Source organism: Gemmobacter caeni (assembly GCF_003054195.1).
GTDB classification, from domain to species: Bacteria; Pseudomonadota; Alphaproteobacteria; order Rhodobacterales; family Rhodobacteraceae; genus Gemmobacter; species Gemmobacter caeni.
The window spans coordinates 1-111,713 of the sequence record NZ_QBKP01000016.1 but is presented as its reverse complement, the minus strand read 5'-3'; the positions used below and the strand labels follow the sequence as shown (position 1 = coordinate 111,713).

The window sequence follows — 111,713 nt, the reverse complement described above, 5'->3', positions numbered from 1 at the left end:
ACACCGCGCTCGGCATACCCGTCACGGAAGCTGTGGGATAAGTCCGTCCGGGGAAAGGGGAACCTCGGCCATAACCCGATTTGTGCAACAGAGCCGGTTGACGACACTGGTGAGTTTGCTGCTCAACAGGTCAACGGTCGAAATGGGCGAAGGCGTGTCAAACTCCCAATACACCTCGGCCTCGCTCAAGCTGTATGCACCTCCGACATCGCCCTGAACTTGGTGGCGTTGGGCCGCAACTGCGAAAGGCAAGGCAATCGCTTCCTCGATTTCGGTCACAAGTCCGACCAGATGCGCGGATGCAGGCTGCGACATTGCATAGTCATATCTAAGATCAGGGCCGATCAGGACATTCGTCGCATCGACAAGTGGGTATTCGTCCTGCCATGTCGGTGAATGCCGATCTATCAGAAGAGTGTAGGAGCCGCGACCGATGGCGGGCTTGTCAATTCTGCGCATAAGTCGCTGGGCAAGTATCGCGCGCGTCACGCTCAGCTTGGCAGACAGACTGAACTGGACGCGGCTCGGATGCGCAGCGGAACCGACAAGCTTGCCGGTAAACACCGGCACGAGTCCCGTGCGGCTGTGACGACCGGATGCCACATCGACCAGTAGCCGTCTCGGCGGGCTCCAATGTCGGAAAATATTGAGGCCATCCCCGCCATGACGAAAGACAGCGTTGCCAATCATGTCATTCAAGGCGGTTGGCGCGTTTTCGCCCGTAAGGATAAAATCGAGAAAGCGTAAGTCGATTTTATCAAGAGACGCACGAGATTCAGAGAAATCCGGTGCGACTGTCAAACGTGGCAAGAAATCCTCGCGTGACATGTCATTCTACTCTTGTGCATGTAGGTTTGGGAATCTGTGATACAGGTCCATAAGGTTTATAGAGTCTATGCCGCAATTCCTCGGAATCGGGTCGCAACGCGATAGACTGATGTTGAATGCCACGCTTTTCCACCAAATGACCCTAACTTAGACCGGTTCAGATTTTCTGCAATAGCACGATAACTCAGGCCGTCATTATCGTGCATCGCTAATATCCTCGGCCCCACCTCTCTGGCAAAGTCGTCTGCCGTTGCCTTGTGCTGTGCGGCGAGGAGAACCCCGTTTTCGCCCAGTGCTACGCCACGGGCCTTCGCTGCTGCAAGTGCTGCTTTGGTGCGTTCGCTGATGCGCCGTGCTTCCTCTTCGGCCATGGCGGCATAGACATGCAGCATGAACCGGTCTGCGTTCGGCATGTCGATGGCGGTAAACTTGACGCCGCTTTCCAGCAGGCCGGATATGAAGTGAACGTTTCTGGCAAGCCGATCCAGTTTGGCGATTAGAAGGATAGCGCCGCCGTCGCGGCAAGCCTTGATGGCCGCCGCAAGTTCGGGCCGGTTTGCGCGCTTGCCGCTTTCGACCTCGGTAAATTCGGCAATAAGTTCGGAGCCGGTGGAGCCAAGAAATGCCACTGTCGCCGCGCGCTGGGCTTCAAGGCCAAGACCGCTTTGCCCTTGGCGATGGGTAGAGACACGATAATAGGAGATATAGCGCAGGGTCATTCTTAGCTTCCTTCACAAGTAAATGCTCGTTTGCTTGTGAACATCTGGTGTTCTTGATCTTTCCTGTAAAGATTGGCGTATCAATTAATATCTAATGCTCCATTAGGATCCTTTCCCGTGCCACAGTTCTCCGAATAACCGGCTATAAGGAACACGTGATAGGTATACGTGCCGCGATGCAAGTATTTGTGTGCTATTTCATGCTGTTGCTTGCAGATTCTTGACGCGGAATCCCCTTATATTTACCATGTACCTGTAGTGTGCCACGGGGGCATACTGCTATGTCTGACAAATCATTTTCCAGATATGTTGGAATTTTTCCTGTCAGTTGTGAGGGGGCGGCTTCTAGCTTTCATCTTCGTGAAATTTTAACACGGCTGAGGCGAATTTTCTTCCCATGGTCGAAAATGGGTTGCGCCGAGGCGTTCTTGTTTTCTTCCGCTACCTCGATAACCCCAAGCACTGCCGCTTGCGTCCAGCGAGATAAGCCTCCAATTTTAATAGGTTTCGGAAATGTTCCAGATGAAACCCAGCGCCATATTGTTGATTTTGCACAATGGAATATCTCGCACAGATCATCAATCGTGTATAAATATTGGCTGCTTTCCATCTTAATTTCTCCCATGTTGAGCGATGCGGACATTGTAGATCTGATTCGCTCTCTCCGGAAGGCGCGTGTTTTGAGCCGTTTTTCGCAAAATTGCGTTATCGGTAGCCCTATTGACAATCTGTTCGATGAAAAATCCGATGATCGTCAACTTTGCCGTCGTTTGATTCGGCGAAGCTTAGTTTCGGCCCTCTGCACGGCTTCAAGAAGTGCATATTCTGCCCAGCGTTGCATCAACTTCCGGCGGCGATCAAAAAGATCGGAACGTGCATACGCCCTTTCAGTCTGATTTCCGGTTGTGTGATGCAACGCGGCCTCGGCCACATCGCGGTCAACCTGTGCCGATTCGCTGCACCAGTCCCGAAACGTGCTTCGGAAACCGTGTGTTGTGAAGCCGCTGCGCCCCATGCGTTCATAGAGGGCCTTGAACACCATGTCCGATTGTGGGCGGCCCTTTCCGTCCTTGTCGCGTGACGGGCTTGGGAAAAGATAGTCTGGGTCGAGACCTCTCTGGCCTTCGATCAGCCTTATAACCGGCGCTGCCAGCGGAACCCGATGCGGGACGCCGCGCTTCATCCGGTTTCCGGGAACTGTCCAGACCTTCTCTTTGAGGTTGAACTCCTCCCAGCGCGCGCCTCGGGCCTCGCCGGAACGCGATGCGGTTAATATGATGAACTCCAGACACCGTGCAGAAACACCCTCGCGTTTCCGTAGGTCTGCCATGAATGCGGGCAGGTCCGCCCATTCCATGGCCTCCATGTGGTTGTCCGTAGCCTTCACGATGGGCAACGCCCGCGTGATCCCGTTGACCGGGTTTTCGTTGTGATAGTGTCCGGCGGTCTTAGCCCAGTCGAAGATTATCGCAAGTCGTTGCTTCAGCCGCTTCGCCGTCTCGTGCTTCGCCGTCCAGATAGGTTGCAGGGCAGCCAGTATGTCGGCGGTGCCGATGGTCTCGATGGGGCGGGTGCCGAGACTCGGATACACATGGTTCTCGATGGTGGACAGCCAAGTCTCGGTGTGCTTCCTGTTTTTCCATGTGTTCACATGGGCAGCGTGAACCCGCTGTGTGGCCTGCGCGAACGTTATGGTTTCGCGGCTACGTTTGGTGATCGGGTCGCCGCCTGCACGGGCAATCTTGCGAAGGCGCTGGGCCTCGTCTCGTGCTTCCGCAAGGGATACATCCCGGACCGAGCCGAGGCCGATTTCCCGGCGTTTGCCATAGACGGTCGTTCGGAGAATCCACGACTTGGCCCCGCCGGTTCCAACGCAAAGGTAGAGGCCTCGACAGGCATCGTCCGCATACATGCCGGGGTCGTGGCGCGACTTTACCGTGGTGGCGGTCAGCTTGACCATCAGATTTGTTCCCGCCGTTTTTCCCACCGATTAATCTAGGATTGAACGAAATCCCATGCAACGGCTTCGGTCTGATTATCACATAGGTATTTGATATTAATGGATCTGTATGTATCCGTCTGGAGCGGTAGAGAGCGGGATTCGCCAGACCTCTGCTCCACCAGACCTTCCCCTGAAAGATAATCTGTACCGGCGCAGCCATCTGTGCATCTGCGCGCAGTCAGGTCATGCTGCAGTGCGGCTTGAAAGTGCTGTTAGCGCACATACATCCGCTGCTCAACGATATGGAGTCCGCGAGATGACCGCGACAGAGCCGCTTTTCCGTCCTTTCCGCCTGAAGGGGCTTGAGCTCAGGAACCGCATCGTCATGGCGCCGATGACGCGTGACATGGCCCCCGAAGGTGTGCCCGGCGGGGCCAATGCCGAATACTATCGCCGCCGGGCGGCGGGGGGCGTGGGGCTGATCCTCAGCGAGGGTACGGTGATCGACCGTCCGGCCTCGCGCAATCTGCCGAACATTCCGTTCTTCCACGGGGACAAGGCGCTGCAAGGCTGGCGCGGCGTCGCCGAAGCGGTGCATGGCGCGGGCGCGAAGATCGGGCCGCAGATCTGGCATACCGGCTCGACCAAGGGCGGGGCGTGGAAGCCCGAGGCCGAGGTCGAGAGCCCTTCGGGCCTGCTGGCGCCCGACAAGCCGCGCGGCCGCGCGATGACCGAGGAAGATATTGCCGATACCATCGCGGCTTTTGCCCGTGCGGCGGCGGATGCCAAGCGGATCGGCATGGATCTGGTCGAGGTGCATGGTGCGCATGGCTATCTGATTGACCAGTTCTTCTGGCAGGGCACCAACCTGCGCGACGACCGCTGGGGCGGCGCAACCCTGCCGGAACGCAGCCGCTTCGCTGTGGAGGTGCTGAAGGCTGTCCGTGCCGCCGTCGGTCCCGATTTCCCGGTGCTGCTGCGCGTCAGCCAGTGGAAACAGCAGGATTACGGCGTGAAACTCGCCGCCTCTCCGCAGGAAATGGAAGCCTGGCTTGGCCCGCTGGTCGAGGCCGGGGCGGACGTTCTGCATTGCTCGCAGCGCCGGTTCTGGGACGCAGAATTCCCGGAAATCGACGGGGACACCGGGCTGAATTTCGCAGGCTGGGCCAAGAAGCTGACGGGCGCGCCGACGATCAGCGTGGGGTCGGTGGGGCTTGGCGGGGCCGAATTCCTTGCCGCCTTCCGGGGCGAAGGCGCCGGGGCCGCGCCGCTGGGTCAGCTGATGGATCGCATGGCGCGCGACGAGTTCGACCTGATCGCCGTGGGCCGCGCGCTGATTTCCGACCCCGACTGGGTGCGTCATGTGGAGGCGGGTGACACCGCCGCGCTGCGCGGCTTCGACGCCCGCGATCTGGCTGAACTGGTCTGATCTGCCTGTCCGGAAAGCCACGGGGGCAGCTTCCCGTGGCTTTCCGCCCCACATTTGTGGAAAAAGGTTCACATCGCGGTATCAGGTGCCTATAGCGGAAGGGCGGGACACCCCCGTGAGCCAGACGAAAGACGCCCATGCGCACCATTACGACGACCGAGGAGCTTGCCGAATTCTGTGCGGCAGCCAAGGCACACCCTTATGTGACCATCGACACTGAGTTCCTGCGCGAACGCACCTACTGGTCGAAACTCTGCCTGATCCAGATGGCCCTGCCGGGCGCCGATGGCGAAGCGGTGCTGGTTGACCCGATTGAGGGTGAGGGCATGTCGCTGGAGCCGCTGTATGACCTGTTCCGCCATGAGGCGACGGTCAAGGTGTTCCACGCCGCACGGCAGGATCTGGAAATCTTCTTCGTCGAGGGCGGGGTCTTCCCCGTGCCGCTGTTCGACACCCAGGTCGCCGCCATGGTCTGCGGCTATGGCGAACAGGTGGGCTACGAGACGCTGGTGAAGAAGATCGCCAAGGCGAGTCTCGACAAGACATCGCGCTTCACCGACTGGTCGCGCCGCCCGCTGAGCGCGGCGCAGAAGGAATATGCGCTGGCCGATGTGACGCATCTGCGTGTGGTGTATGAAAGCCTCGCGCGGCAGATCGCCAAATCGGCGCGTGAACGCTGGGTTGCGGAAGAGCTGGGCATGCTCACCGACCCCGAAACCTACACGATCCGCCCGGCCGAAGCCTGGCAGCGGGTCAAGACTCGCACCACCTCGGGGCGGTTCCTGGCGCTGGTGAAGGCGCTGGCCGAGTTCCGCGAAAGTTATGCGCAAACGAACAATGTGCCGCGTTCACGGGTGATGAAGGACGATGCGCTGCTGGAACTGGCCTCGACCCGGCCGCAGACGCATGAGGAGCTGGGCCGCTCGCGCCTTCTGCTGCGCGAGGGGCGGCGGGGCGACATCGCCGACGGAATCATCGCGGCGGTGAAAGCCGGGCTGGAGATGAAGCCCGAGGATATGCCGAAGCCTGATCTTGCGCGCGAACAGTTGCAGGTCAATCCGGCGCTGGCAGATCTGCTGCGTGTGCTGCTGAAAGCGAAGTCGGAAAGCCTTGGCGTCGCGGCCAAGCTGATCGCCTCTGCCGCCGATCTGGATGCCATCGCCGCGGGCGAACGCGACCTGCCCGCGCTGAAGGGCTGGCGGATGGAAGCCTTCGGCGAGGATGCGCTGCGGCTTTGCAAGGGCGAAATTGCCCTGACCGCACGCGGCAACGAGGTCCGGGTGGTGCGGCTGGGGTGACGCCCGTGCGTATTCTCGTCATGGGCGTTTCCGGATGCGGCAAAAGCCGCTTCGGGGCGGCGCTGGCCACGGCGACGGGTCTGGTGTTCCGCGATGCGGATGACCTGCACCCTGAGGCGAATATTGCGAAAATGGCGCGGGGCGAGCCGCTGTCGGATGACGACCGCTGGCCATGGCTTGAGGCCTGTGGCGTGGCATTGGAACCGGGTGGTGTTCTGGCCTGTTCGGCCCTGCGCCGGGCCTATCGGAACCGGCTGCGGGATTTTGCTCCTGACCTGCGGGTGATCCATCTGGCGGCGTCGGAGGCCGAGATTTCCGGGCATCTGCAAGCGCGGCAGGGACATTTCATGCCGCCTGCGCTGCTGGCAAGCCAGTACGCCACGCTGGAGCCGCCGGGTGCGGAGGAAGGGGCACTGGCGCTGCGGGCGTTCCGTCCCGTCGGGCAGATGGTGGCCGAGGCGCGGAACTGGCTGAAGCTCTGAACGGGGGCGCTTCGCCGGGGGCATCGAGCCCCCGTCAAAGCGGCTGCCGCGGTGCGGATGTCAGCGGCGGCTGGTCATGCCGTTGGTCGCGGCCTGCACGGTGATCGACGTGATCTCCTGCAATTGCCGGGTCGTCAGGAACACCGCGGCCGTGATCTGGCGCGAGCGTGGGGTCGAGACGCCGGCCTGCGTCTTGGGGGCAGACATGCGGAAGTCATAGATGCGGGCACCGTTCTGGTCGTCGCCGCGCTTCACCAGCTCTGCATCCCACCAGCCTTGCGTCGGGGGCAGGGCTGTGGCGCGGATGATCGCACCGCCGGGAGCGGGTTCGACCTTCAGGTCGATGATCTGCTGGGCCAGCGGGCGCGGGTCTTCCGGCTTCTGCGTCACCGGATCGACCGCCACCGTTTCGCTGCGCTGGAACCAGTTGAACGGGTTGAGGCGCGACTCGCGCACCGCCCCGCAGGCGGAAACGAACATCACCAGCGCCAGCGCGGCAAGCAGCGGTTTTCTCATCCCATCCCCTTTCGCGCCCGTCTGGCGCCTGATCCGGCCTGACCCTTGGCTAACCCAAGCGCGGGCTTTTGAAAAGCACTCCTCTGGACCTTTCGCGCGCTTCGGCCTAGCTGTGGCCCGATACGGTAAGGAGCACACCATGGCCACCCCCGCCTTTGAAGAGATCGTGGAAACCTTCGAATTCCTTGACGACTGGGAGGACCGCTATCGCCATGTGATCGAACTGGGCAAGGCTTTCCCTGATCTGGACGCGGCCTTTCAGGTGCCTGCCTTCAAGGTGGATGGTTGCGCCAGCCAGGTCTGGCTGCGCCCGATGGTCGAAGGGAAGGGCCCTTCGGCGCGGTTCGATTTTCAGGGCACGTCGGATGCGATGATCGTGCGCGGGCTGATCGCGGTGCTGCACGCGCTTTATGCCGGGCTGACTGCGGCGGAGGTCGGCCAAGTTGATGCGCCTGCCGAACTGGCGCGGCTGGGCCTGAACGAGCATCTGTCGTCGCAGCGGTCGAATGGTGTGCGGGCGATGGTCGAGCGTATCCGCAAGACCGCCGCCACCGCCTGAGGCTCAGCCGATATCCAGCGCCAGCGCGTGAATGCGGGTGGTCAGATCGCCAAGCGCGCGATGGACCGCACGATGACGCTCGACCCGGCCCAGGGCCGCCAGCGCAGGTGCGCGGATGGTCACGTTGAAATGGGTCTCGCCGCCTTCACGCCAGCCGCCATGACCGCGATGTTTCTCACTATCATCCTGAATTTCCAGAACTTCCGGCGCAAAGGCAGCGGTCAGCCTTTCCTCGATTTCGTTACGGACAGACATTTTCAGCGCGCTCCCCCTTCAATCCGGCGCGTAAACATCTAAACTCTCGCCTCCGAGTCGGAAAGGCAGTGTCGGAAAGGCCGTGTAATGCAGAAACCCCCGTTCGAATTCGACATCCGCGTTTCCTCGGACAAGAAGCGCCGCAAGACGGGCCGCCGGGGCATGTCGGGGGCGTTTGAGACGTCGCAGAAGAACTGCGAATATCCGGGCTGTCAGGAGGCAGGTCTTTATCGCGCGCCGAAATCGCCGGACCTGCTGGACGAGTTCTTCTGGTTCTGCAAGGATCACGTTCGGGAATACAATCTGAAGTGGAACTTCTTCAACGGCACCTCGGACGAGGAGTTTCAGAAGTTCCTCGACAAGGCGCGCGTATGGGAGCGGGAAACCAAACCCTTCAGCCAGAAGGATGATGGCCGGGCCTGGGCTCGGCTGGGGGTCAATGACCCCATGGCGATCCTGGGCGAGAAGGGCACGCAGAACCCCGGCAAGGTGCAATCTGCCGTGACGCGCAAGCTGCCTTCGACCGAACGCAAGGCGCTGGAGATCCTTGATGCGCGCGACACCTGGACGCGCACGGAAATCCGCAAGCAATACAAGAGCCTCGTCAAGGATCTTCACCCGGACATGAATGGCGGCAACCGCGATGACGAATCGCGTCTGCAAGAAGTCGTCTGGGCGTGGGAGCAGATCCGCGAAAGCCGCTATTTCCGCGACTGAACGGGCGTTACGGCGGGCAGGCGCCGGATATAGCCGTATTTCAGCAGCCAGATCAGCAGACGATCCACCGTCAGCGGGTTGTATTTATGCGCGCTGGCCAGATCGTCGCGGCTGATGCCGGGGGCACCTGCTGCCGCGATGGCCTCGGCCATGGCGGCGAAGGCTTCGGGCCGTTCAGTGGAGCGGCCCATGCCGGTATAGTTGCGCAGCACCAGCATTTCGGCCACCGGCAGCGGCGGTTGTGGCGTCGCGCTGGCGAAACGCACGCCGGCAAACCCGCCTGCGGCACTTGGATAGCTGGCGAAATAGGCGAAGGGCGAGGGGGCTACGGCAAGTCGCCCGGCAGGCGGGAGGGCCGGAGCTGTGGCGGCGCCCCTGCGCGCGGCAAGCTCGCCCCACAAAGCCTGCATCTGCGGCACGATCACCCGCCAGTCGTACAGCGCTGCGGCGCGGGCCTGTCCGGCGGCTCCCAGCCTGCGGCGCAGATCGGGGTTGCCTGCGAGCGACAGGATCGCCTCGACAAGCGCACGGATGTCGATTGCCGTCATCTGCGAGGTCAGTGCGCAATATTGCGGATAGGTGTCGGCGCCACCGAAATGGCGCAGCGCCTCGGATACCGCATGGCCTGGCCCCAGCGTCCGGGTCGGAACACGGATGCCCACGTCGGGCGTCACCGTATCGCGCATGCCGTCCCAGTCCGACACCAGAACCGGCAGGCCTGCCGCCATCGCCTCGATCGGGGCAAGGCCGAAGGTTTCCTGGATATTGTCGATCGGGAAGGTGAAGACATCGGCACCGGACAGTGCCGCGCGCCGTTCAGCCGCATCGGCCCCGTCGAGCACCAGAAAGCCCACATCGGGCATCAACCGCGCGGCCCCTTCTTCGAACACCTTGCGGGAAAACGCATCGCGGAAGATCCCGCACAGCGCCAGATGCAGCTTCTGCCGGGGGCCCAGCCGACGCTGCGCCTCGGCCAGCGCAATATAGAGCGGCAGGGGGTCAAACTTCTCATAAGGGGTCAGGCGGGCGATGCAGGTGAACACCGTATCCGCCGCACCCGCGCCAAGCCGCGCGCGCAACGCCGCGCCGGCGGCCGCATCCGGGGCAAAGGCGCCACAGTCGATCCCCAGCGGGATGACGGGAAGCTGCGGGCGGGGCGGCGGGTTGGCCATGAACCGTGCCTTCGCATGGGCGTCGATCATGTCCATCTGCGTGAGAACCGCCGACTGCACGGCGCGGGAGGTGCAGATGACCGCATCCCATTCCATCTGCGGCGCCATGCGCAGATCGAAAAAGCCCTGCATCACGCCCCGGGTCGAAATGGTATGGGTGATGCCACAGATCGACCAGCTTGCATCCCCATGCGGCGCACGGCGCCAGCATTCGCCAGCGAAATTGGGGCTGGGAAAGAACAGTGTCCCTGGCTCGGCCAGGCGCTGCGGGCTGCGCAGGGGCAGGTGCTGAACCGTCATGCCGGGCCGTTCCTCACCCGCGAGCCGGGTGAACAGCGCCTGATCGGCGGGCTTCGGCGTAAACGACATCAGTGCGGGTGCATCCGCATGGCGGAAAAAGCCCCGAATGAAGCTTTCCCCCGCCACCCGACGGCCATTGATCCCCTTGGCGCCGGGGTCATAGCCGTCGGCGGCAAAATAGATTGCCGCATTGGGCGCAAGATCGGTCATCGGCGGGTCATCCACAGCCAGGGCGTCGGCGAAGACCGCCATTCCCACAGCAGAATCAGCCTGTCCATATCTGACAGCCGCTCCGCCCAGTCCGGCAGAGCGTCATCAGCCAGATGGCGCCCGATCTGCCGGATTTCATGGCTGACGCTGAACCGGCGGTGCAGCAGGTCAAGCGTGCCGGGCTTCATGCCCTCGTGCACCTCGACCAGCAGATCAGCGCCGCGCAGGGCAGGGGCCGACTCGGGGTCCAGCAACTCGGCTTCGGCGCCCTCGATATCGCAGATGATCACGCAATCGCCCGCAGGGAGGTGGCACAGATCGTCATGGGTCAGGATGCCGCCGATCTTCACGCGGTCTGACACGCCGTTCAGGGTCGCAAGCTCGGCGCAAAGGGCCCTTGCGCGCGGATCGCCGTCATGGGCGAGGATCCGGGCGTCGGGCAGGCGCCGGGCCAGCCCGACGGCGTAATAACCCTCCGCCGCACCGATATCGACCACCAGACCATATCGCCGGGCCACGATCTCTTCGATCACCGGGGCCAGCCCGGCTTCGTAAACACCCAGCAATCGCGCGAGACGCGCCCCTTCGGAGGCGCGGACCGTGTAGGTCATGCCCGCAAAGGGGCCTGCGGGAATCTGCTGCGGCAGGCGGCGTGCAAGCGCGCCCTCCAGCCAGCCCGCCCGCCATTTCGCGAGCAGCCGTAGCGCCTGGTTCAACTCGCGGTCTCCGGCGTCAGGGCCAGCAAGCCGCTGTACTTCGGTCGCCACGCGGCGCACCAGATCGTCGTTCCGGGAAGACATGCCCGAACCTCGCCACTCAGGCGGGCTTTTGCCGCCTTTCGGGCCAAGGTTAGCCGCCACCCGCCCGCCGGGCCAGCGTTTTCTGGGCCTTACGCGGGCTGGAAGCGCAAAGCCGCGCCATTGATGCAGTGCCGTTTGCCGGTGGGCGGCGGGCCGTCGTCGAACACATGGCCCAGATGCCCGCCGCAATTGGCGCAATGTTCTTCGATCCGCCGCATAAAGAACCGGCTGTCTTCGCGGTTGCCCACCGCGCCCGGCAGCGCGGCAGTGAACGAGGGCCAGCCGGTGCCGCTGTCGAACTTCGTACTCGATGCATAAAGCCCCTGGTCGCAGCCCGCGCAATGAAAGGTGCCGCGGCGCTTCTCGTCATTCAGGGGCGAGGTGAAGGCACGCTCGGTCGCCTCGTGACGCAGCACGTCATAGGCCAGCGGCGACAGTCGCGCGCGCCATTCCGCATCGGAAAGCGTGAAGGGAAATTCGCCCGCGGCCAATGCCGGGCGTGTGGCGAGCAGCGCCAGCGCGCTGCCGAGAAGGGTTCTGCGGTGCATGATGTCCTCCATGGTCCTGTATGACCATACGCAGGCAGCAGGCCGGATGTTTCACACTTCACGCAAATGCGACCAGGGCGGCCAAAAGCGCCACCCTGTCGCGCCGCCGATGCAGCCGATTGTGTCGGGGACAAGCCTTGCCCTTGCAGCGGGGGGCGATATGTTCCACAAAACCACGGATACGAACCCGCACCCCGCGCCCGGGGTGCCTGATGCGATGGCGGACGGAATGCTGGATCAAGTTGCGAAACCCACCGAAGAAATCTCTGTGCGGGATGTCTTCGGGATCGACACCGACATGAAGGTCAAGGGCTTTGCCGAGCGCTCCGACCGCGTGCCCGAGATTGACCCGACCTATAAATTCGACCCTGACACGACGCTGGCGATCCTCGCGGGCTTTGCCTACAACCGCCGCGTGATGATTCAAGGTTATCACGGCACCGGGAAATCGACCCATATCGAACAGGTGGCGGCGCGGCTGAACTGGCCCTGCGTGCGCGTGAACCTCGACAGCCACATCAGCCGGATCGACCTGATCGGCAAGGATGCGATCAAGCTGCGCGACGGCAAACAGGTGACCGAATTCCACGAGGGCATCCTGCCCTGGGCCTTGCGCAATCCCGTCGCCATCGTTTTCGACGAATATGATGCGGGCCGGGCGGATGTGATGTTCGTCATTCAGCGCGTGCTGGAACATGACGGCAAGCTGACCCTGCTCGATCAGAACGAGATCATCACCCCGCACCCGTCCTTCCGCCTGTTCGCCACCGCGAATACCGTGGGTCTGGGCGATACGACCGGGCTTTACCATGGTGTGCAGCAGATCAACCAGGCGCAGATGGACCGCTGGAGCCTCGTGGCCACGCTGAACTACCTCAGCCATGATGCCGAGGCGGCGATCGTGCTGGCCAAGAATGCGCATTACAACACCGAGAAGGGCCGCAAGACCATCAGCCAGATGGTGACGGTGGCCGACCTGACCCGGACCGCCTTCATGAATGGCGATCTCTCCACCGTCATGTCGCCGCGCACCGTGCTGAACTGGGCCGAAAACGCCCGCATCTTCCACAATGTCGGCTATGCCTTCCGTCTGTCATTCCTGAACAAGTGTGACGAGCTGGAGCGCCAGACCGTTGCCGAGTTCTACCAGCGTTGCTTCGGCGAGGAACTGCCGGAAAGCGCCGCCTCGATGGCGATGAAGTGAACCGTCGCAGGGGGGCGCTCGCGCCCCCCTCGGCCTGCGGCCTCACCCCCCTGAGGATATTTCCGGACAGAAAATAAGGCGGTGGCTCACCGATTTTCTGTCCGGAAATATCCTCGGGGGGAGCTTCCCGAAGGGAAGCGCGGGGGGCAGACAGCCCCCCGTCTTTGGGGGCAACATCCGACCCGGAGCGCGCGCGCGACATGACCAAACCCGCTGACAACCCCGCCGATCCGTTCAAGAAGGCTCTGGCCGAGGCCACCAAGACCATGGCCGACGATCCGGAGATGACGGTCAGCTATTCCGTCGATCCTTCGGGCATGACCAAGGATGGCATGCGCCTGCCGCAGGTCAGCCGTCGCATGACGCGCGACGAGGTAATGATGGCGCGCGGCACTGCCGATGCGCTGGCGCTGCGCCGCCGTCACCATGATGAGGGGGTGGCCGCGAAATACGCCCCGCCCGGCGGCATCGCGCGCGAAATCTACGAGGCGATGGAAACTGCGCGGGCCGAAGCGCTGGGCGCGCGTGCCATGCCCGGCACGGCGGTAAACATTGCCCACAAGCTTGGCCACGAGGCCGAGCGCAAGGGTTATGGCCAGATCACACAGGCCGCCGACGCGCCGCTGTCTGTCGCAGCGGGCTATCTGGTGCGGCATCTGGCAACCGGCCAGCCGCTGCCCGCCGCCGCGGCGAATGTGATGAACCTCTGGCGCGGGTTCATCGAACAGCAGGCCAGAGGCGCGCTGGACAATCTGGACGAGGCGCTGGCCGATCAGTCGGCCTTCGCGCGCCTTGCGCGCCAGGTGATCTCGGACCTTGGCTATGGCGACCAGCTGGGCGACGACCCGGACGCCGACGACATGGATGACGAAGCGCAGGACGAGGCGCAGGAGGACGAGGACAACGCCGAAAGCACCGGCGAGGACAGTCAGGAGGAGGAGGCCGAGGCCGAACCCGAGCGCAGCCAGGAAGACAGCCAGGACCAGAGCCAGGCCCAAGTGTCGATGGATGACAATGCGGACATGGAGCAGTCGGAAGAAGCCGAACTGCCCGAGGGCGAGGCGCCGCAGGAACCGCCGCCGCCGGCGCCCTATTCCGATGCCGACCCGAATTACACTGTCTACACCCAGGAATTCGACGAGGAAATCCGCGCCGAGGATCTGGCCGAGGCGGCTGAGCTGGAACGCCTGCGCGCCTATCTGGACCAGCAGCTTGAACCGCTGAAAGGCGCGGTCAGCCGACTGGCCAACAAGCTTCAACGCCGGCTTCAGGCGCAGCAGAACCGTTCGTGGCTGTTCGATCTGGAGGAAGGCACGCTGGACGCAGGCCGTCTGGCGCGGGTGGTGGCGAACCCCACCACGCCGCTGTCGTTCAAGCAGGAAAAGGATACCGAGTTCCGCGATACCTGCGTGACGCTGCTTCTGGACAATTCCGGCTCGATGCGCGGACGGCCGATCTCGATTGCCGCGATCTGCGCCGATGTTCTGGCCCGCACGCTGGAACGCTGCGGGGTGAAGGTGGAAATCCTCGGCTTCACCACGCGAGCCTGGAAGGGCGGGCAGAGCCGCGAGAAATGGCTGGCGGCGGGACGTCCGCAACAGCCGGGTCGCCTGAATGACCTGCGCCATATCATCTATAAATCTGCCGATGCCCCCTGGCGTCGGGCGCGGCCCAATCTGGGGCTGATGATGAAAGAGGGGCTTCTGAAGGAGAACATTGACGGCGAGGCGCTGGAATGGGCGCACCGTCGCATGGCCTCGCGGCCCGAAGCGCGCAAAATCCTCATGGTGATCTCGGACGGCGCGCCGGTGGATGATTCCACCCTGTCGGTGAACCCTGCCAGCTTCCTTGAAAAGCATCTGCGCGATGTGATCGCCATGGTGGAAAAGCGCAAACAGGTGGAACTGATCGCTATCGGCATCGGCCATGACGTGACGCGCTATTACCAGCGTGCGGTCACGATCACCGATGTGGAACAGCTTGCCGGCGCGATGACCGAACAGCTGGCCGGGTTGTTTGACACCGACCCGCGCAAGCGGGCGCGGGTTCTGGGGATGCGCAAGGTCGGCTGACGGGGCGGCGAGGGGGCTCGCCTCCTTTGCGCCCGTGCCGGGCGCATTCACCCCGAGGATATTTGAGCCAAGGGAAAGAGGCGGGCATGTTTCAGGATTTCACGTCGCAGGCAGATCCGTCTCAGGGGGCGGCGCGGCTGGCGACGCTGCGGAGCAGGCTGGCGGCGGAGGGGCTTTCTGGCTTTCTGGTGCCGCGCGCCGACGCCCACCAAGGCGAATATGTCGCGGCGCGGGATGAGCGGCTGTCCTGGCTCACCGGCTTTACCGGCTCGGCCGGCTTCTGCATTGTGCTGCCCGATCTGGCGGGTGTTTTCGTTGACGGCCGCTACCGCACGCAGGTCCGCGCGCAGGTCGATCTGGCGGTGTTCACGCCGGTGAACTGGCCTGAGGTGAAGCCGGGCGAATGGATCGTTGAAAATCTGACTGAAGGCGTGATCGGCTTCGACCCCTGGCTGCATGCGGCAGACGAGATTGCGAAGCTTGAAACCGCACTGGCAGGCAGCGGAGTTATCCTGCGGCCCTGCGCCAATATGGTCGATGCGATCTGGCCCGATCAGCCTGAGCCACCGCAGGGGCGTGCCTTCCTGCATCCTGAGGCTTTGGCCGGGGAAAGCAGCGCCTCGAAACGGGCGCGGCTGGCGGAGGGGTTGCGTGCGGCGGGCCAGCGCGCGGCCGTCATTACTCTGCCCGACAGCCTGTGCTGGCTTCTGAACCTGCGCGGGGCCGATGTGCCGCGCAATCCGGTGCTACATGGCTTTGCGGTGCTGCATGACGACGGGCGGGTGACGCTTTATGCCGATCCGGCGAAGTTCGACGCGGAAACCCGCGCGGGTCTGGGTGATCATGTGACCCTGCGCCCGGTCGCGGCCTTTGTGCCGGGCCTGCACAGCCTGCCCGGCCCGGTGCGGATCGACCCGGCCAGCGCGCCGGTCGCGGTGGCGCAGGAACTGGAGGATGCGGGCGTTGCGGTGGCGACCGGCGACGACCCCTGCGCGCTGCCGAAAGCCTGCAAGAACCCGGTTGAAATCGCGGCGACCCGTGCCGCCCATCTGCGCGATGGCGCTGCCATGGTGCGTTTTCTCGCCTGGCTGGATGCCACTGCGCCGCAGGGCGGGCTGACCGAGATTGCTGCGGTCGAGGCGCTGGAAGGTTTCCGGCGCGAAAGCAACCAGCTGCATGACCTGTCGTTCGACACGATCAGCGGGACGGGGCCGAATGGTGCCATCATTCATTACCGGGTGACCGAGGCCACCAATCGTGCAGTGGCACCCGGCGATCTGCTGCTGGTCGACAGCGGCGGGCAATATCTGGACGGCACGACCGACATCACCCGGACTATCGCCATCGGCGCGCCGTCAGAACCTGACGCGCGCGACTGCTATACCCGCGTGTTGCAAGGTATGATCGCCGTGGCGCGCACGCGGTTCCCGAAGGGGTTGGCCGGGCGTGATCTGGATGCGCTGGCCCGTGCGCCGCTCTGGCTTGCGGGCTACGACTATGACCACGGCACGGGGCATGGCGTCGGCGCCTTCCTCTCAGTCCACGAGGGGCCGCAGCGGATTTCGCGGCTCTCCACCGTGCCGCTGGTGCCCGGCATGATCCTGTCGGACGAGCCGGGCTATTATCGTGAGGGGGCCTTTGGCATCCGGCTCGAAAACCTGATCGTGGTGCGGGAGGCGCAGCCGCTGGGTGACCACCGCGCGCAATATGATTTCGAGACGCTGACCTTCGTGCCCTTCGACCGGCGGCTGATCCTTCCGGACATGCTGTCATCAAGCGAACGCGGCTGGCTAGACAGCTATCATGCCGAGGTTCTGGCGAAGGTCGGGCCGCTGGTTGAGGGGGCCACGCTGGAGTGGCTGAAAGCCGCCTGCGCACCGCTCTGACCGCCGCGCTTCTGTCAGAGCTTGCCTGAGTATTTGGGCAAGGAGCAAACAGCAGAGCTTTTGCGGGGCGGCAAAACGGCGCGCGACCGGCTGTCTTGCTTCTTGTACAAATACTCAAAAGGACGTCCCTGCCGGGAGCGCGGCAGGGACGGTGCGCCCTCAGCGGGCCTTGGCCTCCAGTCGGCGGCGATGCAGTACGGGTTCGGTATAGCCCGAAGGCTGGCCGCAGCCTTCGAATACCAGATCGCAAGCGGCCTTGAAGGCCGGGCCATCGAATCCGGGCGCCATCGGGCGATAGGCAGGGTCGGTGGCGTTCTGGCGGTCTACCACGGCGGCCATCTTGCGTATCGCCTCCATCACCTGCGCCTGCGAGATGACGCCGTGATGCAGCCAGCTGGCAAGCGCCTGGCTGGAGATACGACAGGTGGCGCGGTCTTCCATCAGGCCGACATCATGGATGTCGGGCACCTTGGAGCAGCCCACCCCCTGATCAACCCAGCGCACGACATAGCCCAGGATACCCTGCGCGTTGTTCTCGATCTCGGCCGTGATTTCGGCTTCGGACCAGTTGGCGCCTTGCGCGAGCGGGATGGTCAGCAGGTCGCGCAAGGTGCCGCGCGGGCCGCCTTTGGCAATCGCATCCTGCCGGGCCAGCACATTGACGCGATGGTAATGGGTTGCGTGCAGCGTGGCAGCGGTGGGCGAGGGCACCCAGGCGCAATTTGCCCCGGCCTGAGGATGGGCGATCTTCTGTTCCAGCATGGCGGCCATCAGATCGGGTGCCGCCCACATGCCCTTGCCGATCTGCGCGCGGCCACGCAGCCCGCAGGCAAGACCGATATCGACATTGCGGTCCTCATAGCTTTTGATCCAGGCGGTGTGTTTCATCTCGCCCTTGCGGACCATTGGCCCGGCCTCCATCGAGGTGTGGATCTCGTCGCCGGTGCGGTCCAGAAAGCCGGTATTGATGAAGGCCACGCGGGATTTCGCGGCGCGGATACATTCCTTCAGGTTCGCACTGGTGCGGCGCTCTTCGTCCATGATCCCGAGCTTCACGGTATTGCGTGGCAGGCCCAGCGTATCTTCCACAAGGTCAAAGATTTCCGAGGCGAAGGCCACTTCTCCGGGGCCGTGCATCTTGGGTTTCACCACATAGACCGAGCCGGTGACGGAGTTGCGCACGCCCGTGGTCTTCTTCAGGTCGTGCATCGCGCAAAGCGTGGTGACGAAGGCATCCATGATGCCCTCGGGCACTTCGGCGCCTTCGGCATCAAGGATGGCGGGGTTGGTCATCAGATGGCCGACGTTGCGCACCAGCATCAGGGCGCGGCCCTTCACCGCCAGCGGCGTGCCATCCGCGCCGGTCCAGTTGGCATCGGGGCGCAGGCTGCGGGTGAAGGTCTGGCCGCCCTTGCTGACCTCTTCGGTCAGCGTGCCGGTCATCAGGCCCAGCCAGTTACCGTATGCCACGACCTTGTCGGCGGCATCCACCGCCGCCACGCTGTCCTCGCAATCCATGATCGCGGAGAGGGCGCTTTCCAGCCAGATGTCGGAAATATGTGCGGCATCCGAAGCGCCGATGGCAGAACGGTCATCCATGACCACTTCGATCAGCAACCCATTGTTGCGCAGCAGAAATTGTTGCGGTGCGCGGGCATCGCCCATATGGGCAGCAAATTGTGCCGGGTCTGCCAGCGCCTTGTCGCCCTGAGCGGTCCGGACCACCAGCGCGCCACTCTCAACGGCGAATCCGCGCGCATCCTTCCAGCTGGCGCCAGCCAGCGGCACAGCGCTGTCGAGGAAATCGCGGGCCCAGGCAATGACGCGGGCGCCGCGTGCGGGGTCATAGCCTTTACCGAAGGGCAGATCCCCCAACGCATCGGTGCCGTAAAGTGCGTCGTAAAGGCTGCCCCACCGGGCATTGGCGGCATTCAGCGCGTAGCGCGCGTTCATCACCGGCACCACCAGTTGCGGGCCGGGAATCCTGGCGATCTCTGGGTCGACATTGGCGGTTTCAATGCTGAAATCCGGGCCTTCGGGCACCAGATAGCCGATCTCGCGCAGGAAGGTTTCATAAGCGTCGGGATCAAAGGGCTGGCCGCGCCGGCTCTTGTGCCAGTCGTCGATACTGGCTTGCAGCGCGGCGCGTTTGTCCAGCAGGGCGCGGTTCTTCGGGCCAAGCGAGGCTATCGCTGCGGCAAGGCCGCTCCAGAAGGTATCGGCGCTGACGCCGGTGCCGGGCAGGGCGCGGGTTTCGATGAAATCCGCCAGTTCGCGATCCACCTGAAGTCCGTTCTTGGTCATCCGTCCGATCATTTCCGACTCCCCGCTCTGTTCGGTCGCGAGGATGCGGAAAAACCGCCGTCCGGGCAACCGAAGCCGACACTGGATTTGAAAGCTCAGGCGAAAAACACTTGTCGGGCTTTCTTGATAAACGGATTCCGGGGGCACTGCCTGCTCAAAGATCGAAGCAAAGCTGACCGCCTTGTGGTGAGCGGCTGCCTTCGATCAGGGCGGAGAGAGTGGGGCGGAGGCGGCGGGGCGGTGGGGTTCCGCAAGCGCGGCGGCTGGCCGTCAGCCGGTTGCGGGCGTCACGGGCGGCGCTGACGGGGTCGACCACCGGCTCGGGGTAGCGACGGCCCAGCAGACCGGGGGCACCGGACCATTTCCATGGCTCTTGCAGCAACGCATCGGGGACGGGGGCGAGTTCGGGCAGCCAGCGCCGGGTGAAACTGCCGTCGGGGTCCAGAGTCTGACCCAGCCGCACCGGGTTGCAGATGCGTGGCGGAACCTCCGCCAGCCCGGCGTGGCGCCGGACCTGCGCCCAATGGATTGAGGGGGTATAATCGGTCAACCGCCGGGCCAGCGCCTCGCCCGCTGATCTGGAATCCAGCGACAGGTGGTGCAGGGCGCAACCCAGAACCATCGACCGCGCGGCATGAGGCAGCCAGCCGGTCGCGTTCAGATAGCGCAGGCAGGCATCCAGATAGGGCAGGCCGGTTTCTCCGGCCCCCCATGCCGCCAGCCGCGCAGCATCGCTTTCGGCGCTGCGACGGGGAAAAGCCTCGGCGCTGCGCATCGCAGTCGCGCGCGCCAGCAGCCGGGACTGCGTGGCCCGCAGGCCGGATGCCATCTGCGGCAGCGGGCGATCTGTCAGCCGCGCGTCGATGGCGGTGATGACTTCGGACGCCGACAGGGTGCCGAAGGCCAGATGGGCCGAAAGACGCGGGCTCGCCCGCTCGGCCCCGGCGGGCGTTACCTGCGCGGGGAGGCCTGGCGCGGCCCGGCTGGTCAGAAAACTTTCCAGGACTGCCAGCGCCGCGCTGCGCCCGCCGGGTTGTCGGTGCGGGCAGGGGTCATCCGCCAGCCGCAACGCGCGGGCCAAGGGGAGTGCGCCGGTTGACACGCCGTCGATCCCGCGCGCGGTCAGCGGCGCTGCCGGGGTATCGGCGGGCAGAGCGGTCCAGCGCAGGCCCGAGGCGCGCGCCCATTCCGCCACACGCGATTCGGCTGCACTGCCCGCCTGCTGTGTCACGATTTCGGTGATACGATGGGCGCGGACCAGACGCTCCATCACCGGGACCGGATCGCCGACCCGGATCGCCAGCGGAAGCTCCAGTGCCGCCAGCGCCGCTGCCAGATCCTTCAGGCTTTCGCTGCAGAAGGCCCAGTGGCGGGCAGAGCGATCCGGGCTGGCCCAATGATCGGGGTCCACCACATAAAGCGGCAGAACCGGACCGCGCGCGGCGGCGAAAGCCAGCGCCGGGTGATCTTCTGCCCGCAGATCCTGATTGAGCCAGACGAGAACATTCATGGAACATTTCTAGCCTGCCTGTTCTGCGCCGTCAAATGCGGCAAAGCTCAGGCGGCCATCCGGCGAAGCACGCGGGTCAGGATCGCCGCGACGGCGACATGGGCGGGTGAGGGGCTGCGGTCGCGGGCACGCAGCAGTGCCACTTCGCGCGCGATATCGGGGGCGGTCAATGCGCGTGCCACGATGGGGCGGCCATGCACCGCCGCTTTGGCATAGGCGGGCAGCACCGCAATCAGCCCCGCCTGTTCCACCAGTGCCAGCGCGGTATGGATCTGATGCACCTCCAGCGCCGGACGGAACGGCTGGCCCGCGCTTTCATAGCCGACTTCGGTGAGCAGTCGCAGCCCGCTTTCGCGTGTCAGCGCCACCTGCGGCTGGCCCGCGATCTGCGTCCAGGTCAGGTCCGGCTGGCTGGCAAGGGCATGATCGGTGGCCAGAAACACCATCAGTCGGTCGCGCAGCACCGGCGTCACCACCACGCCCTCCTCTCCGGGCTGGAAAGTGCCAAGCCCCAGATCGGCCCGCCCGTTGCGCACTTGCCCGACGATCGCATCGGTGCCCAGATCCTCGACTCGCAGCGACAGGTCGGGGTGGTGCGCGGCGGTTTCGCGGATCACGGCGGGCAGCACGGCGGCCGCCAGCAGCGGCGGTGCCGCAATCCGCAGCCGCCCGCGCCGCAACTGGCCCAGATCCTGCACATTGCTGACCGCGCGGTCGAGTTCCGTCAGCACCACGAAGGCCGAGGCGGCAAAGGCCTCGCCCGCCTCGGTCAGGTCGACGCGGCGGGTCGTGCGGTCGAAAAGCCGGGCACCCAGGCCGGTTTCCAGATCGCGGATCGCCTGGCTCAGCGCCGGTTGGGTGGTGTTCATCCGCTCGGCGGCACGGGAAAAGCTGCCAAGCTCCGCCACCGCCTGAAAGCATTCGATCTGTCGCAGGCTGGGCTTCATCGCATGTCCCCTGGCTTATGAAAGCCCTGTATACATGCGATGAAGCCGATGGCCAATCAGGCGCCGTAGGGCAGCCAGATGGTTTTCACCTGTACGGCGCGGTGCAGGAACTCGCGCCCCTGTCCCTGCGCCGGATCGAGCCAGTCGCGGGTCAGGCCCTGATCTGTCCAGACCGGCTTCAGGTTCCCGGCGCTCGCGGTTTCCACCATCGCCACGCCACTGGCCGAGCCGCAATACCACAGCGCCGCCACATCGTCATGTTCGGCCAGCGTTTTCGCCAGTTCGTCGCGGGCGCCGGTCAACAGGTTCACCACGCCACCCGGAATGTCCGAGGTTTCCAGCACCTGATAAAGCCGCGTCGCAATCAGCGGGTGGCTTTGCGAGGCGACGGCCACCACGCGGTTGCCCATGGCGATGGCGGGCAGGATCAGCGACATCAGGCCCAGAAGTGGCGCCTCGTCGGGGGCGATCAGGCCCATGGTGCCGAAGGGTTCGTTCACTGTCAGGGTGACATGGTTTGATTTGGTGGCCGTCACTGCGCCGTCGAACTTGTCAGCCTGCGCCGCATACCAGAAGGCGCGGCGCAGCGTCGCGGCAACCTCCTCGGCCGGTTTCGGGGTGCCACAAGCGGCCAGCGCGGCGGTGAATTCCTCGGCCCGCTGCGACAGGTTCTCGGCCAGGAAATACAGCACCTGTGCACGGTTATGGGCAGTCACGCCGCCCCAGCCGCTGGCCTTGCCCGCAGCCTCCACCGCGTTGCGCACATCCTTGCGGTTGGCCAGCGCCGCCTGACCCAGCGCCACGCCGCCCTTGCCGGTGGCGGTATAGCTTTGTCCGCCATCCGCCCGTGTCTGCTTGCCGCCGATATAAAGCTTCGCCGTGACGTCGATGCCCGCGCGGTCAGCCTTGCCCGCGTGGGGGGCCACGCCGGACAGCGGCGCCGGATCTGGGCGCGGCTTGCCCGGCCGCGCGGGGGCGGCGAGGTATTCGCGCATCCCTGCGCGGCCGCCCTCGCGCCCGTAACCGCTTTCGCGGTAGCCGCCGAAGGGGGCGCCCGCGTCGAAGATATTGGTGGCATTGATCCAGACCACCCCCGCCTTGACCTTGGCTGCGACCTCGATCGCCCGGTCGATGTTCTGTGACCAGACCGAGGCGGCGAGGCCATAGCGCGTATCGTTCGCCAGCGTAATGGCCTCGTCCGGGGTGCGGAAGGTCAGGGTGGTGGCGACTGGGCCGAAGATTTCGGTCTGGCTGACGGTGTGGGCGGGTGCGGTGCCGGTCAGGAAGCCCGGCGCGCAGAAGGCGCCCTGCGCGGGCATCTGCACCGGCGCGCGATGCAGGGTCGCGCCCTCTGCCTCCGCCTGCGCCAGCAGACCATGGATGCGTGCCAACTGCTTGCGCGACACCACGGCGCCGACATCCATGGTCTTGTCCAGCGGATCGCCGATGCGCAGCGTCTCCATCCGCTTTCGCAGCCTGTCGAAGAAGCGTGGCGCCACGCCTTCCTGAACCAGAATGCGGGAACCGGCACAGCAGACCTCGCCCTGATTGAACCAGATCGCATCGACCACGCCTTCGACGGCGGCGTCCAGATCGGCATCCTCGAACACGATGAAGGGCGATTTTCCGCCCAGTTCCAGCGACAGTTTCTTGCCCGAACCGGCGATCTGGCGCCGGATTACCCGGCCCACCTCGGTCGAGCCGGTGAAGGCCACCTTGGCCACGCCCTCATGCCCCGCAATCAGGGCGCCGGTAGCCCCGTCGCCGTTCACGATGTTCAGAACGCCGGGCGGCAGGCCGATCTCGGCGCAGATTTCGGCGAAGGCATAGGCGGTCAGCGGCGTCAGATCGGCGGGTTTCAGCACGACGGTATTGCCCGCCGCCAAAGCGGGGGCCACCTTCCACGCCAGCATCAGAAGCGGGAAGTTCCAGGGGATGATCTGGCCGCAGACCCCCAATGCCGAATGGCCCGGAAATTCATCCGCCATCAGCTCGGCCCAGCCCGCGTGGTGATAGAAATGCCGCGCGACCAGTGGCACGTCGATGTCGCGGCTTTCGCGGATCGTCTTCCCGTTGTCCAGCGTCTCCAGCACCGAGAGGAAGCGCTCGCGCTTCTGCACATGGCGGGCGAGGGCGTAAAGATAGCGCGCCCGGTCATGACCCGGCAGCGCCGCCCATTTCGGAAAGGCCGCGCGGGCGGCCTGCACCGCCGCATCCACCTCGGCGACCGTGCCAAGCCCCACGCGGGTCAGCACCGCATCGGTCGCGGGGTTCACCACCTCGGCCATCTCGCCTTCGGGCGCAGTGAAACGGCCGTTGATGAAATGGCCAATGACAGGGCGGTCGGCGATCCAGGCCAGCGCCTCGGTCGCGGATTCGGGGGCGGGGCCGTAATCCATGGTCTGCATGAGATCCTTGATGGTCATGGTCTTCTCCTCAGGCCAACGCATGCCTGTTGGCGGCCGAGTAGCGGCCCGTCACATGATGTTCCAACTGGCGTTCGATATCGCCCAGCATGGACGAGGCGCCGATGCGGAACAGATCGGGCATGCACCAGCGGCTGCCCATTTCCTCTTTCATCAGGATCAGCCAGTTCATCGCATCCTTGGCGGTTTTCAGCCCGCCTGCGGGTTTGAAGCCGACACGCTGGCCCGTGCGGTCGCCAAAGTCGCGCAGCGCCCGCACCATGGTCAGCGAGACGGGCAGGGTGGCGTTCACCTCTTCCTTGCCGGTCGAGGTCTTGATGAAATCGGCGCCCGCCTGCATCGCGACCATGCTGGCCTTGTAGACATTGGTCAGGGTTTTCAGATCGCCTGTGGCCAGGATCGCCTTCATATGCGCGTCGCCGCAAGCCTCGCGCATCTGGCGGATTTCATCGTAAAGCGCCGCCCAGTTGCCGGTCAGCGCCTGTTCGCGGGTGATCACGATGTCAATCTCCGCCGCGCCCTGATCGACGGCATAACGGATTTCCGCCAGTCGCAGCGGCAGCGGCGTCAGCCCGGCGGGAAAGCCGGTGGCGACCGAGGCGACGGGGATGCCCGAGCCATCGAGCGCTTTCACCGCATGGGGCACCATGGTGGGATAGACGCAGACCGCGCCGACGGTCAGCATCTCAAGACCCAGCGCCGCCAGCAGATCGGGGCGCAGCGGCTGCCGCGCCTTGGCGCAAAGCCGCTGCACGCGTCCGGCGGTGTCATCGCCTGCCAGTGTCGTCAGGTCGATGCAGGTGATGGCGCGGGCAAGCCATGCCGCCTGATGATCCTTCTTCACGGTCCGGCGGCCAGGCAGGCTGGCGGCGCGGCGTTCGGCGGCGGATCGGTTGACGCTGACATTTTCGAACCATTCCGGGGTGAATTCCGTGCCGGTCATCCGGGGGAACGTGCCGTTTTCACTCATTCGGGGTCTCCAGCAGGAAATGGGCGGTGACGTCGTCAGTCACGAGGACCGAGACATATCCGGCCTGCAAGGCGGCGCGGGCGATGGCGTGTTTTTCCGCCCCCGCCACAAGGGCAAGACGATGTTCGGCATGGGGCAGGCGGTGCAGTGGCAGGCCCAGCGTGCGGGCATCCAGCGCCGCATCGACCGGCTGCCCTGCCGCATCGACGAAACGGCCAAGGATGTCGCCCACCGCGCCGTGGGCGCGCAGCGTGTCGATTTCAGCGGGGCTGAGGTAGCCCTGCGCGCAAAGGGCAGACCGATGCGAGACGCCGCCCATCGAAAAGGCCACCAACGATGCGTCCCCGGCGCGTGCCATGGCGCGGGCGATCACCGGATCGGCCTCCAGCGCGCGGCAGGTCGAGGGCTGGCCAAGGATCGCGGGCACGGGCAGCAGTGTGGCGCTGCCCCCCGCCGCCTGCGCCACTGCCTCGGCCACGGCGGAACTGCGCGGGTCGGTCACCGTCAGCGCGGCTGCCCCGTTCAGCAGCACGACCTCCAGACCCGGCGCCCAGCCCTGCGGCAGGGCGCGCGCCAGCGCCGCCATGGTGCGGCCCCAGCTGACGCCCATCAGCGCCGGTTTCGGTGTCAGTGCCACCAGCCAGCGCGCGGCGGCCTGGGCGATGCCTTCGTTCAGCATGTCGGGGTCGGTCACGCCGCCCATGGGAACCACCAGCGCCTCGCGCAGACCCCACCGGGCCTGCAACGCGGTCTCCAGCCCCGTCGCGCGGCGGGCGCGCGGCACGATTTCCACCCGGACCACGCCCTCCGCCTTCGCCTCGGCCAGCAGACGGCCAACCTGCCAGCGGGTCAGGCCCAGCTCATCCGCCACCTGAGCCTGCGTGCGGTCGAGGTCATAATACAGCTTCGCCGCCTGAATCATCAGGTGGTCGCGGTTTTCATCCGCCGGCAGGCGCGCGGAATAGGGGCTGCGGTCGCTCATATGCGCAAAAATACATCATTTGCAGGATAAGGCAACATTTGTAACCTTTGGTGAGCCAACCTTTGCGTGATCGGTCTTTTGCCTTTCCGGCCATGAGCTTATTCTGGTTTCATGAATATCATCCTCATCATCGCCGCCGTGGCGCTTCTGTTCGTTGTGATCGCCCTGGCCGAACCTGTGGCCGAAAGATTGCGCCTGCCCTATACGGTGGCCCTTGCGGCCATCGGTGCGCTTCTGGGGGCCGGGGCCGCGACCCTGACCGCGACGATGGGCACACGCCTGCCTGAGGAGGTTTCGGCGCTGCTGGCACTGCCCATCCGGTCCAGTGTCTTCCTTTACGCGCTGCTGCCCACACTGGTGTTTCAGGTGGCGCTGGGGCTCGATCTGCGGCGGATGCTGGATGACTGGGTGCCGATCCTTGTGATGGCGGTACTGGCGGTTCTGGCGGCAACGGCCTTTGTCGGCGGCGCGCTGGTGCCGTTCAGCCAGATGTCGGTGCTGGCCTGTTTTCTGGTGGGTGCCATCGTGTCCACCACCGATCCTTCGGCGGTGGTCAGCATCTTCCGGGGACTGGCCGCGCCGCAGCGGCTGGCGCGGATCGTCGAGGGCGAAAGCCTTCTGAACGACGCGGCGGCCATCGCGCTCTTTGGCTTCTTCCTGACCTTCGTGATGGCAGGGGTGCCGAACCCGACGCTGCATGACGCCTTCATCGGCCTGCCGGTGCAGGTGGCCAGCGGGATGCTCACCGGCTGGATCGTGGCGCAGGTGGCGCTGTTCGCCATGGTGATGCTGGCCGCATGGCCGCTGGCGCAACTGTCACTGTCGGTCGCGGTGCCCTATGCGACCTATCTGATTGCCGATCAGTTGCTGGGTGCCTCGGGCGTGGTGGCGGTTGTGTTTGCGGGCATGACGCTGAACTGGGCCGGGCCTGGACGGCTGTCGCCCGGTGCCTGGACCAACCTGCGCGAGGTCTGGGACTTGCTGGCGCACTGGGCGGGGGCGCTGATTTTCGTGCTGGCCTCGCTGCTCATTCCGCGGCTGATGGCGGATGCGCGGCCGTTCGACCTGTTTCTGGTGCTGGTCGTGGTGGTGGCGGCGACGGTGGCGCGGATGCTGATGCTGTGGGTGCTGCTGCCGTTGCTTGCACGCTTGCGCCTGTCGCCGAAGGTGGATCAGCCCTATCGCGTGGCAATCCTCTGGGGCGGGCTGCGCGGAGCGGTCACGCTGGCGCTGGCACTGGCAGTGACCGAGAACCTGCGCGTTCCGGTCGATATCCGCCGCGAGGTTGGCATTCTGGCCACCGGATTTACGCTGTTCACCCTGTTCATGCAGGGCACCACGCTGCGGCTGTTGATCCGCAAGCTGGGGCTGGCCAAGCTGGCCCCGCTGGATGTCGCGCTGTCCCGGCAGGTCATCGCTGTCGCCCTTCAGAACGTCCGCGAGGAAGTGTCTGAAAGCGTGAAAGAGCATGGCCTGAGCCGCGATATCGCGCGCGCCGAGGCGAAAAGCTTTGCCACCCGTCTCGATCAGGCGGTCGAGCTTGCGGATGCCAGTTCCGATATCGGCGAGAAGGACCGCATCACGCTGGGCCTGCTGGCCCTTGCCGGACGCGAGCGCGATCTGGTGCTGGAGGCGTTCCGCGAACAGGAGATCAGCCCCGGCCGCGCGCAACAGATGCTGACCGACGCCGACCGGCTGATGGAAGGCACGCGGGCGGGCGGGCGCACCGGCTATCGCCGCGCCGCACGGCGGGCGCTGGGGCGCGGACGGTTGCACCGGCTGGGCGTCTGGATGAACAACCGGCTGCGCGTGCCGTGGCTTCTGGCGCTTCTGACCGCGCACCGCTTCGAAATCCTTGAAAACCAGCGTATCCTTCTGAAGGATCTGCACGGCTATATCGACAGCAAGATCCGTCGCATCCATGGCCGCCGTGTGGCCGACCTTCTGCATCGCCTGCTGACCCAGCGCGAGGAGGAGGTGGAACAGGCGCTGGATGCGCTGCGCCTGCAATACCCTGGCTATGCCGAGGAGATGGAGCGACGCTTCATCCGCCGTCTTGCCCTGCGGCTGGAGGAGCGGGAATATGACACGCTGCTCGAAGACGGGCTGATCGGGCGCGAACTGCACATGACCCTGCGCCAGTCGCTCAGCGGGGCGCGGCGGCGGCTGAACCGGCGGCCCCGGCTGGATCTGGCGGTGCAGAAAAGCGCGATGTTGCGGCAGATGCCGGCGCTGGCGGGGCTGGATGCGGCACAGTTGCGCATGGTGCAGAAGCGGGTCGCGACGGTCTATGCCCAGCCGGGCGATGTGCTGATCCGCAAGGGCGATCCGGCGCGGCATGTGTTCTTTATCGCCTCCGGCGCGGTCGAGGTCGAATTCGCCGGGCAGGTGGAACGTCTGGGCCGGGGCGAGATGTTCGGGCAACTGGGCATCCTGACCCACCGGCCGCGCCGGGCGCAGGTCACGGCGATTACGCATTGCACGCTGCTGACGCTGGATGAGGCGCGGTTCCTTGATCTTCTGTCGCGGGACGAGACGCTGCGCGAAGCGGTGGAGAAAAGCACCGCCCGCCGTGGCCTGATGGAGGCGGCGGCGCGGCTTGGCCCTGCCGAGGCGGCCCCGGTCAGATAAGCCCGCGCCGGCTGGCGGCCAGCGCAGCTTCAGCCCGGCTGGAGATGTTGAGCTTGCGGTAGATCGACTTCGTATGCGAGGCACAGGTGTTGGGCGTGATCCCCAGCGTGGCGGCGATATCGGTGCCGGTGAAGCCCTTGCCCAGAAGGCGAAGCACCTCCTGCTCTCGCTGGGTGAGTGCCACATCGGGCTGGCCCGGCACCTCGGCAGGGCGCAGCGCCTTTGCCTGGGCCTGAAAATGGGCGATCATGCGCTGGGCGATGCGGGGCGAGATCGGCGGCTCTCCGGCTGCGATCCGGCGGAACTGGTCGGCAAGGCTCGCGGCCTTCACGCCCTTGAGGATATAGCCCATCGCCCCCGCCGCCAGCGCGTCGAACAGCGAGGCGTCATCCTCGAAGATGGTGATGACCACCGGCAGCGTTTCGGGCAGGTCACGGGTGATCGCGCGAATGATGTCGATGCCGTGGCCGTCCGGCAGGTCGAGGTCGATCAGCGCGAAGTCAAAGCGCGTGTCGCTGTGAAACAGCGCCGTCACAGCCTCCGCACAGGTGGAGGCGGTGCTGATCATGGCACCCGGCAGCGTGGACTGAAGGGTTTCGCAGATCCAGTTCCGGGTTTCACGATTATCGTCCAGCACCAGCGCATGCAGAACACCCCCGTCCGTGCGGAGCGATCTGGAAAGGTCTGCGTCGCGGCTCTGGTTCATTGGTCCTGTCTATCGGCGTAAAATGACTTTGTGGGGCGAAAACTCAGGTATTCAAGAAATATCAGCGTTCATCGGAAGGTAAAGTTCCATCCGGTAATGGCCATTTTCTGTCGGACCGGCCTCAAGACGGCCTTTCAGCGCCTCTGCCCGGTTGCGCATGTTGCCGGTGCCATTGCCGCGATGGGGGCCTTCTGCCCGCCGATCCGCAGAGGAAAGCGCATTGACAAGGCACAGGTGCAGGCTCTGGCCGTCACAGGTGGCGGTGACATGGATATCCCCGGCGCCATGCGTCAGCGCATTGCTCAGGGCCTCGCGCTGGATGGCGGTCAGATTGCGCTGCATGTCATAGCGCAATGGGATCTCGGCTTCGTCGGCGCTGCCCGGCGGCCAGATCAGGCGGCGGTCCAGCGCCTCGGCCCGGCTGCGGCTTTCAGCGCGCAACTGGCCGATCAGCAGCGGCAGCGTCACCTCGCGCCCGGCCAGCCCGGTGGCGATCTGGCGCAGGTCTGACAGCGCTTCGATCAGGAAATCCTGCCGCTGGCCGTCGTCGCGGGCATGCAGGCTGGACAGAAGACGCGACCCCACATCGTCATGCAGGTCGCGGGCAATGCGCTGGCGTTCGCGGGCGACGGCGGTTTCATAGGTCACGCGGTCGCGGCCCGCGGCTTCGGCCAGCGTGGCAAGCTCATCGGCCAGTGCGCGGTCCTCGGCGTTGAACAGCCGTCGTCCGGCGGCCGCATAGCCCAGACGCAGGGCAGGCGTACCCTCGGGGCCGGGGATGACCAGCGCCAGCCCCTCGTCCTCCAGCAGGGCGCCGGTCACCGGCGCGGGCAGCGCCTCGACCCGTAGCGGCGCGAACAGCCGTTCCATCACACCGCGCCAGGCATTTGCCTTGGCCTGCCCGCCATGCTGAAAGGCCACGGACAACGTATCGCGGTACAGTGCCGCGAGATCAGGGCGGCGGCGGCCAAGCCAGCGGTCAAAGACCAGATCTCGCATGGGAAAATACACCAGCCCCACCAGCGCCACGGCCGAGGCCAGCGAGGCCGGGCCGGACAGGCTCAGCGTCAGCAGGAAGACCGTATCGACCACGATCATCAGCGCGACGACTGCAAGGCTGAACAGCACCCGCAGCGCCCAGCGGTCCAGATCGAACAGGCGATAGCGGGCCAGCGCAAGCGCGGCGCCGACATAGATCGCGCAGAGCGGGATGAAGGCCAGCCCCTGTGACAGGATCGTTTCCGCCCCGATCAGCGCAGGCAACGAGACCATGAGGACGAAAACGCCCGAGCCCAGCAGCACCGACAGCCCCAGCCAGCGCAGGGCGGCGCGGTCGGCGGGATGGCCCCGCGTGGCGCGCAGCTGTGCAAGGATCAGCCCGAGGATCGTCAGGAACATCACCCCGATGAGCACCTGCGGCTTGATCAGGTCATAGGGCGGAAGTTGCAGCCGATAGGCGATTTCGTTGACAGCGGCCAGCGCCGCCACTGCCCGGACCCACCGCGACGCCAGAACGGGCCGGGGGTAGCGCGCGAACAGCCCGATCATGCCGACCCCGAAGGCGAAAGTGCCGATGTGGTTCACGATGCTCAGGCGCCACAGCAGATCCGGGTCGATGGACAACTCGCGCGTACCATAGACAGAAGCGGTGAAAGCCGCCGTCGCCACCCCGGCCCCGGCCAGCACGAAGCCGCCCAGCCCCTCGCTTTGCTGGCGGCCATTGCGGCCGCTGCGCAGGACCAGCAGGAAGGCCGCGATGGCCAGAACGATGATCCCGACCGCCCATTGGACCCAGAACATCGCGGGCAGGTGCCGGAGCGGGGTTTCAGCCGTGACGGGCAGGTCGATCTCGTCGCCGTTCTCCAGATGCAGGCGCAACGGCTGTCCGGCAGCGGTGGCCTGCGTGGTCAGGGCAGTCATCTCGCCCTGCGCTGCGAGCAGGGCACGGAAACCGGCATAGCTGCTCAGCATGTCGGGGTCTTCGACCAGAAGATCCGGTGTCAGCAGGACGGGCGCGCCTGCCTGCCCGGTGGGCGGCCCCAGCGCGCGGACCTCAATCGCCCCGTCTGGCGCAAGTACAGAAAGGCGGCTGCCATCGGTCTGGACGCTCAGACTGTAGTCTGGCAGGCTTTCGCGCAGAGCCAGCACGGCAAGCGCCAGAAGCAGGATGCCGACGCAGGCGGCCAGCAGCCGCAACGCAGGGGTGCGCAGCTCATGCATCCCGCAACCCTGCGGGAAGTCGCTCTGGCTCCATGCGCAAAATCCTCGTCTCCCCCGGCAAAATCCGCCCCTGCCTGTCCCCGTTTCAGACCATAGCGCAGGAAAGACACCCTGCAACCCGCTGAACCCGGACTTTGGCTTTTGCGCGGCCTTTCCGGGGCATATCCCCTGAACAGGGGATGTGTTTACCTTGCGAGATGCGGCATATCAGAGAAAATTTTCAATCGGGGTTTGACCATGGCCTACCTGCCCGGCGACGACAAGAAAAACACGATTTACGGAACGGACGAGTCCGATCAGATCCTTGCCTATGCGGGCAACGACAAGGTGTTCGGCGGCTTCGGCAACGACAACATCCTGGCGGGCGATGACAACGATACCGTCTATGGCGGCTTTGCCACCGATGTGGTGAACGGCGAGGCGGGCAATGATGTGATTTACGGCGACAGCGCCGGAGACATCCTGACCGGCGGCGCGGGCAAGGACCGCATCTTCGGGGGCAGCGGATCGGATACGATCGGCGGGTATGGTCAGCCGATTTCGGATTACGCCGGAGATGTCATCGATGGCGGCTCGGGCCTCGACTGGATGTATCTTGATTACTCGTCGCGCGGCAGCAAAGTCTCGCTGACCATCGGGGACTGGATCAAGACCCAGACGCTGACCGGCGGGGTATCCGTGACATGGGTCGATGTGTTCAACATCACCGGCACGTCGCAGAACGACAAGATCACCGGCGGGATGTTCTATGACTTCCTGTATGGCGGCGACGGTCATGACCGTCTGAATGGCGCCGGTGGCAATGACTCGCTTGAAGGCGGGCTTGGCAACGACACGTTGCTGGGTGGCATGGGCAATGACACGCTGCGCGGCGGCGAAGGCAACGACCGGCTTGATGGCCAGCAGGGGGCCAACCTCCTGGATGGCGGCGCTGGCAACGATACGCTGAATGGCGGGCTTGCGGGCTGGCTGTACGGTGGCGAGGGCAACGACAAGATGACCGGCGGCATTTCGAACGACACGTTCGATGGCGGGCTGGGCAATGACTCGATGTATGGCGGCGCGGGTAACGACGTCTTCTACCGTGATGAGGGCAACGACCTGATCAACGCCGGGGCAGGCGATGACACTGTGAGCCTGCGCTATGGTGCCGACCGTGACACGCTGATCGGCGGGGCAGGGAGCGACACGCTGATCCTCGAACAGGTGACGGACAATTTCACCGCCAAGGCATCGGGCAAGACCGTGACCCTGCCGGGGGGCACGAAATATTCGGGGTTCGAGAACTACAACCTGCAGGCCTCCAATCAGGGGCAGGGCCTGAAGTTCACCACGCTGGGCGGCAATGACACGCTGTATGCGACCTCGGGCAGTGATGTTCTGAATTCGGGCAGTGGCAACGATTTCATCTATGCCTACGGTGGCAACGACAAGATCTATGGCGGCGCGGGCGATGACTTCCTTGCCGTCGATTCCGCCGAAAAGGATACCGTGGATGGCGGCGCCGGGCGCGATACGCTGTCGATGGGCAACTATACCGACACCCGTGATCTGGTGATGGCCTTCACCGGCAAGAACGGCACACTGACCGGCGGTTCGGTGTTCAAGGGGATCGAGACGGTCAGCGCCAGCTTCGGCTCGGGCAATGACAAGTTCGTCAAGGTCGGCGCGCTGGAATCGGTCAACCTGAGCGGCGGCGCCGGAAATGACACGCTTTCCGGCACCAAGAATTCGTTCGACTACCTGCGCGGCGATGCCGGAAACGACAGCCTGAACGGCGGGGCAGGCGACGACAATCTGGACGGCGGCGAGGGCAATGACACGCTCATCGGCGGCGACGGCAACGACTGGATCAACGACAATTACGGCACCAACAAGATCGACGCCGGTGGTGGCAACGATTATGTGGCGCTGTCCGAATACTATCCGACGATCGAGGAATATGCGATCGGCGGCAGCGTCAAGCTGGGCGCCGGGGATGACAACCTGCAACTGACGATGCGGGTCGATGGCCTTGGGCGGATGGTGGCGGACGGTGGCTCCGGTGTGGATACTATCGGCCTGTCTCTGGGGGACCAGACCGACGACATCATCTTCAACATCCGCAAGACGAAATCGCTGCTGGACGGCCGTATCAAGGTAACCGGGTTCGAGACGGTCAATATCACCTCGGGTTCGGGCAATGATGTCCTGACCGGCGGTGCAAATGGCGATACGATGAGCGGCGGCGAAGGCAATGACAAGCTGTACGGCGGCGCCGGCAGTGACCGGCTGGACGCCGGGGCGGGTGTCGACAAGCTCTACGGCGGCTCGGGGATGGATTATCTTACCGGCGGCAGCGTCACGGGCGCGCGGGAAACCGGCGATGTGCTGGACGGCGGCGCCGACAATGATGTCATCACGATGGGTCTGGGCGCCACCGCCATCGGCGGCAGCGGGTTCGACACGCTGGTCCTTTACCTGACCAGCGAGACCGGGAATTTCTCGCTCAACATCGGGAAAGCCACGCAAAAGCTTGATGCCGCGACGAAAATCTCGGGTTTCGAGGCGCTGCAATATTACGGCAGCGCCGGCAAGGACAACGTGACCGGCGGCGAGGGCGTGGACATCCTGAACGGCTACAACGGCAATGATACGCTGGTGGGCCGGGGCGGCACCGACACGCTGACCGATGGCGCCGGGAACGACAAGCTGTACGGCGGCGACGGCGATGATACGCTGTGGCGCAGCGACATGACCGGCAAGGACGTGTTCGACGGCGGCGCCGGAACCGATACGCTCCAGTTCTCGGGCTACTACGGCAGCGTCATCCTCGACCTGGCCAAGCAGTCGCAGAATGACGGGCTGGCCAAAGGCCTGACCGTCAAGAACATCGAGCGCGTTCACGGCAGCTTCAACGAGGACCGGCTGAGCGGGGACAGCAAAGCCAACTACTTCAACGGTGGTTACGGCGATGATACGCTGGATGGACGCGCGGGCAATGACACGCTGGACGGTGGCACCGGCGACGACTGGCTGACCGGCGGTGCCGGAAATGACATGTTCATTCTCAACCGCGACGGCAATCAGGGCGATATCATCACCGATTTCACGCGCGGCTCTGACAAGCTGGGCATTCAGGGCTATGCCTTCGGGATCTATGCCTTTGAAAAACCCGCATTCGAGCTGGTGACCGGGGCCAATCCTGTCGCCAAGACAACGGGCCCGACCATCCTGTTCGAAACCGATAACGGGCGGCTCTGGTTCGATCCCGACGGCAAGGGCGATGTGGCCGAAGCCGAGTTCATTGCCCAGTTGCGCGGTGTCAGCACACTGACGATGAACGACTTCGAGTTGTTCTGAGCGGCTGACACAGCTTTACGGGCGATGAAAGCCGCGCGGGGATCCCCTCTCTCGCGCGGCTTTTTCTTTGCTACATCATCCATTCAATCGGCAGCAGGCCGATCAGCGTCAATGCGATACGCCGGGGCAGGCTGCTGCCCGGTTCGTCGGTCAGGGCCTGCCCGTGGCCATCGGACCAGACCAGCCCTTCGGGGCCTTCGGTCACGCGCCAGGCGGTATCGCCCAGATTGCTGTCGAAGCTCTGGCTCATCGCAGCGGCCAGCGCCGGGCTGCGGATCAGGAAGCCCATCTCGCAATTCAGAAAAACCGAGCGCGGATCGAAGTTGAACGAACCGACAAAGACCCGGTCGCCGTCGAGCGTGAAAGTCTTGGCGTGCAGGCTGGCACCCGAACTGCCCAGCAGGCCAAGCTGTTCGACGCTTTCGGCCGAGGCGGGGCTGCGTTTCAGCTCGAACACTTCGACTCCGCCTTCCAGCAGGGCCTTGCGATATTTGGCATAAGAGGCATGGACCGGCAGGACATCCGTTGCCTCCAGCGAATTGGTCAGCGCGCGGACCTTCACGCCCCGTGCTGCAAGGCCGGTCAGCACCTCAACCCCGCGCTGGCCGGGCACGAAATAGGCCGAGGCCAGATCCAGCCGCTGTTCCGCCGCCCCGAGGATCGCGGCCAGCCGGCCGATCATCAGCGCCTCGGGGGCCACCGGGCCCAGCCCCTTGGCCGGGTCGTCAGACACCATCTGCACCGGCACCCAGTCCAGGAACTGCCGTCCGGCCAGCAGATCTCCGACCAGACGGGTGTCCCGCAGCGCGGCGTTGTAGTCTGCCGCATCAGGCGCCGCGCGCGCGGTCGCCACAGCCGAGGCAAAGCGTGCCGCTGCATCCTTGGGTGGTGTGACCAGCGCCTCGTGCGGATAGGCCGAGCCGCTGTTCCAGTAGGCATCGAAATCGGCATCGACCTCGGGCAGGATGGCACCTGACGCCAGCAGGTCGAAATCGGAATACTGGGTATCTGCCGCGCGCGAGAAATAAATATCGCCGATGTTGCGCCCGCCGATGATGGTGGCGACGCCATCGACGGTGAAGCTCTTGTTGTGCATGCGCCGGTTCAGGCGCGGAAAGTCAAAGGCATAGGACAGCAGCCGGGGACTGCGCAGCGTGAATGGATTGAAGATGCGTACCTCTGCCATCGGCAGGGCGTTCAGCGCCGAAAGTTCGGTATCCAGATCAGGTGTGCCGTTGTCATCCACCAGAAGCCGGACGCGCACCCCGCGTTCGGCCGCAGCGCGCAATTCGTCCAGCAGCGGCAGCCCGGTCAGATCGCGTTGCCAGATGTAATAGCGGGCGTCGATGCTGCGGGTGGCGGCGCGGGCCAGCAGCATCCGGGCGGCATAGGCCTCGGCGCCGTGATGCAGCGGGCGGATGCCGGTCAGGCCCGGATGCGCGCTGGCATCAGGCAGCAGCGCCGCAGCCAGCGGGCTGGCCGGATCGGCGGGCAGGGCGCGGCTTTCGCTGCGTCCGTCCAGCGCGGGCAGCGGAAAAGCGAGCCGCGCCAGCAGGACAAGCGCGGCGCAGGCCAGCGCCAGCTTGACCACGAACCGCAATATTCCCATCGTCCCCTCCGGCTTTGGCGAGGCCGCTCAGACCTCTTCCACCATGACCACGCCCTGCATCGCCTTGATCGCGCCCTTGATCTGCGGTGAAACCGGGTAAAGCTGCGGCAGCGTCAGGTCGATCTCGCGCCCCTCGGCATCGGCCACGGTCAGGGTGATCTGGCCCCTGGAGCGCCCGGCCTCGACCCGCGCGAACAGGGCCGCGACCGAGGCCACCGCCTCGGCCTGATTCAGATGGATGCGCAGATTGGTCCCACCGGCTTCCGCCGCCACGCTGTCGATCGGCTGGGCCGAACGCGCCAGCAGCTTCAGCGTGTCGCCTTCCAGATTGGCCTCGACCGTCAGGACGACATTCATGCCGGGTTCCAGATGATCGCGGCATTGTTCCAGCGTGTCGGAAAACACCGTGACCTCGTAAAGCCCCGTCGGATCAGACAGTTGCACAAAGGCGAAGCGATTGCCCTTGGCCGATTTGCGTTCCTGTTTCGAGGAAACGGACCCCGCGATCTTGGCCGCCACCGGGCCATTTTCGCAAGCCAGCGTCAGTTCGGCCAGCGTCAGCACCTTCTTGCGCTTCAGCGGACCCATGTAATCATCCAGCGGGTGACCGGACAGGTAAAAGCCGATGGCCTGATGTTCCTGCGCGAGCCGTTCGACCGGGAGCCAGTCATTGCGGTTGGCCATGCGCGGTTCGGGGATGTCCGATCCTGCCTCGCCGAACAGCGACACCTGGGCCGAGGTCTTGGCTTCGTGGATCGCTGCCGAATAGGCGACCAGCCCGTCCAGCCCGTCGAACACCCGCGCGCGGTTCGGGTCCAGCATGTCGAAACAGCCCGCCCGCGCCATCATCTCCAGCGGGCGCTTGCCCACGCGCTTCAGATCCACGCGGCGGGCGAAATCGAAGATCGTGGCAAAGGGTTTGTCCGCGCCGTTCGGTCCGCGCCGCGCCGCAACGATCAGGCCCATCGCATCGACGCCCACATTCTTCAGCGCGCCAAGCGCATAGACCACCTTGCCGCCTGTCACGCTGAAGGTGGCAAGGCTGCGGTTCACGCAGGGCGGCACCACCGGGATCGACAGCTTGTCCAGCTCGCGTTTGTAGACAGCCAGCTTGTCGGTCAGATGGATATCGCAGTTCATCACGCCAGCCATGAATTCGACAGGGTGATTGGCCTTCAGCCAACCCGTCTGATAGCTGACCACGGCATAAGCGGCGGCGTGGGATTTGTTGAAGCCGTAATTGGCGAATTTCTCCAGAAGGTCAAAGACCTCACCGGCTTTCTTCGCGTCGATGTTGTGGGTCGCTTTGGCGCCGTCGATGAATTTGGGGCGCTCCTTGGCCATCTCCTCGGCGATCTTCTTGCCCATGGCGCGGCGCAGAAGATCAGCGCCGCCGAGGCTGTAGCCCGCCATGACCTGTGCGATCTGCATCACCTGTTCCTGATAGACGATGATGCCCTGGGTTTCGGCGAGGATCGGGTCGATGGTCGGATGCAGGCTTTCCAGCGGGCGCAACCCGTGCTTCACCTCGCAATAGACCGGGATGTTTTCCATCGGGCCGGGACGATACAGCGCCACCAGCGCCACGATATCCTCGATGCAGGTGGGTTTCATGCGCCGCAGCGCATCCATCATGCCCGAGCTTTCGACCTGGAACACCGCAACCGTCTTGGCCTGCGAATAGAGGTCGTAGGTCGCCTTGTCATCGAGCGGGATATGGCCGATGTCATTCTCGGCCCCCGGCTTCGGCTCGTATAGCCGCGTACCGTCCGGCGCCTCATGCAACTGTCGCCCGGTGCCAAGGATCAGGTCGATGGCATTCTGGATCACCGTCAGGGTTTTCAGACCCAGAAAGTCGAACTTCACCAGACCGGCGGCTTCCACCCATTTCATGTTGAACTGGGTGGCGGGCATGTCCGACCGCGGGTCCTGATACAGCGGCACCAGCGCATCCAGCGGCCGGTCGCCGATCACAACACCGGCGGCGTGAGTGGAGGCGTTGCGCAGCAAGCCCTCGATCTGCATGCCGTAATCCAGCAGGCGCTTCACCACCTCCTCGGCCTTGGCCGCCTCGCGCAGGCGTGGCTCGTCCGCCAGCGCCTTCTGGATGCTGACCGGCTTCACCCCCTCGACCGGAATCATCTTCGACAGCCGGTCCACCTGCCCGTAAGGCATCTGCAAGACGCGGCCCACATCGCGCACGGCGGCCTTTGACAGAAGCGCGCCGAAGGTGATGATCTGCCCCACCTTGTCGCGGCCATAGCGTTCCTGCACATAGCGGATCACCTCTTCGCGGCGGTCCATGCAAAAGTCGATGTCGAAGTCCGGCATCGACACCCGTTCCGGGTTCAGGAAGCGTTCGAACAGCAGCGCATAACGCAGCGGGTCAAGGTCGGTGATGGTCAGCGCATAGGCTACCAGAGAGCCTGCACCCGACCCCCGCCCCGGACCGACCGGGATGGCATGCGCCTTGGCCCATTTGATGAAATCGGCCACGATGAGGAAATAGCCGGGGAACTTCATCCGCTCGATGATGTCGAGCTCGAATTGCAGCCGTGCCTCGTATTCCTCGACCGGCGCGGCATGGGGGATCACGTCAAGCCGCGCCTTCAGGCCCGCCCAGGCCTGACGGCGCAGTTCCTCCACCTCGTCATCGGCGAAGCGAGGCAGGATCGGTGCCCGTTTCGCGGCCTTGAAGGCGCAGCGCTTTGCAATCTCGACGGTATTCTCCAACGCCTCGGGCAGATCGGCGAACAGCGCGCACATTTCGGCTTCGGACTTGAAGTAATGCTGCGGCGTCAGCCGCCGGCGCGGCTCTGCCTGATCGACATAGGCGCCTTCCGCAATGCAGATCAGCGCGTCATGCGCCTCGTACATCTCGGATTTCGGGAAATAGACGTCATTGGTGGCGACCAGCGGCAGGCCCTTGTCATAGGCGATCTCGACAAAGCCACGCTCGGTCGCAGCTTCGGCTGCCATCAGCCGCCCGCCTTCGCCGGGGTGGCGCTGCAATTCGACATAAAGCCGCCCCGGATAGATCGCGGCCAGCCGGTCCGCCAAAGCCTCGGCCCGGCCCCGGTTGCCGGTTTGCAGGATCTTGCCCAAAGGCCCCTCGGCGCCGCCGGTCAGACAGATCAGCCCCGCCGCATGCGCCTCCAGATCCGCCAGCGTCACCTGCGGCAACTGCCCGCCCTGATCGAGGTAAAGGCAGGAGTTCAGCTTCATCAGATTGCCGTATCCCGTCTCGTCCTGCGCCAGCAGCACGACGGGAGCAGGCGCCTTCGGCTTTTCCCCGGGCGCGGGCGTCTCATAGGCAAGACTGACCTGACAGCCGACGATGGGTTGCACCCCGACGCCGCTCGCAATGGTGGAAAACTCCAGCGCGGCGAACATGGCATTGCTGTCGGTCACCGCCACCGCAGGCATGTTCTGCGCGGCACAAAGCCCCACAAGCTTTTTCACCGGCACCGCGCCTTCCAGCAGCGAATATTCGGTATGGACACGCAGATGGATGAATCGGACTGGATCGCTCATGCCCGATAGCCTAGCCTGTCGGCGTCCGGCCGGAAAGGGTGCCACATTCTTCGGCATTTCTTGCAACTGCTTTCGGAAAACACAAAAAAGTAATGCTTGCCAGACGACGGGCCCTTGGGGTCATCTATAAAGAACCAGAACAAGGCTGCCCCTCTTACGCCGCATCGGAGGGGAATAACCGGGCCAAGGGGGTAACGCGGCGGGACGACCGATGACCGGAGTAGCGTTTCTGCTGAACGGAACGCCGGTGCGCCTGGGTGAAACCAGCCCGACGCGCACCCTTTTGCAATATCTGCGCGAGGATCGGGGCCTGACCGGCACCAAGGAAGGCTGCAATGAAGGTGATTGCGGCGCCTGCACGGTGATCGTGACCGATGAACATGGGCCGCGCGCGCTGAATGCCTGCATCCTGTTCCTGCCGCAACTGCACGGCAAGGCGGTGCGCACGGTCGAGGCCATTGCCGCGCCCGACGGCACGCTGCACCCCGTGCAACAGGCCATGGTTGATCATCATGGCAGCCAGTGCGGCTTCTGCACACCGGGCTTCATCGCCTCGATGGCTGCTGCCCATGCGCAGGGCCGCAAGGATCACGATGTGGTTCTGGCGGGCAACCTCTGCCGCTGCACCGGCTACGCCCCGATCATCCGTGCGGCCGAGGCGGCCGAGGGCCAGCCACTTCCGGCATGGATGGAAGACGACCGCGCTTTCATCTTGGCACAAATATCCTCGGGGGTCCGGGGGCAGACAGCCCCCGGCGCTTTCCGCCCCGAAACCACCGATGAACTCGCTGACTGGTATGCCGCCCACCCCGACGCGACGCTGGTCGCAGGCGCGACCGATGTCGGCCTCTGGGTGACCAAACAGTTGCGTGGCCTGCCGCAGGTCGCCTTCCTGAACGGCATCGCTGAAATGCAGCGGATCGAGGCGCAGGGCGACTTCATCCGCATCGGCGCGGGGGTCACCCTGACCGACCTGCGCGCCGCCATGGCCGGGCCGCATCCGGCCTTTGCCGCCATGCTGACCCGCTACGCCAGCGAACAGGTGAGGAATGCCGCGACCATCGGCGGCAATATCGCCAATGGCTCGCCCATCGGGGACGGCCCGCCCGCGCTGATCGCACTGGGCGCGACCCTGCATCTGCGCGGGGGCACCGCGCGGCGCGAGATGGCGCTGGAAGATTTCTTCCTCGATTACCGCAAGCAGGATCGCCAGCCCGGCGAATTCGTTGAAGCCATTACCATCCCCGCCACTGCGCCGGGGCTGCGGGTCTGGAAACTGTCGAAACGCTTCGATCAGGATATTTCCGCCGTGCTGGGCGCCTTCAACCTCACCGTTGCGGGCTGCACTATCACGGGCGCCCGCATTGCCTTTGGCGGCATGGCGGGTATCCCCAAACGCGCGACCGCGATGGAGGCGACGCTGATCGGACAGCCCTTCACCCGTGCGGCCTTCGAGGCTGCCCGCGCCGCCGCCGCGCAGGATTTCACGCCGCTCAGCGACATGCGCGCCAGTGCTGCCTACCGGCTGGAGACGGCGGGCAATATGGCGCTCCGCTACTGGCACGAGGCCAGCGGCGCAGGCGTTGATGTGCTGGAGGTGCGGGCATGAGCATCGGCAAACCGCTTCCGCATGATGCCGCCGCCCTGCATGTGACCGGGGCCGCGCGCTACACCGATGACATCCCGCTGCCTGCGGATGCGCTGCATCTGGCCTTCGGCCTTTCGACCTGCGCCCATGGTGCGATCACCGCGATGGACCTGTCGGCGGTCCGGACCGCCCCCGGCGTGATCGCGGTGTTTTCCGCCGAAGACTGGCCAGAGATGCCGGATTGCTCGCCCTCGCTGGGCGACGAGCCGCTTCTGGCCACGAGTGAGGTGCATTATGTCGGCCAGCCGGTGTTTCTGGTGGTGGCCGAAAGCCATCTGGCGGCGCGCAAGGCTGCACGCCTGGGCAGGATCAGCTATGACGAACGCCCGGCGCTGCTGACGGTCGAGGATGCGCTAGCGGCGAACAGCCGGTTTGAACAGGGCCCGGTCATCTGGGCGCGGGGCGATGCGGCTGCGGCGATCGGCAAGGCGCCGCAGGTGGTCGAAGGGCAGTTCGAGGTCGGCGGGCAGGAGCATTTCTATCTGGAAGGCCAGGTCGCGGCGGCCCTGCCGCAAGAGGGCGGAGATATGGTGGTCCACAGTTCCACCCAGCACCCGACCGAGATCCAGCACAAGGTCGCGCATGCCCTGCATCTGCCGATGAGCGCGGTACGGGTCGAAGTGCGCCGCATGGGCGGCGGCTTTGGCGGCAAGGAAAGCCAGGGCAATCACCTCGCCATCGCCTGCGCCATGGCGGCGCATGCGACGGGGCGCCCCTGCAAGATGCGCTATGACCGCGATGACGACATGGTCATCACCGGCAAGCGGCATGACCTGAAGATCGGCTATCGCGCCGGGTTTGACGCGACGGGGCGGATCCTGGGGGTGGAGTTCACCCATCTGTTCCGCTGCGGCTGGAGCCAGGATCTGAGCCTGCCGGTCGCTGATCGGGCGATGCTGCATGCGGATAACGCCTATTTCCTTGAAAATATCCGTATCGAAAGCCACCGGCTGCGCACCAATACCCAGTCGAACACCGCCTATCGTGGTTTCGGCGGGCCGCAGGGCGTGGTGGGGATCGAGCGGGTGGTGGATCACGTCGCCCATGCGCTGAAGCTGGACCCGGTCGCGGTGCGGCGGCGGAATTTCTATGCGGAGGCTGCGGAGGGGGGGCTGTCTGCCCCCCCCGGCCCCCCCGAGGATATTTCCCGACAGAAAATGACGGCGGGGGTGTTCAGGGCCGAAAATCCGGGGACGGGGCATCGCTATGGCGGGACCCATTCTCCGAAAGCGGTGGTGCAGGCCACACCTTACGGCATGCCGGTCGAGGATTTCTGTCTGCGAGCCATGTTGGACGAGCTGGAGCGCACCTCGGATTACGCCGCGCGGCGGGCCGAGATCGCGCGGTGGAACGCGGGATCGCCGGTGTTGAAACGCGGCATCGCGCTGACGCCGGTGAAGTTCGGGATTTCCTTCACGCTCACCTGGCTCAATCAGGCCGGGGCTTTGGTGCATGTCTATCAGGATGGTTCGATCCGGTTGAACCATGGTGGCACCGAGATGGGGCAGGGGCTGTTCCTGAAGGTTGCGCAGGTGGCGGCGAGCGTATTCGGCGTGGATGTGGCGGCAGTGAAGATCACCGCGACGGATACGGCGAAGGTGCCCAATACCTCGGCCACGGCGGCCTCTTCCGGCAGCGACATGAACGGGATGGCGGCGCAGGCCGCCTGTCTGACGATCCGTGACCGGATGGCGGCGTTCATGGCCGGCAAGTTCGGGGTGGAGCCTGCGCAGGTGCGGTTCGAGGGCGGCATGGTGCGGGTGGCGGGGGAGGCTTTCCCCTTAGCGCAGGTGGCGGCATGGGCCTATCAGGCGCGCGTCTCGCTATCGGCGACCGGTTTCTATGCCACACCCAAACTGCAATGGGACCGGGTGAAGGGGCAGGGGAGGCCGTTCCTCTATTTCGCCTATGGCGCGGCGGTGACCGAGGTGGTGATCGACACGCTGACCGGCGAGAACCGCATTCTGCGCACCGATATCCTGCATGACACCGGGGCCAGCCTGAACCCGGCGATTGATATCGGCCAGGTGGAAGGCGCCTATGTGCAGGGCGCGGGCTGGCTGACGACCGAGGAACTGGTCTGGGATGGCAAGGGGCGGCTGATGACGCATGCGCCCTCCACCTACAAGATCCCGGCCTGTTCTGATCGCCCGCCGGTCTTCAATGTCGCGCTGTGGAACCGCCCCAACCGGGAGGAGACGGTGGGCCGGTCCAAGGCTGTGGGCGAGCCGCCCTTCATGCTGGGGATTTCGGCCTTGATGGCGCTGTCGGATGCGGTAGCAGCCTGTGGCGACGGGTCCGCCTATCCGGCGCTTGATGCGCCCGCCACGGCAGAGCGGGTGCTGGCGGCGGTGCGGCGGCAGGTGGGCGATGTTTGACCGCGCGGAGCTTCAGGCGGCGCTGGCCGCACAGGGAACCGTGGTGCGGGTGGTCATCGCCGAGGTGAAGGGCTCCAGCCCGCGTGAGGTTGGCGCCGCGATGCTGGTCTGGCGCGGCGGGCAGGCGGGCACCATCGGCGGCGGCGCGTTGGAACATCTGGCAACCGGCATCGCCGGGGAGATGCTGGCGGGTGCCGGGGCGCGGCGCTTTGGTCGCTGGCCGCTGGGGCCTGCAATCGGGCAGTGCTGCGGCGGCGCCGTGGCGCTGCTGTTTGAGCGGTTCACGCCGGGTGATGCCTTGCCGGACGGGGTTTTTGCCCGCCCCGCTGCAACCGATAGCGCGATGCCTCTGGCAGTGAAGCGGCTGCTGGCGGCGCAGCGCGGCAGCGGCGTGACCCCGGCGCCGCAACTGGTGCAGGGCTGGTTTGTCGAGCCGGTGGCGGTTCCGGCGCGGCCCTTGTGGATCTGGGGCGCCGGGCATGTCGGGCGGGCGCTGGTGTCGGTTCTGGCGCCGCTGCCCGACCTGGCGATCACCTGGGTCGATACCGCGCCCGAGCGTTTTCCGGCCACGATTCCCGAAGGGGTGACGGCGGTGCCGGTGGCAGATCCGGCGCTGCTGGTCGCCCATGCCCCGCGCGACGCGGCGCATCTGGTGCTGACCTATTCGCATGCGCTGGATCTGGAACTGTGTCACCGCATTCTGGCGCATGGTTTCGCCTCGTTGGGGGTGATCGGATCAGCGACGAAAGCGGCGCGATTCCGGGCACGACTGCACGATCTGGGGCATTTGCATACGGAAATTCAACGGATTGCCTGTCCGATAGGCGACAAGAGCCTTGGCAAGCATCCGCAAGCCATAGCAATAGGCATGGCAAGCGCGCTGCTGAAAGGCGCCGGCGAACAGGGGAAGCGCAGGGGGATGGCGGGATGACGGCAGCTGAAACCGGCGCGGGCGATCTGCTGCGCATCGAGGGCGTGACCAAGGCCTATCCCGGGGTGGTGGCGAACAGCGACGTGAGCTTCGCCATTGCCGAAGGCGAGGTCCATGCGCTTCTGGGCGAGAATGGCGCCGGGAAATCCACGCTGGTCAAGATGATCTACGGGCTGGTGAAGCCCGATGCAGGGCGGATGATCTGGCGCGGGGCGCCGTTTGCGCCCTCGCAGCCCAGTGCGGCTCGGGCTTCGGGTATCGCGATGGTATTCCAGCATTTTTCGCTGTTCGAGGCGCTGAACGTGGCGGAAAATGTGGCGCTGGGCATGGAAACCCCGCCGCCGATGCGTGAACTTGCCGCGCGCATCCGCGCTGTCAGCGAGGAATATGGCCTGCCGCTGGATCCGTCGCGCATGGTGGGCGACCTTTCGGCGGGTGAGCGGCAGCGCGTTGAGATCATTCGTTGCCTGCTGCAATCGCCGAAGCTGCTGATCATGGATGAACCGACGAGTGTTCTCACGCCGCAGGAGGTGGAGATTCTGTTCCAGACGCTCCGGCAATTGCGGTCCGAGGGCACCTCGATCCTTTATATCTCGCACAAGCTTGAGGAAATCCGCACGCTTTGCGACCGGGCGACGGTACTGCGGCGGGGTAAGGTGGTCGGTGCCTGCATTCCGCGCGACAGCACGGCGCGCGAAATGGCCGAGATGATGGTGGGTGCAACGCTGACCCCGCCGGAGCGGCGCGCGACGGAAAAGGGCGAAGTGGCGCTGGGTGTCAGCGACCTGTCGGTCGCCTCGCCCATCCCCTTCGGCACCAGCCTGAAGGCGATCAGCTTCACCGTGGCGCGGGGCGAGGTGCTGGGCATCGCCGGGGTTGCGGGCAACGGGCAGGACGAATTGCTGCTGGCACTGAATGGCGAATTGCGGGTGGCACCGGACCGGGTGCGCATTCATGGCAAGCCCGTCGGGGATCTTGGACCGACGGACCGGCGTCGGGCGGGGCTGGTTTCCGCCCCCGAGGAACGGCTGGGCCATGCGGCGGCGCCCAATATGACGCTGACGGAAAACGCGCTGTTGTCGGGCGCGGTGCGGCAGGGGCTGACAGCACGCGGTTTCATCGACTGGCGCGGCACCGAGGCTTTTGCCGAGAAGATCATCGAAAGTTTCGATGTGCGCACCCCCGGCACCCATGTTGCGGCGCGGGCGCTGTCGGGGGGCAACCTGCAAAAGTTCGTCGTCGGGCGGGAGCTTCTGCAAAGCCCCGAGGTCATCGTGATAAACCAGCCCACCTGGGGGGTGGATGCGGCGGCGGCGGCGGCGATCCGGCAGGCGATCCTTGATTGTGCCGCAGGCGGCGCGGCGGTCGTGGTCATCAGTCAGGATCTGGATGAACTGCTGGAAATCGCGGACAGTTTCGCGGCTCTGAACGAGGGGCGGCTGACGAAGCCGCGTCCGGTGCAGGGCCTGACCATCGACGAGATCGGCCTGATGATGGGCGGCGCGCACGGGATGGAGGTGGCGCATCATGCGGGCTGAGAGCGGGCAATTTTCTTGCAAGAAAATTGCAAATTCCTTTGAAGGAATTTGCGCGGGGACGGAGGGCAGCGCATGCTGAAGCTGGAAAAGCGGCCTTCGCCTTCGGTCTTCTGGGGCCGGGCCACGCCGGTTCTGGCGGTAGCGCTGACCATGATGGCGGGCAGCCTGATGTTCGCCGCTTTGGGCAAGAACCCGTTCGAGGCGATCCGCACGATCTTCTGGGACCCGCTGTTCGGTGAATTCGCCTGGTATCTGCGCGGGCAGCTTCTGGTGAAGGCCGGGCCGCTGATCCTGATTGCGGTGGGGCTGAGCCTTGGCTTCCGCGCCGGGATCTGGAACATCGGCGCCGAGGGCCAGTATATCATGGGCGCGATCTGCGGCGCGGCCGTGGGCCTTGCAGCCTATCCGACCGAAAGCTGGCTGATCTTCCCGGTGATGGTGCTGGCGGGGGCCTTTGGTGGCTGGGTCTGGGCGATGATCCCGGCCATCCTGAAGACAAGGTTCAATACCAACGAGATCCTTGTCTCGCTGATGCTGGTCTATGTGGCGGAAACCGTGCTGGCCATGGCTTCCACCGGCTTTCTGCGCAACCCCGACGGCGCGGGTTTCCCCGGCAGCCGCAATTTCAGCAGCTATCCGGCGGCGGCCAACCCCGAACTGATCGCGGGCACCGGCCTGCATTGGGGCGGGGTCGCGGCACTGGGAGCTGTGGTCGCGGCCTATGTGCTGTTGCAGCGCCATATCCTTGGCTTCCAGATCAAGCTGGCCGGGCAGGCCCCGCGTGCCGCGCGTTTTGCGGGTGTCAGCCCGAAGCGTCTTGTCGTCATGTGTCTGGGCATAGCCGGGGCGCTGGCCGGTCTGGCGGGGATGTTCGAGGTCACCGGCCCGGCCGGGCAGATCAGCATCGACTTCAATTCGAACTACGGCTTCACCGCGATCATCGTGGCCTTCCTCGGACGGCTGAACCCCGTGGGTATCCTGTTCGCGGGGCTGTTGATGGCGCTGACCTATATCGGCGGCGAGATGGCCTCGACCAACCTTGGCCTGCCGTCGGCAGCCATTCAGGCGTTTCAGGGAATGCTTCTGTTCTTCCTGCTGGCCTGTGACCTCTTGACCAATTTCCGTATCGTTCCCGCCCGCAAGGAGGTGCGCTGATGTTCGGAGGTATTGATCCTGCCCTGCTGATCGCCTCGCTGATGGTGGCTTCGGTGCCGATCCTTCTGGCGGCTACCGGCGAGCTGGTGGTGGAGAAGGCGGGCGTTCTGAACCTCGGGGTCGAGGGGATGATGATCATGGGCGCGGTCTGCGGCTTCATCACCGCCGTCGTCACCGGCAGCCCGGCGCTGGGCTTTCTGGGCGGGGCGGCGGGAGGGGCCGGGCTGAGCCTGCTCTTCGCGCTGCTGACGCAGGTCATGCAGGCCAATCAGGTGGCCTCGGGTCTGGCGCTGACGCTGTTCGGGCTGGGGCTGTCGTCGCTGCTGGGGCAGGGCTATGTGGGGATCAAACCGCCGCATACCGGCGCCGTGCCCTTCGGGCCGCTGGCCGACATCCCGTTCTTCGGCCGGGTGATCTTTGGCCATGACCCGCTGGTCTATCTGTCGGTTCTGGCGGTGGCGGCAGTCTGGATATTCCTGCGCAATGCGCGGGGCGGGCTGATTCTGCGCGCCGTGGGCGAAAGCCACGAAGCGGCACATGCGCTGGGCTACAAGGTGCGGCGCATCCGGGTGCTGGCCATCCTGTTCGGCGGTGCCATGGCGGGTCTGGGCGGCGCTTATATCAGCCTCGTGCGCGTGCCGCAGTGGACCGACGGTATCACCGCGGGCGCGGGCTGGATCGCCCTGGCCATCGTGGTCTTCGCGAGCTGGCGTCCGTGGCGCGTGCTGCTGGGGGCCTGGCTTTTCGGCGGCATCACGGTGCTCCAGCTCAATCTTCAGGCGGCGGGTTCAGGCATTCCGGTCGAATACTTGTCGATGTCGCCTTATCTGATAACCATTCTCGTGCTGGTCATCATGTCCTCGGGCCGGGGCCGGGCGGCGCTGAACGCGCCGGCGAGCCTTGGTCAGAATTTCCACGCCGCGCGTTGAGCCGGCCACGATCAACCCGGGCGCAATGCCCGATGCTACAGGGAGCAACCGAATGAACCGCAGACATCTTCTTGCCACGGCGGCGCTGGGCCTTTCGCTGGCCTTCGGCGGCGCGGCCTCCGCTCAGGACAAGACCAAGGCCTGCTTCGTCTATGTCGGCCCGATCGGCGACGGCGGCTGGACCTATCAGCACCATCAGGGTGCGCTTGCCGTGCAGGAAGCCTATGGTGACAAGGTGGAAATCGCCTGGCAGGAAAACGTGCCCGAAGGCGCGGATGCCGAGCGTGTGCTGACCCAGATGGCGCTGGGTGGCTGCGACATCATCTTCACCACCTCGTTCGGCTATATGGACCCGACCAATGCGGTGGCGAAGAAATTCCCGAACGTGAAGTTCGAACATGCCACCGGCTTCAAGCGGGAATCGCCCAATGTCTCGACCTACAACGCGCGTTTCTATGAAGGCCGGGCGGTGCAGGGCGTCATCGCGGGCCGGATGACCAAAACCAACAAGATCGGCTATATCGGCTCGTTCCCGATCCCCGAAGTGATCATGGGTATCAACAGCTATTACCTGCATGCCAAGAAGGTGAATCCGGATGTCGAACTGACCGTTGTCTGGGCCTTCACCTGGTTCGACCCGGCGAAAGAGGCCGATGCCGCCAAGGCGATGATCGAGCAGGGCGTGGATGTCATTGCCAGCCACACCGATTCCACCGCGCCGCTGGCCGAGGCTGCCAAGGCAGGCGGCAAGGTCATCGGCTTCGGTCAGGCTTCGGACATGACCGAATACAAGCCCAGCCCGCGCGTGTCGTCGATCATCGACAACTGGGCGCCCTATTACGTCAAGCGCGTTGGCGCGCTGATGGATGGCACCTATGAACAGCAGGATGCCTGGGAAGGCATCGCCGGCGGCGAGGTGCAGATTGGCGAGATCACCGATGCGATTCCAGCTGATGTGAAGGCCGAGGCCGAAAAGCTGCGCGACGATATCGCGGCGGGCACCTACCATCCGTTCACCGGCCCGATCAACAAGCAGGACGGCTCTGCCTGGCTGGCCGAAGGGCAGACCGCGCCGGATGGCGACTTGCTGGGCATGGGCTTCTATGTCGAGGGCATCAAGGGCGATATTCCGAAGTAATCGCGCCCCTGCGACGAAAAGACCCGGAAAGGCCCGCCGTTCTGGCGGGCCTTTTGTCTGGCGCGCCGAAGTTTTTATTTGTCAAATTCATATATGATTATATGTTGTATACGCCAGCATGCAAATCGGGAGGAAGTCAGGCATGGCTCATATCGTCGTTCTGGGCGCGGGACTTGGCGGCGCCATCATGGCTTACGAATTGAAAGATCAGATCCGGCCGGAAGATACCGTGACCGTGATCACCAAAGAGCCGACCTATCACTTCGTGCCCTCGAACCCCTGGATCGCGGTGGGCTGGCGCGAACGGGATGACATCACGGTCGATCTCGCCCCGACCATGGCGAAGAAGGGGATTGCCTTCAAACCCGTCGCCGCCGAGAAGGTGCATCCGCAGGAAAACCGCGTCGACCTGATCGACGGCACTTCGATCAGCTATGACTATCTGGTCATCGCCACCGGCCCCGAGCTTGCCTTTGACGAGATCGAGGGATTTGGCCCCGAGGGGCATACGCAGTCGGTCTGCCACGTCGATCACGCGCTGAAGGCGCGCGAACGGTTCGAGGAATTCTGCAAGAACCCCGCCCCGATCATCGTCGGCGCCGCGCAGGGGGCAAGTTGCTTCGGTCCGGCCTATGAGTTTCTGTTCATCCTTGAAACCGAACTGCGCCGCCGCAAGATCCGCGATCAGGTGCCGATGACCTTCATCACCCCGGAACCCTATGTCGGGCATCTGGGGCTGGACGGGGTGGGCGACACCAAGGGTTTGCTGGAATCCGAGATGCGCGGCAAGCACGTCAAATGGATGACCTCCTCGCGGGTGAAGAAGGTCGAGGACGGCAAGATGATCGTCGAGGAAATCGCCGACGATGGCAGCGTGAAGGCCGAGAAGGACATGCCCTTCGGCTTTGCCATGATGCTGCCCGCCTTCCGCGGCATCTCGGCGGTTTCGGGGATCGAGGGGCTGAGCAACCCGCGTGGCTTCACCATCGTCGACAAGTATCAGCGCAACCCGAAATTCCCCAATGTCTTTGCCGTCGGTGTTTGCGTCGCCATCCCGCCGATGGGGCCGACGCCGGTGCCCTGTGGCGTGCCCAAGACCGGATTCATGATCGAAAGTATGGTGACGGCGACGGCGCATAACATCGGCAATCTGGTGCGCGGGAAAGAGCCGGATCAGGTTGGCACCTGGAATGCCGTATGTCTGGCCGATTTCGGTGACAGTGGCATTGCCTTTGTTGCGCAGCCGCAGATCCCGCCGCGCAACGTCAATTGGTCCTCCAGTGGCAAATGGGTGCATCTGGCCAAGATCGGTTTCGAGAAATACTTCATCCGCAAGCTGCGCAAGGGCACGTCAGAGCCCTATTACGAAAAAGCCGCGATGAAGATGTTGGGTATCGACAAGCTGAAGGCGCCACAGAAAGGCTGACCGAAAGGGGGGCTTCAAGCCCCCTTTTCTTTACCGGACGGGCGGTTACTCTGCGCCCCCATGACATATGATTTCCTGATCATCGGGGCCGGGATCGCCGGTCTTTCCGTAGCCGCCGAGCTGGCGGCGCTTGGCTCGGTTCTGGTGCTGGAACGCGAGGCGCATCCTGCGCATCACGCCTCTGGCCGCTCCGCAGCACTTTATGAACCGCGCTATGGCCTGCCGCCGGTGGCGGAGCTGTCGCTGGCGTCGGAAGCGGCATTCCGTGCGCTGCCGGGCATCCTGTCGGAACGCGGGCTGATGATTCTGGCAAAGGCGGATCAGCGCGCCACTTTCGACCGTGATCTGGCGGGCTTTCAGCTTGAGGAAATCGGGGTCGAGGCGGCGTGCGGTATCGTGCCGATCCTTAACCCGGCGACCGTGGCCTTCGCGGCCACCGCGAGCCATGCCTGGGACATCGACACCGATCTGCTGATCCAGGGCCATATCCGCCGCCTGAAGGCGGGGGGTGGCGAGTTGCGCACCTCCAGCCCGGTCAGCGCTCTCCGTCGCGCGGGCGGGTTGTGGCATGTGACCACCGCGATGGGCGAGATTGCCGCGCGCGTCTTGATCAATGCCGCAGGCGCCTGGGTCGGGCAGGTGGCGGGAATGGCGGGTCTGCGTGATCCGGGCTTCACGCCTCTGCGCCGGTCGATGGCGCGGATCGCGGCACCCGGCGCGCGTGACATCTCGCGCTGGCCGATGCTGTTTGGCTGCGGTGAAAGCTGGTATGCCAAGCCTGATGCCGGGGCGCTGATCGTCTCACCGGCCGAGGAAGACCCGCTGGCACCGCAGGATGCCTGGGCTGATGACATGGTTCTGGCCGAAGGACTGGCCCGGTATGAGGAGATGGTGACCGAGCCCGTGACCCGGCCACTGGCCAACTGGGCGGGCCTGCGCACCTTCTCGCCCGACCGGGTGCCGGTCATTGGGCCGGACCCGGCGGAGCCCGCCTTTTTCTGGCTGGCGGGGCAGGGTGGCTACGGTTTCCAGACCTCGCCCGCCGCCGCGCGGCTGGTGGCGGCGCTGCTGGGTGGCACCGCGCCGGATGTCGGGGCCGATCTGGCCGCGCGCCTTTCGCCCACACGCTTCGCATGAGCCTGCGCCTGCCCGACAGCGGCGCGGATACCGATGCCGAGGGGCGCCGCCACGCGCCTTCCGCCGTGCGCAACGCGGGGCCGATCCTTGCGCTGCTGCAACAGGTGCTGCCGCCCGAAGGCCGGATGCTGGAGCTTGCCTCCGGCACCGGCCAGCACGCCCGTGCCTTCAGCGATGGCCTTCCCGGCTGGCACTGGCAGCCCAGCGATCTGAACCCGGAGAACCTGACCTCGATCCGCGCCTGGTCGGCCGGGCAGGACCGCATCGCGCCGCCCCTTGTGTTGGATGCCGGACGGCCCGGCTGGCACCGGGACATGGGCCGCTTCGATGCGGCGCTGGTTGTGAACCTGTTGCACCTGATCTCCGATACACAGGCCGCAGCGGTGCTGGCGGGCCTTGCTGCGGTGGCGCCGCGTCTGGTGATCTACGGCCCCTTCCTGCGCGAAGGCCAGACCACCAGCCCCGGCGACGCAGCCTTCCATGCTTCGCTGCGCGCGCAGGATCCGGCCATCGGATACAAGGATCTCGGCTGGGTGGCAGATCAGTTGCGCAGCCACGGCCATGATCTGCAATGGCATGAAATGCCCGCGAACAATCTGGCACTTGTCACATTCATGATTTGATATGTGTCAAGGCGCGGCCCCGGCCCGCATGGCATGGCCCTGACAGCAAGTCAGGAGCACGACATGAGTTACAAGGCAAAGATCGACAGCATGCGCGGCGAATTGCGCGTGATGAACAAGGCCATCCCCGAAACCATGCAGGGCTTCGCTCAACTTTCCAGGGCGGCCAAGGAAAACGGCCCGCTGGGGGTGAAGGAAAAGGAATATGTCGCCATCGGCATCGCCATCTCGCAGCGCTGTGAGCCCTGCATCAGTTTCCATGTCGAGGCGCTGATGAAGGCGGGTGGCACGCGCGAAGAACTGAGCGATGTAATGGCCATGTCGATCCAGATGGGCGGCGGCCCTGCGGTGATGTATGCCGCACATGCGCTGGCCTGCTGGGACGAGTTGGCGAACCTCGGCTGACCCTCCGGCGCCGCAGAAAAGCCGCGTGGACAATACGGCCCTCATCGGCAACGATGCAGGCCAGTCGTTTCCACAGAGGTTATAATGCTGCGGCGCCCGCTTGTCCTGTTTGCCTGCCTTTCCCTGCTTGCCGCCTGCGGTGGCGCCCCTTCACCCCAAGGCCGGACCGTGGCCCCGGTCCCTGCCGGTGCGGTGACCGCGCCGAATTTTGGCGATGCGCAGCCCCACCCAGAACTGGCCTCGGCCATCCGTCGCCACAGCGTGCACGGAATCGACGCCGCGCGCTTCCAGACCAGCATCGACTGGCAGACGGCGCGCGCCAACGGGGTGAACTTTGCCTTCATCAAGGCCACCGAAGGCGGCGATCGGGTGGACGAGATGTTCGACAGTCACTGGCGCGGGGCGGCCCGCGCAGGGGTGCGGCGCGGTGCCTATCACTTCTTCTATCATTGCCGCGTCCCGGAAGAGCAGGCACGCTGGTTCTTCCGCCATGTGCCGCGCCGCTCGGGCGATTTGCCGCCGGTGATCGACATGGAATGGACGCCGACAAGTCCGACCTGCACGATCCGCCGTCCGGCCACCGAAATCCGCGCCGATGCAGATGTGCTGATCCGCATGTTCACGCAGCATTACGGCACGGCACCGATCCTCTACACCACCGTCGATTTCTACGAGGACAACCAGCTTTGGAAGCTCAGGGGCGTGGATTTCTGGCTGCGTTCGGTCGCGGCCCATCCTTCCGACCGCTATCCGGGGCAGCACTGGGCCTTCTGGCAATATACCTCGACGGGTCAGGTGCCAGGCATCGCCGGTGCTGTGGATATCAACGTCTTTGCCGGGGGCGAGGCCGCCTGGGCCGACTGGCTCGCCAAACGCGCGCAACCCTGACGAGGCGCCCGGTCTGTCTGTCGTGCCGTGAGTATTTGGGCAAGAAGCAAAGCCATCTTGCTCCTTGCAAAAATACTCATGCGCGGCCGGGGATCTCGCCCGCCGCCGGGCAGGGACACGATGAAAAAGGCCGCCCGTGTTGCAGGCGGCCTTCTGGTCTGGGGGAGGGCGGATCAGCCGTTGACGCGGATGCGCTCGTTCTTCGGGTCGAAGGGGCTGTCTTCGACGACCACCGCGTCCCATTCCTTCAGCAGCATCTTCACCTTCAGCTTCGTACCGACTTCGGCCAGTTCGGGGCTGACATAGCCCATGCCGATCTGCTTGCCGAAGGCCACCGAATAGCCGCCCGAGGTCAGACGGCCCACTTTCACGCCGTCTTTCAGGATCGCTTCCTTACCCCACGGGTCGGTATCATCCGGCCCATCGATCAGCAGGGTGACGCATTTCGAACGGATGCCAGTGTCGAGCATCGCCTGCTTGCCACGGAAGTCTTTCGACAGATCGACAAAGCGGTCCAGTGCGGCTTCCAGCGGGGTTGCGTCGCGGCCCAGTTCGTTGCCGAAGGCGCGATAGGATTTCTCCTGACGCAGCCAGTTCTGCGCGCGGGCCCCGACACCTTTCAGGCCGTGCTTTTCACCCACCGACCACAGCAGATCCCAGAGGTAGCGGCCGAACTCGATCGGGTAGTGCAGTTCCCAACCCAGTTCGCCGGTATAGGCCACGCGGATCGCGCGGATCGGGCACATACCCAGCTCGATGTCGCGATAGGACAGCCAGGGGAAGCGCTTGTTCGACAGCGCGGTTTCCGGGTCGGCATCCTTGATGAGGTCTTTCATCAGGGCGCGGGCATTCGGACCGGCCAGCGCATAGACGCCCCATTGGGTCGTCACGTCGTGGATGTCGATATAGCCGCCGCCATTCCCCATGAAATCTTCGGCAGATTTCAGCAGGAAGTCGCTGTCATACGAAGTCCATGCCCCGGCGGAGATGATGTAGTATTCATTCTCCTTCAGCCGGACGATGGTGTATTCGGTGCGGGTAGTGCCCGCATCGGTCAGCGCATAGGTGAGGTTGATGCGGCCCACGGCGGGCAGCTTGTTGCAGGTGAAGTGGTCGAGGAAGGCCGTTGCGCCGGGTCCACGCACCAGATGTTTGGTGAAGGCGGTGGCGTCGATGATGCCGACGGTATTGCGCACGGCCTCGGCCTCGGCCTTGGCATAGGGCCACCAGGCGCCGCGGCGGAACGAGCGGCTGTCATGGTCGAACGAGGCGGGTGCATCTTTCGGGCCATAGTAGTTCGGACGATCCCAGCCGTTTACTTGGCCGAATTGCGCGCCCATCTCTTTCTGACGGTCATAAGCCGGGGCGGTGCGCAGCGGGCGGCAGGCCTCGCGCTCTTCATCCGGGTGGTGCAGGATGAAGACGTGCTCGTAGCATTCCTCATTCTTGCGCGCGGCGTACTCGGTGGTCATCCACTGGCCATAGCGGCGCGGATCGAGCGAGGCCATGTCGATCTCTGCTTCACCCTGGGTCATCATCTGCGCGAGGTAATAGCCGGTGCCGCCTGCGGCGGTGATGCCGAAGCTGAAGCCTTCCGCGATCCACATATTGCGCAGGCCGGGAACCGGGCCGACCAGCGGGTTGCCATCGGGGGTGTAGCAGATCGGGCCGTTGAAATCGTCTTTCAGGCCGACGGTCTCCGACGAGGGCAGGCGGTGGATCATCGACATGTATTCCGTCTCGATCCGTTCCAGATCGAGCGGGAACAGATCGGCGCGGAAGGATTCCGGCACGTCATAGAGGAAGCGGGCGGGCGCACCGGCCTCATAGGGGCCGAGGATCCAGCCGCCGCGCTCTTCGCGGACATACCATTTGGCGTCGGCGTCGCGCAGCACCGGGTGTTCTGGGTTGTTCTTGCGGTATTCCTGCAGCATCGGATCGGGCTCGGTCACGATGAACTGGTGTTCCACCGGGATGGCCGGGATCTTCACGCCCAGAAGGCGCGCGGTGCGCTGTGCGTGGTTGCCGGTGGCGGTGACCACATGTTCGGCCACGATCTCGAACTTTTCTTCGCCCGGGATCAGCATACCGCCTTTTTCGATCATGCGGGTGCAGGAGACGACCCATTCCGAGCCGGTCCAGCGGTAGCCATCCACCTGCACCTTGCGCTCGATGGTGGCGCCATGCTGGCGCGCACCCTTGGCCATGGCCTGCGTCACATCGGCCGGGTTGATATAGCCGTCCTGCGGGTGATAGAGCGCGCCGATCAGGTCTTCGGTGTTCAGCAGCGGCCAGCGGTCTTTCATTTCCTTGGGCGACAGGAATTCATGGTAGACCCCGGCGGTTTCGGCCACCGAGGAATAGAGCATGTATTCATCCATGCGCTCCTGGCGCTGCGCCATGCGCAGGTTGCCGACGACCGCAAAGCCCGCATTCAGGCCGGTTTCAGCCTCCAGCGACTTGTAGAAATCCACCGAATATTTGTGGATGTGGGTAGTGGCGAAGCTCATGTTGAACAGGGGCAGCAGGCCCGCCGCGTGCCAGGTGGAGCCCGAGGTCAGCTCGTCCCGTTCCACCAGCATGGTATCCCAGCCCGCTTTGGCCAGATGATAGGCGATCCCGTTACCGACGGCGCCGCCGCCGACGACCAAGGCTTTGACATGGGTTTTCATGGGCGACTCCGTGCGCGCTGAAGAATTTTCCCATGAATGCCAGAGCGCGGGCGAAACGGACAAGTCGGCCCGACCTGTTGCGGCGAAAAACGACATCCAAAGCCCTGCTTGACGGAATCGTGCCGCCGGGGCAGGAGAGGGCATGACATTCGCACCTGCGCCCCGATCAGTCTGGATGCGACTCGCCGGTCTCGTGCTGGCGATGCCCTTCCTGCTGCTGTCGCTGGTGGCGCAGGGCTATATGCCCGCACGGGGGGATGATGGCGTGCTGCGCATTGTCATCTGTTCCGGGCAGGGGCCGGTGTCGATGCTGTTTGACCCCGAAACGGGCGAACTGAAACCCGCGCCCGAAGTCGTTGATGGCCGTTGTTCCTGGGCGCAGGCCGCCGTCGCGGTGCCGGTGCCGGAGGCGCCGGTGGTGCGGTTGCCGCTTCGGCTTGCCGCGGCCTTCCATCCGGTCGCGCCGGATGATCTGTGGCGCCCCGCTTTCGATCCGCTGGGCATCTGGGCAAGGGGACCACCCCGCACCGTCTGATCTGCATTCCTCAAACGCAATCGGACGGAGTATTCCATGTCGACCCAAACGCCCGGCCCTCAGGCCGGAAGCGGCAATGGCCGCATCAATCCCCTGTATTTTGCCGTATGGCGCTGGCATTTCTATGCCGTGCTGTATGTCATTCCTTTCCTGTGCATGCTGGCGGTGACCGGCCTTGTCATGCTGTGGATCAGCTATGGCGCAGGCATCGGCGCCGAACGGATGACCGTTCCGGTCGGCACGGTGCCGCTGGCGCCTTCGGTGCTGCAAGAGGCGGCCGAGGCGGCGGTGCCCGGCGGCAAGGCCGTGCAATATGTGGCGCCGCTGGCCGCCGACAAGGTCGCGGTTTTTGCCGTAGCGACCGGGTCGGGCAAGACCGGCGTTGCGCTGGACCCCTACACCGGCGCGGCGGTTCACAGCTTCCCGTGGCGGGCGGGCTGGTATGACTTTGCCAATGACATCCACGGCTCGCTTCTCCTGGGCACGCTGGGCGACCGGCTGATCGAGGCCGCGGCCTCGCTGGGTCTGCTGCTGGTGGCATCGGGGCTTTATCTGCACTGGCCGCGTGGTGGCACGGGCTGGCGGGCGGCGCTGGTGCCCTCGGTCAACCGCACGGGGCGGGCGTTGTGGAAATCGCTGCATGGCGTGGTCGGGATCTGGGTGTCGGTCCTGCTGGTGCTGTTCCTGATTTCCGGCCTGAGCTGGGCCGGGATCTGGGGCGAGAAATTCGTTCAGGCCTGGAGCACGTTCCCGGCCGAGAAATGGGATAATGTTCCGTTGTCGGACGCGACCCATGCCAGCATGAACCACGGCGCCGCGAAAGAAGTGCCCTGGGGGCTGGAGCAGACCCCGATGCCCGCCTCCGGTTCACTTGCCGGGCAGGCGGCGATTGCCGGGCCGGTGACGCTGGACAGTGTGGCGGCCTTCGCGCAGGGGCTGGGCTTTGACCGCCGGTTCCAGATCAACCTGCCGGGTGGCGACAGCGGGGTCTGGACCATCAGCCATGACAGCATGTCGAACGACGGGCCGGACCCGGCGGCGGATCGCACGCTGCATATCGACCGCTACACCGGCAATGTGCTGGCCGACGTGCGCTATGCGGATTACTCGGCCTATGCCAAGGCGATGGCCTGGGGCATTGCCTTCCACGAGGGCGATCTGGGGCTGTGGAATCTGGTGCTGAACACCGCATTCTGCCTGTCGGTGGTGTTTCTTGCGGTCTCTGGTCTGGTGCTGTGGTGGAAGCGCCGCCCGGCGGGCGCCCCGCGTCTGGCCGCGCCGCCACGGCCCGAGGTCGTGCCGCTGGCGCGTGGCGTGGTGCTGATTGCGCTGTTGCTGTCGATGGCCTTCCCGATGCTGGGGTTGACCCTGTTGGCGGTGCTGGCCTTTGATCTGCTGGTGCTGACCGGCCTGCCGCCGCTGCGGCGCGCGCTGTCCTGACACGGCCGCTTAAACGTGCAGCCGGGCTGCGGGTTCCCGTGGCCCGGCTGAACTTATCGTGACAGCCCCGCCCGGAACGGACGGGGAAGGGGCGGGTTGTCTGTTCATACCGCGTCGGGAAGGTGCAGGGCGATCCAGAAAGCCCGGTTTCCCCGCCGCTCAACCTGAACGGAGGCTGACATGAAAACCCTTCTCAACTCGACGATCCTCGCCCTCGGCCTGACCGCCGGTATGGCGGGCGGGGTTCTTGCAGACACTGCCACCACGACCCCCGATCCGGCTGCGCCGCAGACCGCTGCTCCGGCCAACACCATGGCGACCGACGCGACGGCGTCGCCCTATCTGACCACGATCGACCAGGGTGTGCGGGCCTCCGATTTCATCGGCAAGCGTGTCTGGCTGACCGAAGCCGATACGAGCGCGCTAAACCCCGATGGCTATGCCGAGGCGTCGGCTGACTGGCAGGATGCGGGCGAGATCAGTGATGTGATCCTCAGCCGCAGCGGCGATACCGAGGCCGTGCTGGTTGACTTCGGCGGCTTCCTCGGGATCGGCGAAAAGACCGTGGCCATCGACATGGCACGTCTGACCATGGTGCCGGATGCTGACAGCCCGCAGGACTATTTCATCGTGTTCAACGGCACGAAAACTGATCTGGAAGCGGCGCCCGCCTTTGACACCGCCATGATCTTTAGCACCGAAGCCCCGGCCGGGGATCGTGCGGACGTCACGGCTGATCCGGTGGCAACCCCGGTGGCTCCGATGGCGACCGATACCACCACGGCTCCGGCGGCCAATGATCCGGCTGCGACCACGGCGGCCCCTGCCGAAACCATGGCGGAAGCCCCGGCCACTGGCGCGGCTGATGGTGCGGTGATGGGCGAACCCGTCGATTTCACCGGCGTGACGGAGGCTGACCTGGTCGGCAAGCGCGTCTACGGCCCGGGTGAGGAAGACGTGGGTGAGGTCAGCGCCGTGACGCTCGACGGCAATGGCGCGATCCAGTCGGTCGTGGTCGATGTCGGTGGCTTCCTCGGCATCGGTGAGAAATCGGTGAGCCTGACCGCCGACATGCTGCGCATCGCGCCCGATGCCGACGGGGATGGCACTGTGCTGCACGTCAGCGCCACCGAAGAGCAACTGAAAGCCATGCCCGAGGCTGCGGGCTAACCCTCCATACCCACAGCCTGCTCCCCCGATGCCCGGCCGGAAGGCCGGGCATCATTGCTTGCGCATCTGCCCCAGACTGGCTGCCAGAACGAAGATGCAGGCCGCTACCGTGACGATGGACGGACCTGCGGGGGTGTCGAGGCTCAGGGACAGCCGCAGACCGCCCACGACCGCCGCCGCCCCGATCAGAGCCGCCAGTGCGGCCATGGCCTCGGGGCTGCGGACGAGGCCGCGCGCGGCGGCCGCCGGAATGACCAGCATTGCCGCGATCAGCAGCGCCCCCACCACCTTCAGCGCCACGGCCACGGTGACCGCCAGCGCCAGCACCAGCACCAGCCGCTCGCGGTCGGGGTTGAGGCCCGAGGCGGCGGCCAGATCCTCGCTCAGTGTCGCGGTCAGCATCGCGTTCCAGCGCCAGTAAAGCAGCGCCAGCACCAGTGCGGCCCCGCCCCAGATGAAGCCCAGATCGGCACGCGACACGGCTAGGATGTCGCCGAACAGATAGGCAGACAGATCGGTCCGCGCCTCGGGGACGAAGCTGACGGCGACAAGGCCGAAGGCCAGCGCCGAATGCGCCAGCACGCCCAGCGTGGTATCCAGCGCCCAGCCGCGCGCGGCCAGTCCCGCCACCGTTACCGCCATGGCCAAGGCAACCGCCAGTGTGCCAAGACCGACCGGAAGATCACTGGCCAGCGCCAGCGCCACCCCAAGGATCGAGGCGTGGGCGGTGGCATCGCCGAAATAGGCCATCCGCCGCCAGACCACGAAAGATCCCAGCGGGCCGGTCGCCAGCGCCAGACCAAGGCCCGCCAGCGCGGCGCGGATCAGGAAATCGTCAAGCATGATCGTGCTCCGCATGGGAAGGCCCGTGCCCATGGTCATGTCCGTGGCTGTGCTCATGGTCATGACCATGCGTGTGGTCGTGGTCATGGACGTGCTGGTAAAGCGCCAGCGCGCCTTGTGTGCCCAGTCCGAACAGGGCGCGATATTCCGGGGCGTTCGACACCACGCGCGGCGTGCCCTCGCAGCAGACATGGCCGTTCAGGCAGATCACCCTGTCCGAGGCGCTCATCACCACATGCAGGTCATGGCTGACCATCAGAACGGCGGCGCCGGTGTCGCGCCGAACCTCGTCGATCAGCCGGTAGAAGGCGGCTTCACCGGGCTGGTCCAGACCCTGCGTGGGTTCGTCCAGCATCAGAAGTTCGGGCCGCGTCAGCAGGGCGCGGGCCAGCAGCACCCGCTGGAACTGCCCGCCGGACAGACCCGTCATCGGCCGGTCCGCCACCTCCGGTACGCCGACACGGGCCAGCATCGCCTCGGTCTCCGCCTTGCCATGGCGATGTGGCAGCGACAGGAACCGCCGCGCGGTCAGGGGCAGCGTCCGGTCGATGTGCAGCTTTTGCGGCACATAGCCGACAGCCAGCCCCGGCTTGCGGGTAATGCCACCATGCTCGGGCCGCAGGATGCCCAGCAGCGCCCGCAACAGCGTGGACTTGCCCGACCCGTTCGGGCCGAGAATCGTCACGATCTCGCCCGGGTCGACTTTCAGCGAGACATCGTGCAGCACCTCCTGCGCGCCCAGCCGGACGCAGAGGCCGCGCGCCTCGATCAGCGGCTGGGTCATGATGCCTCCCGGCAGGCAGGGCAGAGGCCAAGCGCCTCGACACTGGCGCGTTCTACGGTGAAGCCCAGATCCGCCGCCGCGCTTTCCAGCGCCGCCCGCACCGGGGCGGCAGGGGCTTCGGCCACCGTGTTGCAGCCCTGGCAGATCAGAAAGGCCGGGGCATGTGCCTCGCCCGGATGCATGCAGGCGGTGAAGGCGTTCAGCCGCTGGATGCGATGAGCAAGACCTTGTTCCACAAGGAAATCCAGCGCCCGATAGGCAACGGGCGGCTGGTTGCCGAATCCTTCTGCGGCCAGCCGTTGCAGCACGTCATAGGCCCCCATGGCCCGATGCTGTTCCAGCAGGATCTCCAGCACGCGGCGGCGCACCGGGGTGAGGCGGGCACCGCTGGCGGTCAGCATGGCCTCGGCCTGTGACATCACGGCATCGCTGCACAGGTGATGATCGTGATCGTGAAAGGGCTGCGGGTCCATGCGGCGCCTCTTGACGTGTTATGATATTACATACATAGATCGCCCGTCCGCCAAAGCGAAGAGGTTTCCGATGCGTTATATCATATCCGCCGCCCTTGCCAGCACCGCGCTGTGTGCCCCGGCCCTGGCCGAGGTGCCGCGTGTGGTAACCGACATGACGCCGACCTATGGTCTTGTTGCCACCGTGATGGGCGATCTGGGCCAGCCGGAGCGCCTGCTGGATCAGGGGGCGAATGCCCATGACTTCCAGTTGCGCCCGAGCCAGGCTGCGGCCCTGTCGGATGCCGGCCTGGTGGTCTGGATGGGGCCGCAGATGTCGCCCTGGCTCGACCGGGCGCTGGACGGCGTGGCAAACGGGCAGCAACTGCGCCTGCTGGAAGTCGCGGGCACCCATCTTCAACCCTTCGGGGAGGGTCACGAGGATCACGACCACGATCACGGCGCCGGGGCAGGGCACGAAAGCCATGATCCTGCGGCGGAAACCGGGCACGATGATGCTGACCACGATCATGCAGGGGAAGCCGGGCACGACGACCACGACGACCACGACGCGCATGGTCACGACCACAGCGGCACCGATCCGCATGCCTGGCTTGATCCGGCGAATGGCGCGATCTGGCTGGAGGCGATCGCCGCGCAGCTTGCCGCACTGGACCCCGAAAATGCCGCGACCTATGCCGCTAATGCCGCGAAGGGCAAAGAGGCGATTGCCGCTGCCGACGCCCGGATCGCTGCGCAGCTTGCCCCGGTTCAGGACAAGCCCATCGTGGTTTTCCACGATGCCTATGGATATTTCGCGGGCCATTACGGGCTGACCATCGCAGGCAGCGTTTCGGCAGGTGATGCCGCAGCCCCCGGTGCGGCGCATCTGGCGGAGTTGCGGGCGCGGGTGGGCGCGGGTGTGGCCTGCCTGTTCCCCGAGGCCGGACACGCCCCGAAGACCATCGAACAGATTGCCGAGGCGGCGGGCGCCCGGCAGGGCGGGGCGCTGGACCCTGCCGGTGTGACACTGCCCGCAAGCGCGGATGGCTATACCGCCGTGCTGGAAGGGCTCGCCTCGACGCTGGCCGACTGCCTCACCGCGCCGTGAGCAGCCCTTGACCTTCCCTCCGGCTCGTGAATTTCTAGCGAAATTCTGGCCGGGGGAGGCAAGCATGATCCGCGAGTTCGGGCAGACGGCAGCGGGAGAGGCGGTGCAGGCGGTGACGCTGCGCGCAGGCAAGCTGGGCGCCACGATCCTCACCTACGGCGCCATCCTTCAGGATTTGCGGCTGTCGGGTCTGGGCTACAGCCTGACCCGCGGCTCTGAGGATCTGGCGGAATATGAAGGCGCGCTGGGTTACCACGGTGCAGTGATCGGCCCTGTGGCGAACCGCATTGCCCGCGCGCGGGCCGATATCGGCGGTCTGCCCTGTCAGTTTGAGGCGAATGAGGGCGCGAACTGCCTGCATTCCGGTGGCGCGGGGCTGCATCGCAAGGTCTGGCGGATCGAGACTTCGGGCGAGGATCATCTGACGCTTGTCTGCGATCTGGCGGCGGGGGAGGGCGGCTTTCCGGGCAACCGGCAGGTGCGCGCCGAATGGCGGGTCAGTGCGCCCGCGACGCTGCATCTGCGGCTGACCCTGACCACGGACGCCGATACCCCTGCGGCGCTGACCAATCACAGTTACTGGAACCTTGATGGCAGTGCCGACTGGTCCGGCCATCAACTGCGCATTGTCGCCGACCGCGTGACAGAGACGGACGCAGCGCTGCTGCCCACAGGGCGGCTGACGCCGGTGGCGGGCGGCGATCTGGATTTTCGGGCGGGGCGCCGCATCTGGCCGGGTGAGCCGGCGCTGGATACCAATTTCTGTCTGTCAAACGGCCCCCAGCCGCTGCGCGATGTGCTGTGGCTGACCGGCAAGACCGGGGTCGAGATGGTGGTGGCCACGACCGAGCCGGGGGTGCAGGTCTATGACAACCGTATCGTCTCGCGCCGGGGTGCGGCGCCTTACGAGGCGCTGGCGATCGAGCCGCAATTCTGGCCCGATGCGCTGCACCAGCCCGGTTTCCCCTCGGTCCTGCTGCGCGCGGGTGAGACGCGCGAACAGCGGATACGCTGGCGTTTCGGCACCTGAGGCTCAGGCCGCGCGGCCATAGAAGCCGCGCTGTTCCTCGGCGGTGAAGCGCACGCCGGGCGTTTCAAAATAGGAAAACACCGCAATCACACGGGGCGTCGTGCCCTCGACCGGCGTCACCCGATGCGCGGTATGCTTGCCGCGAAACACGTTCAGCGTGCCGGGCGACAGGGTGATGGCGCGCAGGTCCGGGTCTTCGCCGCGCAAAAGCCGCGCCACGCCCGCATAGTTCGGGTCCGAGTCGCCGCGCAGATCACGGCGGTATTCGAACAGCCCCCCGGCGTCGGGCGCCTGCAACAGCAGCGTGGTGGTGAATTCGGACCGATCAAAATGCCAGTTCAGCCCGTCGCCCGTCGCATAGGACATGGCGTTCAGCGCGGCCAGCGGATCGGCCATCGGATGCAGCGCGGGCTTGTCCATCGTGGCGGCAAGGAAGCGGGCGAATTCGGGCCAGTGATACAGCCGGTTCAGCGCGCCGCCGATCTGATCGGCGCAAAGCGTGCGGTTGCGGGATTCGACCTCTGCCAGTGCCGTATGATCAGCGGGCAGGCCCTGAATGTCCTTGCGGAAATAGATGTTATGGCGGCGCGCATGCACATGCGCCTCGGTGGCGAACTTAGGGGCCAGGGCCGCAGTCACCTCGACGCTGGCTTCGGCGCGCAGAAAGCCGGGCAGGTTGAACATGCCGGTGGCCGCCAGTTCGGCCTGCGCGGCATCGACAAGCGCCTGCCATTCGGGACTGTCCGGCCGATCCAGCGGGTAGCGGTCAAGGTCGATGATGTCGCGCATGGGAACCTCCTGCTGTGCGGGTTCTGTCCAGACTGCGCCGGATTGCGAAAGTTGCAATCGGGGGAAATCTGGGGAACCATAAGGAAAACCGGAGGGAAGATGGTGCCACCCCTGAATGCCCTGCGTGCCTTCGAGGTTGCTGCGCGCTGCGGCAGTTTCACCCGTGCGGGCGAGGAACTGGGCGTGTCCTCTGCCGCGATCAGTCTTCAGGTCCGCCAGCTGGAGGATCACCTTGGCAAGCGTCTTTTCCTGCGGCAGGGCAACCGGCTGAGCCTGACCGCCGCCGGTCTGGCCTTGCAGCCGCGTCTTGGCGCCGCTTTTGCCGAGATTGCCGCCGTGACCGGCGAGCTGCGTGACGGTCCGCCCCGGCGGCGCTTCGTGCTGTCGGTGTTGCCCTCGCTGGCCGAATGCTGGCTGCCCGGGGCGCTGGAGGGTGCTCCGCTGGTCGATCTGGCGATCCGGGTGGAGGATGACCCGGTGGATTTCACCCAAGGTGCGCATCTGCGACTGACTTATGGCGGGCAGGCCTATCCCGCCCATGCCATCCACACGCTGTTTCAGGATGAAATCGTCGCGGTATCCGCCGATGGCGCGGCGGATCGGCCCATTCATATCGACTGGGGCGCCGCCTATCCCAATGAACCGGACTGGGCGACATGGGCCGCGGCGGCGGGGGTGCCCGCGCCCGACCGGGGGCAGGGGCTGGTGGTGCCCTCCACCGTCATGGCGCTGTCGCTGGCGCGGGCCGGGCTTGGGGCGGCACTGGCGCCGCGCCGGTTGGTGGCGGCGGATCTGGCGGCGGGGCGGCTACGGCTTTGCCCCGGCCCGGCGCTGCCGATGCGGCAGGCCTATGTTGCCATTCATCCGGTGGCGATGACCGGGCGCCGCCCGCTGGCGGCGCTGCTGGCGCATTTCGCTCAGCTGTCGGTGCCCGAGGCGGCGGCGCCTTCGAACCAGCGCACGATGGCCTGACGCTCCTGCGGCTCGATGTAGCTGAGGTTCGCGGGCGGCATCGCATGGGTCACCCCGGCCTGCACATAGATGCGCCGCGCCTCATGCGCGATCTGCTCCGGCGTTTCCAGTTTCACGCCCTTGGGTGCCCAGTGCAGCCCTTCCCACGCCGGTTCCTCGGCATGGCACATCGAACAGCGCCCCATGACGATGGAGGTCACATCCTCGAACCCCGGCGCGCTGGCATAGACCAGCGCCTGCCCCTTGAGCGCGGCCTGCTCCTCCACCGGCTCGTGCCGGATCGAGGACAGCCAGGCGATCAGCAGCATCAGGATCGCGGTCGCGGCCCAGGTCCAGTAAGGCGCCCCCTTGCGGGCGTGCTGCGTGTTGAACCAGTGCCGGATCGTCACACCCATCAGGAACACAAGGCTGGCAATCGCCCAGTTGTAGGGCGTGGCGAAGGCCAGCGGATAGTGGTTCGACAGCATCAGGAACAGCACGGGCAGCGTCAGGTAATTGTTATGCGTGCTGCGCTGCTTGGCGATCTTGCCGTATTTCGGGTCCGGCTTGCGTCCGGCTTGCAGATCCGCCACCACGATGCGCTGGTTTGGCATGATGATGAAGAACACATTGGCCGACATGATCGTCGCGGTGAAGGCGCCCAGGTGCAGCAGCGCCGCGCGGCCGGAAAAGACATGGGTGTAGAACAGGCTCATCCCCACCAGCACCCCGAACAGCGCCACCATCAGCACCGTCTGGTTGGCATTGACGAAGACCTTGCACAGCGTGTTGTAGGCGATCCAGCCGAAGGCGAGCGAGGCCATGGAAATGGCGATGGCCTGCCAGGTTTGCAGTTCCATCACATTGGGGTCGACCAGATAGAACTCGGCCCCAAGGTAATAAACCAGCACCAGCATGGTGAAGCCGGAAAGCCAGGTCATGTAGCTTTCCCATTTGAACCAGATCAGGTCCGAGGGCATGGCGGCAGGCGCCACGAGGTATTTCTGGATATGGTAAAAGCCGCCACCGTGGACCTGCCATTCCTCGCCATCCGCGCCCGAGGCAAGGTTGCGGTCGCGGTGCAGGCCAAGGTCCAGCGCGATGAAATAGAAGCTCGACCCGATCCAGGCGATTGCCGTGATCACATGTGTCCAGCGGACGGCGAATTCCACCCATTCCCAGATGACGGCGAAGTCATACATCGGCAGCCCCCTTGCGATTTTCAAAAAGGTATACCGGGGCACACCTTTTCGGTTAATTCATCAAATGACAGATCACTTTCAAATGCGCGAAGAAAATGAGGTCCGGGCGCGATGTCCTATGTGAACAACATAAAGATGTTCGTGCGTGTCTATGAATTGGGCAGCATGAGCGCGGCGGCCCGCGACCAGCGCACCTCGCCCGCCGTGGCCTCGGCCCGGATTTCCGAACTGGAAAAGCATCTGGGGGTGCGGCTGTTCAACCGCACCACGCGCAGCCTGCAACCGACCGAGAACGGCCGCATCTTCTATGAAGGCGCCCGCAAGGTGCTGGAGGCGATCGACGAGGCCGAGGCGGCGGTGGTCGATGTGACACAGAACCCGCGCGGCTCGATCTTCGTGGCGGCGCCGCTGGGCATCGGGCGGCGCTTCATCGCGCCGCATGTGCCTGCCTTCAAGGACATGTATCCGCAGATCGACGTGCGGCTGCGCCTGTCGGACCGGAATGTCGATGTCACAGCCGAGGGGCTGGACGTGGCCTTTCACCTTGGGCTTTTGGAAGACAGCACGCTGAAGGTGCGGCTGGTGGCGGATTGCCCGCGCGTGCTGTGCGCCGCACCCGCCTATATCGCCCGGCGTGGCATGCCGGTCGACGGGGCGGCGCTGGTCGCGGGGCATCACGACTGCCTCAACCTGCGCTTTCCGGGCGCGCGCGAGTTCCAGTGGACCCTGCAAACCCCAGAAGGCCCGCGCCGGTTTGAAATCACCGGCCCGTTTGAAAGTGACGATGGCGATGTGCTGACCGGCTGGGCGCTGGACGGGCGCGGCATCGTGATGAAGCCGATCTTCGAGGTGGCCGAACATCTGCGCGAGGGGCGGCTTGTGCCGGTGGCCACGGCGACGCCGCCCACGGCGACGCAGCTTTCCTGTCTCAGCCAGCACCGCCGCTTCCGCGATCCGAAGATCCGGCTGTTCGTCGATTTCATTGTGGCGCGGATCAAGGCTGACATGGCGGCGCGGATGCAGGGGCTGATGCTGGAACCGAATGGCTGATGGCGCATTGTCCCCGGACGGCGCAGATCGGGGCCAGACGTTGACCAAGGTGCAAAGATGACGATCCCTCCCGCGACGATCTGCGTCGTCGCAAATCCCAAGTCGGGGCGCAACAGTCGCGACAAGGCCGCCATCGAGGCGGCCATGTCTGTGTTCGGGCGCGCGGCAGAACTGCGGCGCTGGCACAAGGGCGACGATCTGGAGGCCTTTGTGAACCGCGCGGTGGCGGATGGCTTTACCACCATTGTGGCCGCCGGGGGCGATGGCACGGTTATGGGCGTCGCTCATGCGCTGGTCGGCAGCGCCGTCAGTCTTGGCGTGCTGCCGCTGGGCACCTTCAACTACTTCGCGCGCGGTCTGGGCCTGCCGCAGGAACCAGCCGAAGCCGCGCGTGCCATCCTGCGCGGGCACCGCCGCAAGATCGCGGTGGGCAGCGTGAACGGTCAGGTGTTTCTCAACAACGCCTCGGTCGGGCTTTACCCCAGCATCCTGCAGGAGCGGGAGGATATCTATGCCCGCTGGGGTCGCTCGCGTCTGATGGCGCACTGGTCGGTGCTGCGCACGCTGGTACGTTTCCAGCGACCGATGCGCATGCGGCTGACAGCGGATGGGGTCACCCATGACCTCGTAACGCCGCTGGTTTTCGTGGCGCGCTCTGCCTATCAGTTGCGCCGGTTCGGGCTGGAGGGCGAGAAGGCAATCAGCGACGACCGTTTCGCCGTCTATATCCTGCATGACGGCACGCGCTGGCAATTGCTGCGGCAGGCGCTGCGGCTGGCGACGGGACGGTTGCGCGCCGGGCAGGACATCGACCTGATGACCGCCGCGACGCTGGAAGTGGTGACAGAGCGCCCGCGTCCCCGTGTGGCTTTCGATGGTGAAAAGACCCGGATGCGGGTGCCGCTGTCCTTCCGCATCCAGCCCGACGCGCTGACGATTATCGTGCCGGATGCGGCTGACCGGGTCGAGGCATGACGCGACTGCTGCATCTGTCCGACCTGCATTTTGGCACGGTGACGCCGAGCCTGATCGCGCGGCTGCGCGAATCGGTGGCGCGGCTGCGGCCTGATCTGGTGGCGATTTCCGGCGATCTGACCCAGCGCGCGACGCCTGCGCAATTCGCCGAGGCGGCGGCGCTGATCGCGGAGTTCGGCTGTCCGGTGCTGACGGTGCCCGGCAATCACGACACCCCCTTGTGGAACCTGTGGGAGCGGCTGGCTCATCCTTGGCGCCGCTATCGCCGGGCGATCACCACGGATCTGGCGCCGGTCTGGAGGGGTCCGGGTGCCGTGGTGGCGGGGATCAACACCGCCAATCCGCTGGCGTGGAAACAGGGCCGCATCACGGGCGCGCAGCTGGATCATCTGGCACGCAGCTTTGCCGATGCAGGCCCGCGCGCGCGCGTCGTGGTGATGCATCACCCGCTGGAGCATCTGCCGGGCGAAAAGGAATGGCTGATGCAGGGCGCCGATCAGGCCCTGCGCCGCCTGCCGGAACTGGGTGCGCAGATCGTTCTGTCGGGCCATGTGCATGTCAGCCATGCCGGGCCGTTCACCAAGGCGCCGGGTCTTCTGTTTGTGCAGGCAGGCACCGGCCTGTCGACCCGCACCCGGACGGAACGCAACGCCTTCAACCTGCTGGTGCTTTCATCTGCCGAGGCCGAGGTGACCACATTTGTCGCGCAGGAAACGGGCCATTACAGCGAAACCGGCAGTCGCCGTTTCGCGCTGGCCCCGCCATGATGGAGCCGCTGTGGGAGCGCGGCGGTTTCCGCATCGCCCACAGACCGGGGCAGGGCGAGGCGCTGGTCATCGCCTTTGCCAGCATCGGCCATGATGTGACGCGCATGCCCTCGCCCGAGTTCATGCGCAGCACGGCAGGCTTCCCCGCCCTGTTCGTGATGGACGAAGGCCGAAGCTGGGCCAGCGGCGCAGGTTTCGCCCCCGGCCTTGTAGCGGCGCTGGCGGCCGTGCGGGCGCGTCAGCCGGTCAATCGTATCGTCAGCCTGGGCGTTTCCATGGGCGGTTTCTGCGCGCTGGCGGCCTCTGACGTGCTGCGGATCGACGCCACCCTCGCGTTCTCGCCGCAGTTCAGTGTCGATCCTGCGGTTATGCCCGGTGAAACCCGCTGGCGCGACTGGACCAGCCGCATCCCGGCCTTCCGGCCCGTCTGCGCCCCGCTGCAAGGCTGGGCCTGTCTGTTCCATGGCATGCAGGACGATGCAACGCAGGCACTGGCCTTCCCGCAGCAACCGGGAATCGACCAGTTCCTGTTCGCGGATCAGGGGCACAGCAGCCTCGCCCCGTATCTGCGTGCGCGCGGCGTAATGCGAGGGCTGATCGAAGCGGCCGTTGCAGGCGACCGCCGCCGCCTTGTGCGCATCGCCACTTCGGCGGGCGGGCGGCTTCGTGCGAAGGCTCAGCTGCCCCGGTAAGTCGAATAGGCGAAGGGCGAGATCAGCAGAGGCACATGGTAGTGCTGCCCGGCATCGGGAATGCCAAAGCGGATCGGGATTTCATCCAGAAACAGCACGCCTTCCCCCGCCTGACCGCTGGCGCGCAGATAGTCGCCTGCGAAGAATACCAGCTCATAGCTGCCCTCCTTCAGGGCATCGCCCGCCAGCATCGGCTGATCAGTGCGCCCGTCGGCATTGGTGACCACCTCGGCAATCTTGCGGTGGCTCTGGCCCGAGATACGGTAAAGCGCAATCCGCACCCCCGCCGCGGGCTTGCCGCGCGCCGTGTCCAGAACATGCGTTGTCAGGCGTCCGCCGCTCATTCCCTGCCTCTTTTCGCTGGTCATTCCTGCGCCAATCCTGCCCTGCTTCGCCACGCAATGCGACACCGGACTTGCCGGAAAGGTCTTTCGCAGATTTTTTGAAAAAATCTTCGGCGATCCAAGCCTAATCTGGCACCAGAATACCAGAGGGAAGAAGTATGGCACCCCGATACCCGCGCGATTTCCGTGGCCACGGCCCGACGCCCCCCGATGCGCAATGGCCGGGCGGCGCGAAAATCGCCGTTTCCATCGTGCTGAACTATGAAGAGGGCGGCGAGAACTGCCTGTTGCATGGCGATGCGCAATCCGAGGCCTTCCTGTCCGACATCGCAGGGGCCCAGCCCTGGCCGGGGCAGCGGCATTGGAACATGGAATCGATCTACGATTACGGCGCCCGCGCCGGGTTCTGGCGGCTGCACCGGCTGTTCACCGGGCGGAATATCCCCGTCACCATCTATGGCGTCGCCACGGCTCTGGCGCGTGCGCCGGAACAGGTGGCCGCGATGCAGGCGGCCGGGTGGGAGATTGCCAGCCACGGGCTGAAATGGGTCGAACACCGTGACATGCCCGAGGAGGAGGAGCGCCGCCAGATCGCCGAGGCGATCCGCCTGCATACCGAGGTGACGGGCAGCCGCCCGACCGGCTGGTATACCGGGCGCTGTTCGCTGAACACGGTGCGGCTGACCGCCGAACAGGGGCTGGACTGGATTTCGGACACCTATGACGACGATCTGCCCTACTGGCTGGAAGCGGGCGACCGCGACCAGTTGGTCATCCCCTATACGCTTGAGGCGAACGACATGCGCTTCGCCACCGCGCCGGGCTACATCACTGGTGAGCAGTTCTTCCAGTATCTGAAAGACAGTTTCGACGTGCTTTATGCCGAAGGACAGGCGGGGGCGGCCAAGATGTTCTCGATCGGGCTGCATTGCCGGCTGATCGGGCGTCCGGGCAAGATTGCCGGCCTGATGCGCTTTCTTGATTACGCGCAATCGCATGAGGGCGTCTGGTTCCCGCGCCGTATCGACATTGCCGATCACTGGCGCAAGACCCATCCCCACAAGCGGTTCGAACGGCCTTCGCAGATGGACCGCGCGCGTTTTGTGGCGCGTTTCGGGTCGATCTTCGAACATTCGCCCTGGATCGCGGAGCGGGCGTATGATCTGGAGCTCGGCCCTGCCCATGACAGTGCGGCGGGCCTGCACAATGCGCTGGCGCGGATGTTCCGCAGTGCCCCGGCAGACGAGCGCATGGGCGTGCTGCGCGCCCACCCTGATCTGGCGGGCAAGCTGGCGCAGGCGAAACGGCTGACCGAGGAAAGCACCGCCGAACAGGCCAGCGCCGCGCTGGATGCACTGACCGATGCGGAACGCGCGAATTTCGAGGCGCTGAATGCGGAATATACCGCAAAGCACGGTTTCCCCTTCATCATCGCCGTGCGTGACAATACGAAAGCCAGCATCCTCGCCGCCTTCCGCGCCCGCATCGCCAATGACACCGAGACCGAATTCGCGACCGCCTGCAAACAGGTGGAACGCATCGCCGAACTGCGGCTGAAGGACATCCTGCAATGACCGGCTATTACGCACCGCCCGGCGGCCTGCCGCCGCAAACCGCGCTGATGACCCAGCGCGCGGTTTTCACCGAGGCCTATGCCTTCATCCCAAAGGGTTGTTTTTCCGACATCGTGACCAGCTATCTGCCGGGCTGGAGCAAGACCCGGCTCTGGCTGATCGCGCGGCCGATGACCGGCTTTTCGGAAACCTTCAGCCAATATGTGATGGAGGTCGCGCCCGGAGGCGGCTCTGACGCGCCCGACCCGGAAAGCGGCGCGGAACACTGGCTGTTCTTCACCGGCGGTCTGGCGACCCTGACCATCGGCGGCGAGGGGCATGAGATGGAGGCCGGTTCCTACGCCTATATCCCGCCCGGCGCCCGCTGGACCCTGCTGGCCGAAGGTGGTGCACCGGCACGCTTCCACTGGCTGCGCAAGCTTTACGAACCTGCGCCGGGCGTCGCCGTGCCCGAAGCCACCGTGATCAATGAACGCGACCTCGCCCCGGTCCCGATGCCCGATACCGAAGGACGCTGGGCCACCACCCGTTTCGTCGATCCAGCCGATGTGCGGCACGATGCGCATGTCAACATCGTTACCTTCCAGCCCGGCGGGCTGATCCCGTTTGAAGAGACGCATGTGATGGAACACGGGCTTTATGTGCTGGAGGGCAAGGCGGTCTACAAGCTGAACCGCGACTGGGTGGAGGTCGAGGCGGGCGATTTCATGTGGCTGCGTGCCTACTGCCCGCAGGCCTGTTACGCCGCCGGGCCGGGGCCGTTCCGCTATCTGCTGTACAAGGATGTCAACCGGCACGCCAAGCTGCGCGGCCCCGGTGCCTTCGGCCGCTAACACCTCCACGAAAGACCGACCATGTTGCAGATTCTCACCGAACCGCTGACCCCCGAGGCCTTCGCCCCCTTCGGCGATGTGCTGTCTGCCAGCGGTGCGCCGGACCGGATCATCAATCAGGGCTTCTGTGGCCGGTATCACGACCGCGCGCGGCTGGATTTCGGCCCGGAGGCCCGGGCGGGCCTGTCGATCTTCAAGGCGGTGCCGCGCGCCTTTCCCTATACGCTTGATATGGTGGAGCGTCACCCGGAGGGCAGTCAGGCCTTCATCCCGATGAGCGCCGATCCCTTCCTCGTGATCGTGGCCCCGGACGAAGGCGGCCCCCCCGGTCGCCCGCGTGCTTTCGTCACCGACGGGGCGCAGGCGATCAACCTGCATCGCGGCACCTGGCACGGGGTGCTGACGCCGCTGCATGAACCCGGCCTTTTCGCCGTGGTCGACCGTATCGGCACCACGCCCAACCTTCAGGAACACTGGTTCCCCGAGCCTTACATGATCCTCCCTGCGCCATAAGCGGGGCCTAACCGGACCGCGACCCCCGGGGGAGGTGCGGAGACGGCGCGAAAAACAACTCCTCCGCAGGAAAGGGACAGAATGGCCTCCTCAACTCCGCATCCGGTGGATGAAATCCTGCCGGCCCCGAAACTCCTCGGCCTCGGCTTCCAGCATGTGCTGGTGATGTATGCCGGGGCCGTTGCCGTGCCGCTGATCATCGGTCGTGCGCTGAAACTTGACCCTGCCGACGTGGCTTTCCTCATCTCGGCCGATCTGTTTGTCTGCGGCATCGCCACTCTGATCCAGAGCCTTGGCGTGACCCAGTGGTTCGGCATCAGGCTGCCGGTGATGATGGGGGTGACCTTTGCCGCTGTCGGCCCGATGGTCGCCATGGCCAATGCCAATCCCGGCCCCGAAGGCGCGCGGGCGATCTTCGGGGCCATCATGGCGGCGGGGGTGATCTCGATGCTGATCGCCCCCCTGGTGTCGAAGATGCTGCGCTTCTTCCCGCCGGTGGTGACGGGGACGATCATCCTGGTGATCGGGGTCAGCCTGATGCGGATCGGCATCAACTGGATCTTCGGCAACCCGTTCGGGCCGACCGCGCCTTCCATCGTTGATCCGGCCCATGCCGAATGGCTGGCCGCGATGAAGGACGGGGCCGCCGCCGCAGGCCTGCCGCCGATGCCCGAGAAACTGGCCGCTGCCCCCAGCATGCAGAACCCGGCCTATGCGCCCTTGGGCAATATCGCGGTTTCCGCCGTGGTGCTGCTCTCGATCCTGATGATCGCGCGGTTTGCCAAGGGGTTCATCGCCAATATCTCGGTCCTGCTGGGCATCGTGATTGGCTGCGTGCTTGCCATTGCCATTGGCGCGATGAATTTCGACAAGGTGGCGAAGGCTGATATTTTTGCTTTCATCACGCCCTTCCATTTCGGCATGCCGAGCTTTGATCCGGTGATGATCCTGACCATGGTGCTGGTGATGATCGTGGTAATGATCGAATCTACCGGCATGTTCCTTGCGCTGGGCGACATGACCGGGCGGCGGGTCGATCAGAAGGCGCTGGCCGCCGGGCTGCGCACCGATGGTCTGGGCACGCTGATCGGCGGCATCTTCAACACCTTCCCCTATACCTCGTTCAGCCAGAATGTCGGCCTCGTCGGTGTGACGGGGATCAAGAGCCGTTTTGTCTGCGTCGCGGGTGGCATCATCCTGATCGTGCTGGGGCTGCTGCCCAAGATGGGCGCACTGGTCGAATCGATCCCGACCATGGTTCTGGGCGGGGCGGGTCTCGTGATGTTCGGCATGGTGGCCGCGACCGGCGTGCGCATCCTTGCGGGTGTCAACTTCACCACCAACCGCAACAACCTGTTCGTGGTGGCGGTCAGCCTCGGCTTCGGAATGATCCCGCTGGTCGCGCCGAACTTCAAGCAATGGATGCCGCATGGTCTGCATCCGCTGATCGAAAGCGGCATCCTTCTGGCCTCCATCGCCGCCGTGGCGCTGAATGCCTTCTTCAACGGCGCCTCGGGCAGTGCCGAGGAGGCGAAGGCCGCTGCCAGCATGGCCGATCACTGATCGCCGACATGCGCCTGTCGCCCCCGGCCTTGCCGCCGGGGGCGTTTTCATGTTCCGTAGCGCCATGACGCAGATGCCCGCCACTGACGACCCGCTTGGTCCGATCCTGAACGTGCCGCCGCCTGCCCTGACCGAGGCAGAGTGTCTTGCGGCCGTCGCCGCACATTGGGGAATCGACGGCAGGCTGGAGCCACTGACATCGGAGCGTGATCTGAATTTTCGCCTCCGCACGGGGCAGGGCGATTTCGTGCTGAAGGTGGTGAACGCGGCCGAGGATGCGGGTGTCACCGAATTTCAGACCCTCGCGCTCGACCATATCGCCGCGCGCGATCCCCGCCTGCCGGTACCGCGTGCGATCCGCGCCCGCGATGGTGCGGCGAGTGTGCTGCTGGCGGGGGGCAACCGGATGCGGCTGCTGTCCTGGGTTGAGGGCGTGCCGATGCACCGTGTCGTGCCGTCAGCCGCGCTGCGGCGGGCGATGGGCAGCATGGCCGCGCGCCTGACCCGCGCGCTGGAAGGTTTTGACCACCCCGCTGCCCGGCATGTGCTGCAATGGGACATCAAACACGCCAGCCGCCTGCGCCCGCTGCTGCCCGCCATCGCCGATGCCGATCTGCGTGCGATCTGCACCCGCTGGCTGGATCGGTTCGACAGGCAGGTCGGGCCGCGCCTGATGGGCCTGCCCTGGCAGGTGGTTCATGCCGACCTGAACTCGCATAACGTACTGACCGCGCCGGACGATCCCGCCCATATTTCTGGCGTGCTGGATTTCGGTGATATGGTTTTTACCCCGCGCATCTGCGATCTGGCGGTGGCGGCGGCCTATCAGCTCAACCCCGACGAGGCCGAAGCCTCGCTTATGCAGGTGGCCGAAGGCTGGGCCAGCATCCTGCCGCTGCTGCCCGAGGAAGCGGCGCTGCTGCGCGACCTGACCGCGATCCGCATGGTCACGACGCTTGCGATCACCAGCCACCGCGCCGCGCGGCAGCCCGGCAATGCCCCCTATATCCTGCGCAATTTCCCCGGCGCGCGGGCGGGCCTTCTGGCCCTGCCGTGCCCTGACTGACGAGGCCAGAATGACCCGCGAGACCATGCCCAACGCCTTCCGCCCCGGTGCGGTCGATCTGCCGCCCGAGGAAGCCGCACTGGTCGCGCGCCGTCAGGCGGCGCTTGGCCCGGCCTACCGGCTCTTCTACGAACACCCGCTGCATCTGGTGCGGGGCGAGGGTGTCTGGCTGTATGACGCACAGGGCCGCAAGTATCTGGATACCTACAACAATGTCGCCTCCTGCGGCCATTGCCACCCGCGTATCGTGGCTGCCATGGCCGATCAGGCGGCGGTCTTCGCCAGCCACACCCGCTACCTCCACGAAACCGTGCTGACCCTCGCCGAGCGCCTGCTGGCCACGATGCCCGCGACGCTGGGCCATATGATGTTCACCTGCACCGGGTCCGAGGCCAATGATCTCGCATTGCGCATCGCGCGGGCGCATACCGGCGGCACCGGCATCATCGTCACCGAAAACGCCTATCACGGCGTCACGCAGAACGTGGCCGAATTCTCGCCCTCGCTGGGCGCGGGCGTGCCGCTGGGCACCCATGTCCGCGTGGTGCCGCCGCCCGATCCGCGCCGCCTTGGCCACGACGTGGGGGCAGGCTTCGCGCAGGCTGTGCAGACCGCCATCGCCGATCTCGCGCGCCACGGTATCCGCCCCGCTGCGCTGATCGTCGACACCATCTTCTCCTCCGACGGCATTTTCGCCGATCCGCCCGGCTGCCTTGCCCCCGCTGTTGAGGCAATCCGCGCCGCCGGTGGCCTGTTCATCGCCGACGAGGTGCAACCCGGCTTCGGTCGTACCGGCGCTGGCATGTGGGGCTTCGCCCGGCATGGCGTGGTGCCCGACATGGTGTCGATGGGCAAACCGATGGGCAATGGCTATCCGGTCGCAGGCCTCGCCGTCCGACCTGAGGTCGTGGCCGAATTTGCCGGTCACGCCCGCTATTTCAACACCTTTGGCGGCAATGCCGTGGCGGCGGCGGTGGCCAATGCGGTGCTGGACGTGATCACGAACGAAGGGCTGATCGCCAATTCCCGCACCACCGGCGCGCTCTTTGCCGACGGCCTGCAAAGCCTCGCGAAAGACCACGCCACCCTGGGCGATCTGCGCGCGGCAGGCCTGTTCCTCGGCCTAGACATCGTGGCCGATGGCGCCCCCGACGCGGCCCGCGCCGCCCGCATCGTGAACGGCTTGCGCGATGAGGGCGTGCTGATCTCGGCCACCGGCCCGCAGGGCCATGTGCTGAAAATCCGCCCGCCGCTGACCTTCAGCCCCGACAATGTCGCCTTCTTCCTCGACAAGATGCAGCGCGTCCTGCGCCGCCCGGGCTAAATCCCGTTGCTTCTTGTCAAAATACTCCGGGGTCCGGGGCAGAGCCCCGGTCCGCACCCCCGCCCCGCGCCGTCAGCCCATCAGCCGGGCAACATCCAGCATCCGGTTGGAAAAGCCCCATTCATTATCATACCAGCCGAACACGCGCAGCATGCCGCCGCGCGTGACGCGGGTTTCCGGGCAGGCCATGACGATGCTTTCCGCCCGCGCCCGCAGATCCGTAGAGACCAGCGGCCGGTCGGTCGCACCGATCACGCCGCCCGCCGCACGGAAAGCGGCATTCACCGCCTCCACCTCGGCCGGACGTTCGGTCATGACACAGAGATCCACTGCCGAAACGCTGGCCGTCGGCACCCGCACGGCTGACCCCTCCAGCCGTCCCGCCAGATCGGGCAGGACCAGATCGACCAATCGTTGCGCGGATGTCGTGGTGGGCACCATGCTCAGCGCCGCGGCGCGCGACCGCGCGAAATCGGCGGCAGGCGCGTCCACCGTGGGCTGGCTGCCGGTATAGCAATGGATCGTGGTCATTGACCCGGTGACGATGCCCCAATGCGCATGGATCAGCCGCGCCAGCGGCGCCAGCGCATTGGTGGTGCAGGAGGCGTTCGACACGATCGCCTGATCCGCCAGCGCCGCGTCATTGGCGCCCAGAACCAGCGTCAGGTCCGCGGCTTTCGAGGGGCCGGAGATCAGCACCCGCCGTGCGCCGGCCTTCAGCCCGCGCTCCGCCACTGCGCGGCTGTCGGCGCGGCCCGTGCATTCCATCACCAGATCGGCGCCGGACAGATCAAGGCTGGAAATGTCTGGCGTGCGGTGCAGCGGAATCGCGCGCCCGTCGATCACCAGCGCGCCGGGCTCCAGCGCCACATGGCCGGGATAGGGGCCGAAGACACTGTCAAATTCAAAGAGGTAGGCGCACATTTCGGGCGCGGCGATGTCATTGATCCCGACAATCTCGATCCCTGCGCCAGCGCCCTTTGCCCAGGCGCGCAGCACCGACCGCCCGATCCGGCCAAAGCCGTTGATGAAGACTCGCATCCGCGCCTCCCGCCTGTTGCGGGCCGAGGATGAGCATGCGGCGGGTCGGGATGCAAGGGGGGGATTTGATCATATCCCCCGGTTCCTGTCAGGTCCGCTCCAGCGCGATGAGATGGTTGTCCCAGTTCAGGGTATGACTGGCCAGCGGGCGCAGGCCGGAACCCGTCAGGGCCAGCACAGCGCCATTACCATCCGTCACCACGAACCCGCCCGGCCCGGCAGCGATGCCGCAGGCATCGGCACGGCGGAAGCTGGCCCTGAAGCTGCCGTCGGCAGCAAAGACCTGCACCGCCCCGCCGCGCGGCGAGGTCAGGGCGATCTCGCCGGTCTCGGGGCTATGCGCGATGGACCCTGCGTAGTTCTGCATGGTCACGGCCTCGGTCTCGGGCACCGGACAGGCCGCCAGCGCGCCCGCCTGCCACAGCGCCAGAAGGGGCGGCGTTTCGGCGCTGTCGCCTTCCCATTGCATAGCGCAGGCGGCGCGGCCATCGGGCAGCAGTGCCAGATGACGGGTGGAGTTCTGGCGCAGACCTTCGGGCAGTTCCGCCTTTGCCACCAGTGTGCCGTCCGGCGCGATACGGGCAAGGTTTGGCCGCATCGTATCGGTGTTCAGCTTGGTGCGGTCGGTCGGATCGGTCCGGATGCCGCCATTGGCGACCAGCAGATCGTCCGACATCGGCAGGCGGCGGATGTCATGCGGGCCGATGCCGTGGGTCGGCATCTCGCCGATGCGCTGCCAGGTATCGCTGTCCCACAGGCCGATCCGCCCTTCGGAGCCTTCGGCGATGACCTCCGAGGTGTAAAGCACCGCGCCATCGGCGGAAAACGTGCCATGGCCGTTGAACTGCCGACCCTCCGGCGGGGTCAGCCGCGCGGTCTCGATCCCGCGGGCGCAGTCGATCACCAACGCGAAGGTGCCCGGGCGGCGGGCGAAAGCCACGGCCAGCGGCCGTTCGGGATGGGCGGTGGCGGCATGGCCGCGCGCGGGCATCGGCAGGCCGAACAGGCTTTCACCCGCCACGGTCAACCCATGCAGCGCATAGCTGCCATCGGGCAGGCGCGCGGCAGCCAGATAGGCGGGGCTTCCGGCATCGGCCCAGCTGAGCCGGGGCGTGGCGGCTGCGGCGGCGAGGGTCGCAAGGAAAGCGCGGCGTTGCATCGGATCAATCCCCGTCGGCCGAGTTGAAACCGACCGACGACCCCAGCGCGGGGGCGAGTTCGATGACAGCGGTTTCTGCAATGGCCTTGATGTTCTGTTGCAGGATCTGGGCTTTCAGCCACATGCCGGAGTCGTCCAGCCGGGCCAGATCGACCTTTTCGGCCTGTTTCAGCGCGCGGTCGAAAGCGGCATCGGTCTGCGGCAGCGGATCATGCAGTTGATGGGCCAGCCCGCGCAGCGCCTCCAGCGAGAGGGTGATGTCACGCAGGCTGCGGCCGGAAAGTCGCGCTTCGGCGCGTTCGGGGCGCGGGCGGTCCAGCGTGCCCAGCGGGCGGCCAACCCGGCTGTCTGCGTTGAACTCGATCCCGGTAACCAGCGCGGTGAACAGCGCCTGCCGGGTTTCGCTGCGGTTCAGGTAGCGGCCATCGGGGCGGGGGTTGATCAGCGTTTCGGCAAAGCCCTTTTTCCATTCGCCGTCGATTTCCGCCGCCATCCGCGCCAGATCCTTTGCTGTGGCATGGGTCAGGGCGCAAGCGTAATCGCCCTGCGGCGGCTCGGTGGGCCAGAGCAGCCGTTCGAGTGCGAAGAAACCCCGCGCCGCCACCGATTGTTCGGCCATCCGATCCGGTGTCAGCGCAGCAGTGTCAGCCGCTTCCAGCAAGGCGCGCTGCTGTTTCTGGCCCAGCCCCTTCGGATCGGGCCAGAAGGCGATGGCCAGCACGCGGCCATCTTCCTCGACCGGACCCAGCCGCAGATGGGCGACGCCCAGCCAGGCATCGAAAGCCTCGTTCCAGGCGGCCTGCAACGGCTCGGTCTCGCAAGTGTCCAGTGCGGCGAGGGCGGCGGTCTTTTCCGCGAAACGGGCATAGCCGGGCAGAGCGTGTTTCTTCACCGCCTCGGCCACATCGGCATGGGCGGGCAGGGCGGTGGTCAGCAGCAGGGCAGACAGGCAGAGACGGATCATCACAGGCTCTCCAGATAGGCGATGAGGGCCTCGCGGTCCCCGGTGGGAAGGTTGACAACCATGTCACGGGCAGCTTCGGCTTCGCCGCCGTGCCAGAGGATGGCCTCCAGTATCGTGCGCGCGCGGCCATCATGCAGGAACTGGCTGTGGCCGGAAACCTGTTCGGTCAGACCGATGCCCCACAGGGGGGCGGTGCGCCATTCGCGGCCAGTGGCGCGGCCTTCGGGGCGGTTGTCGGCCAGACCCTCGCCCATGTCATGCAGCAACAGGTCAGTGAAGGGCCAGATCAGCTGGAAGCTTTGTTCCGGCTGGTCCTTCAGCCGGTTGGTGACGAATTTCGGCACATGGCAGGCGGCGCATTGTGCCTGATAGAAGATTTCTTTCCCGCGCAGGACTTGCGGATCATCCAGCCCGCGCCGTTCCGGCACGGCGAGGTTGCGGGAATAGAAGGTGACCAGATCAAGGCTTTGCGCATCAACCTCCAGCCCGTCACGGATGTCGGGTTCCTGCCCGTGCGGCGCCGTGCGGCAGGCGGTCTGCGCGGCGGTGCAATCCCCCCAGGGATCGGGATGCAACGGGGTGGAAAGCCCCATGTCCCCCGCGAAGGCGCCTGCGCTTTGTTCCTTGATCGTCGGCGCACCGGCCTTGTGGCCAAAACGGCCCAGCATCGGTGCGCCATATTCCGCACTCATCACGATATTCGGGCGGCCCGAGATGCCATCGCCATCAGCATCCTCTGGGTCGGCATGGGCAAGGATGTCAGCCGCCGGAATCGCCTCCAGCAGACCGAGGCCAATCATCTGCGGCGCCACGCGCGGTGAAAGCTGGATGTCCGGGGCCAGCGGGCCGTTGGCGGGGGCCTCGAACCGATAGGTCGGGTGGCGCAGGGAAACCACTGTGCCATCGGCCAGCGTCACCGGCTCTTCGCGCCAGTCGATGCCCATGCGTCCTTCGGGTGTCAGGCCGGGGGCTGCGAAGTCCTGCAACTGGCCGCCATAGGTCGGTTCGGGGCTTGTGGCGATGTAATCGGCTATCTCGGGCACCGGATTGCCGCCGGGCACCGAGAGCCGCAGGAAGATCGACACCCGCGGCTCGTCCGCGCCCTCGGGCGTATGGCCACGCCCGTCCTTGATATGGCAATCCTGACAGGCGCGGGCATTGTAGAAGGGGCCCAGCCCGTCGCTGGCCTTGGTCGAGGAAGGCGCCGCGACCCAGGTCTTGCGGAACAGCCCGTTGCCCAATTTGAAATCCATCTCGCGGGCGAAGGGCATGTTTTCCGAGCTTTGCGAAAAGGCATCGGCGGTGGCGATGGCGCGGGTGGTCGCGGCGCCGCCGGGTTTCGCCTCGAACTTCTCAGGCGCACTGAAATCGGTAGGGGGCGCAAGCACGCGGGCGATGCGGGCGGTTTCGGCCTTGGTGCGGGGGAGGACGGGCAGGTGCCGGTCGTCAAGCGTCTGGGCCATGGCGGGGGCTGCAAGCAGAAGCGCAGCCGTAAAGGCGAGGCGGTAAGTCATGTGAGTGCCGATGCGTCAGGGCGTATCCCGAGTTTTTTTATCGGGAGTTTTTGCCGCGCGCAATGCGTCGTTTTCACACGGTGCCGCGTCAAGGCTCTGACGCTGACACTTTCCTGTGAAGGGGCGGGGCCGGTGGCTGGCCCCGCCTGCGCTCATTCCGCCTGGCTGGCGGGTTTGGCGTTCAGCAGGCCGTATTTCTCTTCGCCCAGTTTCTCGTAAAGACCAAGCTGGGTTTCAAGGAAGTCGATATGGCCTTCCTCGTCGGCGATCAGCGCATCGAACAGGGCGCGGCTGACGAAATCACCCACCGCATCGCAATGCTTGCGCGCCTCGATATACAGGGTGCGGGCGTCATGTTCACCCGCCAGATCGCATTCCAGCGTTTCCTTCACGGTCTGGCCGATGCGCAGCGGGTCAAGCTTTTGCAGGTTCGGATGACCCTCAAGGAAGATGATCCGCGCGATCAGCCGGTCGGCGTGCTGCATTTCCTCGATGCTTTCGGCGCGCGACTTGTCGGCCAGATGACCAAAGCCCCAATCTTCCTGAAGCCGGTAATGCAGCCAGTACTGGCTGACCGCCGTCAGTTCGGAGCGCAGCGCGGCATTCAGATATTCGATGACCTTTGCATCGCCTTTCATGGGGTTCCTCATTCGTTGCTCGGGCTGCGCAGGCATCCCGACGGGCTTCGTGTGAATGAAACGCTATGCCACTGTCCGCAGCCTGTCCATGGGTGGGCGGCATAATTTAGAATAATTCTAAAAATTGCGAACTTCAGCCGATCCGGCGCTGACGCATTGCGGTCAGCACGGGCGGGCGGGCGGGTTGGTCGGCAACACCGAAACTGTCGCAGGACCGCATCGTATCCAGCAGCAGGGGCATGCAGCCGCCGCAATCGGCCCGCTTACCAAGCGCGTGATAGATCTTGCCGGGGGTTACGATGGTTTCAGGATCGGCGGCGCGCATCCAGTCGACGGCGGCGCGGATCTCGTGATCGGTGATATTCATGCAGTGGCAGACGATCATGGCAACCTCGGCCCGGAGGGGGGAAGGGGGCGCGTGTGTCGCCCCCTTGCGGGATCACTGGAAAACGGCGTCGGGGTTGTCGAGACTGTCAGAGCCTTCGAACGCTGTCCCCGAAATGCCCAGCAGGCGCACGACACGCTCGATCGAGGCGGTCTGCGTCACCAGTGCATCGACGGCACCCATGATCAGCGCCTCGCCCTTCTTGTCGCCCGGAGCAAGCATCTGGTCATAGGCAAAGCCGCCCTCGGCCGCTGCCTTGACCGCGCCCAGAGCCTCTACCGAAGCGTCGAGCCGCGCGCGCAGTTCGGTATCCAGCGCGCCATCCTTCTCTGCCACCAGTTCCGACAGCGAAGGGCCGGAAACCGTGCTGCCATCGGGCCGGGTATAGCTGGCCAGATAGACGTTCCGAATGCCGACACCATCGTAGTAATGGCTGTTATGGGTATTGTCCGAGAAGCAATCATGCTCCTCCTCGGGGTCGTTCAGCATCAGGCCCAGTTTCATCCGCTCGCCCGCCAGCTCGCCGTAGGACAGCGAGCCCATACCCATCAGGATAGCCTGCACGCCCTTGGCCGGATCGTCAGTCACCACGGCGCGGGCTGCACCACCTTCGGCCCAGTCGCCCGCCATTTCTTCCAGATCCGCCACCAGAAGGTTGGTCGCGGCTTTCAGATAGGCACCCCTCCGGTCGCAATTGCCGCCGGTGCAGCCGTCGCCGGTGAGGTAATCGGTGTACGGGCGGTTGCCCGCCCCCGGCGCGGTGCCATTCAGATCCTGCCCCCAGAGCATGAATTCGATGGCGTGATAGCCCGAAGCCACATTGGCCTCGATCCCGTCAGCCTCGTGCAGGGTTTCCCTGATCAGCGCGGGCGTGATCGTGGTGGCATCCACTTCGGTGCTGCCGATGCTGAACTTCGGCGTCGCGATCACGTTCAGCGTGGACAACGGGTTTTCCTCGGACTGGCCATAGCCGGGGTCGACATAGTCGATCAGCCCCTCGTCCAGCGGCCAGGAATTCACCCGGCCCTCCCAGTCATCGACCACCGGATTGCCGAAGCGGAAGGCCTCGGTCTGCTGATAGGGCACGCGGGCTGCAAGCCAGGCGCTGCGCGCGGCCTGGAGCGTGGCCTCCGACGGAGTGGCAATCAGCGCATCCACTGCCGTTTGCAGCGCCTTCGCCGTGGCAAGGCTGTCACCGTACCCGGCCTGAGCGATATCGGCATAGGTCTTGACGACCTCGGCCTCGGTCACGGCGAAGGCAGGCAGGGCGGCGGTCGACAGAAGGGCGGGCAGAAGGATGCGTTTCATTCCGGGGTCCGTTACTTGGTGAGGATCAGTTTGCCCGCCCGCGTGATGCGCAGCGAATAGACCTGACCGTGCAGCACGATCCGCGCCAGATTGCCGCCCGCAGTCAGGGCAAGGGCGTCATGGCTGGGGGTGGTGTCGGCAGGCAGGGACATCAGGGCACGGGGATCGACTTGCATGTTCATCGGGGCATCTCCATCCGGTCGAAAAGGGCCATGAGGTCCGGCGACGCGGGGATCAGCCCGTTCAGCGACTGGCGGATCATCTCGATCACCAGCGGTTCGGGTCTGGGTTCGGCCAAAGGGCCGGTATCATTCGCTTTCATCTGGACCTCGGGTGTTGCGGCGGTCTGCGCGGGGCATCCGGGCTGACCCGAGGGGGTTGGCTTGGATGAGGATAAGGTGACAAAATCACTCGGCTTTGTAAAGTCTGATTCTTTCACTTGGTTTTTGTATCAGATCTGCTTCGCCGGATGCTCGGTCTCAGGCTGTTGCAAGCTTGCACTATCGCGTGGGCGATGATCTTGGTACGAATGGTGCAGGCTGGGGGGCCGGGTTACGGACGATACATGAAACAGGCACTCCTTGCCGCAGCACTCGCGGCCCTTTCACTTTCGGGACATTCTGCCGCCGCGCAGGAGCGTGTGACCCTTGGTTTCGCGCGAATCTTCAACAATGACGCAATTGGTGACACGAAGGACCGCTGGCGCACGGGGTCTTACAGCGTCAGCCGTTTCCGGGCGGAACGCTGGGATGGTCACCTGCCCGCCACCTTTGGCGAATTGCTGGAAGTGCGTCTGCGGGCCGAGATCATTGCCCCGGAATCGCTGACCAATCCGACACCGGATCGCCGCTATGTCGGCATCATCGCGCCGGGGATCGCGACTCATTTCGACATGGGCGGGTTTGAAACCCGCGTCGGTCTGGATCTGGTGATCACCGGGCCGCAGACCGGCGTGGGCCGCTTCCAGCGCGATATTCACAAGATGTTCGGCTTCGACCGGCCCACCGTGCTCGACAGCCAGATCCCCGACGGTTTTCACCCGACACTGGAGGCCGAGATCGGCCGCAACATTGAGGTGACGGAGCGTCTGACGCTGCGTCCCTTTGTCGAGGCGCAGGCCGGTGTGGAAAGCTTCGTGCGGGTCGGCGGTGACATGGTGCTGGGCGATTTCGGGCGCGGCGGGCTGTTCGCGCGCGATGTGGTGACGGGGCAGCGGGCGCTGGGGATCGAACGCGACGTGGCGCAAGGCTTCAGCCTGACGCTGGGTGGCGATGTGGCGCGCGTCTTCGACAGCGAATACCTGCCTTCGGGCGGTACGGCCGATCTGGCTGACAGCCGCAGCCGCCTGCGCGCCGGTGTGCACTGGCAGGGCGAGCGCGCTGCGGCCTTCTATGGCGTCACCTGGCTGGGCAAGGAATATGAAAGTCAGCCGGAAGGGCAGGTCGTTGGTTCGCTGCGCGTGAACCTCCGCTTCTGACTGTTCCCGCACATTCGGAAATGTGTGTTTAGCAGGCGGATTGTTGCCGATTTGACATAGCCAAGCCTGAGTCGGCCTGTTAACCTGTTCGCATAAAAATAAAACGAGCAGGCAGAACAGGCATGAAAACGGGCTCTCGGGGCACGTTCGTCATTTCCTGGTCGCAGACAGAAACAGATGGCATTCGGGCTGCCACGCCCGATGTGCTGGCGGTGGGCGCCTCCTGGCGCTGGACCGGCGCGCCGGTGCGGGTGGACGGCCCGCAATCGGTGCTGGTTCTGGAGGCGGCCGAGAATATGGCCGACATCCGCAAACGTGCGGCGCGTATGGTGCGCCGACTGATCGGCGCATCGCTGAGCGCCAGTCTTGAGGAACGCGCAGCCGCACTGGCCGCGCCGGAACAGGATGAGGCGGAACCCGAACAGGGTGTCGTGGTGACCGACGGGCTGCAAAGCTGGTGCGTCACGCTGATCGCGGTGCCCGATACCGGCAGCACGCTGGCCATGTTTGTCGACGATCTTCCCCCGGCCGACCGCGATCTGTGGGTGGTGCGGACCTCCGTTGACCGGACACAATCCGGGGCAGGGGCGCGGCAGGCGGGCGGGGTGATCTGTTTCACCCCCGATACCCGCATCGCCACTCCCGATGGTCCGCGACTGATCCAGCATCTGCGTCCCGGTGATCGGGTGCTGACCCGCGACAATGGCCCGCAAGAGATTCTGTGGACCGGCAGCCGCCGCATGTCGGGCGCCCGGCTTTATGCCATGCCGCATCTGCGCCCGGTGCGCTTTCGCGCGGGCGCTTTCGGCAGTGGCCGGCCTGAAGATGACCTCCTGGTCTCGCCGCAGCACCGGATGCTGGTGACGGGCGCCGCCGCGCGGGCGCTGTTCAATACCGATGAAGTGCTGGTCGCGGCCGAGGATCTGCTGAACGATCACAGCATTCTGGTCGATCATGCACTGCGTGAAGTCACCTATGTGCATCTGCTGCTGGAAGGGCATAACATCGTCTTTGCCAACGGGATGGAGACGGAAAGCTTCCACCCGGCGAATACCGCTCTGGATACGCTGAGCCCGGAAAGCCGCGCCAGCCTGCTGGCGCTGATGCCGCGGGTGGAGGCCAATCCCGAGCGTTATGGCGACTATGCGCGGCGCAATCTCTCGGCCTCGGAAGCCGCGATCCTGCGGCATGACATGGCGGCGTGATCCGCGCCTGTTGACAGCCCCGTTTTGCGCTGTATAAGCGCCCGGTCCCGCAAGCGATTGCGGGGCTTTCCATTGGTGTTGGTGGCCCCCGCAAGGGGTAGCCTGTCGCCCCTGAAACCCGCAAGGGTAAAGGGGAAAGGACAACGCCCTTCTCGCCCGACGCCTGAACGGGCCGGCAACGACAGATCGGGAACCGCGCGGCATTCGCTGCCCGTGACCCGAAAATCGGAAACCGGCTTTCGGACAGGTCGAGGGAGCCAACAAAGAAGGAGATCAGCGATGACCAAACGCACCGCTGCCAAGTACAAGATCGACCGCCGCATGGGCGAGAACATCTGGGGCCGTTCCAAATCCCCGATCAACAAGCGCGAATACGGTCCGGGCCAGCACGGCCAGCGCCGCAAGGGCAAGCTGTCGGACTTCGGTACGCAGCTGCGCGCCAAGCAGAAGCTGAAAGGCTACTACGGCGACCTGACCGAAAAGCAGTTCCGCCGCATCTATGCCGAAGCCGAGCGTGTGAAGGGCGACACGGGTGAAAACCTCGTCGGCCTGCTGGAGCGCCGCCTGGACGCGATCGTGTATCGCGCCAAGTTCGTGCCGACCGTCTTTGCCGCCCGCCAGTTCGTGAACCACGGCCATGTGACCGTGAACGGCCAGCGCGTGAACATCGCTTCGTATCGCTGCAAGGAAGGCGATGTGATCGAAGTTCGTCAGAAGTCCAAGCAACTGGCCATCGTGCTGGAAGCTGTCGCGCTGACCGAGCGTGACGTGCCGGATTACCTGGAAGTCGACCACTCCAAAATGACCGCGAAATTCGTGCGCACCCCGGCCCTGTCGGACGTGCCCTATCCGGTCGTCATGGAACCGAACCTCGTCGTCGAATACTACGCGAAGAACTGATCCTTCGCGGGACTTGTGCTTGGGAAGGGCCTGCCGCGCGCAGGCCCTTTTCTTTTGTCCCTGCCATCCCTATCTCGCGCGCGGGGCAGGACAAAACGGGACAGGATACCGCGCATGACCACTGACAAGAATTCGCTTGAGGCCAGGTTCGAACAGGGGCTGTTCGCCTCGCGCTGGCTGATGGCGCCGATGTATCTGGGGCTGGTCATCAGCCTTGCCATGCTGACCATCGTCTTCACCAAGGAGCTGGTCTATTACGCTGCCAAGACCTTCACGCTCACCGCGGATCAGGCGATTCTGGCCATTCTGACGCTGATCGACCTGTCGCTGGCGGCCAATCTTCTGCTGATCGTGCTATTCTCGGGGTACGAGAACTTCGTCTCGAAACTGGACCTCGGCGATTCACGCGACCGGCCGAGCTGGATGGGCAAGGTCGATTTCTCGGGGCTGAAGATGAAGCTGATCGCCTCGATCGTGGCGATCTCGGGCATCCATCTTCTGAAGGTCTTCATGGAACTGGGCAAGACCAGCGGCGAGGGGCTGAACGGGGACAAGCTGTTCTGGCTGGTGACGATCCATCTGACCTTCGTCGTCTCGGGCGTGCTGCTGGCGCTGATGGACTGGCTGGCCGCGCGCACGAGCAAACACTGAACGGCGCGGAAAGCGGGGCTTTGGGGTCGCGTTTGCGGTCCTTTCGTCCCGCTGCGCGCATATCGCGCTGGCATTGGATCGGGCCGCCCGCTAAACCCGGGCGGCAGATTATGGAGCTAGCGATGAACGACGCCATCCGCCCCCAACCCGGCATCATGGACATTGCCCTGTACCAAGGTGGCAAGGCCCATGTGTCTGGCGTGGCCAATGTGGTGAAACTCAGCTCGAACGAAAACCCGTTCGGGCCTTCGGACAAGGCGAAAGAGGCTTTCGCCAAGTCGGTGCATCAGCTCCATCGCTATCCCTCGACCGATCACGCCGCGCTGCGCCAGGCCATTGCGGAAACACACCGTCTGGATGCCGGGCGCATCATTTGCGGCGTCGGTTCGGACGAAATCATCCACTTCCTGTGTCAGGCTTATGCCGGGCCGGGGGATGAGGTGCTTTATACCGAGCACGGCTTCCTGATGTACAAAATCTCGGCCATGGCGGCAGGGGCCACCCCGGTCGAGGTGGCAGAGCGCGAGCGGACCACCGATGTGGATGCGCTGCTGGCGGCCTGTACCGAACGCACGAAGCTTGTGTTCATCGCCAACCCGAACAACCCCACCGGCACGATGATTTCGGCAGGCGAGGTGGCGCGGCTGGCGCGTGGCCTGCCGCCGCAGGCCATTCTTGTGCTGGACGGCGCCTATGCCGAATATGTGGAAGGCTTCGACGCCGGGCTGAGCCTTGTCGAAGCCATGCCGAACGTCGTGATGACGCGGACCTTTTCCAAGATCTATGGTCTGGGCGGGTTGCGCATCGGCTGGGGCTATGGCCCGCAGGCGATCATTGACGTGCTGAACCGCATCCGGGGTCCGTTCAACCTGTCGAACACCCAGCTTGAAACCGCCGAAGCGGCAGTGCGCGATCAGGATTACGTTGCCAAATGCCGGGCCGAAAATGCGCGGCTGCGGCACTGGCTGGCCGAGGCGCTGGCCGAGGTCGGCGTGCCCTCGGACACCTCGATGGCGAATTTCGTGCTGGCCCGGTTTGCCAGCACCGAAGAGGCCGAGGCCTGTGATGATTACCTGCAAGGGCAGGGGCTGATCGTGCGGCGCGTGGCCTCCTACAACCTGCCGCATTGCCTGCGCATCACCGTGGGGGACGAGGCATCGTGCCGCCGCATCGCCTATGCGGTGGGGCAGTTCAAGGGGCTGAAATGACAGCCCCCATCTACAACCGAGTAGCGCTGATCGGGCTGGGGCTGATTGCCTCGTCCATGGCCCATGCGATGAAGGCGGGCGGGCTGGCGGCCGAGATCGTGGGTTACGCGAAATCCGCCGAAAGCCGCGCCACCGCGCTTGAGATCGGCTTCATCGACCGCGCTGCCGCCACGGCGGCCGAGGCGGTGGAAGGCGCCGATCTGGTGGTGCTGGCGGTGCCGGTGGGTGCCATGGGCGCCATCGCGGCCGAGATCGGCCCATATCTGGCCCCCGGTGCGACGGTGACCGATGTGGGTTCGGTCAAGCAGGCGGTGATTGACGCCGTGCGCCCGCATATCCCCGAGGGTGTGCATTTCATCCCCGGTCACCCGATGGCCGGGACGGAATACTCCGGCCCGCGCTCGGGCTTTGCCACGCTGTTCCGCAATCGCTGGTGGCTGCTGACCCCGCTGGAGGGGCATGACCCCGTGGCGCTGGCGCGCTTCCGCGCGCTGGTCGAGGGATTCGGCGCCAAGGTCGATACGATGGATGCGCCGCATCACGACGTGGTGCTGGCCGTCGTCAGCCATACTCCGCACCTCATCGCCTATACGATGGTGGGTGTGGCCGATGACCTTGCCCGCGTCACCGACAGCGAGGTGATCCAGTACTCAGCGGCGGGTTTCCGCGACTTTACGCGGATTGCCGCCAGTGACCCGACCATGTGGCGCGATGTGTTCTTGACGAACAAGGATGCCACGTTGGAAATACTCGGACGGTTCACCGAAGAGCTTTTTGCGCTGCAACGGGCGATCCGTCTGGGGGATGGCGATCATCTGCACGCCTATTTCACCCGGACGCGCGCGATCCGTCGGGGGATCATCGAGGCGGGGCAGGATACGTCCGCGCCGGATTTCGGGCGGGGGCAACCGCCCTCGGGGGGACGGGACGGATGAAACGCACGCTGGCGCTGGCTTTGGCTTTTGCGGCTATTGCCCATGGGGCAGGGGCCGAGGGGCTGAAATCCTCGCCGCTGCCGAAGCTCCGTCCGGTGGCCGCAGCGCCCGTGCCTTCGGATCTGGTGACCACTGTTTCCACCGCCAATGCGGTCAGCCCGCTGGCGCTGTTTCGCCCCAAACCGCGCCCGGCGGCGGTTGTCCTGCCGGTGCCGACACCCGAACCCCAGCCACAGGAGGTTGCGCAGGCGGCCCCGGCTGTCGCTGCGGTGCTGCGCCCGCGAGCCCGCCCCGCCGGATTGGGGCAGGGCGAGGCCGTGATCGAAAAGGCCGCGCTGGTGCGTGTGCCGCAGGACAAGAAAAGCTTGCGCGGCAAGAAGGGCTCGGTCTGCGGTGACCCGGATATCCGGGGTGAGGTGCTTGCCCCCGTGGTCAGCCGCGTCAAGGGTTGCGGCATCGCCGACCCCGTGAAAGTCACCAGCATCTCCGGCGTGAAATTCAGCCAGCCCGCCACCATCACCTGCGATACCGCCAAAGCCGCGAAGAAATGGATCGAGCGGGGATTGCAGCCGCAGTTCGGCAAGACCCCGGTGGTGCAGTTGCAGATCGCGGGCAGCTATACCTGCCGCCCGCGCAACAGCATCCGTGGCAACAAGATCAGCGAACATGGCAAGGGCCGGGCGCTGGACATCGGCGGGCTGGTTTTGGCCAATGGCACCAAAATCAATGTCGCCGGGGGCTACTACAAGTCGAAGGGGATGAAGGCTGCGCACAAGGCGGCCTGCGGCATCTTCGGCACGACGCTTGGCCCCGGATCGGACGGGCATCACGAGGATCACCTGCATTTCGACGTCGCGCGCTATCGCAACGGCGCCTATTGCCGCTGATCCTCAGCGTTCGGTCAGCTTCAGTTCGATCCGCCGGTTCTGTGCCCGCGCCTCGGCGCTGTCGCCCGGTGCCACCGGCTGCCATTCACCAAAGCCGGTTGCGGCCAGCCGGTTGGGCGGGAAGCCCAGCTGATCCTGCATGAAGCGCACGACCGACAGCGCGCGCGCCTGGCTCAGTTCCCAGTTGTCCTTGAACGCGCCCTGACCGGACAGCGGCACATTGTCAGTGTGGCCGTCGACACGGATGATCCAGTCGATGCCCTGCGGAATGTCGCCCGCGATTTCGTTCAGGGTTTGCACCACGCCGGCAATCTGGCGTCGCCCTTCCGGGGCCAGATCGGCAGAACCGGGGTTGAACAGCACTTCGGAGGAAAAGACGAAACGATCGCCCACGATACGCACACCCTCGCGCCCGGCCAGAACCTGCCGCAACTGGCCGAAGAATTCTGACCGGAATTTCTCCAGATCCAGCTTTTCAGCCTCCAGCCGCTTGCGCTCTGCCTCTTCCAGTTCCGCCCGCCGCTTCTGTTCCGCCGCAACCTGCGCCAAAGCGGAATTGAGCTGCCCGCCAAGGTTTTCCAACTGCACCTTGGCTTCGGCATCGCGGGATTCCGCCGCGTCCAGCAGGGCCTGAAGGCTGCCCAGTTGCGTGCGCAGCGCCGCGATCTGTTCGTTCAGCAGGGCAACGCGGCGCTCCGCCTCGGCGGATTTGCCTTCCTGTTCGGCCAGTAAGGCACGCGCGGTGGCCAGCGCATCGGTCTTGTCGGCCTCTACCCCCTGCGCGGCGGCCAGCAGGGTCAGCGTTTCCTCGGCCTTCCTGCGCTGTTCTTCCAGCGCAAGGGTCATGGCGGTCAACTCGGTGTCGGAGGATTTCAGCTTGTCGCGCAATTCCGCCAGCGCGGCCTGATCGACCAGCCGTGCGGCCTCGGCATCCGACAGTTTCGTCGCGCTTTCGGCATTCTCGGCGCGCAGCTTGGCGGCCAGTGCCTCCACAGCATCGGCACGGGCGGCGGCAAGGCGGGCGGCTTCGGTCTGGGCATCCACCTCCTCGCGCGCTTTCGCCAGCGCGAGGTTCAGCGCCTCCTGTTCCGTCATCAGTTTCGCCTGCGCCGCCTTCAGATCCTCGACCGAAGCGGTCAGCGCTGCTGCCTCGCCCCGTGCGGTATCCCTTTCGGTCAGAAGGCTTGCCACCTGCGCCTCGAACGAGGCGATGCGCCCCTGCGCCTGCGCGAGCTGGCTTTCCTTGTCGGAAATCTGGCTGGTCAGCGAGGCGATGAGGCTTTCCTGTTCGGCCCCCTTGGCCAGTGCCGCATTCAGGTTCGACCGCAGCCCGCCGATTTCGGCCTGCAAGCCATCGGCGCGTGCATGTTCCAGACCCAGCGCATCGGCCAGTTGCGCCACCTGCGCCGAAAGCGCGTTCAGCTCATTGTCCTGGGTCGAGATTTCCTGCCGCAGCACCGATTGCATGACGGTGAAGATGGTCAGCACGAACATCAGTACCATCAACAGCGTCGTCACAGCGTCGACGAAGCCGGGCCAGATCATCCCGTCGCCCGACCGCACAGATCCGCGTCGCGACAGTGCCATGACCTACCCCCGTGCCCGCAGAAGCTGCCGCACCGCCTGTGTCAGCGCCCCCAGATCCCCGCGCAGGTCAGCAATGGTTTCCTGACGTCCGGCAGAGATTTCCTCAAGGATGCGCAGCAATTGCACGTCGATGGAACGGAGCCGCATCCGGCTTTCGGCATCGACATGCGCACCCCCGGTTTCCGAGGTCAGCGCGGCGACGATCCGGTCCTGCCCCTCGGCGATGCGGGTCAGCACGGCAGTCTGGGCGCTGTCCTCCTCCAGACGCGTGGCAAGGCGCGCGACGGCGGCCGAAAGATCGCCCAGCCGTTCATCCGCCAGCGTCCGGCTGACGTCGGACTGGGTGAACAGCATCTGAAGGCTTTCGATCTGTTCGCCCAGATGATCCAGAACCTGCGCCAGCGCGCCCATGCCGCCGGTTTCGCCCTCGGCACCATCCAGCCCGATGCGGGTGATGGAGGACAGCCATTCCTCCAGTTCACGGTAGAAACGGTTCTGGCCATGCCCTGCGAACAGTTCCAGCAACCCGATGACCAGCGATCCGGCGAGGCCGAGCAGGGACGAGGAAAATGCCGTGCCCATGCCGCCAAGCTGCGATTCCAGCCCGCCCATCAGCTTGCCGAAAATCTCCATGCTGCCTTCGCCCTCCTGCGGGGCGAGCGAGCGGATGGTTTCGACAATGGCGGGCACGGTGGTGGCAAGGCCGTAGAAGGTTCCGAGAAGTCCAAGGAAAATCAATAGGTTGGCCAGATAACGGGTGATGTCGCGCGCCTCGTCGATCCGCGTTGCTACGGAATCGAGGATGGAGCGTGAGGAACTGGCTGAAATCTGCATCCGCGCCGTGCGCGGCCCCAGCAATGCGGCCAGTGGCGCAAGGATACGCGGCGCGGCACCAGGTTCGGCGCCGGGGCGATCCTGCACATAGGTATCCAGCCAGTTGACCGATTGCACCAGTTGCCAGACCTGCCAGAAACAGGTCAGCACGCCGAGCAGGAAGACCGTGGCGATGAAGCCGTTCAACAGCGGGTTTGAGGCGAAGATGCCGCGCAGGGTGGGCAGCATCACCCAGGCCCCGGCAGCGACAAGGCCGGTCACGATCAGCATCAGCACGACCTGCCGGATCGGCTGGGCGAAGACAGGCGCGGCGCTCGGGGCTACTCGGGTCATGCCTCGGTTCCTTTCCCGGTTGGCCCGGGCTGTGCGGTTTTCCGGGGCAGGATAAGGGCAGGGCGCGGCGCTGCCAAGCACCTAACGGGCAGTTGAAGACACGCGAACGGCAGCGGGGCGCAGGTGGGCACCCCGCTGCATGTTATGTGTTGCTGCGGCGGGCGAAGAGGCCCGCGTCTTCAGCCGCGCGGCGCAGGGCGCGGGATTTGTTGACCGTTTCCTGATATTCGGCCTCGGGGTCGCTGTCATAGACCACCCCACCGCCCGCCTGGATATACAGCGCCTCGTCCTTCAGGACGGCCGTGCGCAGAGCGATGCAGAAATCCATCTCGCCATTGGCGGCGAAATAGCCGACGCCACCGCCGTAGACGCCGCGCTTTTCCGGCTCCAGCTCGTCGATGATTTCCATGGCGCGGACCTTGGGCGCACCGGAAACCGTGCCTGCGGGAAGCCCCGCCAGTAGCGCCGACAGCGCATCCTCGCCCCCGGCGATCTCGCCCACAACGTTCGAGACGATGTGCATGACATGGCTGTAGCGTTCGATAATGAATTTCTCGGTCGGGCGCACGGTGCCCACCTTCGCCACCCGGCCCACATCGTTGCGGCCAAGATCCAGCAGCATCAGATGTTCGGCCAGTTCCTTCTGGTCGGCCAGCAGATCAGCCTCCAGCGCCTTGTCCTCTTCCGGCGTGGCCCCTCGCGGGCGGGTTCCTGCGATGGGGCGGATCGTCACCTCACCCTCGCGCAGACGCACGAGGATTTCGGGGCTGGCGCCCACCACCTGAAAACCGCCGAAGTTGAAGAAGAACATGAAGGGCGACGGGTTGGTCCGGCGCAGCGAACGGTAAAGCGCGAAGGGCGGCAGTTCGAACCGCTGTTTCCAGCGCTGTGAGGGCACGACCTGAAAGATGTCACCGGCGCGGATATATTCCTTCGCCTTCTCGACGGCGGCCTTGTAGCCGTCATGCGTGAAGTTGGATTGCGCCTCGCCCACCGGCGTGGCCTCACCCAGATCGCGTTGGGCGGCAGGCGCGCGGTCCAGATCGCGCAGCGCATCCATCACCCGTTCCGCCGCCTGCGCATAAGCCGCACGGGCTGAGAGGCCCGATCCGGTCCAGGCGGGGGAAACGATGGTCACTTCGCCCTTCACACCATCCAGCACGGCAATGACCGAGGGGCGCATCAGCACCGCATCGGGCAGGCCCAGCGGGTCGGGGTTCACGTCGGGCAGGTGTTCCACCAGACGGATCATGTCATAGCCCAGATAGCCGAACAGGCCCGAGGCGATGGCGGGCAGATCTTCGGGCATATCCACCCGGCATTCGGCCAGCAGATCGCGCAGGGTTTGCAGCGGATGCCCGTCCAGCGGGCGGAACGCCGCCGGATCGAACCGCGCTTCGCGGTTGATCTCGGATGCCTCGCCCCGGCAGCGCCAGATCAGGTCGGGCTTCATGCCGACCACCGAATAGCGACCGCGCACTTCGCCGCCTGTCACGCTTTCCAGCATGAACGTATCGCTGCGCGCCTCGGCCAGCTTCAGCATCAGGCTGACGGGCGTATCCAGATCGGCGGCGAGACGGGCATAGACCAGCTGGTTCTTGCCCGCGTTCCAGCCGCGTTCAAAGGCTTCGAAAGAAGGGATCAGGGTCATCGCGGCCTCAGCGCATCTGGGCGTGGACGGCGTCGATGGCCGCCTGATTGAGCGTGATGCCACCGATATCTGCCTCGGCCCGGGCAAACAGGGCGAAGGCATCCTGTGCCAGCGCCTGTTCCGCCTGCGCGGCGATCGCCCCTTTCAGCGCGGCGGGGCCTTCGCCTTCCTGCTCGGCGGGGGCGACGCGGTCCAGTTGCACCAGCGCCACGAAGCCCTTGTCCTCGATCACCTTCGCCTCGCCTTCAGACATGGCAAAGACCGCAGGCAGCAGGCTCGGCGGTGCGCCTTCGACAAAACCGTTGCGCGCGATTTCCGGGGTGACGCTGACCACGCCCAGTGTGCCGATCGAGGTGCCTGCGGCAACCTTTTCGCGCATGGCTTCCGCCTCGGCCAACAGCGCCTTGTGCAGCGCCTCGGCACGCCAGGCCTGGGTCACGCCCTCGCGGGCCTCGTCGAAGGGAATGGGCGAGGCGGGCACGATCTCGTCCAGCCGCAGGGCCACCAGACCACCATCCTCAAGGGCAACGGTTTCCGGGAAATCGCCCGCATTGGCGGCATCCGCAGCCTCGCGGAAGGCCGGATAGGCAGCAATGCCCTCGTCCGACCCGGCGGCATAGTCGATGGTCCCAAGATCCATCGCCTGTTCCCTGGCCAGATCTTCCAGCGTTGCCCCACCGGCCAGCGCATCGTTGATCGCCTCGCTGCGGTCGGTGATGGCGCGGCGCGCGGCATCGGTTTGGTAATCCAGCGTCAGCATCTCGCGCGCATCGTCAAAGCTTGTTTCCTGTGCCGCCAGAACCGCATTCATCCGGTACAGCGCCGGTCCCAGATCCGAGGGCAACGGGCCGATCACGCCAGGCTCGGGCATGGCAAAGATATCGGCCCCGGCCGCGCCCAGTTCAGCCTGGGTCACATCGCCAAGGTCAATGTCGATCAGCTTCAGCCCGCGTTCCTCGACCAGCTTCTCGAAGCTTTCGCCTGCATCCAGCCGGGCCTTGGCCGCCTTGGCCTCATCCTCGGTGCCGAAGACCAGACGCTCCACCAGACGGCGCTCAGGTTTGACATATTCGTCATGGTGCTGGTCATAGAGCTTCTTCAGCTCGGCATCGTCCACCGGCATCGTCGCCGCCAGCTTTTCCGGCAGCAGCGAGACATAGGTGATGCGCTTCGCTTCCGGTTTAGTGAAAGCCGCGACATTCGCGTCGTAGAAGGCTTTCAGATCTGCATCCGTTGGGGCGGCGAGCGGCGTTGCCAGATCGGCCTCGGACAGAACCAGAAGCGAGAAGCCGCGCCGCTCGCCGATGAAATTGTAAAGCGTGTCGGTCACTGCGGCGGGGGCGACGAAACCGCCGGTCACCGCACCCTGCACCAGCGCGCGGGCCAGATCGTCCCGGATCTTCGCCTCGAATTCGGCTTCCGTCAGATTGTTGCGGTCCAGCGTCATCTTGTAGGTCTGACGGTCAAACCCGCCCGCCGCGCCATGAAAGCTGGGCATGGCGGTGATATCCTGCGCGACGCGGCCATCGCCGACCGAAACGCCGATGCGGTCCGCAGCATCATCCACGGCGGTCTGGGTGACCAATTGCTGCCGCACGCGGGCGTCAATTCCCATGTCGCGGGCCTGCTGCATGGTCAGTTGCGTGCCTGCCTGCGCACCAAGGGCATTCATTTCCGCCTGAAGCGCCCGGCCGTAATCCTTGACGTCAATGTCGCGCCCGCCGACCGAGCCGATGGCCGCAACCCGCCCGCCATAATTGGTGACGCCATAGCCCCCAAGGCCGGTCACCAGCATCGCCATCAGCAGCCAGACCATGACAGAGGCGCCCTTGCGCTTGCGTTTCGGGCTTTCGGTCTCGTCGTTTCTGGCCATGGCTCGCCTGTCGTTCAAGGGTTTCGCAAGGTTCTATGCGCTCGTCCCTTGCCCGGCAAGGCCCGGAGGTGTGGCTCAGCCCCGGAAACGGGCAAGCCGATGGAACAATTCCGCGATTCCGGCGCTGTCGACATTGGCAAAGGCAATGCGGAACTGCCGAGCGCCCTCGGGGTGGGTGTCGGGCTGGAACATGGTGCCGGGCAGCATCAGCACCGCCTCTTCGCGTACCAGACGGCGGGCGATATCGGGTGAGGCGGCGGCGAAAGGATGTTCGACATAGGCGAAATAGGCGCCGCAGCCCAGAAGCCGCCAGCCCTCCAGCGCGCCGAAGCCACCCTCCATGGCCGCGCGGCGGGCGAGGATCTCGCGCCGCTCACCCTCGACCCAGTCGCGGAGGTTGCGCATGCCCCACAGCGCGCCGATCTGGCCAAGCTGGCTGGGGCAGATGGCGACGGTATCAAGGAATTTCTCCACCTCTGCCAGCCGGGCGCTGGCCGCCACGATGGCGCCCACGCGATGCCCGGTCAGCCGGTAAGCCTTTGAGAAAGAATAGAGATGGATCAGAACATCGTCCCAGTCGGGATCGGTGAACAGATCATGCGGACGCCCGCCGGTGGCGGGGCTGTGGCGGCTGTCGAAATCGCGGTAGGTCTCGTCAAGGATCAGCGCAATACCGTGCGCGCGACACAGATCGCGGAACGCCGCGATCAGGGCTGCCGGATATTCCGCGCCGCCGGGGTTGTTGGGGCTGACCAGCGCAATGGCCCGCGTGCGCGGCCCGATCAGCGCGGCAGCCTGCGCGGGGTCGGGCAGAAGGCCTTCGCCGGTCGGCAGCGGGACTGTGGTGACGCCCTGCATGCCGAGCCACATCTTGTGGTTGAAATACCATGGCGTCGGCAGAATCACCTCATCCCCGGCGCCGGCGAGCGTGGACATCACGGCGGTAAATGCCTGATTGCAGCCTTGGGTTATCGCGACCTGTGCGGGGCGGATCGTGCCGCCATAGGCCGCCGACCATTGCACCGCGATCTCCTCGCGCAAGGCGGGCAGCCCCAGCACCGGGCCATAAAGATGCGCCTGAGGATCGTTCAGAGCCGCCTCCGCCAGCGCCTGCCGCAGCCCCAGCGGCGGGCTGTCCACCGGCGCCGCCTGACTCACGTTGATCAGCGGGCGGTCGGGGCCGAAGTCTATCCCCTCCAGCCAGCGCCGCGCCTCCATCACCGGGGGCGGGAAGGTGGCGGCCATCGCGGGGTTGAGCGGCAGGGACATCGGGGCCTCGTCAGCTACGGGTGTCGATGGGGAAGGGGGCTCTGCCCCCAGGCCTGCGGCCTTCCCCCGGGATATTTGGACCAAGATGAAAGTCATGCGCGTTCATCTTGGCGGAAATATCCCCAGGGGTGAATTGCCGCAGGCAAGAGGGGGCAGGCAGCCCCCTGATGCGTCAGTCGGTGCCGCGGAACGGCTGCACATATTGCAGTGCCATGTCCCAGGGGAAGAAGATCCAGGTGTCCTGGCTGACCTCGGTGATATAGGTATCGACCTGCGGGCGGCCCGAGGGCTTGGCATAGACGGTGGCGAAATGCGCCTTCGGATAAAGCTTGCGCACCATTTCCAGCGTCTTGCCGCTGTCGACCAGATCGTCCACCACCAGAATGCCGGTGCCGTCGCCCATCAGGTCAACCTGAGGGCTCTTGGTCACGACGGCTTCCATCTGGGCCTGATGGTTGTAGCTTTTCACCGAGATCGTATCGACGACACGGATGTCCAGCTCGCGTGAGACGATCATCGCGGGGACGAGGCCGCCGCGGGTGATGCCGACCACGGCTTTCCAGGCGCCGCCCTCGCCGGGGCCTTTGCCATCCAGCCGCCAGGCAAGCGCGCGGGAGTCACGGTGGATCTGGTCCCAGCTGACGTGGAAGCCTTTTTCATGCGGCAGGCGGTCAATCATGCGTGGCCTCTTTCGCTGCGTTGATGCTGAGGGATCAGTCCTTGCGGCCGGTCACCACGTCGATGTCAGGGGCGTCCACCGCCTTCATCCCGACGACGTGATAGCCCGCGTCCACATGCAGATTCTCGCCCGTGGTGCCGCTGCCCAGATCTGACAGGAGGTAAAGGGCGGCCTTGCCGACCTCTTCCTGCGTCACATTGCGGCGCAGCGGCGAGTTCAGCTCGTTCCACTTCATGATATAGCGGAAATCGCCGATACCCGAGGCGGCCAGCGTCTTGATCGGCCCGGCGGAGATCGCGTTGACGCGGATGCCATCCTTGCCCAGATCCTCGGCCAGATACTTGACCGATGCCTCCAGCGCCGCCTTGGCCACGCCCATGACATTGTAGTGCGGCATGACCTTTTCGGCGCCGTAATAGGTCAGCGTCAGCAGGCTGCCACCCGGTCCCATCATCGCGGTCGCGCGCTGGCAGACGGCGGTGAAGCTGTAGACCGAGATATCCATGGTCATGGTGAAATTGCCGCGCGTGGTGTCGACGTAGCGGCCACGCAGTTCATTCTTGTCGGAAAAGCCGATGGCATGAACCACGAAATCGAGGCTGTCCCAGCGCGTTTTCAGCGTGGTGAACAGGCTGTCGAGCGAGGCTTCATCCCCCACATCGCATTCGGCCAGGAAATCCGACCCCACCGAGGCGGCCAGCGGCTCCACCCGTTTCTTCAGGGCATCACCCTGATAGGAGAAGGCAAGTTCCGCACCCTGTTCGGCCGCCGCCTTGGCGATACCCCAGGCGATCGACTTGTCATTCGCGAGGCCCATGATGAGTCCGCGCTTCCCGGCCAGCAGTCCGTTCGCCATTGTTCCCTCGTCTCAGTATTCAGGCTGATCCCGAGGTTTAGGCCATCCGCACGGTCGCATCAAGGCGGCCCGTGCAGGGCGGAACGCGCTTGATGCCCGCTGCGGCGAGTGGCAACCATGGCGCGGCGCTTCGGGCGCGGACCGGCAGGAGAGACGGATATGGACAGAACGGGCATTTTCGCGGGCGACAATCCTTTCGAACTGGCGCGGGCCTGGCTGGCCGAGGCCGAGCCGGAAGAGCCGAACGACCCCAATGCCATTGCGCTGGCTACGGTCGATGCCGCAGGGCTGCCGAATGTGCGGATGGTGCTGCTGAAAGAGATCGAGACGGCAGGTGCCGGTGGTTTCGTCTTCTATACCAACTACGAAAGCGCCAAGGGGCAGGAGATCGCGGCCACCGGCAAGGCGGCTTTCGTGCTGCACTGGAAGAGCCTGCGCCGCCAGATCCGGGTGCGGGGCAGGACCGAACGCGAGGAAGGTCCGCAGGCTGATGCCTATTACGCCAGCCGCAGTCTGAAGTCGCGGCTGGGTGCCTGGGCGAGCCGCCAGTCGCGGCCGCTGGCCTCGCGCACGGCACTGATGGCCGAGGTCGCAAAAATTACAGCCCTTAAGGGAACCAATCCGTCGCGCCCCGCGTTCTGGGGGGGCATTCGTATTATTCCGACTGAGATTGAGTTTTGGGCAGATGGTGCCTTCCGCCTCCATGACCGTTTTCGCTGGACCCGTTCAACACCTTCTTCCGAATGGGTTGTCGACCGACTGAACCCCTGACATTTTACGCTTCGTGAAATGCAGGGCGTAAACCATAGTGGTTTTTTGCTTGAACACGTCGCGCGATTGCCCGATTGACAGAGGCGAGGGACAACTGGGGACACGGCTCTCATATGACTGAAGAAAATGATGTCGCTGCACAGCTCGTGCACGGCAAGGTAAAGTGGTTCGATCCGGCGAAGGGCTTCGGCTTCATCGTCGGTGACGAAGGCGGGGCAGATATTCTGCTGCACGCCAATGTGCTGCGCAACTATGGGCAAAGCTCGGTCGCGGATGGCACCGGAATTTCGGTTCTTGTGCAGAATACGCAGCGTGGAGTGCAGGCGGTAGAAGTGGTGAAGATCGAGCCTCCGGGGGGGGTGACCTTCCCGGTGGCAGAGGGGCAGACCTCGGCGACGGCGGAAGAGATTGCCGCGCGTCCGCTGGAACCCGCGCGGGTGAAATGGTTCGACAAGGGCAAGGGATTTGGCTTCGCCAACGTCTTTGGCCGGTCAGAGGATGTGTTCATCCATGTCGAGGTTCTGCGCCAGTCGGGCTTTGCCGATCTGGCGGCGGGAGAGGCGGTCTGTCTGCGCATCATCGAAGGCAAGCGCGGCCGGATGGCGGTGCAGGTGGTGTCATGGGAAGCAGCAGTGCGCGGCGACAAATCCTGACGGCAGCGGTGCTGTCCGGCCTGATAGCTGGCAGCGCGCTGGCCGGCGCCTGCGATCCGCAGGCGGTGGATCTTCGGGGGCCGTTCGGCACGGCCCGGTTCTCTGTCGAGGTGGCCGACGATACGGCAGAGCGGGCGCAGGGGCTGATGTTCCGCGATCATCTTGGCCGTTCTGCCGGAATGCTGTTCGTCTATGAGGCACCGCAACGCGCGGTGTTCTGGATGAAGAATACCCTTCTTCCGCTGGACATGATCTTCGCCGATGCGGCGGGACGTGTGACGCGGGTGCATGCCAATGCGGTGCCGCAGGAAGAAACCCCGATCGACGGCGGTGAAGATGTGCAGTTCGTGCTGGAGGTAAACGGCGGTCTGGCCGCAGCCATCGGCATCGCGCCCGGAGCCGAACTGCGCCATCCCGTCATCGGGCAGGATGAAGCTGTTTGGCCCTGCGCGGCGGAATAGCTCTTTCCAAGCCGACGATACCCGGTTAGGAAGCCGCCAGTCGGGGCGTAGCGCAGCCTGGTAGCGCGACGGTTTTGGGTACCGTAGGTCGGAAGTTCGAATCTTCTCGCCCCGACCAATACTTAGCAGGTTCCGGACCTATCCGGTTTGCACCCCAGTTTGCATTTTCGTTCTGGATTCGGCCTGTTGCAGCTTTCCGGCGAGCTCGTCGGTCATCTCCGGAGACAGCGCGACATAACGCTCGATCACCTCGGATGCGTGTTTGATAGACCATCCCATGTGGGTCGCGATCTCGCGCAGTTCTGCACCTGCCTGAAAGAGCCGGGTCGCCGCAGTTCCCCGCGCATCATAGAGGCGCAGTTCTGATCTCAACCCGAGCTTGTCGCGCCAGGTACTGACCGCATCGCCCAGATAGTTCTCGTGCTGATAGGGCTGCCCGCCCTTGTTCGTGATGATGGCAGACTGGTCGGCCGGGGTGCTGTCGATCAGCGCAGCCATGCGCGGCGTGACCGGGATCGAGGCGACACGGCGCTTGGCCTTACCCTTCGATGTCCAGACGACGATCCGGCGGCCGGTCGGAGTGGGGTGAATCTGCTCGCGCGTCAGCTTTGCCAGATCGCCGGGCCGCAGGCCGGTTTCGGTGGCGGCGATCAGGATGCGCCCGACATGCGCCGGCGCCCCGGCCACGAATGCCTCGATGTCGGACGCCAGCCAGAACACTTCGGCGCGGCTGGCCTTGTAGGTCGATTTGATCCCCATCAGGCGGTGCTGCATCAGCAACCCGCGATCCAGCGCCCAGCCGACGATCCTTTGCAGGTGGCGCACGCGGTCATCCCCAACCTTGCCGCCGATCCCGTCGCGCCAGTCCAGCACCTGCTTGCGGATACGCGGATCGTCGAATGCCCTGAGGGGTGCATCACCGAATTTGGTGTCGATCCCGCTTTTCGGATGGTTGATGGATATGCGCATGTCTGATTGGGTGCGCGGCGCCAGACCGCGAAACTCCTGGCTGGACAGAAAGCCGAGGATCACCTCACGGAACTTGCCCTTGGCAGCCTGCCCTTTGGGCGCGGCTTCGGCCAGGGCGGCTACATACTCGGGTGACCCGATTTCGATCTTGCTGTCACTGCGCCAGAAGCACGGCGCACCTTTGCCGCGCCATGCATAATGCATCTCAATCACGCTGCCATCGGACAGGCGTTTGCGGACCTTGTTGATGCCGCGCAGCTTAACCATTGTCACGCCCGAACCATGCCTCCACATCATCGGCCGGTTTCGCAGGGGCAGATTCCGGCAGAATGCGTATCGTGCCAGACGGGGTGACGATTTCAACCACCGCACGCGGATCTGTCGCACGGGCGGCCGAGACGGCGGCTGCGATCTGTTTTTCCGTAAAGGTCGCGCGGCGGCCCATGTGTCAGCCCTCCTGTGGTCGCGCGGTGGTGACTGCCTCGGTCGCCATGCGCTCGATCTGGTGGATGTCGCGGAAAACCCGGGTGACGAACTTGTCATGTTCCCGTTTCGCCGCCTCTTTGCTCGTGTCGATATGGGTCATGCTGTCATCCATCAAAACGGCACGTCATCGACATGAGGAGCATCGCCAAGATCAATCCGCTCTACGTCCACTTTGCGGTGAACGGCGATGGCCTCCATGACAAAAAACGGCGTTCCAGGATGGGCGCGCGCGAGGCGCCGTGCCTCCATCTCTGCTGACAATCTGTCGGGATGGCGCAGGCGCGATGGCCCATCTCCTGATACCATCCAGAACTTGCGCGGCTGAAAGTCCATGATAGTCATGCTGTCCTCACTTCGGTATCCACCGCTAGGTGCCCGCAATTCGCCCGCACCAGCGCTTCGGCCAGCGGCGGGCAGACGCTGTTGCCGCAGCAGCTCACCTGCACATCCTTCGGGAAGGCGCGGAACGTAGGGGTTTCGCTGTCCTGATCCTCCCACACGCCCTCGATGACGTAATCCGGCGGGAAGCCCTGCGCGGTGAACAGCTCGCGGGGGGTGAGCATGCGCATGCCGATGTCGACGATGACGAACTCGGCACCCTCCACGGTCAGCGTCACGAACTCCCGGTCATCCCACAGCCCGTGATCGCGCAGCAGCTGAGCGACGTCGCGGGCCTTGGCGTGATGTTCTGGGCCGAAGGGCGGCGCGGCTAGCGATGCCTCGCAGTGTGCCATCCTGTCCCGGGTCGTGATCGTGTGGCAGGGCTCATCGGTGCGGGCCCCGTCGCCGGTGCCGTAGTATTTCGCGAAGAAGGCCGCGACCGGGGTTTGATGGCTGCCGCTCTGGCAGATCGTCGCCATGGGTGCATCGGCTGGTCGGCCCGGATTGACGCCACCCACGCGGCGGCTGTCGTTGTTCTGCTGGGCGAGGAAGGCGGCGATGGGCGCATGTTTCTGCCCACCCGCGACCACAGTGCCCAGCGGGCGCCGGATGTCGAGGGCGCGCGGCGCTTGTCCCGCCGGTTCGCCGTAACCGGTCTGGATCATCGTCGCGGCCATGACCGCATTCTGATCTTTGTTGCTGGCGCAGATCGTGTGGTGTGGTGCCGTGATGGGCCGCGAGGCGCCGCCCTGCTGGGCATAGGTCAGCACCGGGGCGATGACGCTCGAATGCTGCCCTTCGGCGGTGACCACCGGATGCGGACGCCGCAGATCGCCATTACCCCCGCCAGAGCCATACATCTGCGACAGGATCGGCGCGACAACTGCATGCCCATTGGCGCTTGTGATCGTTCGTAGGGGTGCCGCCACCGGCCAGGTGTTGGGCCCGCGACCTGTCGTTTTACCATTGGCAATATTGGCGAGCGTCGGCGCGATCACGGCATGCTGCACGCCGCCCACAGTGATGGTGCCCAGCGGATCGGTTAGCGGGTATTCCCGGCGCCCGCCGGAATAGCCGTGGGCGATGCTGGCGAGGCAAGGGGCGAGCAGGCCATATGGCGCCGCGCCGCCCGGTTTCTTGATCCAGCTATTCGCGGTCACGGTCGCCATGGGCGCGCGCAGATCCGTCCCGGTGGCGCCGCCGTTGAAGCGGGTGATGGACGGCGCCACCAGCGCCTTTTCGCCCCTGTGCGCGCCGGTGATGGTGCGGATCGGCGCTGCCAGATCCTCCAGCCGCCCGCCATGGGTCAGGTTGACCAGATAGGGCTGGGCCGCCTCCAGCACATAGCGATGGATGCCACGCGCCACGCGGGCGAGCGTGTTGGGTTTCAGAGGCCGGACGGCGCGCAGGCCGTGCTTAGCCATGATGTCGGCGGAAGTGTCAAAGATCGACGGGCAGGGCAGAGACCAGTCGATGCATTCCGCCGCGGTGCGCCATGGCTTCAGCTTGCCCTTGCGGACTTCATCCGATTCCGGGTCGCCGTGGGTCGGTGCGGGCCAGACGATCTTTTCGCGGTCGAATCGCACCACGACGAACAGGCGCTTGCGGATGGTCGGGGCGCCATAGTCACAGGCGCGCATCTCGCGCCACTGGATGCGCCCGCCAAGACGGCGCAGTGCCTTGCACCATGCCGCGAAGGTCTCGCCGCGCCGGTCAGGGCAGGGCATCAACCCCTTGTCGGTTTCGATCAGCGGTCCCCAGGTGCGGAACTCCTCGACGTTCTCCAGCAGCACCACATCCACGCGGCCACCTGATTTCTGGATGCGCTCGATCCAGCCGGGGATGATCCATGCCAGATCGCGGATGTTACGTTTGACCGGGGCGCCGCCTTTGGCTTTCGAGAAGTGTTTGCAGTCGGGCGAAAACCACATCAGGCCGATGTGCCGCCCGTGCATGTGGGTCAGCGGATCGACGCGATAGACGTTTTCCGACAGGTGCAACGTCTCAGGGTGATTGGCCGCATGCAGGGCCAGCGCCGCCTCGCTGTGGTTGATCGCGATATCCGGGCTGCGTCCAAGGGCCAGCTCGATCCCGGTCGAGGCGCCGCCGCCACCGGCAAAGCTGTCCACGATCATCGGGCGCGGATCTGGCGCGCGCGCCGCCGGCGTGTCGATGGGGAAGAGGGTGAGCGCGTCAAGCATTGGTGGCCCCCAGCGTGTCGATGTTGCCGCGCGCCACGGTGAACGTCAGTGCGACCACCCACGGGTTTTCATCCCATGCGTCGGGGCCGTGCAGGCTGTTCCAGAGGGTGCGGAAGGCTTCTTGGCTTGCAAAACACCCCCTGCCATGGCACGCACTTTCGCCCATTGCTGAGCAAGTGTCGCATTTAACCCCCTCGGCAATGCTGTCTGCGGCGGTGATTTCCCGCAACCGCTGCACGCGCACATCGGTGACGTTCAGCGTCAGGCGGCTGGCCCAGCGTGGCATAAAGCGGGCATGTCGATAGCGACCAAAGATCGTTGGCGCGTCGCCGTCAGCGCAATAATGGACCGAGTTCGTTGGCGGGATTTCACGGGGCGGTTGATCATCGACGTGCAGCGGCGCCCGCCATGCCTCACGCACATAAAGGCGGTCTCCGGTGGTGTAGGGAATCCGGTGAGAGGCTCCGACGCCATCATGTTTACCGTTCCAGAACCAGACGAAAGCGGGATCGTCCAGCACGTCAGTTCGCATATGGGAAAACTCTGGGAACCTGGGGTGCGCGGCGGGAAGGTTGCGCCGTGTCTGCGTCTTCCTGCCTTCCAGCAGCGCGCGGACCATGGGCGCGGAGAAGGGGATCTGACGATCAGTCATGTTTGTCGCCCTCCAGCTGCCTGGCATCCGGCACCGGCCGTGCCTGCCGCTCCAGTTGTTTCGATGCGTCGATGTAGAGGCGCACACCGTTCCAGATCTGCTTGGCGACGGCAGCGCGGGCGAGGCCTTCGGTCGGGCTGATCTTGCGGTCACGAAGGTCTTGCAGGTCCTTCGCCAGCCCGGTGATGACATCGCGCAGGCCAAGCGCATCCGCGACGGGAGTGCTGACATAATCACGCTCGGCCATAGAAGCCCCCATGGGTCTGGCGGTGCGCCTCGTCCGCGATTTCCTGCGCCAGCACTGCGATCTGCTTGGCGACGCGGCGATCCGGATTGATGGTGATCGGGCCTTGCCGGTATGGCTGGTATTGCTCGCAGCGGAAGCACAGCGGCGGGTAGTCCTGATGTTTGGGATCGGTCCAGTACGCCGGTCTGGCCACGCCGCAGATGACGCAGTTGAATGGCGGGGTTCGAGGGGGATAGATCGGCATCAATGCACCTCTTTCGGCTGGCCGATCAGCGTGCGGGCGATTTCTTCGAGGCTGACGCATTGCTGGCCGAGCCTTTCGACCGGGATGCCGGCCCGGATCGCCGCGATGGTAGCGGCGAAGATCAGGACGAGCGAGGCAGCGCGCGCGTCGCCTTCAACCTGCGCGGTCACCTGGTCGCATATCGCGAGGCTGCCGGGGCAGGTGTGTTCGTGATGTTCCGGTGTGTCAGCCATGACGCACCTCCGGCATCTGATCCCACGTCCGACCGTCCAGCAGGCGACCGGCGCGGGATTTTCCAACGCGTTCCCTCACGGTTGCGCCGCCGATTAGGTTGATCTGGCGAGGATAGCTGTCTGTTTGGATCACAGACTTGGCCCAGAAGCCGTTGTTTGGCCCCGCCGAGGCTATGGCATATTTGCCAGGTGTCCCGGACGGTTTTGGCACGGCGTGACCCCACTCGCCCCATTGCTTGAAATGAAACGCCACGCCCGCCGCGACGCACTGATCCCGCAGGGACCGCGCCCAATCCGGGTGCATGGGTCGCGCGCCGGGGCCGCTCTCGCCGCCGACGATGACCCAATCTAGGCGCGGCTTCCCGCGCTCTATGTTCTGTGGCTCGCTGTCATGCCACCAGATCCCACGCAGCGCGTCGTAGAACTTCCACCCGTCGCACATGTCGTCAATGACCAAAGGCCCCAGCAACGGCTCCGCGCTGAGAAACCGCACGGCAGCCGGTGTTGCCAACAGATGCGGGATGCGCAGATCGGCGCTGGCCTGATCGCTGGCGCTGGTGCCGAGCCAGACGTTTGGCAGGGGCCAACCAGCCAGCATCTTGCCGTTGGCCATAAATCGAGCCGTGTCCATTCCCAGCGCAGCGCTCGCAATGATGTTGCCGCGCGACATGACGCCACAACCCTCATAGACCAGTTGCGCAAGCAGATAATCCCGCGCCCGTTCCGGCCTCTTGGTCAGCACCTGAAACGTGTGCTGGGGAGCCAGCGCCATGACCGCGAACACCCGGTCAATCCACTCATCCGGCACAGCCTCGTGGAACAGATCGCCATGCGCGCAAACGAAGATCCGGCGCGGCCGCGACCAGCGCAGGGGCTGGTCCATCCAGTGGACGTTCAGCCGGACCTCGCCCGTCCACTTCGACCGGCCGCCCGTCACGCGGGTCAGCCCGGCCCGGCTGGGATGATTGCGCAGCCGCGACCCGGCCAGCGCCATGGCGTAGCAGTTGGTGCAGCCCGCATCGACGATGGTGCAGCCGGTGATCGGGTTCCAGGTCGCGTCGGTCCATTCGATGGTGGAGTGTTCAGCCATGACGGGCCTCGCGCTTTAGTACCGGGCGGTCACGCTCTTCGCGCGCACGCTTGATCATTGCGATTTCAATGTCGGTTGCCTCGCCGCGTTCATATCGGCACCACTTGCATTGGCATGGGCCACAACGGCAGTCGTCATCAGAGCCGCAGCTGTCGCACGGTCCTATTCCAGTCTTCTGGGTCTGTCCCATCGCTCAAATCTCCCCGGCCAGCACCTGCCGGTCATGCTCGGCCTGAGTGCGGGGTGGCTGGTTGCAGGCGCGCAGGTAATCAAGCTGCGGGTCCATCGGGTCGATGAGCGCAATCAGGATGGCGCGGATCATCGCATTGGTGCCGCTGCCCTCACACATGCCATGCGCCAGCGCCTCGGAGCCAAAGCAGGCTGCCAGAGCGAGCCTCCGTTCCATGGCCTCGTCGCAGGGATCGCCGCCCATGAACGCGTCGTGGTTGGCCAACATCTGGCGGGCTGCCATGGTGATCAGATCATCGCTCGCAGGCGTCACGCCCATCGCGGCGAGTTCGGCGGCGGTGCCCTGTGCCGCGATATACGGGCTGATGTGGACGGTGATGATATCAGACATGCCGTCACTCCATGCCCAAGGCTTGCTTGTAGATGTCGAGGACGGCCTGTTCTTCGGCCAGCTGATCCTTGTCCTTCTTGCGGTGGGCGATCAGCGTGCGCAGGGCTTTGGTGTCGTAGCCCCGGCCCTTCGCCTCGGCATAGACCTCCTTGATCTGGTCAAGGATGTCCTTCTTCTCCTGCTCCAGATGCTCGACGCGCTCGACGAACTGGCGCAGCTCGTCCGCCGCCACGGCATATGCGTCCTGTTTCACCTGCTTGTCCTCCGGGGTTTCCTTCATCGGCGGGTGGCCCTGCTTCTGGCGCAGATCGTCGCCAAGCTTCACCAGCCGCGAGAGCGAGGTGACTGCGCTGGCCGTCCCGTCGCCGGTGCTGATCGTCACGCGGACATCGCCATCCATGATCACATCCCCCCGCGTTCGGCGGCCTGATCCAGCACGGCGGGCATGCCAATCGCGTTGGCGATGGCAGCGCGGGCGATTACCAGCGCGCCGCCGGTCATGGTCAGGACCAGCGCGACGGTCGCCGCGAAATGCAGGATCTGCGACCACTGGTCGGCGCGGGCGGCGGCGGTGTTCAAATGGATTTGAGGCGCTTTCATGGGGTTCACCCTGTGATCGGAATGAGGCGGGCAGAGATTGCCCGCCATGAGGGCATGCGAAGGGGTGCGGCTCAGCCGTTGCCGTTGCCGTTGCCGTTGCCGTTGCCGTTGCCGTAGCCGTCGCCGTAGCCGTCGCCGTAGCCGTTGCCGTTGCCGTAGCCGTTGCCGTAGCCGTAGCCGTTGCCGTAGCCGTAGCCGTCGCTGTTGCCCTGCCTTACCTGTTCCGCTTGGTCCACATAGCGCTGCTCGTCATCGCTGAGCAGCGCGCGGATCTCGCTGGCTGGCATTGCCGCGCGAACGCGCCTGGCGACACGCGTCAGGGTGGCATAGGCTCCTGACACGCAGGCGCCGCCCCGAATGATGTCGTCGATGGTAAGGACCGGCTCATCAGGGGTTACGCCGCCTGCCATTTGGTCCAGGCCTCCGGCGTGATGTCGAACACGGCGGTGATGTCATGCAGCACCGGGATATCAGCCGGGGCGCTGATCTTGCTGGAGCCGGTCGGGCCGGTGGCGCACAGCTGCATCAGGCCCTTGGTGGTGCCCCAGTAGATCGCCATGCGCGCCTCTTTCAGGGCCATGGTCGACGCGGCCAGATCCTGTTCCTCGGGCACAAGGCCCGCGAACACGCCACGATGCTTCGTCGTGACAAGGATGGGCCGCAGCTTCGCGGGATCGGTCATCGCAATCTCCTTTTCGGTGCGAGGGGTTCGGGATGGGGGCGGCGCGCCGCCCCGCACCGGAGCCTCTCAGGCGACCGCCGGGCGGGCGGTGCGGAGCGGGTCTGGCAGGTTGATC

General features: G+C 65.2%; 105 protein-coding genes and 1 tRNA gene. 49 read left to right on the top strand and 57 right to left on the bottom strand.

The window, feature by feature from the left end; translation table 11 throughout:
• Positions 1–21: 21 nt before the first annotated feature.
• The 4 genes from C8N34_RS20050 to C8N34_RS20035 all read right to left on the bottom strand — a co-directional run bounded on the left by C8N34_RS20050 (position 22) and on the right by C8N34_RS20035 (position 3,507).
• A complete protein-coding gene (locus tag C8N34_RS20050) occupies positions 22–828 on the bottom strand; it encodes a hypothetical protein (RefSeq protein ID WP_145693654.1) in 807 nt (268 codons plus the stop codon).
• Between the two features lie 65 nt (positions 829–893).
• Positions 894–1,547, bottom strand: a complete 654-nt coding sequence (locus C8N34_RS20045) for a recombinase family protein (RefSeq protein WP_108130248.1) — start codon at positions 1,545–1,547, stop codon at positions 894–896.
• A 352-nt stretch (positions 1,548–1,899) separates the two neighbouring features.
• Positions 1,900–2,157: a helix-turn-helix transcriptional regulator gene (locus tag C8N34_RS20040; RefSeq protein ID WP_158640747.1), complete on the bottom strand. Its 258-nt coding sequence runs from the start codon at positions 2,155–2,157 to the stop codon at positions 1,900–1,902.
• Positions 2,158–2,301: 144 nt separating this feature from the next.
• Positions 2,302–3,507 carry a tyrosine-type recombinase/integrase gene (locus C8N34_RS20035; protein ID WP_108130246.1) on the bottom strand — a complete coding sequence of 402 codons (1,206 nt, stop codon included), beginning with the start codon at positions 3,505–3,507 and terminating at the stop codon, positions 2,302–2,304.
• A gap of 298 nt (positions 3,508–3,805) precedes the next feature.
• On the opposite strand from C8N34_RS20035, the gene C8N34_RS20030 reads away from it, so the two are divergent.
• From C8N34_RS20030 to C8N34_RS20020, 3 genes are all read left to right on the top strand, one after another.
• Positions 3,806–4,918, top strand: a complete 1,113-nt coding sequence (locus C8N34_RS20030) for an NADH:flavin oxidoreductase (protein ID WP_108130245.1) — start codon at positions 3,806–3,808, stop codon at positions 4,916–4,918.
• A 137-nt stretch (positions 4,919–5,055) separates the two neighbouring features.
• Entirely contained in the window at positions 5,056–6,216 is a 1,161-nt protein-coding gene (rnd, locus tag C8N34_RS20025) for a ribonuclease D (protein ID WP_108130244.1), read from the top strand.
• 5 nt (positions 6,217–6,221) lie between these two features.
• On the top strand, positions 6,222–6,698 hold the full coding sequence (locus tag C8N34_RS20020; RefSeq protein WP_242013855.1) for a gluconokinase: 477 nt from the start codon (positions 6,222–6,224) through the stop codon (positions 6,696–6,698).
• Between the two features lie 60 nt (positions 6,699–6,758).
• Here the strand turns inward: C8N34_RS20020 and C8N34_RS20015 are convergent, their stop codons facing one another.
• Complete coding sequence (locus C8N34_RS20015) at positions 6,759–7,214, bottom strand: hypothetical protein (protein WP_108130243.1); 456 nt, start codon at positions 7,212–7,214, stop codon at positions 6,759–6,761.
• 139 nt (positions 7,215–7,353) lie between these two features.
• On the opposite strand from C8N34_RS20015, the gene C8N34_RS20010 reads away from it, so the two are divergent.
• Positions 7,354–7,773 carry a SufE family protein gene (locus tag C8N34_RS20010; RefSeq protein ID WP_054303181.1) on the top strand — a complete coding sequence of 140 codons (420 nt, stop codon included), beginning with the start codon at positions 7,354–7,356 and terminating at the stop codon, positions 7,771–7,773.
• A 3-nt stretch (positions 7,774–7,776) separates the two neighbouring features.
• On the opposite strand, the gene C8N34_RS20005 is transcribed toward C8N34_RS20010, so the two are convergent.
• Positions 7,777–8,028 carry a BolA family protein gene (locus C8N34_RS20005; RefSeq protein ID WP_054303182.1) on the bottom strand — a complete coding sequence of 84 codons (252 nt, stop codon included), beginning with the start codon at positions 8,026–8,028 and terminating at the stop codon, positions 7,777–7,779.
• 87 nt (positions 8,029–8,115) lie between these two features.
• On the opposite strand from C8N34_RS20005, the gene C8N34_RS20000 reads away from it, so the two are divergent.
• On the top strand, positions 8,116–8,745 hold the full coding sequence (locus C8N34_RS20000; protein ID WP_054303183.1) for a J domain-containing protein: 630 nt from the start codon (positions 8,116–8,118) through the stop codon (positions 8,743–8,745).
• Here C8N34_RS20000 and C8N34_RS19995 read toward each other — a convergent pair.
• The 3 genes from C8N34_RS19995 to msrB all read right to left on the bottom strand — a co-directional run bounded on the left by C8N34_RS19995 (position 8,730) and on the right by msrB (position 11,775).
• Positions 8,730–10,427: a glycosyltransferase family 4 protein gene (locus C8N34_RS19995; protein WP_158640746.1), complete on the bottom strand. Its 1,698-nt coding sequence runs from the start codon at positions 10,425–10,427 to the stop codon at positions 8,730–8,732. The genes C8N34_RS20000 and C8N34_RS19995 overlap by 16 nt on opposite strands.
• On the bottom strand, positions 10,424–11,227 hold the full coding sequence (locus C8N34_RS19990; RefSeq protein WP_108130241.1) for a class I SAM-dependent methyltransferase: 804 nt from the start codon (positions 11,225–11,227) through the stop codon (positions 10,424–10,426). Before C8N34_RS19990 ends, C8N34_RS19995 begins: the two co-directional genes overlap by 4 nt.
• An 89-nt stretch (positions 11,228–11,316) precedes the next feature.
• A complete protein-coding gene (msrB, locus tag C8N34_RS19985) occupies positions 11,317–11,775 on the bottom strand; it encodes a peptide-methionine (R)-S-oxide reductase MsrB (RefSeq protein WP_108130255.1) in 459 nt (152 codons plus the stop codon).
• A 217-nt stretch (positions 11,776–11,992) separates the two neighbouring features.
• Here msrB and cobS point away from each other — a divergent pair, with 217 nt between their 5' ends.
• The 3 genes from cobS to C8N34_RS19970 all read left to right on the top strand — a co-directional run bounded on the left by cobS (position 11,993) and on the right by C8N34_RS19970 (position 16,937).
• Positions 11,993–12,979, top strand: coding sequence for a cobaltochelatase subunit CobS (gene cobS / locus C8N34_RS19980; RefSeq protein ID WP_054303193.1), 987 nt, complete (start codon positions 11,993–11,995; stop codon positions 12,977–12,979).
• Positions 12,980–13,179: 200 nt separating this feature from the next.
• Complete coding sequence (cobT, locus tag C8N34_RS19975; protein WP_108130240.1) at positions 13,180–15,051, top strand: cobaltochelatase subunit CobT; 1,872 nt, start codon at positions 13,180–13,182, stop codon at positions 15,049–15,051.
• Between the two features lie 86 nt (positions 15,052–15,137).
• The gene (locus C8N34_RS19970; protein WP_108130239.1) at positions 15,138–16,937 is read left to right on the top strand and encodes an aminopeptidase P family protein; all 1,800 of its coding nucleotides are present in this window, start codon (positions 15,138–15,140) and stop codon (positions 16,935–16,937) included.
• A gap of 159 nt (positions 16,938–17,096) precedes the next feature.
• Here the strand turns inward: C8N34_RS19970 and C8N34_RS19965 are convergent, their stop codons facing one another.
• From C8N34_RS19965 to C8N34_RS19940, 6 genes are all read right to left on the bottom strand, one after another.
• On the bottom strand, positions 17,097–19,253 hold the full coding sequence (locus C8N34_RS19965) for a malate synthase G (protein ID WP_108130238.1): 2,157 nt from the start codon (positions 19,251–19,253) through the stop codon (positions 17,097–17,099).
• A 142-nt stretch (positions 19,254–19,395) separates the two neighbouring features.
• Complete coding sequence (locus tag C8N34_RS19960; RefSeq protein ID WP_108130237.1) at positions 19,396–20,751, bottom strand: FAD-binding domain-containing protein; 1,356 nt, start codon at positions 20,749–20,751, stop codon at positions 19,396–19,398.
• A gap of 47 nt (positions 20,752–20,798) precedes the next feature.
• Positions 20,799–21,698: a LysR family transcriptional regulator gene (locus tag C8N34_RS19955; RefSeq protein WP_108130236.1), complete on the bottom strand. Its 900-nt coding sequence runs from the start codon at positions 21,696–21,698 to the stop codon at positions 20,799–20,801.
• 56 nt (positions 21,699–21,754) lie between these two features.
• Positions 21,755–24,124 carry an aldehyde dehydrogenase family protein gene (locus C8N34_RS19950; protein WP_199750712.1) on the bottom strand — a complete coding sequence of 790 codons (2,370 nt, stop codon included), beginning with the start codon at positions 24,122–24,124 and terminating at the stop codon, positions 21,755–21,757.
• 10 nt (positions 24,125–24,134) lie between these two features.
• Positions 24,135–25,094 carry a deoxyribose-phosphate aldolase gene (gene deoC, locus C8N34_RS19945; RefSeq protein ID WP_108130235.1) on the bottom strand — a complete coding sequence of 320 codons (960 nt, stop codon included), beginning with the start codon at positions 25,092–25,094 and terminating at the stop codon, positions 24,135–24,137.
• The gene (locus tag C8N34_RS19940; RefSeq protein WP_108130234.1) at positions 25,087–26,076 is read right to left on the bottom strand and encodes a sugar-binding transcriptional regulator; all 990 of its coding nucleotides are present in this window, start codon (positions 26,074–26,076) and stop codon (positions 25,087–25,089) included. The genes deoC and C8N34_RS19940 overlap by 8 nt, the downstream gene beginning before the upstream one ends.
• Before the next feature lie 111 nt (positions 26,077–26,187).
• On the opposite strand from C8N34_RS19940, the gene C8N34_RS19935 reads away from it, so the two are divergent.
• Complete coding sequence (locus C8N34_RS19935) at positions 26,188–28,707, top strand: cation:proton antiporter (protein WP_054303976.1); 2,520 nt, start codon at positions 26,188–26,190, stop codon at positions 28,705–28,707.
• Here C8N34_RS19935 and C8N34_RS19930 read toward each other — a convergent pair.
• Together C8N34_RS19930 and C8N34_RS19925 are read right to left on the bottom strand one after the other, a co-directional pair.
• A complete protein-coding gene (locus C8N34_RS19930) occupies positions 28,700–29,413 on the bottom strand; it encodes a LuxR C-terminal-related transcriptional regulator (RefSeq protein ID WP_108130233.1) in 714 nt (237 codons plus the stop codon). The genes C8N34_RS19935 and C8N34_RS19930 overlap by 8 nt on opposite strands.
• A gap of 51 nt (positions 29,414–29,464) precedes the next feature.
• Positions 29,465–31,633, bottom strand: a complete 2,169-nt coding sequence (locus C8N34_RS19925) for a sensor histidine kinase (protein WP_108130232.1) — start codon at positions 31,631–31,633, stop codon at positions 29,465–29,467.
• A gap of 237 nt (positions 31,634–31,870) precedes the next feature.
• On the opposite strand from C8N34_RS19925, the gene C8N34_RS19920 reads away from it, so the two are divergent.
• Positions 31,871–34,975 (top strand): calcium-binding protein, encoded by a 3,105-nt coding sequence (locus C8N34_RS19920; protein WP_108130231.1) that lies wholly within the window; start codon positions 31,871–31,873, stop codon positions 34,973–34,975.
• Between the two features lie 70 nt (positions 34,976–35,045).
• Here C8N34_RS19920 and C8N34_RS19915 read toward each other — a convergent pair whose 3' ends face one another.
• Both C8N34_RS19915 and dnaE read right to left on the bottom strand, forming a co-directional pair.
• Entirely contained in the window at positions 35,046–36,584 is a 1,539-nt protein-coding gene (locus C8N34_RS19915; RefSeq protein ID WP_108130230.1) for a phospholipase D family protein, read from the bottom strand.
• 27 nt (positions 36,585–36,611) lie between these two features.
• Positions 36,612–40,118: a DNA polymerase III subunit alpha gene (gene dnaE / locus C8N34_RS19910; protein ID WP_108130229.1), complete on the bottom strand. Its 3,507-nt coding sequence runs from the start codon at positions 40,116–40,118 to the stop codon at positions 36,612–36,614.
• A 211-nt stretch (positions 40,119–40,329) separates the two neighbouring features.
• Between dnaE and xdhA the strand changes: the two genes are divergently transcribed.
• From xdhA to C8N34_RS19850, 12 genes are all read left to right on the top strand, one after another.
• Positions 40,330–41,727: a xanthine dehydrogenase small subunit gene (xdhA, locus tag C8N34_RS19905; protein ID WP_108130228.1), complete on the top strand. Its 1,398-nt coding sequence runs from the start codon at positions 40,330–40,332 to the stop codon at positions 41,725–41,727.
• The gene (gene xdhB, locus C8N34_RS19900) at positions 41,724–44,144 is read left to right on the top strand and encodes a xanthine dehydrogenase molybdopterin binding subunit (RefSeq protein ID WP_108130227.1); all 2,421 of its coding nucleotides are present in this window, start codon (positions 41,724–41,726) and stop codon (positions 44,142–44,144) included. The genes xdhA and xdhB overlap by 4 nt, the downstream gene beginning before the upstream one ends.
• A complete protein-coding gene (gene xdhC / locus C8N34_RS19895; RefSeq protein WP_108130226.1) occupies positions 44,137–45,075 on the top strand; it encodes a xanthine dehydrogenase accessory protein XdhC in 939 nt (312 codons plus the stop codon). The genes xdhB and xdhC overlap by 8 nt, the downstream gene beginning before the upstream one ends.
• A complete protein-coding gene (locus tag C8N34_RS19890; protein WP_108130225.1) occupies positions 45,072–46,613 on the top strand; it encodes an ABC transporter ATP-binding protein in 1,542 nt (513 codons plus the stop codon). Before xdhC ends, C8N34_RS19890 begins: the two co-directional genes overlap by 4 nt.
• A gap of 72 nt (positions 46,614–46,685) precedes the next feature.
• Positions 46,686–47,768, top strand: a complete 1,083-nt coding sequence (locus C8N34_RS19885; RefSeq protein ID WP_108130224.1) for an ABC transporter permease — start codon at positions 46,686–46,688, stop codon at positions 47,766–47,768.
• Positions 47,768–48,697 carry an ABC transporter permease gene (locus C8N34_RS19880; protein WP_054303987.1) on the top strand — a complete coding sequence of 310 codons (930 nt, stop codon included), beginning with the start codon at positions 47,768–47,770 and terminating at the stop codon, positions 48,695–48,697. Before C8N34_RS19885 ends, C8N34_RS19880 begins: the two co-directional genes overlap by 1 nt.
• A 52-nt stretch (positions 48,698–48,749) precedes the next feature.
• Positions 48,750–49,835, top strand: coding sequence for a BMP family ABC transporter substrate-binding protein (locus tag C8N34_RS19875; RefSeq protein ID WP_054303988.1), 1,086 nt, complete (start codon positions 48,750–48,752; stop codon positions 49,833–49,835).
• A gap of 142 nt (positions 49,836–49,977) precedes the next feature.
• Positions 49,978–51,261, top strand: coding sequence for an NAD(P)/FAD-dependent oxidoreductase (locus C8N34_RS19870; RefSeq protein WP_108130223.1), 1,284 nt, complete (start codon positions 49,978–49,980; stop codon positions 51,259–51,261).
• 60 nt (positions 51,262–51,321) lie between these two features.
• Complete coding sequence (locus C8N34_RS19865) at positions 51,322–52,398, top strand: NAD(P)/FAD-dependent oxidoreductase (RefSeq protein ID WP_108130222.1); 1,077 nt, start codon at positions 51,322–51,324, stop codon at positions 52,396–52,398.
• Positions 52,395–53,021 carry a DUF938 domain-containing protein gene (locus C8N34_RS19860; protein WP_054303991.1) on the top strand — a complete coding sequence of 209 codons (627 nt, stop codon included), beginning with the start codon at positions 52,395–52,397 and terminating at the stop codon, positions 53,019–53,021. Before C8N34_RS19865 ends, C8N34_RS19860 begins: the two co-directional genes overlap by 4 nt.
• Before the next feature lie 63 nt (positions 53,022–53,084).
• Positions 53,085–53,426: a carboxymuconolactone decarboxylase family protein gene (locus C8N34_RS19855; RefSeq protein WP_054303992.1), complete on the top strand. Its 342-nt coding sequence runs from the start codon at positions 53,085–53,087 to the stop codon at positions 53,424–53,426.
• A gap of 87 nt (positions 53,427–53,513) precedes the next feature.
• Positions 53,514–54,314 carry a GH25 family lysozyme gene (locus C8N34_RS19850; protein ID WP_422387670.1) on the top strand — a complete coding sequence of 267 codons (801 nt, stop codon included), beginning with the start codon at positions 53,514–53,516 and terminating at the stop codon, positions 54,312–54,314.
• Between the two features lie 173 nt (positions 54,315–54,487).
• On the opposite strand, the gene C8N34_RS19845 is transcribed toward C8N34_RS19850, so the two are convergent.
• Positions 54,488–56,986 (bottom strand): GcvT family protein, encoded by a 2,499-nt coding sequence (locus tag C8N34_RS19845; RefSeq protein ID WP_108130220.1) that lies wholly within the window; start codon positions 56,984–56,986, stop codon positions 54,488–54,490.
• Positions 56,987–57,128: 142 nt separating this feature from the next.
• Here C8N34_RS19845 and C8N34_RS19840 point away from each other — a divergent pair, with 142 nt between their 5' ends.
• From C8N34_RS19840 to C8N34_RS19830, 3 genes are all read left to right on the top strand, one after another.
• Positions 57,129–57,521: a hypothetical protein gene (locus C8N34_RS19840; RefSeq protein WP_054303995.1), complete on the top strand. Its 393-nt coding sequence runs from the start codon at positions 57,129–57,131 to the stop codon at positions 57,519–57,521.
• A gap of 36 nt (positions 57,522–57,557) precedes the next feature.
• A complete protein-coding gene (locus C8N34_RS19835) occupies positions 57,558–58,961 on the top strand; it encodes a PepSY-associated TM helix domain-containing protein (RefSeq protein ID WP_108130218.1) in 1,404 nt (467 codons plus the stop codon).
• A 180-nt stretch (positions 58,962–59,141) separates the two neighbouring features.
• Entirely contained in the window at positions 59,142–60,131 is a 990-nt protein-coding gene (locus C8N34_RS19830; RefSeq protein ID WP_108130217.1) for a PRC-barrel domain-containing protein, read from the top strand.
• A 51-nt stretch (positions 60,132–60,182) separates the two neighbouring features.
• On the opposite strand, the gene C8N34_RS19825 is transcribed toward C8N34_RS19830, so the two are convergent.
• Genes C8N34_RS19825 through C8N34_RS19815 form a run of 3 tightly spaced genes read right to left on the bottom strand, consistent with a single transcriptional unit; the run spans position 60,183 to position 62,231 of the window.
• A complete protein-coding gene (locus C8N34_RS19825; protein ID WP_054303998.1) occupies positions 60,183–60,974 on the bottom strand; it encodes a metal ABC transporter permease in 792 nt (263 codons plus the stop codon).
• A complete protein-coding gene (locus tag C8N34_RS19820) occupies positions 60,967–61,758 on the bottom strand; it encodes a metal ABC transporter ATP-binding protein (RefSeq protein ID WP_108130216.1) in 792 nt (263 codons plus the stop codon). The genes C8N34_RS19825 and C8N34_RS19820 overlap by 8 nt, the downstream gene beginning before the upstream one ends.
• Complete coding sequence (locus C8N34_RS19815; protein ID WP_108130215.1) at positions 61,755–62,231, bottom strand: Fur family transcriptional regulator; 477 nt, start codon at positions 62,229–62,231, stop codon at positions 61,755–61,757. Before C8N34_RS19815 ends, C8N34_RS19820 begins: the two co-directional genes overlap by 4 nt.
• A 70-nt stretch (positions 62,232–62,301) precedes the next feature.
• Here C8N34_RS19815 and C8N34_RS19810 point away from each other — a divergent pair, with 70 nt between their 5' ends.
• Together C8N34_RS19810 and C8N34_RS19805 are read left to right on the top strand one after the other, a co-directional pair.
• Positions 62,302–63,321 (top strand): zinc ABC transporter substrate-binding protein, encoded by a 1,020-nt coding sequence (locus C8N34_RS19810; RefSeq protein ID WP_108130214.1) that lies wholly within the window; start codon positions 62,302–62,304, stop codon positions 63,319–63,321.
• Positions 63,322–63,385: 64 nt separating this feature from the next.
• Positions 63,386–64,351, top strand: a complete 966-nt coding sequence (locus C8N34_RS19805) for an aldose epimerase family protein (protein WP_242013854.1) — start codon at positions 63,386–63,388, stop codon at positions 64,349–64,351.
• Between the two features lie 3 nt (positions 64,352–64,354).
• Here the strand turns inward: C8N34_RS19805 and C8N34_RS19800 are convergent, their stop codons facing one another.
• Positions 64,355–65,140 carry a HalD/BesD family halogenase gene (locus C8N34_RS19800; RefSeq protein ID WP_108130213.1) on the bottom strand — a complete coding sequence of 262 codons (786 nt, stop codon included), beginning with the start codon at positions 65,138–65,140 and terminating at the stop codon, positions 64,355–64,357.
• Between the two features lie 99 nt (positions 65,141–65,239).
• Between C8N34_RS19800 and C8N34_RS19795 the strand changes: the two genes are divergently transcribed.
• Complete coding sequence (locus C8N34_RS19795; protein WP_108130212.1) at positions 65,240–66,112, top strand: LysR family transcriptional regulator; 873 nt, start codon at positions 65,240–65,242, stop codon at positions 66,110–66,112.
• On the opposite strand, the gene C8N34_RS19790 is transcribed toward C8N34_RS19795, so the two are convergent.
• Positions 66,058–67,293, bottom strand: coding sequence for a urate hydroxylase PuuD (locus C8N34_RS19790; protein WP_108130211.1), 1,236 nt, complete (start codon positions 67,291–67,293; stop codon positions 66,058–66,060). The two genes, C8N34_RS19795 and C8N34_RS19790, sit on opposite strands and share 55 nt — an antisense overlap.
• A 111-nt stretch (positions 67,294–67,404) precedes the next feature.
• On the opposite strand from C8N34_RS19790, the gene C8N34_RS19785 reads away from it, so the two are divergent.
• From C8N34_RS19785 to C8N34_RS19770, 4 genes are read left to right on the top strand one after another with little or no spacing between them, the layout of a single operon-like run.
• Positions 67,405–68,343: a LysR family transcriptional regulator gene (locus C8N34_RS19785; RefSeq protein ID WP_108130210.1), complete on the top strand. Its 939-nt coding sequence runs from the start codon at positions 67,405–67,407 to the stop codon at positions 68,341–68,343.
• Between the two features lie 57 nt (positions 68,344–68,400).
• On the top strand, positions 68,401–69,318 hold the full coding sequence (locus tag C8N34_RS19780; protein WP_108130209.1) for a diacylglycerol/lipid kinase family protein: 918 nt from the start codon (positions 68,401–68,403) through the stop codon (positions 69,316–69,318).
• Positions 69,315–70,085 (top strand): metallophosphoesterase family protein, encoded by a 771-nt coding sequence (locus tag C8N34_RS19775; protein WP_108130208.1) that lies wholly within the window; start codon positions 69,315–69,317, stop codon positions 70,083–70,085. Before C8N34_RS19780 ends, C8N34_RS19775 begins: the two co-directional genes overlap by 4 nt.
• Positions 70,082–70,777: a hypothetical protein gene (locus tag C8N34_RS19770; protein ID WP_108130207.1), complete on the top strand. Its 696-nt coding sequence runs from the start codon at positions 70,082–70,084 to the stop codon at positions 70,775–70,777. The genes C8N34_RS19775 and C8N34_RS19770 overlap by 4 nt, the downstream gene beginning before the upstream one ends.
• On the opposite strand, the gene uraH is transcribed toward C8N34_RS19770, so the two are convergent.
• A complete protein-coding gene (gene uraH, locus C8N34_RS19765) occupies positions 70,762–71,121 on the bottom strand; it encodes a hydroxyisourate hydrolase (protein ID WP_054304623.1) in 360 nt (119 codons plus the stop codon). The genes C8N34_RS19770 and uraH overlap by 16 nt on opposite strands.
• A gap of 158 nt (positions 71,122–71,279) precedes the next feature.
• Here uraH and puuE point away from each other — a divergent pair, with 158 nt between their 5' ends.
• The 6 genes from puuE (at position 71,280) to C8N34_RS19735 (ending at position 77,994) form a co-directional block, all read left to right on the top strand.
• On the top strand, positions 71,280–72,695 hold the full coding sequence (gene puuE, locus C8N34_RS19760; RefSeq protein ID WP_108130206.1) for an allantoinase PuuE: 1,416 nt from the start codon (positions 71,280–71,282) through the stop codon (positions 72,693–72,695).
• A complete protein-coding gene (locus C8N34_RS19755; RefSeq protein WP_108130205.1) occupies positions 72,692–73,528 on the top strand; it encodes a bifunctional allantoicase/(S)-ureidoglycine aminohydrolase in 837 nt (278 codons plus the stop codon). Before puuE ends, C8N34_RS19755 begins: the two co-directional genes overlap by 4 nt.
• 21 nt (positions 73,529–73,549) lie before the next feature.
• Complete coding sequence (locus C8N34_RS19750; protein ID WP_108130204.1) at positions 73,550–74,041, top strand: ureidoglycolate lyase; 492 nt, start codon at positions 73,550–73,552, stop codon at positions 74,039–74,041.
• An 81-nt stretch (positions 74,042–74,122) separates the two neighbouring features.
• On the top strand, positions 74,123–75,604 hold the full coding sequence (locus C8N34_RS19745) for a nucleobase:cation symporter-2 family protein (RefSeq protein WP_108130203.1): 1,482 nt from the start codon (positions 74,123–74,125) through the stop codon (positions 75,602–75,604).
• A 49-nt stretch (positions 75,605–75,653) separates the two neighbouring features.
• Positions 75,654–76,670 (top strand): phosphotransferase, encoded by a 1,017-nt coding sequence (locus C8N34_RS19740; RefSeq protein WP_242013853.1) that lies wholly within the window; start codon positions 75,654–75,656, stop codon positions 76,668–76,670.
• A 10-nt stretch (positions 76,671–76,680) separates the two neighbouring features.
• The gene (locus C8N34_RS19735) at positions 76,681–77,994 is read left to right on the top strand and encodes an aspartate aminotransferase family protein (RefSeq protein ID WP_108130202.1); all 1,314 of its coding nucleotides are present in this window, start codon (positions 76,681–76,683) and stop codon (positions 77,992–77,994) included.
• Between the two features lie 72 nt (positions 77,995–78,066).
• Here the strand turns inward: C8N34_RS19735 and C8N34_RS19730 are convergent, their stop codons facing one another.
• From C8N34_RS19730 to C8N34_RS26455, 9 genes are all read right to left on the bottom strand, one after another.
• The gene (locus tag C8N34_RS19730; protein ID WP_108130201.1) at positions 78,067–79,035 is read right to left on the bottom strand and encodes a type I glyceraldehyde-3-phosphate dehydrogenase; all 969 of its coding nucleotides are present in this window, start codon (positions 79,033–79,035) and stop codon (positions 78,067–78,069) included.
• An 88-nt stretch (positions 79,036–79,123) separates the two neighbouring features.
• Positions 79,124–80,194: a DUF1513 domain-containing protein gene (locus C8N34_RS19725; RefSeq protein ID WP_108130200.1), complete on the bottom strand. Its 1,071-nt coding sequence runs from the start codon at positions 80,192–80,194 to the stop codon at positions 79,124–79,126.
• Between the two features lie 4 nt (positions 80,195–80,198).
• Complete coding sequence (locus C8N34_RS19720; protein WP_108130199.1) at positions 80,199–81,158, bottom strand: imelysin family protein; 960 nt, start codon at positions 81,156–81,158, stop codon at positions 80,199–80,201.
• A complete protein-coding gene (locus C8N34_RS19715) occupies positions 81,158–82,672 on the bottom strand; it encodes a di-heme oxidoreductase family protein (RefSeq protein ID WP_108130198.1) in 1,515 nt (504 codons plus the stop codon). Before C8N34_RS19715 ends, C8N34_RS19720 begins: the two co-directional genes overlap by 1 nt.
• Before the next feature lie 152 nt (positions 82,673–82,824).
• Positions 82,825–83,310 carry a bacterioferritin gene (bfr, locus tag C8N34_RS19710; protein ID WP_054304614.1) on the bottom strand — a complete coding sequence of 162 codons (486 nt, stop codon included), beginning with the start codon at positions 83,308–83,310 and terminating at the stop codon, positions 82,825–82,827.
• A 133-nt stretch (positions 83,311–83,443) separates the two neighbouring features.
• The gene (locus tag C8N34_RS19705) at positions 83,444–83,695 is read right to left on the bottom strand and encodes a (2Fe-2S)-binding protein (protein ID WP_108130197.1); all 252 of its coding nucleotides are present in this window, start codon (positions 83,693–83,695) and stop codon (positions 83,444–83,446) included.
• A gap of 54 nt (positions 83,696–83,749) precedes the next feature.
• Positions 83,750–85,003: an imelysin family protein gene (locus C8N34_RS19700; RefSeq protein WP_108130196.1), complete on the bottom strand. Its 1,254-nt coding sequence runs from the start codon at positions 85,001–85,003 to the stop codon at positions 83,750–83,752.
• A gap of 11 nt (positions 85,004–85,014) precedes the next feature.
• Entirely contained in the window at positions 85,015–85,185 is a 171-nt protein-coding gene (gene hemP / locus C8N34_RS19695; RefSeq protein WP_082401175.1) for a hemin uptake protein HemP, read from the bottom strand.
• Complete coding sequence (locus C8N34_RS26455; RefSeq protein WP_158640745.1) at positions 85,182–85,325, bottom strand: hypothetical protein; 144 nt, start codon at positions 85,323–85,325, stop codon at positions 85,182–85,184. Before C8N34_RS26455 ends, hemP begins: the two co-directional genes overlap by 4 nt.
• A gap of 243 nt (positions 85,326–85,568) precedes the next feature.
• Here C8N34_RS26455 and C8N34_RS19690 point away from each other — a divergent pair, with 243 nt between their 5' ends.
• The 7 genes from C8N34_RS19690 (at position 85,569) to C8N34_RS19660 (ending at position 92,266) form a co-directional block, all read left to right on the top strand.
• Positions 85,569–86,480 carry a lipid A-modifier LpxR family protein gene (locus C8N34_RS19690; RefSeq protein WP_054304611.1) on the top strand — a complete coding sequence of 304 codons (912 nt, stop codon included), beginning with the start codon at positions 85,569–85,571 and terminating at the stop codon, positions 86,478–86,480.
• Positions 86,481–86,602: 122 nt separating this feature from the next.
• Positions 86,603–87,685 carry a Hint domain-containing protein gene (locus C8N34_RS19685; protein ID WP_108130195.1) on the top strand — a complete coding sequence of 361 codons (1,083 nt, stop codon included), beginning with the start codon at positions 86,603–86,605 and terminating at the stop codon, positions 87,683–87,685.
• Positions 87,686–87,964: 279 nt separating this feature from the next.
• Complete coding sequence (rpsD, locus tag C8N34_RS19680; RefSeq protein WP_054304609.1) at positions 87,965–88,585, top strand: 30S ribosomal protein S4; 621 nt, start codon at positions 87,965–87,967, stop codon at positions 88,583–88,585.
• 114 nt (positions 88,586–88,699) lie between these two features.
• Positions 88,700–89,236 carry a TIGR00645 family protein gene (locus C8N34_RS19675; RefSeq protein WP_054304608.1) on the top strand — a complete coding sequence of 179 codons (537 nt, stop codon included), beginning with the start codon at positions 88,700–88,702 and terminating at the stop codon, positions 89,234–89,236.
• A 122-nt stretch (positions 89,237–89,358) separates the two neighbouring features.
• A complete protein-coding gene (hisC, locus tag C8N34_RS19670; protein WP_108130194.1) occupies positions 89,359–90,444 on the top strand; it encodes a histidinol-phosphate transaminase in 1,086 nt (361 codons plus the stop codon).
• Positions 90,441–91,379: a prephenate/arogenate dehydrogenase family protein gene (locus C8N34_RS19665; protein ID WP_054304606.1), complete on the top strand. Its 939-nt coding sequence runs from the start codon at positions 90,441–90,443 to the stop codon at positions 91,377–91,379. Before hisC ends, C8N34_RS19665 begins: the two co-directional genes overlap by 4 nt.
• Positions 91,376–92,266 carry an extensin-like domain-containing protein gene (locus tag C8N34_RS19660; RefSeq protein WP_108130193.1) on the top strand — a complete coding sequence of 297 codons (891 nt, stop codon included), beginning with the start codon at positions 91,376–91,378 and terminating at the stop codon, positions 92,264–92,266. Before C8N34_RS19665 ends, C8N34_RS19660 begins: the two co-directional genes overlap by 4 nt.
• Positions 92,267–92,269: 3 nt before the next feature.
• Here C8N34_RS19660 and C8N34_RS19655 read toward each other — a convergent pair whose 3' ends face one another.
• From C8N34_RS19655 to fabI, 7 genes are all read right to left on the bottom strand, one after another.
• The gene (locus C8N34_RS19655; protein WP_108130192.1) at positions 92,270–93,853 is read right to left on the bottom strand and encodes a peptidoglycan -binding protein; all 1,584 of its coding nucleotides are present in this window, start codon (positions 93,851–93,853) and stop codon (positions 92,270–92,272) included.
• 3 nt (positions 93,854–93,856) lie between these two features.
• Positions 93,857–95,020: a hypothetical protein gene (locus C8N34_RS19650; protein ID WP_054304603.1), complete on the bottom strand. Its 1,164-nt coding sequence runs from the start codon at positions 95,018–95,020 to the stop codon at positions 93,857–93,859.
• Between the two features lie 142 nt (positions 95,021–95,162).
• On the bottom strand, positions 95,163–96,671 hold the full coding sequence (gene trpE / locus C8N34_RS19645; RefSeq protein ID WP_108130191.1) for an anthranilate synthase component I: 1,509 nt from the start codon (positions 96,669–96,671) through the stop codon (positions 95,163–95,165).
• A 7-nt stretch (positions 96,672–96,678) separates the two neighbouring features.
• Positions 96,679–98,544: a peptidyl-prolyl cis-trans isomerase gene (locus C8N34_RS19640; protein WP_054304601.1), complete on the bottom strand. Its 1,866-nt coding sequence runs from the start codon at positions 98,542–98,544 to the stop codon at positions 96,679–96,681.
• 75 nt (positions 98,545–98,619) lie between these two features.
• Positions 98,620–99,813: an aminotransferase gene (locus tag C8N34_RS19635; protein WP_108130190.1), complete on the bottom strand. Its 1,194-nt coding sequence runs from the start codon at positions 99,811–99,813 to the stop codon at positions 98,620–98,622.
• A gap of 172 nt (positions 99,814–99,985) precedes the next feature.
• The gene (gpt, locus tag C8N34_RS19630; protein ID WP_054304599.1) at positions 99,986–100,492 is read right to left on the bottom strand and encodes a xanthine phosphoribosyltransferase; all 507 of its coding nucleotides are present in this window, start codon (positions 100,490–100,492) and stop codon (positions 99,986–99,988) included.
• A gap of 34 nt (positions 100,493–100,526) precedes the next feature.
• The gene (gene fabI, locus C8N34_RS19625) at positions 100,527–101,348 is read right to left on the bottom strand and encodes an enoyl-ACP reductase FabI (protein WP_054304598.1); all 822 of its coding nucleotides are present in this window, start codon (positions 101,346–101,348) and stop codon (positions 100,527–100,529) included.
• 159 nt (positions 101,349–101,507) lie between these two features.
• Here fabI and pdxH point away from each other — a divergent pair, with 159 nt between their 5' ends.
• From pdxH to C8N34_RS19605, 4 genes are all read left to right on the top strand, one after another.
• Complete coding sequence (gene pdxH, locus C8N34_RS19620; protein ID WP_108130189.1) at positions 101,508–102,119, top strand: pyridoxamine 5'-phosphate oxidase; 612 nt, start codon at positions 101,508–101,510, stop codon at positions 102,117–102,119.
• A gap of 113 nt (positions 102,120–102,232) precedes the next feature.
• Entirely contained in the window at positions 102,233–102,772 is a 540-nt protein-coding gene (locus C8N34_RS19615) for a cold-shock protein (RefSeq protein ID WP_054304596.1), read from the top strand.
• Positions 102,739–103,233, top strand: coding sequence for a DUF192 domain-containing protein (locus C8N34_RS19610; RefSeq protein ID WP_108130188.1), 495 nt, complete (start codon positions 102,739–102,741; stop codon positions 103,231–103,233). Before C8N34_RS19615 ends, C8N34_RS19610 begins: the two co-directional genes overlap by 34 nt.
• Before the next feature lie 41 nt (positions 103,234–103,274).
• Positions 103,275–103,351: transfer RNA gene (locus C8N34_RS19605), tRNA-Pro, on the top strand.
• A gap of 20 nt (positions 103,352–103,371) precedes the next feature.
• Here C8N34_RS19605 and C8N34_RS19600 read toward each other — a convergent pair.
• The 15 genes from C8N34_RS19600 to C8N34_RS19540 form a co-directional block, all read right to left on the bottom strand.
• Positions 103,372–104,469 (bottom strand): tyrosine-type recombinase/integrase, encoded by a 1,098-nt coding sequence (locus C8N34_RS19600; protein ID WP_158640744.1) that lies wholly within the window; start codon positions 104,467–104,469, stop codon positions 103,372–103,374.
• On the bottom strand, positions 104,462–104,647 hold the full coding sequence (locus C8N34_RS26450; RefSeq protein WP_054304593.1) for a hypothetical protein: 186 nt from the start codon (positions 104,645–104,647) through the stop codon (positions 104,462–104,464). Before C8N34_RS26450 ends, C8N34_RS19600 begins: the two co-directional genes overlap by 8 nt.
• 3 nt (positions 104,648–104,650) lie before the next feature.
• Positions 104,651–104,788 carry a hypothetical protein gene (locus tag C8N34_RS26445; protein WP_158640743.1) on the bottom strand — a complete coding sequence of 46 codons (138 nt, stop codon included), beginning with the start codon at positions 104,786–104,788 and terminating at the stop codon, positions 104,651–104,653.
• 11 nt (positions 104,789–104,799) lie between these two features.
• Positions 104,800–105,030 (bottom strand): hypothetical protein, encoded by a 231-nt coding sequence (locus C8N34_RS19595; protein ID WP_054304592.1) that lies wholly within the window; start codon positions 105,028–105,030, stop codon positions 104,800–104,802.
• Positions 105,027–107,270, bottom strand: a complete 2,244-nt coding sequence (locus C8N34_RS19590; protein WP_108130186.1) for a DNA cytosine methyltransferase — start codon at positions 107,268–107,270, stop codon at positions 105,027–105,029. Before C8N34_RS19590 ends, C8N34_RS19595 begins: the two co-directional genes overlap by 4 nt.
• Positions 107,263–107,922: a hypothetical protein gene (locus C8N34_RS19585; RefSeq protein WP_108130185.1), complete on the bottom strand. Its 660-nt coding sequence runs from the start codon at positions 107,920–107,922 to the stop codon at positions 107,263–107,265. The genes C8N34_RS19590 and C8N34_RS19585 overlap by 8 nt, the downstream gene beginning before the upstream one ends.
• On the bottom strand, positions 107,915–108,169 hold the full coding sequence (locus C8N34_RS19580; RefSeq protein WP_108130184.1) for a hypothetical protein: 255 nt from the start codon (positions 108,167–108,169) through the stop codon (positions 107,915–107,917). The genes C8N34_RS19585 and C8N34_RS19580 overlap by 8 nt, the downstream gene beginning before the upstream one ends.
• Positions 108,156–108,413, bottom strand: coding sequence for a hypothetical protein (locus C8N34_RS19575; protein WP_108130183.1), 258 nt, complete (start codon positions 108,411–108,413; stop codon positions 108,156–108,158). The genes C8N34_RS19580 and C8N34_RS19575 overlap by 14 nt, the downstream gene beginning before the upstream one ends.
• Complete coding sequence (locus C8N34_RS19570; protein ID WP_054304590.1) at positions 108,413–108,646, bottom strand: hypothetical protein; 234 nt, start codon at positions 108,644–108,646, stop codon at positions 108,413–108,415. Before C8N34_RS19570 ends, C8N34_RS19575 begins: the two co-directional genes overlap by 1 nt.
• On the bottom strand, positions 108,639–109,736 hold the full coding sequence (locus C8N34_RS19565) for a phage Gp37/Gp68 family protein (protein ID WP_108130182.1): 1,098 nt from the start codon (positions 109,734–109,736) through the stop codon (positions 108,639–108,641). The genes C8N34_RS19570 and C8N34_RS19565 overlap by 8 nt, the downstream gene beginning before the upstream one ends.
• A gap of 193 nt (positions 109,737–109,929) precedes the next feature.
• Positions 109,930–110,316 carry a hypothetical protein gene (locus C8N34_RS19560; RefSeq protein WP_108130181.1) on the bottom strand — a complete coding sequence of 129 codons (387 nt, stop codon included), beginning with the start codon at positions 110,314–110,316 and terminating at the stop codon, positions 109,930–109,932.
• A gap of 4 nt (positions 110,317–110,320) precedes the next feature.
• Complete coding sequence (locus tag C8N34_RS19555) at positions 110,321–110,596, bottom strand: DUF2312 domain-containing protein (RefSeq protein ID WP_108130250.1); 276 nt, start codon at positions 110,594–110,596, stop codon at positions 110,321–110,323.
• Between the two features lie 122 nt (positions 110,597–110,718).
• Positions 110,719–110,916 carry a hypothetical protein gene (locus tag C8N34_RS19550; RefSeq protein WP_108130180.1) on the bottom strand — a complete coding sequence of 66 codons (198 nt, stop codon included), beginning with the start codon at positions 110,914–110,916 and terminating at the stop codon, positions 110,719–110,721.
• A gap of 71 nt (positions 110,917–110,987) precedes the next feature.
• Positions 110,988–111,326: a hypothetical protein gene (locus tag C8N34_RS19545; RefSeq protein ID WP_108130179.1), complete on the bottom strand. Its 339-nt coding sequence runs from the start codon at positions 111,324–111,326 to the stop codon at positions 110,988–110,990.
• The gene (locus tag C8N34_RS19540) at positions 111,311–111,598 is read right to left on the bottom strand and encodes a DUF6948 domain-containing protein (RefSeq protein ID WP_108130178.1); all 288 of its coding nucleotides are present in this window, start codon (positions 111,596–111,598) and stop codon (positions 111,311–111,313) included. The genes C8N34_RS19545 and C8N34_RS19540 overlap by 16 nt, the downstream gene beginning before the upstream one ends.
• Positions 111,599–111,713 lie beyond the last annotated feature (115 nt).

What these genes read in the sequence shown, in the direction of transcription:
- C8N34_RS20050 (WP_145693654.1), bottom strand. Translation starts at nt 828, where the DNA reads ATGTCACGCGAGGATTTCTTGCCACGTTTGACAGTCGCACCGGATTTC.
- C8N34_RS20045 (WP_108130248.1), bottom strand. Translation starts at nt 1,547, where the DNA reads ATGACCCTGCGCTATATCTCCTATTATCGTGTCTCTACCCATCGCCAA.
- C8N34_RS20040 (WP_158640747.1), bottom strand. Translation starts at nt 2,157, where the DNA reads ATGGAAAGCAGCCAATATTTATACACGATTGATGATCTGTGCGAGATA.
- C8N34_RS20035 (WP_108130246.1), bottom strand. Translation starts at nt 3,507, where the DNA reads ATGGTCAAGCTGACCGCCACCACGGTAAAGTCGCGCCACGACCCCGGC.
- C8N34_RS20030 (WP_108130245.1), top strand. Translation starts at nt 3,806, where the DNA reads ATGACCGCGACAGAGCCGCTTTTCCGTCCTTTCCGCCTGAAGGGGCTT.
- rnd (WP_108130244.1), top strand. Translation starts at nt 5,056, where the DNA reads ATGCGCACCATTACGACGACCGAGGAGCTTGCCGAATTCTGTGCGGCA.
- C8N34_RS20015 (WP_108130243.1), bottom strand. Translation starts at nt 7,214, where the DNA reads ATGAGAAAACCGCTGCTTGCCGCGCTGGCGCTGGTGATGTTCGTTTCC.
- C8N34_RS20010 (WP_054303181.1), top strand. Translation starts at nt 7,354, where the DNA reads ATGGCCACCCCCGCCTTTGAAGAGATCGTGGAAACCTTCGAATTCCTT.
- C8N34_RS20005 (WP_054303182.1), bottom strand. Translation starts at nt 8,028, where the DNA reads ATGTCTGTCCGTAACGAAATCGAGGAAAGGCTGACCGCTGCCTTTGCG.
- C8N34_RS20000 (WP_054303183.1), top strand. Translation starts at nt 8,116, where the DNA reads ATGCAGAAACCCCCGTTCGAATTCGACATCCGCGTTTCCTCGGACAAG.
- C8N34_RS19995 (WP_158640746.1), bottom strand. Translation starts at nt 10,427, where the DNA reads ATGACCGATCTTGCGCCCAATGCGGCAATCTATTTTGCCGCCGACGGC.
- C8N34_RS19990 (WP_108130241.1), bottom strand. Translation starts at nt 11,227, where the DNA reads ATGTCTTCCCGGAACGACGATCTGGTGCGCCGCGTGGCGACCGAAGTA.
- msrB (WP_108130255.1), bottom strand. Translation starts at nt 11,775, where the DNA reads ATGCACCGCAGAACCCTTCTCGGCAGCGCGCTGGCGCTGCTCGCCACA.
- cobS (WP_054303193.1), top strand. Translation starts at nt 11,993, where the DNA reads ATGGCGGACGGAATGCTGGATCAAGTTGCGAAACCCACCGAAGAAATC.
- cobT (WP_108130240.1), top strand. Translation starts at nt 13,180, where the DNA reads ATGACCAAACCCGCTGACAACCCCGCCGATCCGTTCAAGAAGGCTCTG.
- C8N34_RS19970 (WP_108130239.1), top strand. Translation starts at nt 15,138, where the DNA reads ATGTTTCAGGATTTCACGTCGCAGGCAGATCCGTCTCAGGGGGCGGCG.
- C8N34_RS19965 (WP_108130238.1), bottom strand. Translation starts at nt 19,253, where the DNA reads ATGATCGGACGGATGACCAAGAACGGACTTCAGGTGGATCGCGAACTG.
- C8N34_RS19960 (WP_108130237.1), bottom strand. Translation starts at nt 20,751, where the DNA reads ATGAATGTTCTCGTCTGGCTCAATCAGGATCTGCGGGCAGAAGATCAC.
- C8N34_RS19955 (WP_108130236.1), bottom strand. Translation starts at nt 21,698, where the DNA reads ATGAAGCCCAGCCTGCGACAGATCGAATGCTTTCAGGCGGTGGCGGAG.
- C8N34_RS19950 (WP_199750712.1), bottom strand. Translation starts at nt 24,124, where the DNA reads ATGACCATCAAGGATCTCATGCAGACCATGGATTACGGCCCCGCCCCC.
- deoC (WP_108130235.1), bottom strand. Translation starts at nt 25,094, where the DNA reads ATGAGTGAAAACGGCACGTTCCCCCGGATGACCGGCACGGAATTCACC.
- C8N34_RS19940 (WP_108130234.1), bottom strand. Translation starts at nt 26,076, where the DNA reads ATGAGCGACCGCAGCCCCTATTCCGCGCGCCTGCCGGCGGATGAAAAC.
- C8N34_RS19935 (WP_054303976.1), top strand. Translation starts at nt 26,188, where the DNA reads ATGAATATCATCCTCATCATCGCCGCCGTGGCGCTTCTGTTCGTTGTG.
- C8N34_RS19930 (WP_108130233.1), bottom strand. Translation starts at nt 29,413, where the DNA reads ATGAACCAGAGCCGCGACGCAGACCTTTCCAGATCGCTCCGCACGGAC.
- C8N34_RS19925 (WP_108130232.1), bottom strand. Translation starts at nt 31,633, where the DNA reads ATGCATGAGCTGCGCACCCCTGCGTTGCGGCTGCTGGCCGCCTGCGTC.
- C8N34_RS19920 (WP_108130231.1), top strand. Translation starts at nt 31,871, where the DNA reads ATGGCCTACCTGCCCGGCGACGACAAGAAAAACACGATTTACGGAACG.
- C8N34_RS19915 (WP_108130230.1), bottom strand. Translation starts at nt 36,584, where the DNA reads ATGGGAATATTGCGGTTCGTGGTCAAGCTGGCGCTGGCCTGCGCCGCG.
- dnaE (WP_108130229.1), bottom strand. Translation starts at nt 40,118, where the DNA reads ATGAGCGATCCAGTCCGATTCATCCATCTGCGTGTCCATACCGAATAT.
- xdhA (WP_108130228.1), top strand. Translation starts at nt 40,330, where the DNA reads ATGACCGGAGTAGCGTTTCTGCTGAACGGAACGCCGGTGCGCCTGGGT.
- xdhB (WP_108130227.1), top strand. Translation starts at nt 41,724, where the DNA reads ATGAGCATCGGCAAACCGCTTCCGCATGATGCCGCCGCCCTGCATGTG.
- xdhC (WP_108130226.1), top strand. Translation starts at nt 44,137, where the DNA reads ATGTTTGACCGCGCGGAGCTTCAGGCGGCGCTGGCCGCACAGGGAACC.
- C8N34_RS19890 (WP_108130225.1), top strand. Translation starts at nt 45,072, where the DNA reads ATGACGGCAGCTGAAACCGGCGCGGGCGATCTGCTGCGCATCGAGGGC.
- C8N34_RS19885 (WP_108130224.1), top strand. Translation starts at nt 46,686, where the DNA reads ATGCTGAAGCTGGAAAAGCGGCCTTCGCCTTCGGTCTTCTGGGGCCGG.
- C8N34_RS19880 (WP_054303987.1), top strand. Translation starts at nt 47,768, where the DNA reads ATGTTCGGAGGTATTGATCCTGCCCTGCTGATCGCCTCGCTGATGGTG.
- C8N34_RS19875 (WP_054303988.1), top strand. Translation starts at nt 48,750, where the DNA reads ATGAACCGCAGACATCTTCTTGCCACGGCGGCGCTGGGCCTTTCGCTG.
- C8N34_RS19870 (WP_108130223.1), top strand. Translation starts at nt 49,978, where the DNA reads ATGGCTCATATCGTCGTTCTGGGCGCGGGACTTGGCGGCGCCATCATG.
- C8N34_RS19865 (WP_108130222.1), top strand. Translation starts at nt 51,322, where the DNA reads ATGACATATGATTTCCTGATCATCGGGGCCGGGATCGCCGGTCTTTCC.
- C8N34_RS19860 (WP_054303991.1), top strand. Translation starts at nt 52,395, where the DNA reads ATGAGCCTGCGCCTGCCCGACAGCGGCGCGGATACCGATGCCGAGGGG.
- C8N34_RS19855 (WP_054303992.1), top strand. Translation starts at nt 53,085, where the DNA reads ATGAGTTACAAGGCAAAGATCGACAGCATGCGCGGCGAATTGCGCGTG.
- C8N34_RS19845 (WP_108130220.1), bottom strand. Translation starts at nt 56,986, where the DNA reads ATGAAAACCCATGTCAAAGCCTTGGTCGTCGGCGGCGGCGCCGTCGGT.
- C8N34_RS19840 (WP_054303995.1), top strand. Translation starts at nt 57,129, where the DNA reads ATGACATTCGCACCTGCGCCCCGATCAGTCTGGATGCGACTCGCCGGT.
- C8N34_RS19835 (WP_108130218.1), top strand. Translation starts at nt 57,558, where the DNA reads ATGTCGACCCAAACGCCCGGCCCTCAGGCCGGAAGCGGCAATGGCCGC.
- C8N34_RS19830 (WP_108130217.1), top strand. Translation starts at nt 59,142, where the DNA reads ATGAAAACCCTTCTCAACTCGACGATCCTCGCCCTCGGCCTGACCGCC.
- C8N34_RS19825 (WP_054303998.1), bottom strand. Translation starts at nt 60,974, where the DNA reads ATGCTTGACGATTTCCTGATCCGCGCCGCGCTGGCGGGCCTTGGTCTG.
- C8N34_RS19820 (WP_108130216.1), bottom strand. Translation starts at nt 61,758, where the DNA reads ATGACCCAGCCGCTGATCGAGGCGCGCGGCCTCTGCGTCCGGCTGGGC.
- C8N34_RS19815 (WP_108130215.1), bottom strand. Translation starts at nt 62,231, where the DNA reads ATGGACCCGCAGCCCTTTCACGATCACGATCATCACCTGTGCAGCGAT.
- C8N34_RS19810 (WP_108130214.1), top strand. Translation starts at nt 62,302, where the DNA reads ATGCGTTATATCATATCCGCCGCCCTTGCCAGCACCGCGCTGTGTGCC.
- C8N34_RS19805 (WP_242013854.1), top strand. Translation starts at nt 63,386, where the DNA reads ATGATCCGCGAGTTCGGGCAGACGGCAGCGGGAGAGGCGGTGCAGGCG.
- C8N34_RS19800 (WP_108130213.1), bottom strand. Translation starts at nt 65,140, where the DNA reads ATGCGCGACATCATCGACCTTGACCGCTACCCGCTGGATCGGCCGGAC.
- C8N34_RS19795 (WP_108130212.1), top strand. Translation starts at nt 65,240, where the DNA reads ATGGTGCCACCCCTGAATGCCCTGCGTGCCTTCGAGGTTGCTGCGCGC.
- C8N34_RS19790 (WP_108130211.1), bottom strand. Translation starts at nt 67,293, where the DNA reads ATGTATGACTTCGCCGTCATCTGGGAATGGGTGGAATTCGCCGTCCGC.
- C8N34_RS19785 (WP_108130210.1), top strand. Translation starts at nt 67,405, where the DNA reads ATGTCCTATGTGAACAACATAAAGATGTTCGTGCGTGTCTATGAATTG.
- C8N34_RS19780 (WP_108130209.1), top strand. Translation starts at nt 68,401, where the DNA reads ATGACGATCCCTCCCGCGACGATCTGCGTCGTCGCAAATCCCAAGTCG.
- C8N34_RS19775 (WP_108130208.1), top strand. Translation starts at nt 69,315, where the DNA reads ATGACGCGACTGCTGCATCTGTCCGACCTGCATTTTGGCACGGTGACG.
- C8N34_RS19770 (WP_108130207.1), top strand. Translation starts at nt 70,082, where the DNA reads ATGATGGAGCCGCTGTGGGAGCGCGGCGGTTTCCGCATCGCCCACAGA.
- uraH (WP_054304623.1), bottom strand. Translation starts at nt 71,121, where the DNA reads ATGAGCGGCGGACGCCTGACAACGCATGTTCTGGACACGGCGCGCGGC.
- puuE (WP_108130206.1), top strand. Translation starts at nt 71,280, where the DNA reads ATGGCACCCCGATACCCGCGCGATTTCCGTGGCCACGGCCCGACGCCC.
- C8N34_RS19755 (WP_108130205.1), top strand. Translation starts at nt 72,692, where the DNA reads ATGACCGGCTATTACGCACCGCCCGGCGGCCTGCCGCCGCAAACCGCG.
- C8N34_RS19750 (WP_108130204.1), top strand. Translation starts at nt 73,550, where the DNA reads ATGTTGCAGATTCTCACCGAACCGCTGACCCCCGAGGCCTTCGCCCCC.
- C8N34_RS19745 (WP_108130203.1), top strand. Translation starts at nt 74,123, where the DNA reads ATGGCCTCCTCAACTCCGCATCCGGTGGATGAAATCCTGCCGGCCCCG.
- C8N34_RS19740 (WP_242013853.1), top strand. Translation starts at nt 75,654, where the DNA reads ATGTTCCGTAGCGCCATGACGCAGATGCCCGCCACTGACGACCCGCTT.
- C8N34_RS19735 (WP_108130202.1), top strand. Translation starts at nt 76,681, where the DNA reads ATGACCCGCGAGACCATGCCCAACGCCTTCCGCCCCGGTGCGGTCGAT.
- C8N34_RS19730 (WP_108130201.1), bottom strand. Translation starts at nt 79,035, where the DNA reads ATGCGAGTCTTCATCAACGGCTTTGGCCGGATCGGGCGGTCGGTGCTG.
- C8N34_RS19725 (WP_108130200.1), bottom strand. Translation starts at nt 80,194, where the DNA reads ATGCAACGCCGCGCTTTCCTTGCGACCCTCGCCGCCGCAGCCGCCACG.
- C8N34_RS19720 (WP_108130199.1), bottom strand. Translation starts at nt 81,158, where the DNA reads ATGATCCGTCTCTGCCTGTCTGCCCTGCTGCTGACCACCGCCCTGCCC.
- C8N34_RS19715 (WP_108130198.1), bottom strand. Translation starts at nt 82,672, where the DNA reads ATGACTTACCGCCTCGCCTTTACGGCTGCGCTTCTGCTTGCAGCCCCC.
- bfr (WP_054304614.1), bottom strand. Translation starts at nt 83,310, where the DNA reads ATGAAAGGCGATGCAAAGGTCATCGAATATCTGAATGCCGCGCTGCGC.
- C8N34_RS19705 (WP_108130197.1), bottom strand. Translation starts at nt 83,695, where the DNA reads ATGATCGTCTGCCACTGCATGAATATCACCGATCACGAGATCCGCGCC.
- C8N34_RS19700 (WP_108130196.1), bottom strand. Translation starts at nt 85,003, where the DNA reads ATGAAACGCATCCTTCTGCCCGCCCTTCTGTCGACCGCCGCCCTGCCT.
- hemP (WP_082401175.1), bottom strand. Translation starts at nt 85,185, where the DNA reads ATGAACATGCAAGTCGATCCCCGTGCCCTGATGTCCCTGCCTGCCGAC.
- C8N34_RS26455 (WP_158640745.1), bottom strand. Translation starts at nt 85,325, where the DNA reads ATGAAAGCGAATGATACCGGCCCTTTGGCCGAACCCAGACCCGAACCG.
- C8N34_RS19690 (WP_054304611.1), top strand. Translation starts at nt 85,569, where the DNA reads ATGAAACAGGCACTCCTTGCCGCAGCACTCGCGGCCCTTTCACTTTCG.
- C8N34_RS19685 (WP_108130195.1), top strand. Translation starts at nt 86,603, where the DNA reads ATGAAAACGGGCTCTCGGGGCACGTTCGTCATTTCCTGGTCGCAGACA.
- rpsD (WP_054304609.1), top strand. Translation starts at nt 87,965, where the DNA reads ATGACCAAACGCACCGCTGCCAAGTACAAGATCGACCGCCGCATGGGC.
- C8N34_RS19675 (WP_054304608.1), top strand. Translation starts at nt 88,700, where the DNA reads ATGACCACTGACAAGAATTCGCTTGAGGCCAGGTTCGAACAGGGGCTG.
- hisC (WP_108130194.1), top strand. Translation starts at nt 89,359, where the DNA reads ATGAACGACGCCATCCGCCCCCAACCCGGCATCATGGACATTGCCCTG.
- C8N34_RS19665 (WP_054304606.1), top strand. Translation starts at nt 90,441, where the DNA reads ATGACAGCCCCCATCTACAACCGAGTAGCGCTGATCGGGCTGGGGCTG.
- C8N34_RS19660 (WP_108130193.1), top strand. Translation starts at nt 91,376, where the DNA reads ATGAAACGCACGCTGGCGCTGGCTTTGGCTTTTGCGGCTATTGCCCAT.
- C8N34_RS19655 (WP_108130192.1), bottom strand. Translation starts at nt 93,853, where the DNA reads ATGGCACTGTCGCGACGCGGATCTGTGCGGTCGGGCGACGGGATGATC.
- C8N34_RS19650 (WP_054304603.1), bottom strand. Translation starts at nt 95,020, where the DNA reads ATGACCCGAGTAGCCCCGAGCGCCGCGCCTGTCTTCGCCCAGCCGATC.
- trpE (WP_108130191.1), bottom strand. Translation starts at nt 96,671, where the DNA reads ATGACCCTGATCCCTTCTTTCGAAGCCTTTGAACGCGGCTGGAACGCG.
- C8N34_RS19640 (WP_054304601.1), bottom strand. Translation starts at nt 98,544, where the DNA reads ATGGCCAGAAACGACGAGACCGAAAGCCCGAAACGCAAGCGCAAGGGC.
- C8N34_RS19635 (WP_108130190.1), bottom strand. Translation starts at nt 99,813, where the DNA reads ATGTCCCTGCCGCTCAACCCCGCGATGGCCGCCACCTTCCCGCCCCCG.
- gpt (WP_054304599.1), bottom strand. Translation starts at nt 100,492, where the DNA reads ATGATTGACCGCCTGCCGCATGAAAAAGGCTTCCACGTCAGCTGGGAC.
- fabI (WP_054304598.1), bottom strand. Translation starts at nt 101,348, where the DNA reads ATGGCGAACGGACTGCTGGCCGGGAAGCGCGGACTCATCATGGGCCTC.
- pdxH (WP_108130189.1), top strand. Translation starts at nt 101,508, where the DNA reads ATGGACAGAACGGGCATTTTCGCGGGCGACAATCCTTTCGAACTGGCG.
- C8N34_RS19615 (WP_054304596.1), top strand. Translation starts at nt 102,233, where the DNA reads ATGACTGAAGAAAATGATGTCGCTGCACAGCTCGTGCACGGCAAGGTA.
- C8N34_RS19610 (WP_108130188.1), top strand. Translation starts at nt 102,739, where the DNA reads ATGGGAAGCAGCAGTGCGCGGCGACAAATCCTGACGGCAGCGGTGCTG.
- C8N34_RS19600 (WP_158640744.1), bottom strand. Translation starts at nt 104,469, where the DNA reads ATGGTTAAGCTGCGCGGCATCAACAAGGTCCGCAAACGCCTGTCCGAT.
- C8N34_RS26450 (WP_054304593.1), bottom strand. Translation starts at nt 104,647, where the DNA reads ATGGGCCGCCGCGCGACCTTTACGGAAAAACAGATCGCAGCCGCCGTC.
- C8N34_RS26445 (WP_158640743.1), bottom strand. Translation starts at nt 104,788, where the DNA reads ATGACCCATATCGACACGAGCAAAGAGGCGGCGAAACGGGAACATGAC.
- C8N34_RS19595 (WP_054304592.1), bottom strand. Translation starts at nt 105,030, where the DNA reads ATGACTATCATGGACTTTCAGCCGCGCAAGTTCTGGATGGTATCAGGA.
- C8N34_RS19590 (WP_108130186.1), bottom strand. Translation starts at nt 107,270, where the DNA reads ATGCTTGACGCGCTCACCCTCTTCCCCATCGACACGCCGGCGGCGCGC.
- C8N34_RS19585 (WP_108130185.1), bottom strand. Translation starts at nt 107,922, where the DNA reads ATGACTGATCGTCAGATCCCCTTCTCCGCGCCCATGGTCCGCGCGCTG.
- C8N34_RS19580 (WP_108130184.1), bottom strand. Translation starts at nt 108,169, where the DNA reads ATGGCCGAGCGTGATTATGTCAGCACTCCCGTCGCGGATGCGCTTGGC.
- C8N34_RS19575 (WP_108130183.1), bottom strand. Translation starts at nt 108,413, where the DNA reads ATGCCGATCTATCCCCCTCGAACCCCGCCATTCAACTGCGTCATCTGC.
- C8N34_RS19570 (WP_054304590.1), bottom strand. Translation starts at nt 108,646, where the DNA reads ATGGCTGACACACCGGAACATCACGAACACACCTGCCCCGGCAGCCTC.
- C8N34_RS19565 (WP_108130182.1), bottom strand. Translation starts at nt 109,736, where the DNA reads ATGGCTGAACACTCCACCATCGAATGGACCGACGCGACCTGGAACCCG.
- C8N34_RS19560 (WP_108130181.1), bottom strand. Translation starts at nt 110,316, where the DNA reads ATGTCTGATATCATCACCGTCCACATCAGCCCGTATATCGCGGCACAG.
- C8N34_RS19555 (WP_108130250.1), bottom strand. Translation starts at nt 110,596, where the DNA reads ATGAAGGAAACCCCGGAGGACAAGCAGGTGAAACAGGACGCATATGCC.
- C8N34_RS19550 (WP_108130180.1), bottom strand. Translation starts at nt 110,916, where the DNA reads ATGAAAGCGCCTCAAATCCATTTGAACACCGCCGCCGCCCGCGCCGAC.
- C8N34_RS19545 (WP_108130179.1), bottom strand. Translation starts at nt 111,326, where the DNA reads ATGGCAGGCGGCGTAACCCCTGATGAGCCGGTCCTTACCATCGACGAC.
- C8N34_RS19540 (WP_108130178.1), bottom strand. Translation starts at nt 111,598, where the DNA reads ATGACCGATCCCGCGAAGCTGCGGCCCATCCTTGTCACGACGAAGCAT.